The sequence below is a fragment of the Longicatena sp. 210702-DFI.1.196 genome (assembly GCF_020563125.1).
GTDB classification, from domain to species: Bacteria; Bacillota_I; Bacilli_A; order Erysipelotrichales; family Erysipelotrichaceae; genus Longicatena; species Longicatena caecimuris.
This window is the reverse complement of the sequence record NZ_JAJCPX010000007.1, coordinates 1-108289: the sequence shown is the minus strand read 5'-3', so window position 1 is coordinate 108289 and position 108289 is coordinate 1. Positions and strand designations below refer to the sequence as shown.

Below are 108289 nucleotides of genomic sequence, written 5' to 3'. Positions count from 1 at the left end.
TGGTAAAAAGTATTATGGCTCTTACAGTACGATGAAACCTTGCAAGACTAAGTAAGCTTAAAAACCATCTTATGGAAAGAAAAAGAAGTGTTTCTATCGCGAATATTGTGCGTAAGAAACACTTTTCTTTACCTGTACCACCTTCCTCCAACCATATGCTTTTTCCTCTGTAATCATCAGGTATCCATGAAATATTACCTCTTTGATACGATGGTAAGAAATGTATATTCCCCTTAGAAATGGTAAAAAAACTCTAGTTTCTACTTGCTATATGTTGTATAATGTGGTAGATTGTGCAAATAGTGCTTATAGGAAGCAATGAAAAAAGGAGTATTGTATATGTTTAAAAGCGTACAGTATGTAGTAAAAGAAAACTTCTCTAACTTATATCGTATATTCTGCATCGCAAAGTATGAATTACTTGCGGATATGCGTGACTCTAAGTTTGGATTATTTTGGAATTTTGCATCACCGGCAATTCAGGTGCTTACATATTTCCTGATTTTTGGTTTGGCATGGTCAAGAAAACCTATCAAACATGATGGTATTGAAATTAATTATCTGCCTTGGTTGGTCGTTGGGTATGCGGCATGGTGGTTTATTCAGCCATGTATTCAGAATGGTTGTAATGCCATTTTCTCCAAAACCAGCGTTATCACCAAAATGAAATTCCCTGTCAGTGTCTTACCGGCAACGATTTGTGCGAAGGAATTCTTTAATCACCTTTGTATGATGCTGATTGCGATCGTGATGTTATTTATGTGCGGATTCTTCCCGAATGTATATTGGTTAGGATTGATTTATTTCACGATCTGTTCCTTTATATTCGTTGAATCTGTCACCTTGATCTTATCCGTCTTAACGATGTTGTGGAGAGATGTCAGAAAACTGGTAACTTCGCTAATGCGAATGCTGATGTATTTTTCACCCGTTATTTGGGAATGTCATTTTGCGGCAAGTGTTCCATTTCATAATATCCTAAACATTATTATGAAATTAAATCCGGTGTATTATATCGTAAATGGCTACCGTGATTGTATTTTCTATAATAGATGGATATTTGCTCACCCGGCACAGACGATTTATTTCTGGGGAGTAACGATTGTCTTATTTGTAATTGGCTGTATGCTGATGTATAAGTTTAAACGTAAGTTCATTGACTTAATTTAGGCAGGTGATAAGAATGGCAAAAAATACATATGAAACAAACCCTTATGCGGTTGAATTACATCATATTTCTAAAATTTATAAATTAAAGAAAAAAGACGGACAAAAGTCAAATGATAATGAAAGCTTTTATGCGTTAAGAGATATTAGTATCAAAGTTGAAAAAGGCGATGTTGTTGGCGTGTTAGGAACCAATGGTTCCGGTAAATCAACGTTATCCGTTATTTTAGCCGGTATATCCGATATTGATGGCGGGGAAATGAATGTTAGCGGAGAACAAGCCTTAATTTCCATCAATACTGGGCTGAATCAACAATTGACCGGCTTAGAAAATATCAACGTTAAGGGTGCTTTGATGGGCCTTTCTAAAAAACGTATTCAGGAAATTACAGAGGACGTTATTGAATTCGCAGAATTAGGCGATTTCTTATATCAGCCGGTAAAAAAATATTCCAGTGGTATGAAATCAAGACTTGGTTTTTCAATATCTCTGGCATTGGATCCGGATATCTTTATTGTCGATGAAGCCTTATCCGTAGGAGATAAAGGATTCGCCCAGAAATGTATGAATCGTATGAAAAAACTGCGTGATGAACAAGGAAAGACAATTTTCTTTATCTCACATGCATTGCCACAGGTACGAGAATTCTGTAAGACGGGCATGTGGATTGAAGGTGGAAAACTTATTGAATTTGGTGAAATTAATGAAGTATGTGACCACTATTCAGAGTATGTAGATAAATTGAATGCAATGAGTGATAAAGAAAAGAAGAAAATGTTAAATGAAAAATTTGAACAGCGAATCATTCATAACTATAAAGAGGGATTCTTATCTAAATTATTCACGAAAAAATAAAGCAACAACATCGTTGTTGCTTTTGCTCTATAGTTGAAAGGGTTAGAACATGCGATGAAAGGAGTTTTTTATGGATAAAGCAGTTGAAAATACAACGACGAGATTAGTGTGGCTAGACCAATTAAAAGCTATTTCCATGTATTTCGTCGTTTTAGGTCATTCACTGTTAAAGTTTAAAGAAGGAAAAGTATTTCGTTTTATTTATTCCTTCCATATGCCATTATTTTTCATGATATCCGGCTTAACATTTCGTCCTGATAAATATACGACTATCATGGATTGTGTGAAAGATAAAATCATAAAACTAGCTCATCCCTACATCATGTTAAATATATTATCCTTGCCTTTTTGGTACATCAACATGAAAACCCATATGATCCAACCGGATTCTTTGATAGAAGTTTTATTCGGTGTCTTTTATTCCAATAGCGCCGTTGTCAGAGCTCCATCCAATGCGACATGGTTTTTAATGACCTTATTATTTGCTGAGGTTATTTATTATATGATACATTATTATTTAAAAGATGATAAATCGGTCTTCTTAATGTCGTGTATCTTGGGTGTCATCGGTGTTATGGCACCGTTGGGAAAAGAGTTTTTGGATGCTCCATTCCATTTTGATGTATCTTTAGTTGCGCAATTTTATTATGGTTGTGGCTATCTGATAAGAAAGTATTTTACGAATTTCATGAATGCCTTTAAGGAGCATTATCGCTTTAAAATCTTTCTGTTGTTCTGTGTGGGAACCTTTTCGGCATTTATCAATAAGCAAGTAGATATGAGCAATGAGCTGTATCGCAATATCACCTATATGTTGATTAGTTCTTTCTCATTATCCTTCATTCTCATCTTTCTTGCGAAAAAGTTTAATTTCCACTCGAAGCTATTATCCTATATCGGACAGAATACCATTATCATATTAGCTTTGCACATCCCTATGTTACGTATTCTCCAAGCGGCTTTCCCGATTTTTTTAACAAGTCAGTTTTATGCCGTGTTAGCATCCATCATCATATACTTCATCATGGTGATATTTATATGGTTTATTAATCGTTATTTATATTTTATAGTAAAAATGCCCAAAAGGTTCCAAAACATAATTCATCGATTTTAAGAACGGAGTGAAAAGATGCAGGCAATTATTAAGCTAGGTACCGCAGCCTTAAATGTTTTATATTTTTTCATAAAACTTTTACCGGTAAAAAATAAAGTTGTCATGATATCCCGACAATCAAATACACCATCCATAGATTTCATCTTGTTGAAAAAAGCTCTTCAACAACAAGATGCATCCGTCGATGTCGTGTTTTTATGTCACACCTTGGATGGCGGATTAAAATCATCGTATAAAGATAAAATCAAATATGCCTTTCATATGTTGAAGCAGATGAAAGAGATTGCCAGCAGTAAAGTGATCGTCTTAGATACCTATTGTATCGTCATCTCTCTTTTAAAACATAGACGTTCTTTAAAAATCATTCAGATGTGGCATTCGATAGGAACGATGAAAAAATTTGGTTATACCGCATTGGATACGGCAGAAGGAACAAGTACGAAGATTGCGACGGCCATGCGCATGCATGAACAGTATTCCTATGTATTCGCCAGTTCCCCTGCTTATCAAGCCGATTTAGCAAAGGGATTTCATTGCCCTGAAGACATTGTACGCATTTATCCTTTGCCAAGAGTGGATATCTTAACCGATGCTTCTTATAAACAAGAAATGCGTAAAAAGCTATATCAAAGATATCCAATCTTGAAAGAAAAGCAAGTTATTTTATATGTTCCAACATTTAGAAAAAAGGAAACGATGATGCAGACATATGTTGATAAACTGTGTGATGCCTTATATGATGATCAGATCTTAGTGGTAAAACGGCATCCATTATCAAAGCTGACGATTCACAATCCTCATGTATTGGTTGATACTTCCTTTACCTCCTTTGATATGTTGTTTGTTGCCGATGCTGTTATCAGTGATTATTCTTGTATTATTTATGAAGCGGCTTTATTAAATATCCCTCTGTATTTTTATAATTTTGATATGCAAAATTACACCGGTAAACGAGGTCTTGCGATAGACTATGAAAACGAGCTTCCCGGAGTCATCAGTAAAGATCCTAAAGTCATTATTGATTCTATTGAAAAAGAGCCGTATGATATGGATGAATTACAACGCTTCTGCAAAAAATATGTGGTATATGATGGGAACACCAGTCTTCATATTGCCGATTTTATATTGAATTTGATGAAAGAAGGAAACGATGCACATGAATAAAGTTATCATAACCGATATGTATTGGCATAATATTTATCTGACATTATCTTTACAAGGGGATGCCATCAAGGACTGCCATTTTTATGTGACGGATTTAAAAAAAGTATATCCTTTGGAACAACCTGTAGACAATAAGCTGACGATAAATATGGTAAATATTAATGAAACCAAACTTTTAGATAATGGGAAATGGTATTTTTATTATGAAAAAGATCATGAAAAATATTATCTCAGTATCACAGCGGCATGTGGATATAAATTGGAACAATTGGATAAGCTGTATCGTTATGGCCAAGAATGCTATGCCTATGCCATTAATTTTCAGATTAGCGATATGGCGGTTTTACAGAAAAAAGCGACGCAGACTCCTTTGGTCATCCATGGGGATGAAGAAGATTTGATTTTATGTGCCTTTACCACTTATATGAAAAGAAATGATCATCCCAATCGAAAAGATGTGCGCTTAGAATCAAAATCTTTCAAACAAGGATGTCGGAAAGTAGCTTTTATTCTTACCAAAGCGGCAATCAGAGGGATTTTTGCGGTATTAAGCAGCTGTCGTAAAAAGGATGGCAAACATGTGCTCTTCATGTCTGAAACAAGAACACCGATTGGCGGTAATTTAAAAGCGATTGATGATCGTATGAAAGAACGCGGTTTAGATAAAACTTTTAAAATAAGTTATTCTTTCTCAAAAACCTTGCAGCAAAGCAAGTTTAAAACTTTTTTTACATGGTCAAGATTGTTGTGGCTCATTGCGAAACAGGACTATATTTTTGTGGATGACTATGTCCCTATTTTTAAAACGATTACTTTAAGCTCTAAAACAAAACTGATACAGGCATGGCATGCCGGAGTCGGCTTTAAATCGGTAGGATATTCACGTTTTGGAAAAGCCGGCTCACCATTACCGAAAGATTCATGTCATCGTAAATATGATTATGCCTTAGTAGGCAGTAAAGGCTTAATTCCGGTTTATGAAGAAGTTTTCGGAATTGATCGTTCGCACTTTTTAGCAACCGGATTGCCACGTTTGGATAATTATTTAGATGAAGAACGCATAAACGCTTATAAAAGGAAGTTCTATCAGGATTTCCCGGAATTAAAAGGTCGTAAGATCATCATGTTTGCACCAACCTATCGAGGAAATACGCAAAGTGATGCATATTATCCATATGATAAGATTGATATGGATGGTATTGCAAAGCTTTGTGAACAAGACTATGCCTTTATCTTCAAGATGCATCCTTTTATTCAGGAAAAAGTGGATATTCCTGTTGCTTATGCAACCTATGTGAAAGATTTGTCACAATATGGTGATATCAATGATATGTTTTATATTACGGATATCTTAATTACAGATTTTTCAAGTAATATTTATGAATTTGCGTTACATAAAAAGCCAATCATTTTCTATGCGTTTGATAAAGATTATTATCAGCTGCGCCGAGGGGTGCATCGCAGTTTGGATGATGCGTGCGGTAAGGTGTGTACAACGTTTGATGAGGTCTTATCGACCATTCGTAATAAAACTTTTGAAATGGAAAAACTGGCTGCATTTATTGAAGAATGCTTTGATACACATGAGAAACGGTCGAGTGATATCGTGATAGACAGCATCCTTTTACATGAGAAAGGAAAGAGGTGTTGAGTATGGATGAAAGAAAACTGACAATTGTATTGACGATGCAGAATGGGGTAGAAGGGCTAGCGAAAACATTAGAAAGCCTGCGCCAACAAAAAGAGAAAGCTTTTCAGCTTATCCTTGTCTGTGCACCAAAAGATAGGGAAACGGTGGAAAAAGAAGCATTGTCATCTTTTCATGCGAAGCTTATCGAAAGTGATGCCAACCTGCGAGGAGCCTTATTGAATCAGGCGATGCAATATGTTGATACAACTTATGTGATGTTTATGGAAACCGGCGATACGATGAATCATCATTTCATCAAGAAAGCAATGAAAGTAATGGAAGAAAATCCTGCCGCTACCTTTGTTGTCGGTAAATCCTATTGTAATAACCCATTGATGACAAAAACACGCAAACAGCACATTTTAAGTAAACTTTTTATTGAAGAAGATACTGTCTATGATCTGTCACAAGAGTATTCTGCTTTACATACCGCTTTAGATTCTTCCATCTTTCATAGTGAAATGATCAAACGGATAGGATTTAATGAAACTCTGCCATTTGAAGCAGGCACCGATATGGTGATGAAGCTTCTATTAGAAAAACCGGTTTATGCCACCGTAGCAAAAGCGGAATATGAATACTTTGCGCCACGTGAAAATCAAGTGCTTTATCATGTCCCATCCCATGATGCACGCTGGTATCATGAATCTTTGCAGAGCTATCTTTTCCCATTGTTAGAATATGCGAAAAAAACCCAGAAAACGATTCCGGCCTTTTTACAAAATTATTGTGTCTATTATGTAAATTGTCGGATGATGGCCAATAAAGATAATCGCAATAAAAAAGTCGTCTTAGGGAAAAAACTAGATACGTATTTAGATTTAGTCCAAACATTATTTCTACAGATTGATGATTATTATCTCTTGAATCAAGATGAATTGTCCTATATGACAAAAAACCCGGAGATTCGTTGCATGTATTTGCGTATCAAATATGGCAAAGATCAAGTAGCATATACTTATCAAAGTGTTTTGGATGAAGAGAATGAGCGGGATGTAGAAATGTGTTTTCATGGTTTGCGCATCTCTTCTTTGAATAAACATCGCTTTACGATCAATGTCATGAATTACATTCAGGGAAAGATTTGGATCGATGGTTCATTGATCAGTATCTTTCAGCATGGGAAGGTAGAATATTACGCAAAATTTAATGGGAAAGAATATCCGGTAGTAGATACTGATGCATATTCCTTAACAAAATACTTTGGGGTCCCAGGGTATCGCCGTCTCACATATCATCTGGAATTTCCTTTAGATGAGAAAAAAGCAATGCAGAGAATTACCTTCTATGCCCGCATTCAGGGAGAAGAATATCAGATGAAGATTTCATTTGCGAATCATTGGGCAAAACTATCCAAGACACCGCGGTATTCCTACTGGCGCTTCCATAAATATTTATGTCATCATGCCGATAATGGTATTACCATTAAAAAAGCGACGAAGACAAATGTCATAAAACGAGAGATACAATTCCAATTAAATTTAATTAAAAACCATCATAAAAAAGATTTTGCGGCCTTAGGCTTTCGTTGGTTATATTGGATCACGTATCCATGGTATAAGAATAAACGCATTTGGCTCATGTTGGATAAGTTGTATAAAGGCGGAGACAGTTGTGAATATCTATACCGCTATAGTGCCAACTTTGATGATGGCATCACGAAGTATTATTTGATCAATGAAAATACAAGTGATTATCGAAAGTTGAAGGAAGATGGCTATACGCCTTTAAAGAACGGCTCGTTAAAGCATAAACTTGTTTTTGTCCACGCCGATATTGTCTTAATAACGAATTCTCATTTATTCCCATTTAATGGCTATAATAAGAGTACTTCTAAATATATCAGAGGCTTATGTAACTTTGGCTCCATGTGTCTGCAGCATGGATTATCGGTGCAAAAGTGTGCAATCGCCCAGCGCCGTATCATCGATAATACCCTGATGTATTTTTTAGCAAGTAAGTTTGAGTATGAAAATTTATCCAAACATGCTTATGGCTATCAAGGATTTGATATTTTGAAGTTAACCGGAATCGGACGTTATGACGGCTTAATTAATAATGATAAGAAACAGATCTTATTATCACCGACATGGCGTATGTACAATGCCTTGCCTGTAACAACTAGTGAAGGTGAACAAAGAGGCTATAATCCGGAATTTAAAAATTCAACATATTTCCATGTGTATAACAATTTAATCAACAATGAACGATTATTACGTTGTGCAAAAGCTTATGGATATAAGATTAAATTCTTGCTGCATCCAATCTTAAGTTCGCAGCTTGAGGACTTTACCAAAAATGATGAATTAGAAGTTATTCCTTCCGTTGGTGATCTGAGCTATGAAAAAATCTTAACCGAATCCAGCTTAATGGTTACCGATTATTCCGGTGTGCAATTTGACTTTGCGTATATGCGAAAACCGATTGTGTATTTCCATCCGGATGTTTTGCCGCCACATTATGATGATGGTATCTTCTTCTACGATACGATGGGCTTTGGTGAAATATGTACAAAGAGTGAGCAGCTGATTGATATGTTATGTGAATATATGAAAACAGGCTGTGTCATGAAAGAGGAGTATCGCAAGCGCGCAGATAATTTCTATGCTCAAAATGATCATCATAATTGTGAGCGAATTTATCAGGAAATTATGAAATTCCAGAAACAAATCGACATCGATAAGCTGCGTGTTTAGATGATATATTACGAAATCGTCAGTTGTTAGAACCTCTGTTTAGGAGTATAATAAGGCTGATGAAAACAGATACAAACGAGGAGGATTCATATGAATATAGCAATCATTTTTGCCGGTGGCAGCGGGGTACGTATGGGTGCCGGAATGCCAAAACAATTTTTAGAAATCAATGGGAAACCAATCATTATCCATACCTTAGACAACTTTCAAAATAGTCCATCCATTGATAAGATTTATATTTCTTGTAAAAAAGACTATATCACGACATTACAAGATCTGACAAAACGTTTTGCGATTACGAAGGTGTGCGGCATTGTGGAAGGTGGAAGCAACGGACAGGATTCCATCTATCGTGCATTGCGTGCAGCGGATGCAGAAAATGACAAGGATGCCATCGTCTTGATTCATGACGGAGTACGCCCGTTTGTCAGTGAAGAAGTGATTCAGAAAAACATTGAATGTGTAAAACAGCATGGCAGTGCTGTTACCTGTACCTCTTTCTTTGAAACACCGATTTTAAGTAAAGGCGGCGAAGAAGTAGAAGAGATGCCATTGAAAAAAGAAATGTTTACAGCACAGGCACCACAGAGCTTTTACTTAGGTGAAATCATGGATGCGCATAAGAAAATGCGAGAACTAAATCCAGACTATGTTGATATTGCCGATTCTTGTAACTTATATAAAAATCTGGGTAAGAAAATGTACATCGTTGAAGGAAATCGCGGAAATATTAAAGTAACGACGCCGGAAGATTTCTATATTTTACGAGCATTATTGCAATATCGTGAAAATGAGCAGATCTTAGGCTTAAAATAGATTGAGGAGGCTAGGCTACTATGAATCCAATAGTAAAAGAAGATTTACAACGTATCTGCGCACAGGATATCGCTTGGGATAAATTAAAAGATGCCGCCGTTTTGGTTACCGGTGCCAGCGGAATGGTAGGAACCTATTTTGTGCGGACCGTTTTAGCATTAAATGAAACAAGAAAGATGAATGCTACGGTTATCTGCGTTGTGCGTAATCCCAAAAAGATACCGGAAGATATAGCAAACAATCCGGCCGTAACAATTGTGGCACATGATGTAAGTAAGCCGATGGTATATGATGGAAAGGTTGATTATATCATTCATGCCGCAAGCCCGGCCAGTCCATTGATCATGCGCGAAGATCCGGTAGGTACGATTGCGGCTAACACACTAGGAGCTTTCTATACGCTAAGTTTAGCGAAAGAGAAGAATGCCAAAGGCTATATGTTTATTTCTTCCCGAGAAATTTATGGACAGCCAGATGAAAATCAGGAATTCTTCTATGAAAATACGTATGGTCTTGTGGACCCATTAGATGCTAGATCATGCTATCCTGAAGGGAAAAAAGCGGCTGAAACCATGTGTGCTTCTTTCCATAAGCAGTATGGTTTACATACGAAAATTGCACGATTAGCCCATACATATGGTCCAGGCATGTCCATTTATGATGGCCGTGTCCAGGCGGACTTCTTGAAGAATGTCCTATTCAATGAAGATATTGTATTAAAAAGTGATGGATCCAGTGTACGAACTTATACCTATATCGCAGATGCCATTGCCGGAATGTGGCGCATTTTACTAAACGGGGAAGAACTGGCATACAACATAGGAGATGAAAACGGAAAAGTTTCTATTCGTGAATTGGCTGAATTGTTAGTGAAGATAAATCCCGAGAAACATTTAAAATTATGCTTTGATATTCCTAAGGATGCGAACACAGGATGTGCACCGTTTACTATGGGAATTTTATCAAGTGAACGCTTGCGCGAGCTTGGTTGGCAACCACTTAACACAATTGAAGAAGGATTTACAAGAACATTACGTTATTTGGAGTATGAAAAAGCAAACGGAAGATTATAACAACTTAAGTCTTACGGCTGCCATGATCTTATAAGATTGGTAAGCAATAAGACTTTTTCTTTTCTTCATAAAAGAATGGGGTGTTCCTATCACGTGAATTGTTATCTCCATATAGAAAGAGTATAAAAGATAAGTAATTAAGGAAAGTTAAGATGTGTCGTATGAGACTAGGAGTATAATGCAGGTGGCAGGTGGTCATATGAAAGTAATGAAGAAGGGTATGGTATTGTTATGTGTATGTTTTTGTTTCTTCTTGAAAGGGAATACGCAAAGAGAAATCTTTGCGGAACATCTCGATCAATGTACAACTGCACAAAGTGATGGAATCCAAGGCTTTTATGAAGAAAAAGAGAATAGCTTAGATATCTTATTTCTTGGTGATAGTAATTTTACTCGCTCCATCAATCCTTTGATCGTATGGAAACAAACAGGTATCATCTCCTATACACTGGCAAGCGCGACACAAACAACATGGACCAGTACTTACCTATTAAAAAGCACCTTGCGCTATCAAAAGCCAAAAGTGTTGATTATTGACGCAAATTTATTTCGTGCTCAAAATGAAGGAAGATTAGCGCGCAATTGCGCGGCAATCAATGCCATGAAACCAGAGAAAGAACGCATGCAAGCTATACGACATTTGCTTTCTTATACGGATACCAGTATGGATGAACAAACAAAAGCAACGTTACTTCATTCCTATGTAAGAGATGTAATACGAAATCGTCTGACACCAAGAAAGCAGCAACCAGATAACAAATATACAACACATGGCTTTATTATGAATACCAAAATAGAACCATTCTATGACCGTGATTATATGCATAATAATGAACAAATACCAGTACTTGATCCTACCAATCAACAAGGGGTAAAAGAGTTAATCAGACTTGCGAAAGAACAGAAAATGCAGATCTTATTGTTACGCGTACCGGGTGCTCGAGAATGGTCCTTTTCCAGAGCGCGTTTGGTAAGTGAATTTGCTGAAAAAGAACAGGTTGATTATCTGGATATGAACCTAGAACCTTATTCATCTAAGATCAACTGGCAAACAGACACAAAAGATGGCGGTTATCATATGAATGTCTATGGCGCCGAGAAGGTAAGTGGCATGATCGCCGCTTATATTCAGCAATCTTATGGTATCAGCGGCAATAAAGACAGCGAAGTGAATAAGCAATTTCAGAGGGATTATAACCATTATCAAGATAGGAAACAGCACAATCAAAAGGAAAAAATTGAATATGATTTTACCTAAAAAATAAAGAAAGCCTTTACAGTTGAATGAATTCACACATCTTTCGCATAATGAATATAGTAACTGTATGCATTTCTTAATTTCATTTGTAATTAAGAGACAAATATTGTAAAATTAATATGTTACTGAGAGGAGTAAGCGAGTATATGATAAACGAATTCAAGAACAAGAAAGAGTTTCAAGAAGAGTTTAAAAGAAGAATTATTGAACGCTACGGCCGTTCTATCGAACAGGCGCACATAACAGAAAAATACATGGTTTTAGGGGAAATGGTTAGAGATTATGCCAGTGTTCACTGGAACGACTCAAAGAATGCCATCGCAGAGAAGAAAAGCAAGCAGATGTACTATTTCTCTATGGAATTCTTAATGGGACGTCTTCTGACAAACAACCTGATGAACCTCGGTATCTATGATTTAGTCAAAGAAGGTTTAGCTGATCTGGATCTGGATATTAATGAACTTGAAAACCTGGAAAGTGATGCAGGATTAGGAAATGGAGGTCTGGGAAGACTGGCAGCCTGTTTCCTGGATTCTTTAGCATCTTTGAATTTACCGGGCAATGGAAACTGTATTCGTTATGAATATGGATTATTTAAACAGAAAATTGTAAATAATGAACAGGTAGAAGTACCTGATCAATGGCTGTCTTTAGGTAACGTTTGGGAAGTGCGAAAACCAAAGCATGCAGTCAATGTTAAATTCGGCGGTCATGTGGACATGTGGATGGGAGAAGATGGCAAGGCGGTTGTAAACCATGTGCCAAGCTTGGTTGTTCGTGCGGTTCCATATGATGTACCTGTGGTTGGCTATGATACGAAACTGACCAATACGTTACGTCTGTGGAGTGCAGAAGTTGCCGATGATGCATGTGATGCGGCTAACTTGAATGAATATGTAAACGAAGTTCGTGAAATCTGCCGTAATGTTTATCCGGATGATTCTACAGAACATGGAAAATTATTGCGTTTGAAACAGCAATATTTCTTTGTTGCGGCAGGATTAAATAACATTATAGATGCGCATTTACGCGTATATGGAACATTGGACAACTTTGCGGAAATGAATGCCATTCAGTTGAATGATACCCATCCGGTATTGTGTATTCCGGAAATGATGCGTATCCTGTTGGATGATTTCCGTTACGAATGGGATGATGCTTGGAAAATCGTAACAGAAACGATGGCATATACGAATCATACTGTTTTAAGTGAAGCATTGGAAAAATGGCCGATTCAGTATGTACAAGATTTATTGCCACGTATTTATATGATTATCGAAGAAATCGACCGTCGTTTCAAATATGCCTGCTCTCATGATTTAGGACGTTCTGATTTAATGAATGAATGTTGTGTAATCAAGGATGGACAGGTGCATATGGCAAATCTTGCCATCATCGGTTCGCACAGTGTGAATGGTGTTGCGGCTTTGCATACTAAAATCTTAAAAGAAGATGTAATGAAGAACTTCAATGATTTATATCCTGGCAAATTCAACAATAAGACGAATGGTATCACACATCGTCGTTGGTTGTTGTATTCTAATCCACAATTAACACAGTTGTTAGAAAAGACCATTGGTCCTGCATTCAAAAAACATCCTGAAAAATTAGAAGATCTGATGAAGTATGTAGATAACAGCGAAGTTCAGAAGAAATTCATGGATGTGAAGATGGAACGTAAGAAAATACTTGCGAAGTACATTAAGGATACCTTGAACATTGACATTGATGTAAATTCCATCTTTGATGTACAGGCGAAACGTTTACATGCTTATAAACGTCAGCTGTTAAATGTGATGAACATTATTCATCTCTATTTCCGTATGAAAGCAGATCCTAACTTCCGTATTTATCCTAGAACCTTTATCTTTGCCGCAAAAGCAGCACCTTCCTATACCTTTGCGAAGGAAGTTATTAAGCTGATTCACTGTGTGGCTGATAAGGTAAATAACGATAGTGATATTAACCGTTATATGAAGGTCGTATTCATTCCGAATTATGGGGTATCCATTGCGGAAATCCTGATGAATGCTGCCGATGTATCAGAACAAATTTCTACAGCCGGTAAAGAAGCAAGCGGTACCGGTAATATGAAGTTTATGATGAATGGTGCGATTACCTTAGGTACGATGGATGGTGCTAATGTGGAAATCGTAGAACGTGTCGGCTATGAGAATGCTGAAATCTTCGGTCTTCGTGCAGATGATGTGGCCTTGATTCGTCATGAAAATTCTTATGATGTTTGGAAAAAATACAATCAAAACGGTGATATTCAGAAGGTTGTCAATAGCTTGGTAGACAGTACCTTCTCAAATGATTCTAAAGATTTCAAACAGATTTATAATGAACTGATGTTCAAAAATGATGAATATCTGTTGTTGGCAGACTTTGAAGCTTATGTGCATGCGCAGGGCAATATTGAACAGCGCTATCGTAATGCAGAAGCATGGGCAAGAATGTGTCTGATAAATATCGCACAGTCTGGCTATTTCTCAAGTGATCGTACGATCCATGAATATGCACGTGATATTTGGAATATTAAACCGGTGACGGTTAAATAAGAAAGATTTTTCCTTGGAAATAATCAACTGGGAGGTATGGCAATTGCACTATTTCGCAATCGTGTCATGCTTCCTTTTTTTATGCTTAAATTTACTCATGTGGCTATTTTTTTCTTCATAAACACGGGAAAGAACGCTTACCAAATACATAATTTCAAGCATTCACATAAATGAGAGGCGATAAGCTTAATTCTGTTGTGTACTATTACTACATCCCAGCTTATCAAAAAGGATAAGTGCGGTAACGAACGCTCACGCAAAGAGGTATCCTGTTCCCTTGATGCATAAAGGGGTTATTATGAAGTGTTAATGATGGAAAAGGGCATAGATACACGCATGCCTTGAGGATACTTGCTTTATAAAAAGCTGTATTTGCAATTTTATGTGAATTTCGTTAAAATAATAGGCAACAGAAAAGGGGTAATGAAGATGGAGTTAAAAGAAAAGTTAATCACAAGTGTTGAAAAAAACTTAGATACTTATATGTCCTATGTACAACATATGTACGATCATCCGGAAATCGGTAATGAAGAATTTGAAACGATGGAGTTGTTAAGTGAAGGGTTATTATCTTTTGGTTTTGAAACGCAAAAGGCTTTCGTTGTGCCAACTGGTTTTCAAGCAGTGTATAAAAGTGGCAAGGCAGGTCCGGTAATTGCATATTTATGCGAATATGATGCTTTGCCGGAAGTGGGACATGGTTGCGGACATAATTTGATTGCGGCAACATCCATTGCTGCGGGAGTGGCCCTAAAAGAAATCATTGATGATATTGGCGGAGAAATACGTGTGATAGGAACACCGGCAGAGGAGAATTTCGGTGGGAAAGTGTCTATGGCGAATGCGCATGTTTTTGACGATGTGGATGTGGCGATGATGATTCATCCAGATACGGAAGATGGAGTCGGGGGCAGAACTTTGGCATTGTTACCATTGAAGTTTGAATTTTATGGTGTAAATACACATGGTTGTTCACCTGAGCATGGAAAATCAGCCTTGGATGCAGCGGTTATGAGCTATATCGGCATTAATCTGCTACGCCAATATGCACTGCCAAATACATATATTCACGGTATTATTCGTGATGGTGGTGAAGCTGCCAATGTCATTCCGGCCTATGCCAGTTTGGAATATTATTTCCGTGGAACCTCTATGCAGTATGTAAAAGAGCTCAGTCAGCGAGCAATTGATTGTGTTGAGGGAGCTTGTAAAGCGAGTGGCTGTACCTATCAGGTAACGACATATGAATGCCCTTATGAAGACTGTGTCATAAATTATACCTTATGTGATTTGTTGAAAGAAGAATATGTGGCATTAGGCAGAACGGATGTGAAACCGGTAGATGAGGTGCCAAATGGCTCTAGTGATATCGGAAGTGTCAGCTATTGTTGCCCGGCATTGCATGGCTATATCAAGATTGCCGATGCATGTGTCAATGGACATTCAAAAGAAATGGCAGCAGCTACCATTCATGAGGCAGGAAGAAAAGCTTTACGTGATGGTGCCATCACATTGGCGAATCTTGGTAGAAGATTACTCATGGAAGAAGATTTATTACGAAAGGTACAGGATGAATTTCATAAAACGCTGAAACGTTAAAGGAATCATCCTTTTTCTAAGGAACAATATGAGGCAAGATGCAACTGCTTAGCAAAGATGTAAGCATGTATGCATACAAACGATGAAAAGATGCCGTTAGCTTTTTTAGCCGGAAATGATATTAAAATAAGGTGCTTTGCTAGGAAATTCCACTTGAGAATGATAAAAAGGAGAAAGTCTGTTATAATAAGGTCAAGGTGATAAAATATGCGACAACAGAAATATTATGAAGCTTATCTGGATGACTTTGATAAGATAACTGTATTTATGTCTCGTAACAGCTATGAAGGTGTCAGTAATAAGTTTTATTTGAAAGACACCAGAGGACATATTTATGATCTCCATATTCAGTCTATTGAAACAACTCATAGCAATTACAATAAATATACGTTGGCTCTTTATGATTCAATTGAAATAGGAAATGAGTATTATGTAGTGCATCAACATGCACGCGCTACCGTTTTACAATACAGCGCTGTTGTAAAAACAGCGAAATTTGATGAATTGTTTTATTATGATGGGGATGATTTAGGTTATACGTATAATGAAAAAGCCACATCTTTTGCATTATGGGCACCTACAGCTTATCGTGTAAAGTTAGAAATCATGAAAAATGATGTTACGTATACGTATGAGATGAAACGTAGTGAACATGGGGTATTTCGTTATTCGATATTAGAAAATTTAGAAAATGCGACCTATGTATACCTTGTCAGAGTAAATGGCGAATGGAAAGAGACCATTGACCCATATGGTGTATCTTCCATAGAAAACAGCAGACGTTCGGCTATTGTTGATTTGGCAAAGATTCGTGTAAAGGATTATCCTTTACCGCCATTGCAAAGTTCATGTGATGCAATTGTGTATGAGACAAGCGTGCGTGATTTTACGATGCAAAGCAATATCGGAGTAAGCTGTCCTGGAACTTTTCGTGGATTTGTGGAAGAAAATGAACAAACAAAAAGCATGCAGACGGGTTTTTCTTATTTAAAATCATTAGGCATTACACATGTACAGCTGATGCCGGTCATGGATTTTGGATCTGTTGATGAAATTTATCCTTTATTACATTACAATTGGGGATATGATCCGGTCCAATATCGGGTCTTTGAAGGCAGTTACAGCAGTGAACCGAATAACCCTTATAGCCGTATATTTGAATTTGTGAAACTGGTGGAAGAATGCCATAAAGCAGGCATTCGTGTCAATTTAGATGTAGTCTTTAATCATGTATATGATAAGGAAGAAAGCTTCTTTGACAAGACGGTCCCTAGTTATTATTTTCAAATGAATGAGCAAGGCGATTTTTCTAATGGTACTTTTTGTGGGAATGATGTAGACAGTAAACGTCGCATGTGTGCTAAATATATTATCGATGCTTGCAAATTCTTAGTAAAAACTTATCATATCGATGGATTGCGATTTGATCTCATGGGCATTTTAGATATTGATACCATGAATGCCGTCTATCGGGAATGTTGCGCAATTAATACAGATTTTATGATCTATGGGGAAGGTTGGGATATGCCAAGTTTCTTAGATTTCCGTCAGCGTGCAAGCATTGGCAATAATGCTCAAATGCCATTTATCGCACATTTCTCTGATCGTTTCCGAGATGTTGTAAAAGGTCGCACGGCAAGCAATGAAGTGAATGTAAAAGGATATTGCAGTGGCGCATTGTATCTGATTGATATTATGAAAAACTGTTTAAGTGCCAGCTGTACAAATGAAGGAATGGAAGCTATGTTTGCCAATCCTCGAAATGTTGTGAATTATGTGGAATGTCATGATAATATGACTAGCTGGGATAAATTGAAAGAATGCTGTAAGGAAGATAGCAAAGATATCCGCATCGCAAAGCATAAGATGATGATTGCGGCGGTTTTATTAGCGCAAGGGATTCCTTTCTTACACAGCGGTCAAGAATTTGCCCGTAGTAAGCATGGATTACCAAATACGTATGAAGAAAGTGATGAGATAAATAAAATAGATTATCTGCGTCGGAATCAGTATCAAGACATCGTGGAATGTACAAAAGAGCTGATTAAGCTGCGTAGAGCACATGCCTGTCTGCGTTATTGCCGCAAGGAGGATGTAGAACAGCATGTGCATTTTGACACCATCCAAAATAAGGCATTGATTTACAAACTGCTAGATGATACAGAAGAAATGATCATTCTGTTCAATCCTTCACAGGAGTATTTCACTCACGATATGAATACGGCTTATAAATTATTGTATTACAATGGCAAGGCAGAGGATATTTTGATTCAGAAAGTAAATGTAGAACCATACAGTGTCATTGTCTTTACCAGAAAGCTTTGATGAAAAAAGCGTCTATTGTAAATGTACCTAAAGTTTCCTTTAAGTGATGCTAGTGGTATGTATGACAATAGACGTTTTATTATGAGGGGTAAGCTTTTTATAATAAAAGGTATCTAGATATATGCTATCTAGTATGGGCATATACATCCTTTCCGAATTGTCGTTTGACATTCAAACTTCATCTGTTATAATATAAAAGCAAATCAGGATTGTTTGATAACCTGAAATGTAATGATAAGCCGTACACGAAAGGGAGGGTTACCTATGAAAACAGCGATTGTAACCGACAGCGGAAGCGGATTAAATAAACAACAGGCAGATGCTTTGGGTATCTATTATCTGCCATTGCAAATTATTGTAAACGACAACATGTATCTGGACGGGGTGGATATCCAGGTAGAACAAATATATGAGATGTTGAAACAAGGTGAAATGCCGACAACATCAATGCCGCCAATGGGAATCATTGAAGAATTATTCCATAAATTAAAAAAAGATGGATATGAAGATGTAATCGCGATACCTTTAACAAGTGGCTTATCTTCAACATCCAGCGTGATGCATGCAGTTGCGAAAGAATGTGAACTGAAGCTGCATATTATTGAAACGTATTCTACTTGTAATATACAGTGCTACTTAGCAAAATGCGCGCAGCAGTTAGTAAAACAGGAGGTTGCGGCAGAAGAAATAGTGAAACGCTTGCAGGATAGTGTGGCACATAGTGATACATTGATCATTCCTAACGACTTACAGCATTTAAAACGTGGCGGAAGATTAACACCGTTAGCAGCTGCTTTAGGTGGTTTGTTAAAAATTAAGCCTATTTTAAAGCTGGATGAAGGTTCACAAGGTAAAATTGATGTATTTGACAAGGTGCGTACGATGTCAAAGGCGATGAGCAAAGCCGTTACTACATTTCAAGAAACAAAGCTTGATGATGCGTATACCTTAACCGTTTTACATAGTGGTTCAGAAGAGGAAGGGTTAAAGCTGAAAACTTTGATGGAAGAGGCTTTCCCTGGAATGGAACTCTATTTTGGGCTCATTGGTGCTGTGATTTCTTGTCACACCGGGTTAGGATGCTTGGGTATACAATACATCCGCAAAGTTAAAATGTAAACATTTGAGGAGGAATGAGGAAGCCTCCTCTTTTTACGTGCCATCCCAAGAAGAATGACAACTTCTGGCGAATGGCTTTTCATCTTCTATGAAATAAAGTATAATATGTGTTAGATATTGGAGGGGTTTACCATGAAAACAGCGTTTGTGACAGACAGTGGAACAGGTAAAACAGTTGAAGAATTAGCAAAGGAAGGTATTTTCAGCGTACCTTTACAGGTGAGCTATGACAATACAAACTATCAAGATCTGGAAGAATTAAGTATTGACCGCATTTATGAACTTATGCGTGATGGGGTGATGCTATCTACTTCATTGCCTTCACTTGGGAAAATTGAGGCTTTATTTGAACATTTAAAAAATGACGGATATGAACAAATTTTTGCCGTACCGATTTGCAGTGGACTAAGCGGTACGATTAACGCTATGGAAATGTGTGCCAGAACAGTAGGTTTAGCATTTGCTTATGTTGATTGTCATGTTACGGCGGTGGTACAGGAATATATGATAAAGACAGCCAAAAGGCTGCATGAAGAAGGCAAGACAATTCAAGAAATCAAAGATGTGTTATCTCGTATCGTGGAAACGACAGATACTTTGTTGTTGCCTAATGATCTACAGCATTTAAAGCGTGGCGGAAGATTAACACCGTTGGCCGCAACCTTAGGGGGATTATTAAAAATCAAACCAATTCTGAAAATAAATAAAGAAACCAATGGAAAAATTGATGTTGTGGATAAGGTCAGAACCATGCATAAAGCAATGGATATGGCGATTGAAATCATGCGTAATGAGCATGTGGATGATAGTTATATGATAACAGTCGCACATGCGGATGATGCAGTAGAAGCAGAATATTATATGAATAAGATCAAAGCAGCCTTTCCTAATGCAAAGCATCAAATCATTAAGCTGGTAAGTGTCGTGGGAGTACATACCGGCAGAGGCTGTCAGGCTGTACAATATTTTAAAATGATACAGGAGTAAGGAAAAAGACCAATAACTTACGTGCTAAAGATTAGAATAAACAGGAGAAGATGAAATCAATCAAATCCTGTTTTTTCATGTGTTTTATATGAAAGCCATGTGCCCAAAAGAACTTTTTCAAGCCTTTTTTAAAAGTTAGTATTCCAATAATACCGTGTCAAGTGTTGAAATAAGGTTTGGGTTTCTCATTTCATCAAAACCTAGATGCATGTTAAATTATTGATCTTATGTTAAATGGTTTGCCTTATAATTTTCATTTTTTCAGTGAAAAAAAGAGCAAAAATCTGATTATCAGCATAATCACAGGGATTTTAAGTAATATAAACGAAAAATAAAAGAAATTTACCACTAATTTACTACGATTGAAAGAACCTTGATACGACAAAGAAAACAGCATAAAAAAGCAAAAATGGCATTTCATACAGAATATGAGATGTCTTTTTTGTTGGTACGATACAGCATAAGTATTCTTTTTCTGCTTGACTATTAATCATTTTTTAGAACATGAATTGTCAAGAGCCTGTTGCGTAAGCAATGCTTGCACTCTTGATAAGACATGGGATAAAAAATATTATGACAGATAGCAGAAAAGTAATGACTACATACTGGGTAAATGTTATAATCTTATTGAAATATAAATAAATTTTTTAAACAATTTGTTTTTTATCTAAGGAGGTTTTTTATGTTTGGCTTTGGAAAAAAACAGAATAAATCTTTATTCATAATGGGCACAGATTTTCGGTATATTGATAACTGTTCCTTGTTGTTTGGATATACCTTATTTACTCTCTGGTGATTTAGTTGAAGTTACAGGCGAAGTCACACAAGGCTCAATGTCTGGAGAAAACTCTAATAGTGAAAGAAGAATACATATTAGAGATGATAAAACGAGAGAAGAACATTCATTAAAGTATTGGGGAACAGGTAGTGATATAGGGGATAAAATAACTGTAAGATATTTACCACATACAGAATATGGATATGTAGTTGAGTAATATGAAAAATTCCCGTTTTATATTATGCTATATTATTAGTTGTAGAGACGGAGTGATCCAGACACGGTGGCAGGAAAATCTCTCGGATTTTTCTGCCATGTCTTGCAAGTGGCTGGTTCACTTCGTCTGTGAGTGAGCCTGTGGCGAGCGAAGATTAAGCCCCCGTTATCTAACAAGGGGGGCAGAAAAAACAAAAGACAATAGACATTTACAAACGTAAAACGTTGTATTTACAAGGTAAAACTGCATTTTATAAGGTGTGATATAAAAAGTATCTATTTCACATGGCAAATATATAAACTTATCAAGGAGGATTATATAAATGAATATTGCAATGATTTTAATAGGTGTTCTTATTTTTCTTTCTTTTCCATTTATTGTTTTGCAAAAAATCAAAAAAACGAAACAAGAAGATACATACGAGGCAAAGAAAAAATTAAATGTATTTCTTATTTGTATAATGCCTGTTCCAGTAATAGCTATTGTGCTTATTTTACTTGGTCTTAAAGCATTTATATAGTAAACATCGGAACTTTACAAGTGAAATGAGGGACTCTATGGATAAAAAGGAACTTATAAAACTTTATTTACAAAATGTGGATAAAATGTTCGGATATGCCAACATGGACGCATATATTGATGAGCGATTAAAGAAATATATGAAATACTGTCAAAGTAAAAAGCAAGAAGAACAAATTATTATATGGCTGAAATTATTGCATGAAAATTTCAGAAAAAAGATTGTTTATTTAGGAAGTTATCTAGCATTACAAGAAAAGGATATGAGCTACTTAAATAATGCATTCAATTCGGCAGTAACATGGGGACAACTCACAATAACAAACAGCAGTTGCGACCATTCCATTTACGCTTGGAATGTTTTACCGCATATATTCTGTGCAAACCGCTTTCGTGATATTGAAAATATATTTCCAAAAGAAAACGGACTTAGTAAGAATGGGTTAAAATCTGCGTGCAGTATTACAAATTTAGTGATGTATCTGTATTATCAAGAACCTGCGTGGAAACAATATGTGATTGAAGAAAGCAAAGGATTTTTGCAAGGAAAACATACATCAGAAGAAATGGCAGTGATAAGCACTTTCCTTTCATTGTTTGAAAAAGATTGGGAGAAATTTTCATTGGAATTAGCTAATCTCTGTAAAGCACATAAAAAATCAAAAGATTATGGCGAAAATCCGTTTACAAGAAAAATTTCCTTTTTTGCATTTGGATTGTATAACTTTGCAAGGTACTTGTATAAAGAAGAAGCGAAAAATATCATACTTCCTCAAAACGAATTTTTATTCGAGGATTTTAGAATTTATCAAGAAAGCAACAATTATCAAACGGGACAATCGTTTTGCGTTTTTGAAGAACCGCTATTGCTGTTGAATGATCTTGAAAAAATTGATTTACCGATTATGCACTTAACAGCGGGTAGAAAAAGGACTTTAGATATTGAAAATTACAGACAAGAAGTGATAAAGAAAATACAAGCACTTCATTACAATCAGAGCAGTTAGTCTTAGGATTGAAGTGAACCCATAAAGTTGGACACAGATTATCACACCCGACTGATTAAGGATTGATTCCTATATTGTATAGGAGTTAATCCTTTTAATTTTACTGTGATTCTTTGTGTATTATAATAAAAAGCTAGGAATTAAATCGATTTAACTCCTAACTTTATAATACAAAAGTCCCTTTTAAAGGGACTAATCATGATTGCCATGATGACGGTTTTGATGATGTGTTTCCTGATTACTCTCATGTGCACGCTCACTATGACAGCCTTCAGGTACAGCGGAATCATCGTATTGTTCTAATAGCGCATATAATTTTTTCATACTATAGTTTGACAATTCTTCAATTGTATAAGCTGCATCATAAGAACGTATTTGTTCAATCACACGATATTTGCCCTGACTTGTATGATGCATCTTGGCCGCTTCATGTGTCTTGGAATCAATAGATGCACAGTGATATCGTTTTGCCGTAGCATTGCTTTTCAGATAAGCGCCAATTTCTTCCTCTAGACTTTTTTGCAGAGCTGCATCATCGGCATAGATACCGACTTCCAAGATACCATTTGCTAAATATTTCTGATAGGTAGCATTCGCAAATAATAAAGTTAATGCCTCATCAAGTTCTTTGTTTTTAAGATCAATGCTCGCTAAAATCTGTTTCGCATCTTTATTGTAAGCTTTTGTTTGTAAAATGCGATGTTGCGCATCCACAGATAATTCCATACTTGGATTCACATCTAAGGTGATGGTTGAGGCAATGGCTGCCGGTGAAGTTGGTTTTGTTGGAAGATCATCAACTTTCCAAGGCTGCCAAAGCATAACCAACAAAACACTGATCGCACATACGAGTGCTCCTTGCCATATTGGCAATGTTTTCTTATGACGTTGTTTTGATAAAACATACTGTAATGTTTTTTCTTTCGTTTCTTCACTGGCATGCAGCTGATCTAAGTCTTTTAATGGATTAGTCAAGATCATCACCTCCCAGCATGATTTTCAAATCATCTTTTGCTCGTTTCAGCCAGGTATGAATCGTATTTTCTTTCTTTTGCAGAATATCTGCAATTTCACGAATCTTATAACCTTCATAATAATATAAATAAATAACATTGCGATAATTTGGTTTCAAATGAAGAACAGCATCCAACATTGTGGAATGCATAGAAGTAACACTGGGTGCATAACTTTCCAATTCATCACTCAAAATGACCTTACGGCGAAACCATGTAGTTAAAGTATCATGACATTCATTGATGGTCACCCTAATCAGCCATGCCTTTTCATGTTCATCATCATGAAAGCTTGATTGTTTCGCATATTTCAAAAAGACAGATTGAAAAACATCATCCACATCACTCTCCTGTTTCATATGGATAAAGCAGATTTTGCGAATCATGTCCGCATAACGATGAATCGCTGTCCTCAATTCCTCTTCACTTCGCATGGTTTCCTCATCCCTTATTCTTAGTATACTGAATTCTAATTGTTTTGCCTAGTGGTGATTTCCGTGATATCCTCTATTACAAGCAGTGTGATTACTTCTTCCGCTACGTGTTTGTTTCATCTGGTAGTTACCTTTGTTTGGACATGGTGTCTGTGTACGATGTTGCTTTTGACAATTTGGGCATAAGGTTTGGTTGTTGTTTTGACACTGTCTATTCTCGTTAGCGCAAGGCTGCTGATTTCTATATTGCGAATCATCATTATTGCTTACTGAACGCGTATTTGTAGTATTTGTGGACACCGTTGTTGGCGTAAGAGGGCTTTTTTGTTTTGGGGTGGCTGTTTTCACAGATGCCTTATTTTGAGATATCGCATGGTGTGTTTCTTTATGCTTTTGTGTATTGTCACAATGTTCATGTGTTTCATAACCATGATGAACACCAAAATGTGGAAAGGTGTCAGCTTTTGCCTTCAATAAAGTTATTGAGAGTATAAGGGTAGCAGCGACTGCAATTACGACGACTGTTTTTTTCTTCTTCATAATAAATTCCTCCTTGTGTACCTTGTACACCTATAACACGATGCTATTTTATAAAACCTTTCAAATTTTTTATTTTTTTTTAAAATAATGCGATTCAGAATGCGAAAAGTTAGGCGAAAAGGTCATACTAATGTATAATAGTAGTTGTTTGGAGGTAGAAATATGAGCCATGATTATATAGATATAAAAGGTGCCCGTGAGAATAATTTAAAAAATATCGATATTAAGGTACCACGCGATAAATTTGTCATTATGACCGGAGTATCCGGTTCAGGAAAAACATCTTTGGCATTTGATACGATTTATGCCGAAGGAAGACGACGTTATGTGGAGTCTTTAAGTGCTTATGCCCGTCAATTTTTAGGCAATAGTGAAAAACCGGATGTAGACTCTATTGAAGGATTATCCCCATCCATTTCCATCGATCAGAAAACGACGAGTAATAATCCGCGATCAACGGTTGGAACCGTAACGGAGATTTATGATTATTTGCGTTTGATGTATGCCCGAATCGGTGTACCATATTGTCCTACGCATAATGAACCTATTACATCTCAGACAATTAAACAGATGGTAGATAAAATCATGGAGCTGGAAGATAAGACACGTTTAACGATTTTATCACCGGCCGTCCATGGTCAAAAAGGAACGCATAAGGATTTATTTGACCATTTACGTAAAGAAGGGTATCTTCGCGTGCGAGTTGATGGTGAAATGAAGCTATTGGAAGATGTCGAGGCATTAGAGAAAAATAAGAAACATAATATTGATGTTGTGATTGATCGTATCGTAAAAGGAAGCGATCGTTCACGGTTGCATGATTCATTAGAAACGGCATTAAAGATGAGTGATGGCTTGGCAATCGTCACGTATAACCATGAAGAAGTCTTGTTTTCCAGTAATTATTCTTGTAAATATTGTGGATTTAACATTCCTAAGCTAGAACCTCGATTGTTTTCTTTCAATGCGCCTTTTGGAGCATGTGATACATGTAAAGGGTTAGGTATTACCCAAAAGGTTGATGTTGAATATCTGATACCGGATCGTACAAAATCCATACGTCAGGGTGGTATCGTTTATTATAAGAATATTGTCAATACGGAAAATCTGGAATGGCAAAAATTTGCGGCTTTATTAAACTATTATGATATCAGTATTGATAAACCAATCAAAGATTTTACCAAAAAAGAATTGGATATTGTCTTGTATGGTTCTAAAGATCTGATCTCTTATAAACTTGAATCACGCAGTGGGAATGTGATGAAAAAAACGGAGTTTATCGAAGGTGTATGTACTTTAATCGAACGACGTTATATGGAAACCAGTTCACAGATGTCACGGGAATGGTATGCGACTTTCTTAGCAGAAGCACCATGTCCGACCTGTGGCGGGCGACGTTTAAATGAACAGGCTTTAAGCGTGCGTGTCGGCGGCATTAATATTTATGAATGGACGACGATGTCAGTGCGTCAGGCAGCTGTCTTTATGGAAGAATTAACACTGACAAAACAGGAAGAAGAAATTGCCAAATTAATTGTAAAAGAAATTCGTGAACGTTTGAGTTTCCTGAATAATGTCGGCTTGGGGTATCTGACCTTAGATCGTTTAGCAGGTACTTTATCCGGTGGAGAAGCACAGCGCATCCGGTTAGCAACGCAGATTGGTTCTCACTTAAGTGGGGTATTATATGTGCTGGATGAGCCTAGTATCGGATTGCATCAGCGTGATAATGATCGTTTGATCAATACGTTAAAGGATATGCGAGATCTTGGAAACTCCTTGATTGTTGTTGAACATGATGAAGATACTATGCGGGCAAGTGATTATATCATCGATATCGGTCCGGGTGCCGGAATTCATGGCGGACAAGTTGTTTCTGCCGGAACACCGGAAGAAGTAATGGCGGATCCTAATTCCATTACCGGTCAGTATTTAAGTGGTAAGATGAAAATTGAAGTACCAAGTGAGCGACGAAAAGGTAATAAGAAAAAGTTAGAGGTCATCGGTGCTTGTGAAAATAACTTGAAAAATGTCGATGTGCAATTTCCTTTAGGAACCTTTATTGTTGTTACCGGAGTCAGTGGCAGTGGGAAATCATCACTAGTGAATGAAGTCTTAAGCAAGGGCATCATGCATGAATTAGGAAGAACGCGTATCAAAGCAGGAAAGCATAAGAAAATCAAAGGTATTAAGAACATTGATAAAATTATTGATATCTCACAGGACCCAATCGGTCGTACACCACGAAGTAATCCAGCGACTTATACCGGAGTCTTTGATGATATTCGTGCCCTGTTTGCACAGACACCGGAAGCAAAGATGCGTGGTTATGATAAGGGACGTTTCTCGTTTAATGTAAAAGGAGGACGTTGTGAGGCATGTCAGGGAGATGGTATCCTACGTATCTCCATGCATTTCTTGCCAGATGTTTATGTACCTTGTGAAGAATGTGGCGGTAAGCGTTATAATGATGAAACTTTACAGGTTACTTATAAGGGAAAAAACATCTATGATGTTTTGGAAATGAGTGTGGAAGAGGCAATTGACTTTTTCGCAAATATGCATAAAATAAAACATAAGCTGCAAACCTTAAAAGATGTCGGTCTTGGCTATATTAAGCTGGGGCAAAGTGCAACTACATTATCCGGCGGAGAGGCACAGCGTGTGAAATTAGCAAGTGAACTACAGCGTAAGGCTACCGGTAAGACATTGTTTGTGTTGGATGAACCAACGACAGGTTTACATAGTCATGATGTTAAACGTTTATTAGAAGTATTACAGCGCATTGTATCCAATGGAGATACTGTTTTGGTTATTGAACATAATCTCGATGTTATCAAATCAGCTGACTATGTGATCGATATTGGTCCGGAAGGCGGAGATGAAGGTGGAACGATCATTGCATGTGGGACGCCGGAAGAAGTTGCACAGGTGGAAAATAGCTATACAGGACAATATCTGAAAAAAGTTCTGTAGGAAAGGATGTCATCATGGAAGAAAAAATCAGCTGCCCGGTACGTCGTTTAGTGGAAGCATTTAACTTTGAACAGATTACCGGAAATGATAAATCATTGGATCGCCCGATTTCCATCGCGGATACAAATCGTCCCGGTCTTGAATTGGCAGGATTTTTTGAAAACAGTCAAGTAAAGCGACTGGTGGTATTAGGCGATAAGGAAATCGCTTATATTCAGACGATGAGCGTCGCAAAACAGCGAAAATCCTTTGACTTTATTACCAATGAAGCAACTCCAGCATTGATTATCACAAAAAATCATGAATGCCCGGAATTATTACGAAAATGTGCAAAGCGAAAGAATTTTCCGATCTTTCGCTCTGCTTCACCGACTTGGCGGTTAATCGTCGATATGGTGGCTTTTCTGGATGAACAACTGGCAACCAGTGAATGTCTGCATGGCGGTTTGTTATCCATTTATGGAAAAGGTGTGCTCATTCGCGGTGAAAGTGGCATGGGAAAAAGTGAGATTGCTTTGGAATTGATCAAACGCGGACATTTATTAGTTGCGGATGATCGTGTGGATTGTTATCGTATTCATAATAAGATTATTGGTAAATCACCGGAATTATTAAGAGACATGCTGGAAATCCGTGGTATTGGTGTAATTAATGTGGCACGCATGTTTGGAGTAAGTTCGGTATTGCCAAAAACAGAAATCAACTTTCAGGTTACTTTAGAACCATGGGATCCTGATCAGGATTATGATCGTGTTGGCATAGAAGATAAAAAACACGAAAACATCCTCGGCGTAGAAATACCGAAAATCGTTGTTCCTGTGCGTGAAGGACGTTCTATGGCAGTGATTATTGAATCTGCCGTGACCAACTTCATGTTGAGTGAAATGGGTATGGACAGCGCAAAAGAATTTGAACAACGCGTTTTAGATTATATTGAACGCAATAAGCAAGAGAACTAGGAGGGGTGTTATGACGTTTTTTCCTGATATGAAAACTTTTATTGCCATAGGTGGGTTTCAGATAACTTGGTATGCCATTATCATTTTGACAGGTGCCTTTGTAGCTTATTATCTGACCTTACGCCAAGTTCGCAAATGGGGCTATAAAGAAGAAATATTTGAAAATTTTTTCCTGCTAATGCTGCCGATTGCCATCGTTGGGGCAAGATTGTATTATGTGATTTTTGAATGGAATAATCTATATGCTGCAGATCCTATTTCCGCTTTTTATATATGGGAAGGTGGATTGGCGATTCATGGTGGAGTAATCGCCGGAACTTTATTTGGTGTCTGGTATTTCCATCGTCATCAGATAGATGGTTTGCGCATTGCAGATGCTATATTTCCTAATTTAATGCTAGCTCAGGCGATTGGTCGTTGGGGTAATTTTATGAATCAAGAAGCCTATGGACAAATTGTCAGTGGTGACTTTTATGCCCATTGGCCTTCCTTTATAAAAGATCAGATGTATATTGACGGATATTATCGTCAGCCAACTTTTTTGTTTGAAAGTGTCGGTAATATCGTCGGCTTCCTTTTGATTACCTTTGTCTATAAAAAATATGGCAGAAGAAAACGTGGTGATCTGGCCTTTGCCTATTTGGCATGGTATGGTATGGTACGCTTCTTTGTGGAAGGAATGAGAACCGACTCTTTAATGCTTGGACCTTTACGTATCGCACAAGTCGTGTCTTTGCTTGGGGTCGTATTAGGTGTCTTAGGTATACTTGGTGTCTTTGATCGCCTGTTTAAAAACATTTGGCCATTTAAGCGCCGTAAGCCTGCTATTATCTTTGATTTAGATGGTACGCTTGTTGATACAAAAGCACTTATTTTTGCTTCTTTTCGCCATACATTTAAAAAGTATCTGCCAGAGCATACCTTAACGGATGAGGAATTGCACTCCTTCTTAGGGCCGACATTAAAAGAATCGTTTTTACGTTATTTTGATGCCGAAAAAGTTGATGAAATCATTGCCTATTATCGTGCGTTTAATCATGCACATCATGATGAATATGTAACGGAAATACCGCATGTGAAAGAAACACTTGCCTATCTGAAGGAACATGATTATCCTTTAGCAGTCATGTCGAATAAGCTGTTGGATATCGTGAAGATGGGGTTAGCGCAATTTGATTTAGAAGCATATTTTGAGGTCATCTTAGGTGGTGAAGAAATCAGCGAGCCCAAACCAAGCCCAGTTGGTATTTTGGAAGCATGTGAAAAACTCCATGTGCCGCACGATGATGTTATTTACATAGGAGATTCTCCGACCGATATACAGGCTTGTAAGAAGATGGCTGCTTATTCCGTCGCATTTGTATATGAAGAGGTAAGAGCAGAAGAGATGAAAGCAGAAAAACCTTGTGCTATAATACATGACATGACAGAGATCATCAATTTGGTAAAGGAGGATCACGAATGGAGCGACGTTACGATTTAGTTATCATCGGGGCTGGCCCTGCGGGAATGAGTGCTGCTATTTATGGAAGCCGTGCCGGCTTACAAGTGGCTATGCTGGAGATGGGAGCCCCCGGAGGTAAGTTAGTAAAGACAAATGAAATCAGTAACTGGCCGGGAACCATAGAAACAAACGGTGCTAAACTGGCTAGTGATATGTTTGAACATTCTACGGCATTCGGTGCAGAATATCTGTATGGAAATGTTATCAAGGTAGAAGATGCAGGAGATTATAAGAAAGTTATCTGTGATGATGGTGAGGTATATGAAGCAAAGGCTGTTATTGTCGCAACCGGAACACAGGAGCGTATGATGAAGATTCCAGGCGAAGCAGAAAATATCGGACGTGGTGTATCCTATTGTGCAGTGTGTGATGGGGCATTTTTCCGCAATCAGGAAGTTTGTGTCATCGGTGGCGGTAATTCGGCTTTAGAAGAGGCAAATTACTTAACGCAATTTGCAAACCGCGTGAATATCATAATTCGTCGAGATGTATTTCGGGCAGACAGTATCGTACAAAAAGCAATTAGAGAGAATCCTAAAATCCATGTCATTCCAAAACACATTCCAATTGCTGTTATAGATGATGGAAATCGAGTGGTTGGATTAAAAGTAAGAAATGTTGATACAGGTATTGAAACAACAATCGAGACACATGGCATTTTCCCATATATTGGTTTAGATCCGGCAACTTCTTTCTTAGCAGATTTGCCTGTACTAAATGAACGTGGTTATATGGTTGTGGACGAGAACTGTGAAACAAAGGTAAAAGGTATTTACGGTGCAGGTGATGTGATTGAAAAACAATTACGTCAGGTTGTAACGGCAACCAATGATGGTGCAATTGCGGCACAGCATGCCTTTCATGTTATAAAAGGTTTATAATGGTAAAGAAGTCATATCCGTAAAAAAGATATGACTTTTCTTATTTAAGACAAGAATATCCTTATTTCAGACATCACCATAAGAATCGCTTTTTTTGTGCTATAGTTTTCTTACAGGAAGAAAGGTGAAACCAAATGTGGAAAAGACAAATAAGTACTTTTACAGTTACCTATATTTTTTATATTCTGTTTTTAATTACAAGATGGCATCTTGTGTTTTATAGAATTTATGGAGAAGTATTAAGTGAACACGAAATTAATATATTTACAGGATTAGATCCAAGTCTTTTCACAAGAGATATTTTGATGTTTCTTTTATTTATATTAATTTTTATCCCACCAATAAAATCATTTGAAATAACGCGTATGACAAGAACACAATATTTCAAAAAATGCCTCCCGGCGCTTGTAGGGTGTTCATTCATTATGGCCTTAACTGCGAATGTGATTAAAACGGTTTTCATGATTGTAAAATTCTATCGTGTAGAAACATTGTTGCATAACTACAAATGCATTGGATGAGATTAGTATTTATCGAATTAGAGATTTATTCAAAAAACTAAGAGATGCGGGATGCATAATTATTATTGCCAGTCACAATAAAGAAGATATTGATTGCCTTTGCGACAAAGTTTTAATTATGAAAAGCGGAGAGTTGAGTGAAAAGCAAGAATAAATATCATTTTCGATAAAGAGCAAATCAGTAAAAGCAGCTGTTACGTGTAATTGATTTTATCCGATTACTAAGAAGGAAACAGCTTCTTTTTTATGATTAGGGAAAGAGGATTCTTTTGTGAGAAAAAGTAGCGAATGTGTGCTCGCTGTGGTAAACTTATAGCGAGGTGATACAGATGAATGAACAGAATGTTGTGTTAATAACCGGGATGTCTGGAGCAGGTAAAACGACTGCCATGGGTATTCTGGAAGATATGGGGTATCACTGTATTGATAATTTCCCTGTACAGTTAATTGCATCACTGGGAAAAATTATCAACACCGAACCGGATCCACGCTATAAAAACATTGCCTTGGCAACAACAGCAATGGATTATCCTAAATTTTTACAGTATTTTGAGAATATCGATGTGAATATTCATATTGTTTTTTTAGATGCCAGCAATGAGAAGTTACTATTGCGCTACAAATTTACAAGACGTCATCATCCCATGATCATCTTTCATAAGGCCAAAACCTTAGAAGAGGCAATTGAATTGGAACGCGATATGTTTGATGCCTTAAGCGAACATGCCATCATGCATATTGATACCACGAAATTGGATCAACATGAATTAAAGAGCATGTTGATGGAAAAGCTGGCGTTAGACAGTCGCCGTGTCTTTTCTATTTCGTTTGTATCCTTTGGCTATAAACACGGAGTTCCTATGGATGCAGATTTAGTTTTTGATGTCAGATTCCTACCAAATCCATATTATATAGAGGAACTGAAGAAACAAACGGGTGATGATGCACCGGTTTATGATTATGTGATGAGTTTTGATCAGACAAAAGAATATGTCCGACATTTAAAAAACTTTTTAGATTTTGTTTTCACACAATATAAAAACCAAAATAAGAGTCACATTATGGTAGCGATCGGTTGTACCGGTGGGCATCATCGTAGTGTGACAATTACCAATTGGCTGTATTCTCATTATCGTGATCAATATACCTGTTATAAATCACACCGTGATAAGAAAGTGGGTTAAACTATGAAAAATGTAGCAGTCATTGGCGGGGGCACTGGGTTATCGGTTATGCTGAGAGGGTTAAAACAGATTCCTGACATTAACCTGAGCGCTATTGTGACCGTCGCAGATGATGGTGGCAGTACAGGTCGTATTCGCAGACAATTTCATATCCCCGCTATGGGGGATATCCGCAGTGTGATGTGTGCTATGGCAGAGGAAGAAACGATGTTTACCTCGCTGATGAATTTTCGCTTTGACGGGGATGACAGTGATGTCGGCGGTCATAATTTAGGCAATCTGATTTTGACTGCTTTAACACAGACAAGCGGTAGTTTTATGGAGGCCATCCGTGCCTTTTCAAAATTCTTAAAAGTGCGTGGAAATATCATACCGAGTTCTTTACAGGTCATTACGCTTTACGCTATTATGGAAGATGGAACGATTGTTCGCGGTGAAAGTAATATCCCTAAGTTTTCCAACCGTATTGAAAAGGTTTTTTATCAAGATGATGTTGAAGCTACTAGAGAAGCTCTACAAGCCATTCATGAAGCGGACATCATTTTCTACGGCATTGGCAGCTTGTATACAAGCATTATGCCTAATTTGATTGTCAATGGTGTGGTGGATGAATTAAAAAGAAATAAAGCAAAAAAGATATATTTCTGTAATGCGATGACACAACCGGGAGAAACAGATCATTTCTCAGTTGAAGATCATATTCGGGCTTTACAGCGTCATTCCTTTGCGGATGCCGTAGATATTGTCATTACGCATAATAATGTTGTCAGCAAAGAATTACTTGATAAATATTTAGCTATGGGAAGTGAACCGGTCAAGGTAAAGGAAGAGCAGCATGATTATGAAATATTATATCGTGATGTCTTAAGTTTTGAAGATCAGCTGATTCGTCATGATTCAGATAAGATTAGAGATGTAATTCAGGAAGTTATAGAAAAAGAGTTAGGATGATGTAGATGTCTTTTACGACGGAAGTTAAATCGGAAATAGCGGCGAATGAGTTGCATCCTTGCTGTATGAAAGCAGAATTGAGCGCTGTTTTACAAATGTGTTCAACGATGAATTTCACTAGTGATGGGGTGCATCTGACAATTAAAACAGAAAATCCCACAACGGCGAAACGTATCTATAAATTGGTGAAAGAACGTTATGATGTAACTACACGACTTTCTGTTATCAAAAAGATGAAACTGAAAAAAAATAATATCTATGTGATACGTGTGGAAAATAAAGCAATGGAAATCTTAAAGGATTTGGAAATATTCACCGAAAAAGGTTTGCAGGCTCATCCATCTAGCCGTATGTTGCGTAAAGAATGCTGTGCCAGAGCATATTTAGCAGGAGCTTTCTTGGCTGGAGGCAGCGTTAATTCACCGAATAAAGCAAATTATCATTTAGAAATTAGTACCAACAATGAAGGGTTGGCAAAGTTTATTCAAAAGCTGATGAACCGCTTTGATTTGCCGGCAAAATATATCAAACGCCGCAATCAAGATGTAATCTATCTAAAGGCTAGTGATAAGATTGGTGATTTTCTTCGTTATATCGGCGCAAGTGATGCAGTCTTTACGTTTGAAGATAGTCGTATTCAACGAGATTTCATGAACTCATTGACACGTTTGGATAATTGTGAGCTGGCAAATGAGATGAAAAGTATGGCAGCGGGAAAAAAACAATTGGAAGATATTCAATGGATTGAAAATTATCGTGGTTTAGAGGCATTGCCTGAAAAGCTTCAGCATGCTGCTTATGCGCGAAAGGAATTACCGGAAGCTAGCCTTTTAGAGCTATGTGATTATTGCGCAGATGTATATGATGAAACCATATCGAAATCGGGCATGAAACATCGCTTGGCAAAATTAAAGGAAATGGCCGACCAGTACCGCAAGGTATAAATTAAATAGAAAAGTGCAGACTAAAAAGGGTGATGATATGAAAATCTTCATGATACTAATAGCTGCACTTTTTCCTTTTCTACATAATACGCCTTATGAAGTACAAATTAGTGACTGCCAAAAAGATCAGATCATAGCAGAGAGTCAAGGAAGTAAATTAAATCTTTCTTTATTTAATATCCATTTAAAAAATGAGAATGCTTGGAAGAAAACCTGTTCTATTTTAATGGAGGCAGATCATGTAACAATGGAAATAGATCCTACGACACAAATTAATGAAAAGTTAAGTGTATATCTGTTTGCGGATGGAACGCTTATACAAGAAGAATTGCTTTCACAGGGTCTTGCTTATATATTAATACGCAATCCTGAATATGTATATGAGGAACAAATGGAGAAAGCAGAAACAAAAACAACACAGACGATGGCAAAACCAACGATAGAAAAAAAACATAAACGTTATCCTTTTCAGGGGCCTATATATCTTGGAATATGTACTCTTTTATGGTTAGGTATGCTGCTCTATTATGGCTTTCATAAAAAAGCGAAAAAGTCGTCTTTACGTCATAAAAATATGATACAATAGAACCTAGAAAGGTGGGAAGCGTGTATGCAGGCATACATTGCACGTACCCCCAATGTTTCGAAAAAGGAGCTGGAAAGACGGCAAAAAGAGTGTAGAGGAGATCAACGACTGCGTATTGAAGCCCGCTTTGGACGCAATGTGCGTTCTTTGAGAAAACAGCGACATTTGACGCAGGAAGAACTGGCAGCCCTCTGCCATGTTCATCAACATTATATTTCCGACATTGAGCGTGGTGTTCGGAATGTGTCGCTGCGGGTAGTGGAAACAATTGCGAGAGCATTGGGTGTACACGAAAAAGACTTATTATAGAAGAAGAGGGAGAAATCCCTCTTTTCATATACAGAACAAAGATTTTATATTATAATGAATCTGTAATATTTTAATGAAAGTGAGGAATATCATGGACATTCTTATCTATATTATCGTAGCTATTTTATTGCTTTATGTATTCTTTATGATTTTACCAATTGTTTTACCGATTATTCTATTCATCGTCTTGGCATTATTTTTCTATATTTTATATATGAAACATAAAATCCAAAAAAACATGGAAAAGTTTGAAGATGATATGGATTCTTATGATCAAGAGGATTTTCAAGACTATCGTAGGTATGACAATCAGCGTAGAACAAGTGATACAGATGATATCATTGATGTTGAATATACAGAAACGGAAGAAAAAGATGATAATGGAGCGTGGTAAGCATGGTAAAGGAAGCTGGAAGAGACGACAAATCTGAGGTTTATGAATTATGGAAACATGCCTATCCAAGTCAAAATCGTAATTATTTAAGCTTCTATTTCCGTCATTTATTTGATGAAGGTGTTTGTTTGGTACAGGAACAGGATCATCGTATTATCTCCAGTCTGCAAATGAATACACACGTCATGCGGTTTCAAGGTAAATTATTGAATATCTCTTATATATTAGGAGTTAGCACATTACCCGATTATCGCCGCCGCGGACATATGCGTGAATTGATGAACAGTGCATTGGATGAGGCGAGTCATAACCATTTAATTACATTGGTGAAAGCATTCAATCCGCGACTATATGAACAATTTGGCTTTCAGGTACTATATGAACGCAAACAATATCTCATTCAAAGGGAATACCTTAATAAGATCATACCACTGCGAGTGGCACATGAGGCTGAAGCAAAAGAGTTGTTAAAGGCGTATCGGCAATTTATCCGTCATTTTGATGGATATTATGAACGAGATGTGGCCTATTATGAAACATTGTTAAAAGAGTTGACTCTGGGAATTAAGCAGTTGGTAACATATCGTGATGCGCATGGAACGCTTTGCGGGTATTTGATTTATCAAATGCAGAAAAATGATCTTGTTGTGAAAGAGGCTGTTTATATGGAGTCGATTGCTTTACAGCGAATGATGAAAGAGATACTTGGTGATCATGAGGCTATTATCGTGGAAGTCAGTCAAAGTGAAAAACTTGAAAAAATCTTTACCTTGGCGATACCTAAACGTTCAGCCTTTATGATGGCCCGCATTAACAGTTATCCATTGTTCAATAAGCTGTTTAATGCCAAAGCAAAAACGCCCAAAGAAGCGTATGCCATTTTAAAAAAGCCATTATGGCTGCATGAGTATTATTAAGGTAGTCAAGTGTAAAACTGGCAGATGCCTAAGCAAAAGATATTTAGAAAGTTAAGGATGAAAATAACATCTTTAGCTTTTTTTGTAATATACCGTATGCTTTAAAAAGATTGTTTTGCGAAATCAAGAAATAAAAAGAGAATTCTTATACATGGCTGAATAGCCGTTTAGAATTCTCTTCTTTCCCAATGAATTTATGCTGTAATCTTTTGATTACAGTTTTTTTTCTTAACCAACGTTGTTTTTCTTGAATAGAAACGCTCTGATTTCAATTATACACATGATAGCAGCGGCAACGGCAATTGCCCAATTCAGATACAGGATGACACCTTCATACCCTTGCTGATATGCATTGATGATTAGCAATACAGATAAAGCGATAAATAAAAAGATTTTGATGACAATTTTTTTCGCATCTAAATTTGCTTCTGATTGTATCGTTCCCATGTGATTAACCGGTTTGAAATTTGGTATCTGTGGCAAAGTCTGCAGGAATTTACGGAATTTGAATTCCATGAGCGCATATGCTGCAATACCTAAGAAAATACACATAATCAAAGGAAGCTCAAACATATATGCAAAGATTGCGGCAATGCCACCGATAAAGAAACGCGAACTATAGGTACGGAATGGTTTGGTTTTATCTGTTAACACATAACCTACATGATTCATACGGTTAAGATATACCGGACGTCCTTTTTCATCATGATATACATTAAGACCGCCTATTTTATTGTCTTCTGCTGACATCGCGGTTTTTCTGCCTTTTATAGCCATTAAAAATCACCTCTAACGCTTATTATATATGGAAACAAGAAGTTCGTCTACCTTAAAAGAAAGAAATACAAAGAAAATAATGCTTTTTAAAGCATCGCATGCCTATTTTCTTATCCCATATCAGAATCCGCTTCTTTCACATTTATTAAGGCTGTCAGCGGATAATTAACGCTATAAAAAAGGCAATATCGAAAATTAGTGAGGTTTTTGCACATTTTAACAACTTTATGCACAGTGCGTTGTTTTTTTTACTATCGTGAGATATAATGAAGTCGTAATGAAAAGGATTTCAAAATTCAGAAAAGGAGCGATGAAACATGATTTTTGGAAAAGACTCAGCACAGTGGGAAAGTTTGAAGGGAACCTTCACTGCAACGGAAATTAACCAGCAGCCGGCAACGTGGAGAAAAACCATCAAACAGATCGAAGACAGCAAAGATGAATTAAAGGCATTTATTGAAAATGTTACAAAGAATGAAGATTATGACATCATTCTGACAGGTGCCGGAACAAGTGAATTTGTTGGTAACTCTATTTATACGTATGTTGCAAGACGTACAAATTACAAAACAAAATCTTATGGAACAACCGATATTGTTGCAACTCCAGAAGCTTATTTATCTCAAGACAAACCAACCCTGTTAGTATCTTATGGAAGAAGTGGTAACTCACCAGAATCTGTAGGTGCTGTTGATGTTGCGGATGAAGTATGCGGTAAGAATGTATATCACTTATTCATCACTTGTAATGCAGAAGGAGCTTTGAGTAAAGCAGCTGCAAAACGTGATAATGCATATGCTATCAATTTAACTCCAGAAACACACGATCAAAGCTTTGCTATGACTAGCAGTTTCTCTAACATGATGTTAGCAACGCTGTTATGCTTCAGCTTGGATAATCTGGATGAAGTAAAAGCAGAATTAGAAGATGTTATCACAGCTGCTGAAAATACTTGCGCAAATGATTGGAATACATTTAAAGAAATCGCTGATGGATTTGATTTCAACCGTATCGTTTACCTTGGAGCAAACTGCTTAAAAGGTATCGCTCAGGAAAGTCAGCTGAAAATGTTGGAACTTACTGCAGGTAAAGTTGCTACAATGTTTGATACGCCAATGGGATTCCGTCATGGACCTAAATCAATCATCAATGATGAAACATTAACAGTTGTTTATGTTAGTGATGATCCATATACTCGCCAGTATGAAGTGGATTTGATCAAAGAAATGAGCGCACAGCGTAAAGGCAATAAAATTGCTGCGATCATGAATAAAGAAGATAAAGAAATCGTTGAATTAGTTGATTATGCATATGCTTGCAACTTGAAAAATGAACATGACAATGCATTCTTAGGATTCAACTACATCGTAGCTGCGCAGATTTTAGCATTATTCAAATCATTAGCATATGGTTCTACTCCAGACAATCCATGTCCTACAGGAGAAGTTAACCGTGTAGTAAAAGGTGTCATCTTGCACCCATATACAAAGAAATAATTGTTGGAGGTAAATAACATGATAGGATTAATCGTAACCGGACACGGAAATTTCGCAACAGGTCTTACTAGCTCTTTGAAATTAATTGCTGGTGATCCACAAAACTATGTAGCTGTTGACTTTCCACAGGAATATTCAGTAGAAGATTTAGAAAGAGAATTAACTAAAGCTTTAGATTCCTTAAAAGATTGTGATGGTATTTTGGTACTTTCTGATCTTGGTGGAGGTTCTCCTTTCAAAACAGCTGTAATGGTTGGATATCCAAGAGGTAATGTTGAAGTGTTAGCTGGTACTAACCTGCCTATGCTGATCGAAGTGAATATGGGCCGCTCTTTCATTGAAGACTTAGGGGCTTTAACAGAAATGGCTATGAACACAGGAAAAGATCAGGTAGTTCGTTATGAATTTAAACCAGTTGTTCAGGAAGAATCTTCAGACGGCATCTAAAAAATCATAATATATAAGAAAACCGCATGCAATGCGGTTTTTTTCATGCTTTAATTGTAAATGGTTTTTGCATAATCTGTTGGTGTAATACCGAATTGTTGTTTGAATTTGCGAGAAAAATAGTGAATTGAGGTAAATCCCAACATACTGGATATCTCACTGATCGTATATACACTCTCTTTGATCAATAGTTTGCTTTTCTTTAATTTTAAATCACTGATATATTGTTTAGGTGCCGTTCCTAAGTTGTTTTTAAATAACGTTTGCAGACTGGAACGTGATATGGAGAAACGATTACAAATTTCTTCAATGGTTAATTGTTCATAAATCGTATCGTTGATATAAATGACAATTTCATTCAGTAATTCATTTTCAAAGCGCTGCTGCATAGGGGTAGATGCTACCGGAGAACTGGATAAGAAATCATATTGGAGGATTTTAATCAATAATTCTTTTATATAACAAATCATCAATTCACTGTCATAAAGCATTTCATTATTAGAAACCTTGATGAAATTATTCAGGGCATTGTGAATATCACGATGAGCGTGATAAACACGATTTGTAATTAAATAAGAATCCGGAATGTCCATATCAAAGAGGATCGTTAAGTAACTGCATGACTGGGCATCTCCTGTTTTTTGTGTGTGAAACTGTCCCGGCGCATATAAAATCAGATCCATTTCGTCTAAACGATATTCTTCATCATCAACGGTTGTTGCTAGTTCTCCATTATCAATAAAAGTGAGTTCCCAATAATTATGTTGTTCACCGGGAAAGGTGTAGCTGGCATTGCGGACCTGATAGTAATAACCAAGAATTTCTTTTACTGAAAAGGTTGGAATGATAGGTTCATAACTGATAGGATTTCCATCATATGTTTTTACATAGGTCTTTTTCGCTTTAAAATCAGTTTCTAATTCAACCTTGGAAGTCTGGGTGATCGTGATGAAATTAAACTTCACACCTTTTTTTATTTTAATAAAGCGGTGGATGACAAAACGTTCAAATTCTTCTGCTTTTTCATCTTTGCTGACTACGAGCATGACGATACCCGATAATACCTTCACATACACATCACTATTATATGTATAATAAGATGTGAATTCTTTATCCTTCAATTTTAATACAGAGTGTGTCATTTTGATGCTTTGACGGCGAGTCAAATCATTTACGATTTCCCCATATTTGTTAAAAATAAAACTAGTTGTTTTGTTAAACATGAGAAGTTCACCTCTTTTATGAATAGTATAGCAAATTTTGCGCATCCAGAAAAGAAATTAATGAGAAAAGAATATGGATAAAAATGTGAGAGAAACTCGCCTGTTTTATGTAAGTGTTTACATTATGTGATAATCGATGAATAAAATGTCATATGTCAATTACTTTTATCACATTTTTTCCCAAAAGTAAGTACGTATGTAAATTTTTGCGAAATGTATGGATATTTCTGATTATTTGCATTAATTAGTAGATGAAAATGGGCGTAATTGCTAAAAAGTGCAAAATCACTAATAAAAAGTGTAAAGAAATCACATCCATTTTGGCATAAAATCTAAGTGAACTGAAAGGGTTTACGTAGCGCATTCACCTCATCATGAAGCGCTGCCGCTAGTTCATGTTTAAACAGATAGAAAGGAGAGAGCAAACATGCCAGATATCGTTTTAACACGAATCGACAACCGTCTGATTCACGGACAGGTTGCAACACAGTGGTGTGGAGTCGTTGGAGCTAACTTATTATTAGTGGCAAACGATGCCGTAGCAGGTGATGAATTCCGTCAGGGTCTGATGAATATGGCTGCACCAGCTTATGCACAGACAAGATACTTCAGTATCGAAAAGACAATCAACATCATCGGTAAAGCTAGCCCACAGCAGCACATCGCTATCATCTGTGAAACTCCACAGGATGTACTAAGATTAGTAGAGGGTGGAGTTCCTATTAAGAAAGTAAACATTGGAAACATGCACATGGCAGAAGGTAAACGTCAGGTTGCTACTTCTGTTGCTGTCAATGATGACGATGTTGCAACTTTCAAAAAACTGCAGGACTTGGGTGTTGAACTGGAAATCAAACGAGTTCCAGATATTGCTGCAGAACCAATTGATAAATTATTTAAATAATAATTTAACAAGAATTTATTACAAAAGTGTTATTTAATGAAAAATTAAATAATGGAAGGAGAAACTTATGGACTTCAATATTATTGAATGTGTACTGCTGGCCATTGTAACGTTCATCTTTGCAATTGACCAGTTCTCATTAACAGAAATCGTATACCGTCCAATTATCGCTTGTCCTATCATCGGTCTGATCCTTGGAGATGTAAACATGGGTCTTATTATCGGTGGTACTTACGAGTTGATGATGATCGGTAACATGCCAGTTGGTGGAGCTCAGCCACCTAACGCCGTATTAGGTAGCGTTGTTGCTATGATCTTCGCGGTTAAGGCACACATGGATACAAACGCTGCATTAGGTGCTTGTATGATCTTCGCTACTTTCGGACAGTATGTAGTAACTGTAATGTTCACTATCATGTCTGGATTAATGGCTAAAGCTGACAAAGCTGCTGCTGAAGCTAATCCTAAAGGAATTACTGCTGTATTGAACATCTCTATGGCTGGTTTAGGCGGATTGTTTGCATTAATCGCAATCGTTGCTTATAGTGCTGGAGTTGGTATGTCAGATACATTGACTGAAATCTCTAAGAACGCTAGCTGGTTCATGGGTGGTTTAGGTGCTGCCGGTGGTATGATGCGTTTCGTTGGTTTCGCAATCCTGCTGAAAATTATGCTTTCTAACGATTTGTGGGGCTACCTGCTTGCAGGTTTCGCATTCGCATTGATCCTTGGAAACATTCCTGCAACTTCATCAGCTGCTCTGATCTTAGTTGCATTCATCGGTATCGCTATTGCATTGAATGACTTCTTAACAACATCAAAAATTAAAGAAAACGCTGGAAGCGGAATGGGAGGTATGAGTGATGGAATCTAATGCTATGACAACTTATAAAGACACTACCCCTGCTGCCAGAGTCGATAACAAAACATTAAATAAAATGGTATGGCGCTCTATGCAGCTGCAGGCAGCTTTCAACTATGAAAGAATGCAATCAGCTGGATGGCTGTGGGCTATGTTACCAGGTTTGCAGAAAATTCATACAAACAAAGATGATTTAGCTGCATCCATGACACACAACATGGACTTCTTGAACACTCACCCATTCGCAGTAACATTCGTTATGGGTATGGTTCTTTCTATGGAACAGCAGAAAATGGATATTCAGACAATCCGTTCTGTACGTATCTCTACTGCAGCTCCATTAGGTGGTATCGGTGACGCATTGTTCTGGTATACACTGATTCCTATCACTGCTGGTATGACTGCTAACATGGCAATCGACGGCAACATGATGGGACCAATCCTGTACTTCATCATCGCATTTGGTGCTGAAATGGCATTGCGTTATGGTTTAATGTACTGGTCTTATAACTTAGGTACAAAAGCTGTATCTATGATGACTGCTCATGCAAAAGAATTCACTCATGCAGCTTCTCTGCTTGGTGTATTCGTTGTAGGTGCTTTGATTTCTAACTATGGTGGCGGAACTCACTTAGGTATCTCTATCCCTAACGGACAGACTGTTGCTGAAGACGGAAAAACTATGGTTGACGTATTCATTAACATTCAGGAATACTTAGATAAGATCCTGCCTTGCTTAATTCCATTACTGTTCACTTTGATGTGCTACTTCTTGATCAAGAAGAAAAACTGGACTCCTACAAAATGTATCGGTTTATTCTTGGTTATCGGTATCGTTGGAGCTATCTTCGGTATCTGGGGTGGCGATTACACACCATTAGTACCAGTACCTTGGAATGTAGTTGCTTAATCTAAATTAAAATAGTAGATGGTGCTCTCTCAAACTAATAACTCTATCTACAATTGAGTTTAAAGGTCATTCGCAAGAATGGCCTTTTCTCATGCCAAGAACGAGCTTTGTTCTTTCTTACGATGTTGCATAGTGAACTCAATACGTTGAAACAAAAAGAAAAAACGTACCTTAGTAAGATACGTCAATTCTACGTCTATTCCATTGATGTAGGTGGTAAGAGAACTATTTTGCATCTTTTTTAGGAACCATACGATATCTTTCTACCATATCAATATCGGTATGAATTGCTACATCAGCTTTTCCATAATGCAAATAGGAGGAATTTCCATAAGTATCAATATACTGTTTGGCATCATCATAAAATAGATAAGATTCAGCCGTTTCAAAATTAAATAATGCATTATCGAAAGCATGCAATGCTTCTTCGATGGCATTTTCATGAAAGCATAATTTACCTTTTAAATAATATAATAAACCGGCATGGAAATCAGCACTTCGTATCTTGCAGATGTATTCATCAAGGGCAGTAATATCATGCAGACTGTTCTCTAATAATATTTGATAGGCGAGATCTGCTATTTGCAAGGTTTGTTCATCAGCACACGCATGCAATGCTTGTTGGTAGGCATTCGCAAACTCCGTATGCTTACATCGTAAACTGTGGTAATACCAAGGCTCTAATACACTTGCTGGATCTCCTTTTTTATATTGTGTGTGGGCAATCTTTGCAATCTGTTCTAGAAATTCGTTCTTTTTGCCTGCCATGAAATAAGCTTTCATCAGTAAACGATCTTTTTCCAAGGGGGATAATAATTTCTCAGCACCAGCGCCATTTAAGAGTTCTAAGGCATGCTGGTAATCTGCTCTTTGAAATGCTCCCTGTATGGCGATGATAGGAAACTGTTTGATGCGCCGATAGGTAAACCAGGCAACACCGCCACAGATTATGATAATGATACTTGCGGCACTCATAATAACACCTCTACTTTATTGTTTTCATTATAGCATGAATCACAAATATTTCGACTTTTTTCGAATCGTATATTTACAATTTCACAACTATAAGTGTATAGTAACTGTGTGTGATAATGTAGTCAATTCATTTTGACACCTCCTTTTGATTCAAAAGAAATCAAAAGGTTTTTTTATTACCTTTAATGAAACAGAACCATCTTCATAACTTACGATAACCTAATACATATAGGAACATCTTCCCTCTACATTAACATAGGAATGAAAAAACAGGTCACCCAAGTGGATGACCTGCATACAGATATCAATTGTACCTGTTTTAAGGTTTGAGAGAGCAATATTACTATTTTATGCGTGCCAAGGAACTGGAATTAATGCCGTATAAGCACCACCAGTTGCCCATACACCAAACATACATCCTACGATACCGATTACTAACAGCAGAACGATACATTTGATTGGTGTCCATTTTTTCTTCAACAGAGCATAGCACATTAAAGTTAATGCCAAAGGAATTACTTTAGGCAGGATAGAGTCTAACTGACCCTGTACATTTGTAGTTAATCCGCCTGAAGAGAAGACGATTTCTAAAGAAGTAGAACCCATGTTAGAAATCAAAGCACCAACGATGAAGATACCCATAACAGATGCAGCATGTGTAAATTCTTTCGCATGTTTTGTTAAAGAAGCTACAGCTGACATACCTAAGTTATAAGACCAGTACATCAAAGCGAAACGTAAAGCCATCTGTGCACCGAATACGATAACGAAGAACAGAATTGGTCCTAAGATATTTCCATTCTGTGCCTGGATAGCTGTAACACCAGCAACGATAGGTACAAATGTATACCAGAACAATGCGTCACCGATACCACCCAATGGAGCTGCAGTAGAGATACGTACAGAACGAATTGTCTGAATATCCATCTTCTGCTGTTCCATTGATAATACAATACCCATTACGAAGGTTACCAAGTAAGGGTGTGTATTAATGAAGTCCATATTGTGTGTCATAGATGCAGCTAAGTCATCTTTATTTGTATGAATTTTCTGCAAACCAGGTAACATAGCCCACAGCCATCCACTGGACTGCATTCTTTCATAGTTGAAACTTGCCTGCAGCATGGTAGACATCCAAACCATTTTATTTAATGTTTTTTTGTCAACTTTAGGAGCAGGTGTAAGATCTTTATATGTTGTCATTGTATTAGATTCCATCACTCATACCTCCTGCATTGCTACCAGCATTTTCTTTAATCTTAATATTGATCATGAAGTCGTAAATTGCGATACAGATACCAATGAATGCCAGCAATAATAATGCAACACCACTCATTGTTCCACTAGCAGCTACACTACCAGCTTCTGCATTAAATGCAAAGCCTGTAGGGATGTAGCTTAAGATGATTGCAGAAGCGAAACCTGCAAGCAGGAAGCCCCACAGATCGCTTGCCATCATGATCTTCATCAGGATAGCGAAACCGACAAACTTCATCATACCACCAGCAGCTGTTAAACCTGCTGTAAACCAAGAGTAATCTGTAGCAATCTGCTGCAGAGTGTCAGCCATAGCTGTTCCACCAACATAGCACAGGATAGAAATAACAGCGAACAGTGTTCCCAGGATTACCATTGAAATGTAGTTAACCTGTGCAATTCCCTTAGGATTTGCTTCTGCAGCTGCTTTATCAGCTTTTGACATAAGACCAGCCATGAATGTAAATACTAACGTAACAACATACTGACCGAAGATTGAGAAGATAACAGCTGTACCTAAAGCAGCATTAACTTCCATGTTAGCTTTGATAGCTAAGATACATCCGGCAACACCAGCGATGATTACGTTAGGTGGCTGAGCTCCACCAACTGGCATGTTACCGATAACCATGATTTCATACGTTCCACCAACTAAAAGACCGATTTCCATATTACCTAAGATTGCACCGATAATAGTACAAGAGATAATTGGACGATACAGTGTTTCAGTCAGAGAGAATTGGTCAATCGCAAAGATAAAGGTTACGACTGCCAACAAGATAATTTGAATAATATCCATGATAAATCTCCCTTCTGTTTAAGCGAATTCTTATTTAAGTAATTTATGAATGAGGTATAAAAAGTAAAAAATGGCTTGAAATTAAGGGATATTATGATTTTTATAGACTTGTGAAAGTGTTAGCTACGTGTTAGTAACGCTATAAGAAAGCGTTGCTTTCATGTGCATAACATAGTAAGGTTAATATGTAAAGGGAATAAGTATAAGAAGGTGTTGAAGATGAGCGGTAACTATGGCATCAAAAAGGCGAATGGCATGGGGAGTGTCTATCGCCTGCAAGGAAACCGACGAAAACCATGGGTCGCTTGTGTAACCATTTCATTGCGTCACAGCAATGATGCTGGTTATAAACAAAAGCGCAAGATCATTGGGTATTACGAAACACAGGAGATGGCGGAATTTTCACTTTGGAACTATAACAAGAATCCGGTATTATTTGAGGAAATTCAAAAGCTTGGGACAATTACGTTTGAAACGATTTATCAGGAATGGTCAAGTATGAAGTTTCGCTGTATCTCACAAAATGCCATCAATGGCTATAAGGCAGCGTATGCCAAATGTGAACCCATCTGGCATTGCAAGTTATCAGAGTTAAAGACCATTCACTTTCAGCGGATCATGGATGAAAGTGAATTATCTGTAGTTAGTGATCTGAAATTAAAATCACTGATGGTTTTAGTATGCGAATATGCCGTACAAAACGATATCATAAACAAGAATTATGCAAAATATGTCACGATCAATAAGAAAGAACGGCCACCGGAAATTCATAAGCCGTTTAGTGAAAAAGAGATTGAGGTATTGTTTGCACATGATAATATACCGTTTGTGGATACGATTCTGATTATGATCTACACGGGATTTCGGGTCAGCGAATTGTTTCAGATCAAGACCAAAGATGTTGATTTACAGAATTTGACAATCCGCGGTGGGAATAAAACGGAAGCCGGTAAAAATCGTGTCGTACCAATTCATGAGCGAATCCAGGATTATGTATTAAACTATTACAATATGGGAAATGAATATCTAATTTGTGATTTAGAAACAGGGGCGAAGATCAATTACCATGCCTATCGTAACAATTACTTCGATAAGATCATGAATATGCTGGATATGAATCATTTGCCTCATGATTGTCGCCATACCTTTGCGACAAGGCTGTCAAACTTTGGTGCGAATGCGACAAGTATCAAGCGCTTGATTGGTCATACCTCCTATGCGACAACAGAAAAAATCTATACGCATAAGGATATTGGTCAATTGCGAAGGGCTATTTTCTCCTTAAAATAATGTTAGCTACATGTTAGCTATCCAACAAAAACGACTCTCTTTAATGAGAGCCGTTTTCTATGACGGTATCAATTAAGCCATAAGCCTTTGCGCTTATCGCATCCATATAATAATCACGGTCACAATCTTTCTTAATGGTGGCAATAGGTTGTCCACACTGACTGCTTAAAATATGATATAAGCGTTGTTTCAATTGATTGATATGTTGTGCGGCGATTTCCATATCCTTTGCCTGCCCTTGCATACCGCCAAGCGGCTGATGAATCATAATTTCAGCATTTTGTAAGGCACTGCGTTTTCCTTTTTCACCTGCACATAGTAAAACTGCTGCCATACTGGCACACATGCCCATGCCAATTGTGGCAATTTCACAGGAAATATACTTCATCACATCATAAATGGCTAAACCGGCACTGACACTTCCTCCGGGTGAATTGATATACATTTGAATCGGATCTTTACTGATACTTGCCAAATATAACAGCTGCGCACAAATACTGCTGCTCATGGCATCATCAATTTCCCCTGTTAATATGATAATACGCTCTTTTAATAAGCAAGAATATAAGTCATATACACGCTCACTTGCGGCATTGCGTTCAATGATGGTAGGAACGATCACCATAACATCACTCCAATCTGTCTGTATATAAGTATGCGCGAAGCAAAAGGTTTAATACTTTTTCCTTATACTTTCTTAAATCCATATGGAAATGTAAAACGTTGCAGAAGGAAATGTGCTACAATAAACAAAAGGAGAAAAGCGGGTATGAAGAAAATAGGGATGTGTTTTTTAAGTTTGTTATTGTTGTGTGGCTGTCAACAGCATAGTACAAAACAAAAGCAGGTAAAGCAAAAGGATACCATCGTTTTGGGATATGTGAACAGTGATGGATATATGAAAGTGAAGCAAAAGGGGAAATATGGCTTTATGAATAAGCAAAAACAAGTGATGATTCCTTGTGAATATGATTTGATAACACAGGAAAAAGACGTGTATATTGCGCAAAAAGATGGCAAGTATGGCGTGATTGATAAACAGAATCAAATCTTGTTGCCTGTGGAATATGAACGTATTCTCTATGCTTATGATAGTGGATATTTCTTTGCTCGGAAACAGGAAAAGACGATGGTGTTTGATAAGGATGGCCAGAAACATAAAACGATAGATGCACGTTTGGTGAAACAATCATTCCACGATCCGATTGTATGGATGGAGCAGGGGAATAAAAGTGCCATCTTTGATACGAAGGGTAATCAAAAAACAAAGTTCCTGTATGATAAGATAAAGCGTTTTCCGGATATTCAAACCTATGCGAAACATGCGTATACGATAGGGTATAAGAATGGATTGGCCGCTATCTTGAATGAAGAAGGAAAACCATGCAGTGCATTTGTGTATGAGCAGCTGCGTCCTTTGAATTACGGTTCTTTCAATGATAAATTTAGTGGGTATTATCAGGCAGTGCGTGATGGGAAAAGTGGCATCATCAATACACGTGGAGATGTCGTTGTGCAGTTTCTATATGATGCCTGTGATAAGGATGCGGATGGAAATCTCTTTCATGCTTTCGATTATATAGAGGGTGTCGGCTTTCAAGTGGTGAAGGATGGTCATTATGGCATCCTAACATTACAAGGAAAGACCTTAATTCCTTGTGTTGCACGTGTGCAAAAGGATGCTTCTATGAAGGTTATCGGAACCGATGAAAAAGGCTTTTGGGTGGATAAAGAAGATACGACAGCGTATTTTACTAAGGAAGGCAAAGCATATTTGGAAGTGAAAGGTCATGGAGATGGTTTTCAAAATGGGTATGCCATTGTGCGTGAGGCAGGGCTTAGCCGGGTGATCAATGAAAAAGGGGAAACGCTAAAGCAGGGGAAGGCGCATGATGAAATGTCACGCGTTGGCAGGCTGTTTCAGCATTGTACACATGCGGTATGTACGCTGTACGATATGAAGGGAGAAAAGGTGCTGCAAGGAGGTGTGGATGAAAGCTTTGTGTATTTGGATGGTGAACCGGAAGGGGTACTGGTGAAGGAATCGCCTTTGACGGAAGGAATGCATACAACATCTACCGTGTATGATTTGCAAGGCAAGAAGCGAACACAGTTTGCGGGCATTAGCAGTGGATCTATGTATGGAGTCTTATATAAAAATCATTTTGCTTTCTTTACACGCCAGGGTTATGGCAAAACAGGAAAGATGGGATTGCTGAGCATGGATGGCAAGCATGAAATCACACCACGTTATGCTGCGATTGGAGAACAGGATGATTATTATATCGGACGTTATGCGGATGGGCGCAGTGAATTGATTGAGAAAGATACATTGGCTATCATTTTGCAGATGGATAAGGATGTAGAACTTTCTTTGACGTAGACGATATATTTACGAATAGTTGTATTTAACGATGTATGGAAATGAAAAAACACAAGTTTTTATGTGCATATCCACTTGTCCATTTCCATGTTTTCAAGGTTAGCGAAGAATGTAAAGGCTTGCAGAAATGGGAATTTTGTAACAAGCAGAAAAAGCTTGGGAAGGGCTGTAAAAAAGTGTATAAGTGAAAGAATTGTCAATTGACAAGAGAAAGGATAATACGTATAATAAGGGTGTTAAAAGGAGGACTTTGAAGATGACAGTAAAAGTTGCTATTAATGGATTCGGACGTATCGGACGTCTGGCATTCAGACAAATGTTTGGAGCTGAAGGATATGAAGTAGTTGCAATCAACGACTTAACTTCTCCTGATATGCTGGCTCACTTATTAAAATACGACTCAACACAGGGACGTTATGAAAAAGCTGATACAGTAGTAGCTGGTGAAAAATCAATCACAGTTGATGGAAAAGAAATCACTATCTATGCTGAAGCTGATGCTAAAAACCTGCCTTGGGGAGAATTAGGTGTTGACGTAGTATTAGAATGTACAGGATTCTATACATCAAAAGCGAAAGCAATGGCTCACATCGAAGCTGGTGCTCGTAAAGTTGTTATCTCTGCTCCTGCAGGAAATGACTTACCTACAGTTGTTTACAACACAAACCACGATGTATTGAAACCAGAAGATACAGTTATCTCTGCTGCTTCTTGTACAACAAACTGCTTAGCTCCTATGGCAAAAGCATTAAATGACTTAGCTCCTATCCAGAGCGGTATCATGTCAACCATTCACGCTTACACTGGTGATCAGATGACATTAGACGGACCTCAGAGAAAAGGTGACAAACGTCGTTCTCGTGCAGCTGCAGTAAACATCGTACCTAACTCTACAGGTGCTGCAAAAGCTATCGGTTTGGTAATCCCTGAACTGAACGGTAAATTAATCGGTTCTGCTCAGCGTGTTCCAACTCCTACAGGATCAACTACTATCTTAGTTGCTGTTGTTAAGGGTAAAGTTACAGTTGATGAAATCAACGCTGCTATGAAAGCTGCTGCTAACGAATCTTTCGGTTACAACACTGACCCAATCGTATCTAGCGATATCATCGGTATGCGTTTTGGATCTCTGTTCGATGCTACTCAGACAATGGCTATCGAAATGGAAGATGGAAATACTCAGGTACAGGTTGTATCTTGGTATGATAACGAAAACTCTTACACTAGCCAGATGGTTAGAACAATCAAATACTTCTCTGAATTAGCTTAATTCAAGTATTGTAAGAACTTAAATAGGATTGTGGCTTAATGCTGCAGTCCTTTTTTGTTGACTTCTTTTCTTTTTACACATATGAGCCAAGCTTGTCTACTAGCGTTTTCATATTAGAGCTCTATGAAAACCATGATAAATATTATAAATGTTGAGGAAAGCACTTTTTAAATATTGTGAAAAGGTGTAAACTATAAGCATTCGGAGGTGAGATGGATGGCATTACGCATGAAATTAAATACCAATGATGAAGGAGAAACAAACGAACTTGATGATTTGGATGAACTCGATGCTGTCTATGTGAATAAACTAAAAGAAAGCAGCATCCAAGAAGATCTATTGGAACAGTTCAAAGATATTACGAAGCTTTTAGATGAACAAAAAGGGAAGAGTTAGTATTGAACTCTGGCCTTAAGCTTGTTATACTATAAAAAACTGATGACAAAGGATGAGTACTTGATACCATTGTGGCATAGCGATTTCTGGATGGTGGAAGCAGAAAGCATAAGGTAACAGGGAATGCCCCTTTGAGGGATTTTTCGATAAGTAGAAAAATACGTGACACGGCGTTATACGTGAAGAGTGGAAAAGCATATTTCAAGCAAAGTGGAACCGCGTCTAAGATAGGCGTCTTTGCAGTCGAAGTGCTTTTTTTATTGCTAGGAGGTAAGTTATGAAGCTATTCAATAGTATGAATCAGACGATCGAAGAGTTTAAACCAATCCATGAACATGAGGTCAATATGTACGTATGTGGCCCTACCGTATATAATTATCCTCATATAGGAAATGCCCGCCCCATCGTTGTTTTTGACACACTGAAAAGAACGTTTCAGGCATTAGGATATAAGGTGAAAATGGTGTCAAATTATACCGACGTAGATGATAAAATCATCAAAGTCGCAAAAGAATGTGGAGTTAGTGAAAAAGAGATTACGGAAAAATTTATCAAAGCCTATAACGATGATCGTCTGGCATTGCATGCCATGATGCCAGATGCAGCGCCAAGGGTTACAGAAACGATGGATGCCATTATTGCCTTTATTGAACTGTTAGTGAAAAAAGGTCATGCCTATGAAATTGATGGAGATGTGTATTTTCGTGTCAACAGTGTGGAAAGCTATGGGAAGCTGTCAAATCAACAAATCGATGATTTGATGGTGGGAGCGCGTATCGATGAAAACAGCAAGAAAGAAAATCCTTTGGATTTCACCTTGTGGAAACGTACGGATGAGGGCATTCAATGGAATTCCCCATGGTCCGTTGGAAGACCTGGCTGGCATACAGAGTGTGTTGTCATGATCAATAAGGAATTTCATGGAGAGCATACGATTGATATTCACGGCGGTGGTATGGATCTGAAATTCCCGCATCATGAAAATGAGATTGCACAATCAAGAGCGGCTTATGAAACACCGATTGCGAACTATTGGATTCACAATGGAATGGTGAATATCGACGGTGAAAAAATGAGTAAGTCACTAGGAAATGTCATTTGGGCTAAAGACATGATTGAAAAGATTGGCGGCAATGTATTACGCTGGGTATTCTTATCGGCACACTATCGCAGCCCTCTGAATATTAACGAAGAGGCCATTGAGACAGCGAAGAAGGAATTGCAAAAGGTACAGACTTCTTTAAAACAGGCGTATGTAAAGCTAGCTCTTGCGGATGTGGAGATTACAGATGAAGCAGAAGATACTTTGCTTACCCCATTCATGGATGCAATGCAGGATGATATGAATACGCCAAATGCCTTTGCAGCTTTGTTTGAGACAGTGAAAGTCTTAAATCAGACGATTCGCCAGCGGGAAGTTGATTTGACTTTCTTGCAAAGAATTGTCAAAACAGTGGAAACGATGTTGGATGTGTTAGGAATTGAAAATAACCGCTTGATCTTATCCGATGAGGATAAAGAATTGCATCACAAGTGGAAAGCTGCAGTGAAGGAAAAAGATTTTGCTACGGCCGATGACTATCGTGCGCGCCTTATCGAAAAGGGTATTCTGTAATGGAAATACAGGAGTATAATGGCACTTCCTTGGCTTACATGGGAGATGCTGTGATGTCACTGTATGTAAGAGAGCTGCTATTATCGAAAGGTTATCAGAAATCCAAAGACTTACAAAAATTCAGTGAGGCATGGGTCAGTGCCAAAGCACAGGCAGGATTTTTGAATCAATTAGAAACCGAGGGCTTTTTTACAGAAGAAGAATGGGCTATTGTCTTACGTGGCAGAAATACCAATCCTAAAAGTAAGGCAAAAAATGCGGATGTTATCACTTATCGCAAAGCTACCGGCTTAGAAGCTGTTTTTGGCTGGCTGTATCTGATGAAAAAAGAAGAACGGCTTTTACAGCTATGGCAACGCATTGTTGCATTAGGAGATGTAAAATGACACAATATGTATATGGTAAAAATGTAGTAAAACAGTTGCTGCAGGAGGATAAAAAAATCTATGAGATCCTAATGGCAGAAGGTATGCGAGATACAGCTTTAGAAAAGCTTATCAAGGAGCATAAGATCACATGTAAGATTTTACCGCGTAAAAAAATGGATGGTATGTTACAGGGAAATCATCAGGGAATCGCTGCAAAAATTGATGACTATAAGACATATGAATTATTGGAATTGTTAGAAAGCATACCCAAAGGTAAAATGCCTTTGTTCGTGATGTTGGATGGTTTGGAAGATCCCCATAATTTGGGAGCAATCTTACGTACCTGTGATTGTGTTGGGGTGGATGGTGTCATTATTGGTAAACATCGCAATGTTGGCTTAACCCCGACGGTGGCAAAAGTCAGTACCGGAGCCATTGATACGGTAAAGGTCGCCATGGTGACAAACCTGGCACAATCCATTAAATATTTAAAGAAACAGGGGTTTTGGATTGTTGGTACTGATTTCGAAAATTCTCGCGATTATCGCGAAGGGCAATACGATGTACCACTCGTAATAGTTGTGGGTAGTGAAGGCTTTGGCATCAGTTCTTTGGTAAAGAAAAACTGTGATTATTGTGTACGACTTCCTATGGAAGGGGTTGTAACCAGTTTGAATGCCAGTGTTGCCTGCGGCATTTTGTTGTATGAAATCTACAACCAAAGACATCCTTTATAAATACTTACTTCAATAGCATGCAGGAAGAAGTATGTCCTATTGTATATCGTATATGATAAATAACGTAATCCTTTTCCATGCTCTCACGAGGAGGGTATTATGGAAAACACCAATCGTAAAAATGATTATGAGCTTCTTTATATGTATCGGCAAATGGAAGATGTCACATTGCATCTTTTCATACAGAACTATAGCGTAAAAGTTTGGCGAATGATTCATCAGCATAGCACTGGGATGAATCAGCGAAATCGTGAAGAGTTATATCAATTGTGCATGATTAAACTTGCAGAAGCAATTGACTCCTATCAGATGGATAAACAAAGCTCCTTTGCTACTTATTACATGAAAATTGTGAAGCATGTAATTCTTGATTATGTGAAAAAGCAAGCGCGCTATCAGAGTCATATAGATGAATTTACTATGTTATATGGATTTGAAGTCTGTGATGAAAGTGGTCATTATCTCAGGGAAGGAAATGAAGCATTTCCACATGCCAAAAAAGAACTGCAGAATGAACAATTGCGACAGCTGTTAAGCGAATCAAAAGTTATTCTTAAAGAGAGGGAATATCAAATCCTTGCTATGCGTATGCAGGGATATACTTATAAAGAAATTGCGGAAAAGATGCATTTATCGCGTAATACCATAGATTATATGGTGCGAAAACTGCGTAAGCAAAAAGATGGAATTGACTAAGACAAGACTTTATGATAAAGTTAATAAGCAAAGAAAGAGGTGTTTTTTTCATGAGCGATAAAGTAATTCTCACCTGCACCGAATGTCTTTCTCGAAACTATACAACTACAAAAAACAAGAAAACGCATAATGAGCGTATTGAATTGAAAAAGTTTTGTAAGAAGTGTGGCAAGCATACGATACATAAAGAAACAAAATAAGGAGGTTTCTTATGAAGTGGTTCAGTATTAATGGTATTTTAACCGAAATGAAACGAATTCGCTGGCCGAAGGGCAAAGATTTGGCAAAAGACAGTGCGACGGTCATCGCATTTACAGCTGTTTTAGGATTGTTTTTCTTCCTATGTCAGGTTGCATCATCCGGCTTTTTGAAATTAATTGGAATGTAGGAGGCAAGACATGGCAGAAGAACAGAAAAAACAATGGTATGTGGTAAATACATATGCCGGACATGAAAACCGTGTTAAGGAAAATCTGGAGCGTCGTGTTGAAACCATGGGCTTGCAGGATTTTCTGTTTCGCATCGTTGTAGCAGAGGAAAAAGAGATCGAATATAAAAATGGCAAAGAAGTTGAAAAGACCAAAAATCCTTTCAGCGGCTATTTATTCGTAGAAATGATCATGACAGATGAGGCATGGTATATTGTACGTAACACACCGGGAGTTACCGGATTTATCGGATCCAGTGGTGGTGGAGCTAAGCCTTTCCCTGTTGCCGAAGATGAAATGGAAGCAATTCTGCGACGTCTTGGCATGAGTGAGCGTAAAGTACAGATTGACTTTGCTGTAGGAGATCGTGTTCGTATCTTAAGTGGTGCTTTTGCGAATTCCGAAGGAACGGTGGAAGAGTTACACGAGGATTCCCAAACAGCTATCGTCTTATTGATTTTATTTGGACGTGAAACGCCAACTGAAATCAGTTATGGTGACTTAGAAAAAGTAGAGCTGTAAAACAGATGTAAATAGTCTTGAAACCAATCTGGTTTTGAGGCTTTTTTTATTTGGATGAAAATGGCTTTGTTGTATAACAAAGCGGATAAACATGCAAAGCAAAACATAAGATGTCAGCCGTTTATAATAAGTGAATCACAATATATGGGTAGTATATGATACGGTTTAAAGATGGTAACCTGTTGATAAATTTGATAAAAACATAAAAAAATGGTTTTCTTCCGCAATCTGACAAAATTAGCAGTAATGTCTTTCTATACTGTAAGCAGGAAGTGATAATATGAGGGAACGCATTGGAATCATTCTGGGTATCAGTGGCATCCTTCTGCTGATTGAGCCAAGCATCAATCAACAGCAATTATATGGTTACCTTTCTTACATAGCAGAACACTACTGGCCGGTAGGACTGATTCTTGCAGGTATGATTCTAATCAATCCAGGAAAACGAAAAACACGCAGCAGAAACAGATAACGCTTGCTTTCCCAGTAGGATATGCTTTACTATTATGGGTAAGAAAGCAGGGATAAGATGAAGAAAACGTATTTAATTGATCTCGATGGAACAATGTATCGGGGAACTTTATTGATCGAAGGTGCTATGCACTTCGTTCATGAATTAATCAAACGCAAGGAAGAATTTTACTTTTTAACGAATAATGCCAAACGCACAAAACGCCAAAATGTAGAACATATGGAACGCATGGGATATTGCGGTATCAAGGAAGAACATTTTTTCACTAGTGCTATGGCTGCAGCTATCTATGCCCGTAAGCATTATGAAGGCAGAAGAGCATATTATATCGGACAGGATGGTTTACGAGAAGCTCTGGAGGATGAAGGGTTTACCATTGATGATACAAACGCTGATTTTGTTTTTGTCGGCTTAGATACTTCCGGAACTTATGAAAAATATTCCAAAGCTTTAAAGCTGCTTTTAAATGGCGCCAAGCTGATTGGGACAAATGATGATCGCATACTGGCACAGCCGGATGGTTTTTCCATTGGAAATGGTTCTGTTGTGGCTATGTTTGAATATGCAACACAACAAAAAAGTCCCAAAATTGGTAAGCCTCATGATACGATTTTGGAAGAAGCTTTAGACTTTTTACATAAAAAGAAAGAGGATGTGATACTCATCGGTGATAATCTGGAAACAGATATTCTGTTAGGTGTACGCAATCAGGTTGAAACCATTTTTGTGACAACCGGCGTTCATCAAAGAGAGGATATTGATCGATTAGGTATTCATCCTACGCATATCGTAGATGATTTACAGGAATTGTTATAGAAATATGTGAAATTTAGTTAGATTGAGCAAACTTCTTTCTTTGTACAGTTCCTGGTGTTATACTGAGAATAGATAATAAAGGAGGACAAAATTATGTCTGTTATTGTTGATGTACACGCAAGAGAAGTTCTCGATTCTCGAGGAAATCCTACCATAGAAGTTGAGGTGGAAACGGTCAGTGGAGCATTTGGCCGTGCCATTGTACCAAGTGGTGCCAGCACCGGAGAGCGTGAAGCCTTAGAGTTACGCGATGGTGATAAGAATCGCTTTAATGGCAAAGGTGTCATGACTGCCGTAAACAATGTGAATGAAATCTTGGCAGATGTGGTGATTGGTTTGGATGTTACTGATCAGGCGGCAATTGATAAAGCTTTGATTGAAGCTGATGGTACAAAGGATAAGTCTAAATATGGTGCAAATGCCATCCTAGGTATTTCCTTAGCGGTTGCCCATGCTGCGGCTAACTTTTATGGATTGCCATTATATCGTTACTTAGGCGGTATTCATGCGAAAACATTGCCAGTGCCAATGATGAATGTCTTAAATGGAGGAAGTCATGCGGATTCTTCGGTAGATTTCCAGGAGTTTATGATTATGCCGGTTGGTGCTAAAAGTATGAAAGAGGCAATTCAAATGGGTGCTGAAACTTTCCATGCCTTGAAAAAAGTATTAAAGGAAAAAGGCCAAGTAACAGCTGTTGGTGATGAAGGTGGTTTCGCACCGAATCTGGAAGATAACGAAGCGCCATTGAAAGCTATTATGGAGGCAATCAAAGCTGCTGGTTATAAGGCCGGAGAAGATATTTGCATTGCTATGGATGTTGCGGCTAGTGAATTCTACAACACGGAAACGAAAATGTATGATTTGAAAAAATCAGGTCAGGGTTCTAAAACAACCGATGAGATGATTGCCTGGTATGATGAACTGGTAGAAAAATATCCGATTATTTCGATTGAAGATGGCTTAGGCGAACGTGATTGGGATGGCTGGAAGAAACTGACGGAGCATTTAGGCAAGAAAATCCAGTTGGTTGGTGATGATTTATATGTAACAAATCCGGCAATCTTACAGGAAGGTATTGATAAAGATATCGCTAATTCCATTTTGATCAAGGTAAACCAGATTGGCACATTGACGGAAACCTTTGATGCTATGGAGCTGGCTAAGAAACATGGGTATACGGCAGTTGTATCCCATCGAAGCGGTGAAACTGAAGATACGACGATTGCCGATATTGCAGTGGCATTCAATGCCGGTCAGATTAAGACTGGTTCTATGTCAAGAACTGATCGTATTGCCAAATATAATCAATTGCTTCGTATTGAAGAAGAGTTGGGTGATGTAGCAGTATTTCCTGGGAAATCTGCCTTCTATAATATTTACAAACATTAAATAAGTACTTAATGGAACACTGCGAAAGGATATCATGAATTCTTAAACAGTGTTCCTTTCCTTTAAAGCGTTCTTAGATGTTATCTTATTGTAGTATCTGGTAGTTCATTACGTTCAAACAAGAAATGTGTGATATCACGTATGTGAGCATTTCTCATGAAACAATCTGCCCTTGCTTGCATGTATCTTAAATATTTTCGAAACAATATTGTAATTATTAGCATTGTTTGCTATACTAGTAAGGTATCGAGAAATAGGAAGGAGGACTATCATGGGCATTTTAGAAATACTATTAATGATTGCATCGGTCATTTTGATAATACTCTCCTTATTACAAAGCGGAAAGTCAGATGGTCTTGGAAGTGCATTTGGTGGAAGTGATGGATTGAATCTGTTTGCCAATGTCAAAGAAAGAGGATCTGAAAAAATCATATCTAATGTTACTATGGTAACAGGAATTATCTTTTTCGCTCTTGTTATAATTATCCGTATTTTAGACTAAGACCGTGCAAGGTCTTTTTTTATGAAGTTCCGCAAATTGTTAAGATCTAGATAAAATGCGCTATCATATTTATGAAATAAGCGTGGAATGGTATACTATAACTATAAGTTCATAATGAAAAGGAGGGCAAATAATGAGCAAAAAAGAAGAACTACTCGCCCTGATCAAACAAAACGATTATCGTGGTATGGATGTGAAACAATTATCCAGGATGATCCAAATGGAAGATAGTGTTGCCTTCACAGAATTGATGAAATTATTAAACGATTTGGAAGCTGCACGTATTATTGCCAGAGATGAGCGACATCGCTATTTCCTTAGTGAAAAACTAGGGTATGTGAGTGGTACGCTGCGTATAAATCCGAAAGGCTTTGGCTTTGTGGAAACAGCGGATGACAGTTACTATATAGCCAGAGAACGATTGGGTTTCGGTATGGATCGAGATGTTGTATATGCCAGAACATGGACCAATAATGATAAAAGTGTAGAGGGTGAAGTGGTCGAAGTCATTTCACATAGCGTCACGCATATCGTGGGGGTAGTAAAAATCAAAGAAGGATCAAAGTATTTCTTACCTGATTCTTATTTAAACAATCGTAAAATCAAAATTACGAATTATGATGATTTTAAATTGGTGAATGATTCTAAAGTTCTGCTTCATATTGATAGTTATGGAACGGTTTTAAAATGTCATATTGAAAAGGAAATCGGTTATAAATATGATCCGGGGATTGATATTTTAAGTATCTTACTTGAAAAAGATATCGTTCCTGAATTCAATGAAAAAGTGAAAGCAGAAGTAGCTGGCATAAAAGAAGAAGTGGACGTAAATGAATTGAAGAATCGTGAGGATTTGCGTAAGCTGTTGACAATTACTATAGATGGGGAAGATGCCAGAGATTTAGATGATGCCATCAGTATTGAGAAGATAGAAAAAGGCTATCGTCTTTATGTGCATATTGCGGATGTTTCCTATTATGTACAAGAAAATACGGCGCTTGATAAAGAGGCTTATCATCGGGGGACTTCAGTATATGTGGTAGATCGCGTCGTACCGATGTTGCCTCACGCGTTATGCAATGGCATTTGTTCCTTAAATCCCCATGTGGATCGCTTAACCATAACTTGTATGATGGAAATAGATCGTACAGGCAATGTAATGAATTATCGTATCTTTCCTAGTGTGATCAATAGCAATGAGCGAATGACCTATACGAATGTGAATAAGATATTATCCGGTGATGCTAAAACACAAAAAGCTTATCCTCATTTGTTAAAGATGTGCTTAGATATGAAGGTTTTGGCTGGAATCATTCGCAGACGCAGAGAAGGACTTGGCGCCATTGATTTTGATAGCAGAGAGGCTAAAATTCTGGTTGATGAAAAAGGGAAACCAAAAGATATCGTCTTACGTGAGCGTGGAGAAGCAGAGCGCATCATTGAAGATTTTATGATAGCGGCAAATGAAACTGTAGCCACGCATATGAAATGGCTGGAAACGCCATCGATGTATCGTATTCACGAAGCTCCTGAACCTAAGAAAATGCGGGAGTTTGCACGTATTGCGAAAACATTGGGATATACGTTTAAGGGAGGTATCCAAGACGTACATCCAAAACAGCTACAGGCTTTATTAGATGAAGCCAGAGGACAGGATAATTATTTCGTGTTATCCAGTTTCATGTTAAGAAGCATGCAGAAAGCGCGCTATGATAATCGTTGTTTGGGACATTTCGGACTGGGCTTAAAGGAGTATTTGCATTTTACATCACCGATTCGCCGCTATCCGGATTTGATCGTACATCGCATGCTGCGAAAATATATCTTTACATCATCTGAAGATGTAGATAAAATGAAACAGGATGAACAATGGTGTGAACAGGCAGCCATTCAGGCAAGTGAGCGTGAGCGTAATGCTGTGGATGCCGAACGAACCGTAGATGATATGAAAAAGGCTGAGTATATGGAAAACTATATCGGACAGCGTTTTGCAGGAGTCATCAGTGGTATTACTAAGTTTGGAATGTTTGTTGAGCTGGATAATACGGTAGAAGGCTTGGTGCATATCTCATCCATGGAAGATGATTATTATCATTATGATGAAGTGAGTCACAGTCTAATTGGTGAGCATACGGCAAATGTGTATCGCATGGGACAAAAAGTCCAGGTTAGATGTATTGATGCAAATCGGTTTAAACGTGAAGTTGATTTTGCATTGTTAACAAAAAAGAGGGGAAAAAGGGGCCGTTAAAGGCATATCTTTTGTTCCTTGACATAAACTAAAGAGGTGAAGCTATGACAGCTGGTAGAAAAGTAATCGTATTTAATCGGAAAGCATCCCACGAATATTTTCTGGAAGATCGTTTTGAGGCCGGTTTGGTGTTACAGGGTACGGAAATTAAAGCGATTCGTAAGGGGCATGCCCAGATCAAAGATGCATATATCAGTTTTACGAACAATGAGGCTTTTATCAAAGAAATGCATATCCCGGAATATGAATTCGGCAATCGTTTTAATCACGATGAAACGCGTATCCGTAAGCTGTTGCTGCATAAGAGTGAAATTATAAAGCTGCAACAAAAGGTGAAGTTAAAGGGCTATACGGTGATTCCTATCTCATTATATTTGGAAAAGGGAAAAGCTAAAATGGAAATTGTCTTAGCAAAAGGTAAAGATTTGCATGATAAGCGAAATGTTCAGAAAGAAAAAGATGCGAAACGTGAAATTGAAAAAGCTTTAAAAAACCAATATTAGGACAGTTGTAGTTTGCGGTATTTTGTGGTAAACTACAACTACCTAAAACCGGGGGTGTACTGGTTTCGACAGGGATACGCTTGGTACAGACGGCAGTCGAGTGGTTACGTAATAACCAATTAAATTTAAACGGAAAAACTAAATTAGCTAACATCTTTGGTGCAAACCAGAGAATGGCTTTTGCTGCTTAATAACCGACATAGGTTCGCAGCTGCCGCTAGTATGTTGTCCTTTGGCATACTAGATGAGCATCTCATTCACGAAGGATAAGGTTCAATTCTAGTTCAAGGGATTGATCACGAAAATAAATTGAACACCTTCAATAGGAGCTGTCCATTGTTACCTGTTGAATATTGGTAATGGACTAAACTGTAGATGTCTGTACGTGGGGCTGTTTCTGGACGCGAGTTCAACTCTCGCCACCTCCACCATATATAAGGTTAACGATATGTTGATTCCGTAATGGATATGTAAGATATCGTTTTTTTAAATTGTAAGGGAACCGATAGCTTTGATGAAAAAGCTTAAAATAATGTGACTTATCAAGCCTTTAATGTTTGCTTATGGAAATCCAAAAGAAGAACAGCTTCCTTAATATGTTGTTTACATTATCATCCATCACCTTATAAACAGCCTATAATTTGCCATACTAGAAAAGACAATGAAAGGCGGTTATGTTATGCGTAAAACAATTCTTTTTATCGCTATGAGTTTAGATGGATTCATCGCTGATAAAAATGGCAAAGTTTTTTGGTTAGCAGGGGAGGATGCCAATCAAAATGATATGATTACATATGAAACCTTTATCCAAGGTGTAGATACTGTCATTATGGGGGCAAATACGTATCATCAGCTACGTACTGAAATATCACCAAAACAATGGATATATCCTACTCTTACCAGTTATATCATTACACATCAAACTGAAGCGTCTACTGAAAAGATAAGGTTCACTATGGAAGATCCTGTGGCATTGATAAGACATTTAAAAACACAACTGGGAAAAGATATCTGGATTTGTGGTGGTGCATCCATTGTGAATCAAATCATGCAAGCCGACAGCATTGATCGATATCATATCAATGTTATTCCTACTCTTCTAGGTACAGGCATACGATTGTTTCATAACACGGATATTGAAAGAAAATTAACTTTGTTGCATACACAAAGCTATAACGGTATCGTTGATCTGGTATATGAACGAAGAACTGCATCTTCCTCTTTTGATGTAAAATAGATTTATGCGAATCTTCCTCATGAAAGAAGATTGATTTTATGAAAAGCAATAAAACGATTGCTTAACAAATGACTTTCAGGTAAAGTGTAGATATATGAGGAGGCGTTATGTATGCGCGATAAAGTAAAAACGATCGGGAACCTAATTGATAAACAAAGTGTATCTTTCATCAGTTCAGTTGATGAGAAAGGATTTCCTAACACGAAGGCGATGTTGCCGCCACGTAAAAGAGAAGGTATCAAAGTGTTCTATTTTACAACCAATACATCTTCGATGCGTGTAGAGCAGTATCGAAAGAATGATAAAGCGTGTATTTATTTTTGTGATAAACGTTTTTTTCGCGGTGTCATGCTGATAGGAAAAATGGAAGTGTTGGAAGATGCCGTTTCGAAAGAAATGATCTGGCAAGAAAACGATACGATGTATTATCCGCAAGGTGTAAGTGATCCTGATTATTGTGTGCTTCGTTTTACGGCAGAAAGTGGTCGGTTTTATAGTAATTTTTCATCTGAAACATTTGAAATATGATTTTCTGATGCAATATCGCATGAGAAAATGTAGGATTTGTAAAAGCATTGTAAAAGAGTAGTACAGTGCTTTTCATAGCGTTATAATATAAGAGAGAGATTTGCATATTCACAACTTCATTTCGTTTTTCACATACCGTAAAGGTTGGCGCAGAAAATGATGGAAAGAAGTGTGAGTTTATGAAAAAAACAATCTTACTAACAGGAGCAAACGGACATTTGGGAAAAGCCATCCTGCAGGAACTTCATGAAACATCTTATGAAATACGTGCGCTTATCATGCCGCAGGATCATGCAACTGATGATAGTCATGTACATTATTATAAAGGAGATGTCTTAGAATCGGATAGTTTGCTTCCCTTTTTTGCGAACTTACAAGATAAAGAAGTGTATCTATTGCATGCCGCAGGGATTGTTGATATTCAAAGAAAAGTATCCACTAAACTTTATGATGTGAATGTCTTAGGCACAAAAACGATGCTGCAATTCGCAAAGCAATATCATATAAAGCGTTTCTTATACACCAGCTCTGTACATGCTATACCCGAAAAAACGTATCCGCAAATAATTACTGAGGTGCATCACTTTGATGCGTCCCTTGTAAAAGGTGGATATGCCAAAACAAAAGCACTTGCATCTCAACTGGTCATGGATGAGGTTGCCAATGGTTTGGATGCCGTTATTGTTCATCCTTCCGGTATCTTAGGGCCATATGGAACCAAGAACAATTATTTAGTGCAGATGATAAGCGATTATCTGGAAGGAAAATTGCTGGCTGGTGTTTCTGGTGGTTACGACTTTGTTGATGTCAGAGATGTCGCGAAAGGATGTATTGCGGCTTTAGAACATGGAGAAAAAGGAGATTGTTATATTTTATCTAATCAATATTATAAGATATCCGATATTCTAGATATAACCGCCTCTTTATGTGGAAAAGATGCACTGTTTATGTTACCTATGTGGGTGGCAAAAGCCTTTGCCCCTATAATTTCAGGATATGCAAAATTGCGCCATCAGCGCCCATTATATACTCCATATTCTCTTTATACTTTAGCATCAAATGTGCGCTTTTCACATGAACATGCTACCACACAGTTGGATTATCAACCAAGAAGTATGAAGGACACGCTAAGGGCAACGATTGCATGGTATCAAAGCAGGCAGGTTCATGAGCTATAATTTAGGGAAGCGTTCCTTTTGGAACGCTTTTTTACACCCTTTCTGTAAGGATAAAAAGGCCTAATTATGTTGACATAAAATAGGAAAAGAATTAAAATAATGAAGTAGGACGACATTTCTTGTGAAGATATTGTCAAATAGAAATTTCGTAGGGAAAACGTCCTCGATGATGTTATTTTAAATAGAGGAAAATGACATTGTCAAGACAGCTACACAAGCGTTAAAGTAGCACTATGGTAAATCTTTCATGGATTATGCGAGAAAGGAGAAATGACATGATTTATTCAAAAGAAGTTGAAAACATGTGCACTGTTAAGTGTGGTGCAAGCCATGGTTGTGCACCTATTCCTGAAGAAGGAAAATGGGTAAACTCCAGAGAAATCAAAGATATTTCAGGTTTGACACATGGTATTGGATGGTGTGCTCCACAGCAGGGTGCCTGCAAACTGACACTGAACGTTAAAGAAGGTATCATCGAAGAGGCACTGATTGAAACATTAGGATGTTCCGGTATGACTCACTCCGCAGCTATGGCTAGTGAGGCTATCGTTGGTAAAACACTGCTTGAAGCATTAAATACAGACTTAGTTTGTGATGCTATCAACACAGCTATGCGTGAACTGTTCCTGCAGATCGTTTATGGACGTACACAGTCTGCATTCTCTGAAAACGGACTTCCAGTTGGAGCTGGTTTGGAAGACTTAGGTAAAGGTACACGTTCTCAGGTTGGTACGGTTTACTCAACAAAATTAAAAGGACCTCGTTACTTAGACTTAGCTGAAGGCTATATCTTAAAGATGGGTCTTGATGAAAATGATGAAATCATCGGTTATGAATACGTAAACATGGGTGTATTCATGGACGCTGTTAAAAAGGGCACTAACCCTGAAGAAGCTCTGAACAATGCAAAGAAAACTTATGGTCGTTATGCAGATGCTGTTAAGTACATCGACCCAAGACACGAATAGGAGGAAAAATCATGGCATTATTTGAAGGATACGAAAGACGTATTGATAAAATCAATGAAGTATTAAACTCATATGGTATTTCTTCCATCGAAGAAGCAAAAACACTGTGTGATGATTTAGGTGTTGATGTATACAACATCGTAAAAGGCATTCAGCCAATTTGTTTTGAAAATGCATGCTGGGCATATATTGCCGGTGCAGCAATCGCTATCAAAAAAGGTGATAAAACAGCTTATGAAGTAGCGAAATCATTAGGTGAAGGGTTACAGGCATTCTGTATTCCTGGATCTGTTGCAGACGATCGTAAGGTTGGTCTGGGACATGGTAACTTGGCTGCTATGTTGTTGGATGACAACACAAAATGTTTCGCATTCTTGGCAGGACACGAAAGTTTCGCTGCTGCTGAAGGTGCAATCGGTATCGCTCGTAACGCTAACAAGGCTCGTAAAGAACCACTGCGCGTTATCCTGAATGGTTTAGGAAAAGATGCTGCGAAGATCATTTCTCGTATCAATGGATTTACACACGTTGAAACTGAATTTGACTACTTCACAGGTGAATTAAAAGAAGTTTACAGAAAAGCTTACTCTAATGGAGAAAGAGCTGCTGTTAACTGCTATGGTGTAGATGATGTACGTGAAGGTGTTGCTGTTATGCATCACGAAGGTGTAGACGTTTCTATCACTGGTAACTCTACTAACCCAACACGTTTCCAGCATCCAGTTGCAGGTACATATAAGAAAGAATGTATCGAACAGGGTAAAAAATACTTCTCTGTAGCATCTGGTGGTGGTACAGGTCGTACATTGCATCCAGATAACATGGCTGCAGGTCCTGCTTCTTACGGTATGACAGATACAATGGGACGTATGCATTCTGATGCTCAGTTTGCTGGTTCTTCAAGTGTTCCTGCTCACGTAGAAATGATGGGTCTGATCGGTATGGGTAACAACCCTATGGTTGGTGCTTCCGTAGCTGTAGCTGTAGCTGTATCAGAAGCATTGAATAAATAATTTTGATAAGAAATGAGCTGTTGTCTTAAAGATGACAGCTTTTTTTGTGTGCGGATGATAGCAGTTATGGATCATGAAGAAGAAACAAGAAAAAAGAAAGGTACATTTACTTCATATGGACAATTCATTTAGTTATAGAAACTAGATTGACTAATTATAAGAATTATACTATACTATGTATGTAACAATCGTATTTCAATTTGAAATATAAATGGAGGTTCAAAGTTCATGAATAAAGAAAAGATTGCTATTCTGGTGGATAGCTGTTGTAATGTACCGCAGGAATTCGTAGATAAATATGGAATGTATGTTATTCCTTTAAAGGTATTATATAAAGATCGTGAATATATGGATGGTGTAGATATTACCGCTGAAGAAGTATACCGTGGTTTAGAAAAGGAAATCCCTAAGACATCATTACCTTCTGGAGAACATATTCAGAAGATACTTGATCGTATAAAAGCAGATGGTTATGAAAAGGTCATTGCTGTTACGATATCCAGTGGCTTAAGTGGCACGAATAATATGATCAATTTATTGGCAAAAAATTATGAAGGATTGGAGTTCTTTGTGTTGGATACAAAAAATATTTCCATCGGATCAGGATTTCATGCCATTCAAGCGGCTCGTTATTTAGAAGCCGGCATGAGTTATCAAGCAATTTGTGAGAAATTAGAAAAAGAAGTAATGAATTGTAAGGTGTTCTTTGTTGTGGAAACTTTAGAATATCTGCAAAAAGGTGGTAGAATCGGCCTGGTTGCCTCATTATTTGGGAATGCCTTACATTTAAAGCCAATTATATCATGTAATGAAGATGGTGTGTATTATACGGTAGCAAAGGTAAGAGGAAGAAAGCAATCCATATCCAAGACCAAAGAATTGGCTTTGCAATTTGCCGGTAATCATAAGAAATATAATGTCTCCATTATGCATGGTGATGCTGCTGCATTATGTGAGGAAATTAAGCAAGATTTGCTTCCGAAGCTACCTCATATGGATGTATTTGTCAGTGATCAAGTATCTCCGGCCCTTGGTGTGCACACGGGTCCGGGAACGATAGGAATATGTATTCAGGTATTAGAAGATTAAAATGTTGACAGGTGTTTATAAAAATGCCTGTTTTTTCTATTTGTGCTTTATAGAAATCAAGGAAAGACTTATGTTTACGTTTCATATAAAATTAGCATTCATACTAGCCGCAAGAAGTTGTATATACATTAACAAAATTCGCTTACTTAAGAAAATACAGATGCGAAATGGAAGCATTCTTTGCAATAAGATTAAAAGCATATCTTAAAGTAATTTAATCGATTTAACAATCAAATTGATATTATAAATAAAGTGAATAAATAAAAAAATTCAAAAACCTCTTGTCAAAGCGCTTTCAGCATGCTATATTTATATGCGTAATAAGACATGTAACTGGTAATGCAGGCAGGATCTTACAATATCCAGAAGGCAAATATGTTTGTCTGGATGTATTGTAGATCCTGCCTTTATTTTTTGGCCAAAAATTGCATCGTACATGGGAAGGAGAAAAAAATGGATTATAAAAAAAGTGCAGCCGATATTTTAACCTATATCGGAGGTGAAAAAAATGTTGTAAATTTGGAACATTGTTCCACACGCCTTCGTTTTACAGTAGCAGATCAAACCTTAGTTGATGAAGCAAATCTGAAAAAGGTTCCCGGTGTGATTGGCGTTATTCTAAACGTTCAAGTACAAATCGTTATAGGGAATGCCGTTATTGAAGTGTATAACGAATTGATGAAATTATGTAAACCGCAAGAACAGCAATCGATAAAAACGGAAAAACAAAGTTTTGGCAATACCCTGTTAAGTTTTATTGTTGGCATCTTCCAGCCGCTTGTACCAGCTATTGCTGGAGCTGGTGTATTAAAATCTATCTTGATCCTGTTATCTACATTAGGAATTGTATCGGCAAGTGATGGGTTTTATGTAATCTTATCTTCTATTTCAGATGCGACGTTCTACTTTTTACCTTTAATGGTCGCTGTAACCACAGCAACCAAAATGAATACAAACAAACTTGTTGCTTTGGCTGCCGTCGGCGTTTTATTACTGCCTAATAATGTCGCTTTACTTGCAGAAGGATTTAAAATCTTTGGTATTACGGTAAAGAATGTTGCTTATAACTCTCAGGTGTTTCCGGCAATACTTACTGTATTATGCTTAGGTGTGTTAGAAAAAGGTTTAAACAAAATTTCACCTAAAGCAATTAGAGTATTCTTTGTTCCTATGGTAGCTTTAGCAATTACGATTCCCTTGGCATTCTTGGTATTAGGACCATTAGGATATACATTGGGAGAATATCTAACATCTGCAATTCTGTTCTTATATGATAAGTTAGGATTCTTAGGCATTGCTTTATTATCAGGTATCTTACCATTTATGATTGCAACCGGTATGCATAAAGCTATGGTACCATATGCCGTATCGACTTATGGTAATTTAGGTTATGAAATGATGTATCTTCCAGCTTCTTTAGCTCACAATATTTCTGAATCAGGAGCTTGCTTTGCGGTAGCAATCAAGGCGAAAGATCAGCAGAAAAAGTCTGTTGCTGCATCAGCCGGCATCTCTGCTTTAATGGGAATTACTGAGCCTGCATTATATGGTGTAACATTATTAAATAAAAAAGTGTTAATCAGTGTGATTGTCAGTGGCTTTATCACCGGAGGTTTCTGTGGATTTGTATTATTAAAAAGTTTTGTTATTGCAGGACCTGGACTTGCGAATATCACGATGTTTATCGATCCAAAGAATGGCATGAATTTCATATATGGTGTGATTGGATTTGTTATGGCCTTTATCTTATCTTTCGTTATAACTTTCTTTCTTTGGAAAGAGGAAGCAAATAGTGAAACACCCGAAAATAATGATGAAATCAACACAATACAGGCACCTTTAAAAGGAAATGTGATTGCCTTAGAAAGTGTTAATGATGAGATGTTTTCTAAAAAAGCGTTGGGTGATGGAATTGCTATGATTCCTGAAATCGGTGAATTGTATGCTCCATGTGAAGGGACCATAAAAATGGTATTTGATACAAAACATGCTATTGGTATGGAAACAACGAATGGAACGGAATTATTGTTTCATGTTGGTTTAAATACCGTTGAATTAAATGGGAAATATTATGAAGCATGTGTAAAAGCCGGTGATCATGTAAAGCAAGGGGATCTCTTGTTAAAATTTGATGTAGAGAAAATTAAAAGTGAAGGTTATGATGTAACAACACCAATCATTGTAACAAACACTGCTGCTTATGATATATTTGTAAAAGGAAAAGGACAAATGGATCCAAGTGGGATCATGATGATGACAGAAAGGAAGAAATAACATGAGAACATTTCCAGAAGGATTTTTATGGGGAGGCGCAACAGCTGCGAATCAGATGGAAGGCGGTTGGAATGAAGGGGGAAAAGGATGGAGCGTTTCAGATTGTGCACGAGCAAAGTTTGATGTTGATGTGAAAAATTATGAGAAACAAAATGAAATTACATCAAAAGATATTGAAGAAGCATTAGCACATCCTGAAGATATGGTAAATTATCCAAAACGCCATGGAAACGATTTTTATCATCATTATAAAGAAGATATTAAGCTGTTTGCAGAAATGGGATTTAAAGTATTTCGTATGTCCATTGCATGGAGCAGAATTTTTCCAAATGGTGATGATGAAACGCCAAATGAAGAAGGATTGCAGTTCTATGATGATGTATTTGATGAATTAAAAAAATATAACATTGAACCGCTTGTAACCATGTCTCACTATGAACCTCCTTTAAATCTAACCTTATCTTATGATGGATGGTATTCTCGAGAAGTGATCGGTTTCTTTGAGAACTATGTTCGTACAATTTGCGAGCGATATAAAAATAAAGTAAAATATTGGCTGACATTTAATGAAGTTGACAGTATTATTCGTCATCCTTATACAACCGGTGGATTAATTAAGGATCGCTTTCCAAATAAAAATTTTGAAGAAGTATGTTATCAAGCAATGCATCATCAATTTGTAGCAAGCGCTTTGGCAACAAAGATCTGTCATGAAATTATACCGGGGGCAAAAGTTGGCTGCATGATTACGAAATTATCGTATTATCCTATGACTTGCAAACCTGAAGATATTTTAAAATCACAACAAATGATGCGTAATATTTATGCTTATTCCGATACACAGGTATTTGGAGAATATCCATCCTACTTATTAAGCTATTATAAAAATCATGATATTCATATCCATAAAGAAGCAGGAGATGATGAAATCATGAAAAAATATCCAGTTGATTTTGTATCTTTTAGTTATTATATGTCAAGTTGTGTTGCTGAGGATGAAACAGGTATTGAGAAAACCGCTGGGAATACGGTTATGGGATTGAAGAATCCATATCTTCCTTCTAGTGAATGGGGTTGGCAGATTGATCCTATCGGACTTCGTATTTCACTTGTAGAACTGTATGATCGCTATCGTAAACCTTTGTTTATCGTGGAAAACGGTCTAGGAGCTAAAGATGAGCTGATAGATGGAAAGGTACATGACGAATATCGCATTGATTATTATCGAAAACATTTTAAATGTATGTTGGATGCGATTTTAGAAGATGGTGTAGAATTGATGGGCTATACATCCTGGGCATGCATTGATTTAATCAGTGAATCCACAAAACAAATGTCAAAACGTTATGGTTTTATCTATGTGGATGTTGACGATTACGGCAATGGAACGTATGATAGATATCGGAAGGATTCTTTCTATTGGTATCAAAAGGTTATTCACCATAATAGTTTAGATTTTGAATGATAGATGAAGGAGGAAAGAGAATGGCTAAGATCAAAAAAGTTTTAAATTCCAGTGTTGTTTTGGTCGAGGACGAACAAAAATCCGATTTTATCATATTAGGAAAAGGGATAGGTTATGGTAAAAAATCTGGCGAGAATATCGATGTGAATGACTCTACCTATCAATTTTATATACCTGTTGTGAGTGATAAATCAAAACAGATTATGGATCTTTTAGATGCCATTTCTCCTGAAGTATTGGAAGTGACCCATCAGGTTATTTCTTTGGCTAAAGCAGATTTACATACAGAGTTTAATGATAATTTGTATTTTGTTTTAGCAGATCATTTGAACTTTGCGATAGAACGTTTGAAACAAAACATGGTAACAACCAATCGTTTAATTTGGGAAATACAAAATTTTTATCCTGAAGAATATGCTGCCGGTGTTCATTGTTTAAAATTGGTTAATAAAGCATTACATATTCTACTTCCGGATGATGAAGCAGTGAATATTGCGTTTCATTTGGTAAATGCTCAATCTTCTAATAACCCGGAGTATGACAGTGCTCGTTATGCGAAATTAATAGGAGAAATCATAAATCTTGTTCGTTATTCATTGAATAAAGAGTTTCATAAAGATAGTATACATTATTTACGCTTTATTACACATATCCGTTTCTTTGTTGAACGATTCTTCACGGATAAGATGTTAGAGGATAATGGCGATAGTTTCTATTTAACATCAAAAAATCGTTATCAAAAAGAAGTTGAAGTGGCGAATAAGGTAAAAAGTTTTCTCTATGATCAATACCAGAAACTTATCACTGATGAGGAAATGTACATATCAATCGTTTATTACGTGATGAACCGTCTGTTTAGACGGTTTTTTTCTATGATAAGAGTTTGATTGCATCAAAGTAGAACGTAAAAAAGATGCGAAGAAGAACTTATAGATTTTAAGAAAAGAGCACCCTTCAAAGCTGCCTAAAGCTAGCTATGAAAACAGAATATCGGATTTACATAGTCTAAAGAAATGCATATTGCTATTTTACGATGGCATAAAATAGCATCGTATATATTCTCATACATAAAGCAGTCATATGTCTTAAGATGCCTATCTTTTGATAAACCGTATTTTTCACATGATCGTAAGCTATAATAAAGGTAGAAAGTAGGGATAAGATGAAACATATCTATGTAAATGGAACTATCTTGACAATGGAAGATGTGCAAAAACAAGTAGAAGCAATTTGCTTTGAAAATGAGCGTATTGTGGGATTAGGAAATCGCTCTGATTTGATAAAACGCTTCCCTGAGGCAGAAATTCATGACTTGTGTGGGAAAACAATGCTGCCGGCCTTTCTTGATGCACATTCCCATTTTACAGGAGTAGCCAATGCGCTTCGCCTTTGTGATTTAAGTGATGCAAGATCATTTGATGATATTATTATAAAAATGAAGAAGTTTGCGAAAGATAGAAAATTAGGGAAGCAGGACTGGCTGATTGGTGCGAATTATGATCATAATTTCATGAAAGAAAAAAGACATCCTGACCGACATGTGCTTGATGAAATTAGCATGGAGCAACCGATTTACATTTCTCATGCTTCTTCACATATGGGAGTTGCCAATAGCGCTGCTTTGCAGGCATGTGGTTTACACAATGCAATGAAAGATCCAGAGGGAGGAAGATATGGCAGAGAAGCTGATGGCAGTATGAATGGTTATATGGAAGAAAGGGCTTTTGTGTCTTTTCAAAATCAAGTACCTATGCCATCCATGGAAACGCTGTTAGAGCTGATGAAAGAAGCACAGGCAATTTATGCCAGTAACGGGATTACCACAGTGCAGGAGGGATTTACGCAATCATCTTTATTTCAGTTATTATTGTCTGCCGCTAAGTCAAATACCCTATATCTCGATGTAGTTGCTTATGCAGATGTAAGTGAAGAAAAAGATTTGTTTACCCAATACCCGACTTATGTGCGGTACCAGAATCATTTGAGATTAGGTGGTTACAAAACGTTTGCTGATGGTTCACCACAAGGTAAGACGGCATGGATGTTGGAACCATATTGTGGAAGTGAGGATCGCGGGTATCCGGCGATGACAGATGCGCAGATGTATCAGCGTATTGAAAAAAGTGTTAGAAAGAAACGTCAATTGCTTGTACATTGCAATGGTGATGCTGCCGCAAGACAATACATTACACAATTTGAAAAGGTCATGAAACAACATCCTGAGGCAACGACGCATCGTCCGGTCATGATTCATGCCCAACTGGTCCGTAAGGAAGAACTGGAAAGAATGCCGGCATTAGATATGATTCCATCTTTCTTTGTTGCACACACTTGGTATTGGGGCGATATTCATATTGAAAATTTTGGGAAACAAAGAGCGGATAAGATTTCACCGGCACATACAGCCAAGAAATTGCAGTTGCCCTATACCTTCCATAATGACAGCCCGGTCATTCCGCCAAATATGTTAAAAACATTATGGTGTGCAGTGAATAGAAAAACAAAGAGTGGACATCAGATAGGAAATACAGAAGCCTTATCCGTGGAAGATGCTTTGCGTGGCTTGACGATTCATGTGGCACATCAATATTTTGAAGAAGATAAAAAGGGAAGCTTTAAAGAGGGAAAACAAGCAGATTTTATTCTTCTGGATAAAAACCCTTATCAGATAGATAAGACGAAGTTAGATACGATACAAGTATTAGAAACATGGAAAGAAGGTAAATGTATCTATCAGAAAAAATGAATGCAAAGTAATCATTTTTTGCATTTAAAAGTACATGAATTCATAAATGTTAGGAGTACCTTAGTAGAACATTAGGAGGTACATAGTTATTTTTTAAGTATCTAAGGAAAAAGAAAGGAATGCCTTTTACCTCAAAAATAGGTATATGGCATTCCTTTATAATGTTAGTTGTAGTTGTTCATTTGGAATCGCTGATTTATAAGCACGTATAATATCACTCATACGATATAAGATGCCATACTTGCGACACTCTTTCACAAATAGTTTATACAAACGTCGAGAGTGTGGAGAATTACAGGAATAGCATTTATGATAATGTTCTTCATACGTAAAACGCAATCCGGGATAGTGCTGATCTAGCCAGTGATAATAATAATCCCTTTGATTGTCACGTAAAGACAAACCGAAGCCGCCATATACAAATATAAAATTGGCATGAGCTTCATGTGCTTTTTGAACAATGGTGAGAATATTTTCTTCGGTATCATTAATAAAAGGCAGGATAGGCATTAAGAGGATACCGGTAAATAAGCCAGCTTCCCGTAATGCTTTTACGGTTTCAAAGCGTTTAGAAGATACCGGGGCAAAGGGTTCTATTTGTTTCGACAGGGAATCTTGTGCACAGGTAATCGTGATTTTAAAAATGCTTGGATATTGTTTAGCGATACGTTTTAATATGTCAATGTCACGTAGAATCAAGGTGCTTTTCGTATCAATACCGACCCCATAGCCATAACGTTCGATTAATGCTAAGGCTCCTTTCGTTAGACATTGTGTTTTTTCAAAAGGATTGTAGGTATCCGACATAGCGCCAATGCCAATCGTTCCTTTCTTTCGTTTTTTTCGCAGTTCCATTTCCAGAATCGCCAAAGCATTTTGTTTGCCTTTGACAATATCAAAATCAGCAACCTGATAGCATTTACTGCGTGAATCACAATATACACAGCCATGACAACAACCCTTGTACAAATTCATGTTGAAGTCCATGCCAAACCATGAATGCGCATAACTTTTTCCAGCTTGTGCGCCGCTTCCTGCTAGGATTGTCTTGGCAGGAAGATATAAGAAATCTTTATTTTCATCTTCTTGTATAGGAACATATATGAAAATAGTGGAATCCGATGACTGAAAGGAAAAGCCTTCTTTGTAAACTTCCAAATAGCGAATACTTGTATCTGTGGTTTTGTAAGGAGAAAAGGGGAGTTCTTGTTTCCAAATCGTGTTTATGGTTTGCGTAAGAGCATCCATGCTGCCGGTATGCGTGTATTGCAAAAAAGAACCTCTGGGAATATGCAATAATTCAAAGTCAAGCGGATAACACTGATTTGATACTACACCGCAAAAATAATAATACTGTCCATGCTCGTATAAGGTAATCCCATACTTAATCCAAGGCTGTGTCATAGGCATATGAACACTTTTTAGTTTTGCATTAAATTGTTTCCAGAAATTTTTGATGATGATAAGATTTTCTGATAGCGAAGAGGTAAGGCGTGTGCGCATTCCTACCAAAAAAATATCATCTTGATGTATTTTTTCAGCTTTCATAGGATTGCAAAAGAGCTGTCAACTTCTTTTCTGACAGAATTTCATTGGTGATAAACTGATGGTTTATAAATAATGCATAGGTCGTTACCGGTGCAGGTACTTGTATGGCTTCTTCTTGTGACTCTATAAGATGAAGATGCGCTCTCCACCCTGCTTTTTCTACAATCTCTTTGGCTATGGCGGCATAGTGTGCGGCATGTGGACATTGGCAAGTATAATATAAAACAAAACCATCTTCTTCACAATGCAAAGTTCGCGCTGAATCTTGAAACTTCGGTGTTGCAGCAGCATCCTTTGTGTTAAGAGGAAGGTAGTATAACTGGAAGGGGGTTATCTCATCAACGCATTGGAAGCCTTTATAGGTAAGATAGTTTGGATCAGCTAAAAAGGACATCTTTTTTCGTGATGATAAAATACAAATACCTTTCTTATTGCGCTGTTTGGCATCTTCGATACAATGATTTAATAATGCGTTAGAAATACCTGTTCCTTTGTACTTACCGGCAACCCATAAGCAATTGATGAACAGGCAATGCTCAGCCTGTATGGGTATCCATGCTTTTTCGCCATCAAGATATTCGATAAATGCCTTACCTCGAACATCGGCTTTATAAAAGACCAAACCTTCTGCAATTCGCTTCTTAAGCCATGCTTTCTTATCGGTAGTACGATGTTCGCCTTTCTTTTCTGAAATGGCGCAGCAGATATGCTCTTTGTTGATATTTTCTGTAGTGAGTTGTATATATTTCATTTTTCTGCCTCCTGTTTGATGATGGGTAAACGCAAGATGGTTTTACGCTTTGCTTCACAGATTCGATTAGGGTTACTCAGATAAATTTCGTGGTGAAAACGCAGATTCGCTTCATTAATCATCACTCGATAGCCGCGTTCTTGTGCAAAGGCATGCAATTTGGCGATGGATTGTGGCTCATCATCATAGGATCCGATGTGTAGTATTTGCACACAGTCTCCTTCTTCCCATTCCCATAGACTTACTCCTGAAGTATCTGCATCAGGATGTTTTTGTTCATAGCGTAAGCAAGCTTCTTTTAAGACTTCCGCTGTCACAAAAGCAGGTAAGCGCATGATGGAATACCAATGCAGCTGATCTTTGTGAGCAGTTTCCAAGGCTTGCTCATTTTCCAACCACCATAAGCCTTCTAAAGGAGCTACCACAAAGGGAGAATAACCGAGAATCTCCCATTGTTTTTTCATGCTCATCTTAATTGTATATTGCAATCCATATAGTAGACGCACCGCTTTTGCATAAGCACCATCCTTTTCATTTGGATTTCCTGTCCCTGCTATTTTAAGATAGCTTGCTTTAGAAAGTGTGATGCGCATTGGCTTGGTTTTTACACCATAGGCATCTTTCATTTCTTTTTTTACATCATAGGCATTCATATTATCTTTCCTTTCCCTTTTTAAAAGCAATGCCATCTGCATCAACAGAGGACTTTTCTTTTGTTTCTTGTGTATGCAAAGCTATTGTTTCTACATCTTCTTCATATCGTTTCTGCATGGCTTGTAACCGCTGTTTAACTTTCTCTTTTACTGTTGAAGGAGAAAGTACTTTTGCATAAGGACCATAAGATAACAGCATACCATAGACCCATTCATCCTCAGGGTAGTTAATATGCACAAGGAAATTCCCATCTTCCAGTTTCTCTATCTGCTCAAAAGTGTATTCATCATACAGGCGATATGCCATACAGCTATCCACCCACAAGGTGATATCCGTTGTAGCTATTGGAAGTGTCATATCCTCTTCATCGGGATACTGCATGGGTAAGAAGGTTTCTTTTTCCATGTGCACCTCTTGCATACGCGAGAGCTTAAATAAGCGATAATCCGCTCGTGTAGTACAATAGGCTTTTAAATACCAGGTATGTTCTTTAAACCAAAGCTGAAGAGGATATGCCTGACGTTTGCTTTGACTGCCGTTACTGCCACAATAGGAAAACGAAATAGTATGACGTATTTGAATGGCATCCCGTATGGTTTCAAAATCTTTACGTGAGCGATTAGACCAATCAGAAAGATCCATAGCAATCCAATCAGTTTCTTGTTGATGAAATAAGGTACGCATGCGTTCTAAAGTATCTGTCGAATCATCGGTAATGGTTTGGACACCTTTGAGGGCAGATAGGATGAGTTGTTGTTCTTCTTCGCTTAATAAAGCACGATTTAAGATGAAGTGTTCCATTAAAAAGATACCGCCATCTTTTCCTTTATTGGTATAAATGGGAATACCGGCAGCGCTTAAGGTATCAATATCACGATAAATGGTACGTGTCGATACTTCAAAACGTTCTGCCAACTCTTTGGCTGTCACTTTCTTACGGTATAATAAGAGATATACGATTTCAAAGAGGCGTTGTAAGTGCATAGGATCCCTCCGTTCTATTCTATTGTAACAGATGAATATGACAGATGCTTGTCATATTTAAAAAATGTCGATAAGAAAATAATAGAACAAGCATATTATTCATCATAAATCATCAGCAAAGACATATTGCTAGATTGTGCTTATCTGCAAGGATGCTGTCACTTTTCATTATCATGGGAAAGGAGTATAATAGACAAGAAGAAAGAAGGGTTTTCGATGTTAAATAACGCAGTAAATCGTGAACGATTGATGGGCTATGCAGAAGATGTCTTACTTCCTGCAACAGCGAAAGATATCACGCTTATGGAAACGGTGGAAGAAGAAGGGGAAGAACTTTCTTTATGGCTTGTCACCATGGAAGATGAAGAGGAATATTGGCTGTTGGAGAATGGAAGTCCTTGTGGTATCTATAAACGCAGTGGTATTTATGAATCATCACAACGTGTATTTGATACTTATGCAATCCAAAAAGAACAGGCTCAGCAAGAACCGGTAAAAGACCGTTTTGCCTATGGCTATGAAAAATAAGAATCTTTCTTGCGCATAGAGGTAAGAAAGATCAAAATAAAGAACTAAACAGCTAAGCTGTTAGAAAAGAAGGTGGACGCGATGAAGATTGCAGTATTAACCGACAGTGGCAGTGCTTTAACAAAGGAAAGTGGAAAAGCGTTAGGGTTATATGTGGTGCCTTTAGAGGTCATAGACGGCACGGATGCTTTCCGGGATGGTGTGGATATGACAACACAGGAACTCTATGAGCGCTTAAGGCTGCAGCATACACCTAAAACAAGCATGCCATTAACTTCTGAAATTGAAGATGTACTACAGGAAATTAAGCGAAATGGCTATACCCATATTATCGCAGTCCCTTTATCCTCAGGGTTAAGCGGTACGTATAATACGATGCGTATGTGTGCAGAAGATCTTGCCATACCTATGACCATTATTGAAAACTACACAACTTGTGATTTACAGTGTCATGATGCTTTATTAGCATTAGCATGCAGCAGGCAGAATATGGAGCCAGAAGCTATCAAGGCATATGTGGAAGATAAGGTAAAAGAAAGTGGCACTTTGATCTTACCGAACGATATACAACATCTAAAACGTGGGGGACGTTTAACGCCACTTGCAGCTGCTTTGGCCAGTCTTTTGAAAATCAAACCGATCTTAACGATAGGGCCTAAGACAAAGGGTACCATTGATGTCTATGGGAAAGTAAGAACCGAGAAAAAAGCACAACATGTAGCAGTGCAGGCGATTTGTGATATCATGAAGAACAGTGAAGGGGATATTTATGTCATCCATTCAGACTGTTTGGATAAAGCTACAAATATAGCTGATATTATTCAAAAGGAATGTCCGTTGGTTAAAGTACATGTCAATACGATTTGTGCTGTTATCAGTGCCCATACCGGCTTAGACTGTATCGCTATTCAGTATATTAAAAAATAAATATCGTTTCAAAAGATCAGCTTGCAAAGTTTTTCTTAAGGTATTTTCAAGGGATGTCATCAGTTAAGTGAAGGTTACCTTGTGTAATCTCAAAGGGAAATGACTATGCATTAGGTGTAGGTCTTCTGAAGATGTGTTCCCAATGCAAAACGATAATCAGAATCCCTAAAGGTAAGCGATTTTCCATTAGCAGTGCTTAAAATGAATATGTAACGATATCGCTTTAGAAAAGATATGGAAGGAGAGGAATGCCCTATGCAGATGATCATTGAACCAAAGCGTTTTCTGCATAAGACGTCTTCTCATCTCTATGTGCAACCGCATCCTTTCCTTAAAAAAGCAGTGGCACATTACACTATTTTGCAGGAAAGTGCTTATACCGGCCAAGAAACCTTGCTCTTAGTTCCGGATGTCAGCGGATGCATCGTATTCAAGGTGAAAAAGAATACGATAGATGCTCAGTATTGGGGCCCTACAACAAAACTAGTCGAGGTACAGGCAGAACCAGACGATGCATTTTTCAGTTTTTTTATTGAATTTCATCAAGGTGGTGCTTATCAGCTATTTCAGCGAGGGTTACAGGAACTGTTGGATGAGAAGATTTCCTTGTCGAAGGTTTTACCAGCGTTGCAAGAGCAGATGGTGGAAGCCTATTTGCAAAGTACGACCTTGGAAATGTTTTTAGCTAAGATTGATTGCATATTGTTAAGTGGTGGGCATAAGGATAGCGATATAGTGACGATGTTACGAAAAAAGATGCACCCACAAGTGTCCTTAAAGGAAGTCGGAAATGCGATTGGGTACAGTGAACGGCATGTACAGCGTATCTTTCTGGAGCAGATTGGCTGCAGCATGAAGCACTATCAAAGAATACAGCGCATGAATCTGGCAATCCATCTCTTACAAAATGCGCATTCGCTGATTCAGGTGGCACAGCTGTGTGGATATTATGACCAGTCGCATTTTATTCATGATTTTATTCGAGTATGTGGCTGTACACCGAAAGCTTATGTGGAAAAGATGACAAGCTATTATCAAGAGCCTTATAAATTTTAATATAGTTTACTGTCGCTTAGACAGGGGGCAGATGAAAGGACACAAGCTGTCCTTTTTTTACAATTCTATGTCTTATGAATCGTTTATACTGATAATAAGAGAGAGGAGTGTTACAAATGGTAAAATTTGCAGGAGGACTCATCTGTGTGAAAGATATTCAGCGATCACGCAGATTGTATGAGGAATTATTGGAACAGACAATGTTGGAGAACTTTGGTGAAAATATAGTGTATATGGGCTTTTCTTTACAGGAGAAAAGATGCTGGGCATCGTTTTTAGATGTTGCACCTGTTGATATCAAAGCGGGTTGTTATGATCATGAGTTATACTTTGAAACTGAGGATTTATATGGTTTTATAGAAAAGATGAAAGCATATGATGTAAAGCTTTATCAGCCAATACAAGTAAGTAATTGGGGTCAGCGAATGATTCGTTTTTTTGATTATGATGATCATATGATTGAAGTAGGAGAATCGATGGATTATCTGATGTTAAACTATATCAAGCAAGGACACAGTGTAGAAGAAACACATGAGAAATATCAATTTTCTATCGATTATATCAACAACCTATTAAAAAGGCAGATATCCTAAAAAGACCCGCTGTTTACAGCGGGCATAGTTATTTATATGGAAAATCTGATGCTTATTGAGAATGCGACATCTATACATTTGCTAAGGTTTGATCGTATCGCATAGGATATTATCAGATGGTTTCATTTATATATAGATGCTCTAGCGGTAAGGATGGCTTGTGCAACTGCTTTACCATCATCACGGTCATTAATTTTCCTTTGCCGCTCACATCTTCTTCAATAGAAGTACGAAGATAAACTTTTTTTGTTGTTTGGGCTAAAAGAGATAGCATATTGGTAAACACTTTTGGTGTTGTATATGCACATTCTATAACTTCGACATCCTGCTCATGCTCTTCGATTAACAGATAACCGCATGGTTGTTGATCTTCTTCATAGACATACAATGTCTGTTGCCACAAGTCAGCATAAGGAAGAAATTGTTGAATAAAGTAATCCTTATCACGAATGCGATAGCCCTCTTTGTCTTTTGTATAAGTCTGATAGATGTCCACAAGCGCCGATATTGTAAACTGTGTAGTCAGTTTACCTTTTTCTTCATCTTGTAAATATGCCTGCTTATCCAATTTCCAACGTTTGCCCATATAAGTTTCCACAAAGCCGCTTGATTTGTAAATTTCCCAATCATATGCCTGCAGCAAAATGAAGTTTGCCGATGCATAGGGCTCTTTTTGTAAGACACTATGCAGCAATTGTTTCATATAGCCACAGCCTTCATATGCTTTTTGCGTAGCGACACCGACAACGAAATAGACACGTTCTTTTTTCCCATCCAGAGAAATGTCCATCGGACGTAACTGCAACATAGAAATCAGTTCCTGTTGACTTGTTAACAGCCAGGTATTTTCTTCATGATAAAAATGCGTAAAATAGTATTGGCTGGATGCCTTAGTTTCATCCGCAAAGCTTGTTTCCCATAATTGCATAACGGCATCTTTCCAATGGGCATCCGCCTGATGAATCTTTAAGGGTTGATAACAACTGCCAAACTTTTGAATCTTATATACGGGCTGCATGTCACTCTTGGCTTTACGCAGTTCCGGAAGTCCCATATCATCTTCTCTGTTTAGGTAACGGATGGTATCCGGAAGGGTTTCTAAATAGCATTTCAAAATAGCGATATATAAACCACGATATGCGCGATTTGCTTTTTCCACATGAATTTGTACCATATCTTCAGCCAATCGTGAGGTAATCGAAAAGGCTTCTAATTGATTATCTATGTAAATACATCCGCCTTCTACAGGTAATTGTTCCCAATATTGAAACAAGAGCTCAATGCCGATGATTTCAGCGTCGATTGTTTCATACTCTTCTTCCTTTTTGGTTGCTTTCCAACGCTTTAAAAAAGCCATAACATGAGGAATATCTTCGCGTGTTAAAGGTTTATAATAATACCTTCCTTCATATAGCTTTTCAAAAGCATGAAAGTGATTACGACGTTTCTGCATTTTCTTACCGGATAAAGTTTGTTGCTGCATGCGATCATATACATAATCGCGTGCATTATAACAATCCCAAATTAAAAACGCTTGAGGATATTCCTTTGTGAGCCAATTTTTAAACTCCTTGGTCATTGAATGCACCTCAAAGGCGATATGCAATTGCTCACTGCGCTTTGCAAGCATTTCTAAGGCTTCTTTACGGTAAGACAAGGCACAATATGGCATAAGCCATACAGGCTCATGATGCGGCATTTTCGTATATACCAATGCAAAGTTTTCGTATGTTTCAAAATAGGCCTCATAGCGATTAGACCACATCAGCAACGTCATAGCGTTTGAGTTATATTCACGGTAATCAGCTAGCGCGATATAGGGTTGTAATTCTTTCCAATTTTCAATCGTTAGTTTTTTCATAAAACCTCTCTCATTATTACTATGGTATATTATAGCGCGGTCATCATAAAAAACAAGAAATTTGCTTATAGCAGCGACTTGCTACTTTGTGTATAAGCATTCACCTTTTTGGAATTCTTCCAATAAACGACGATAATCATCCGCAAACTGACTATGTTTACGCCATAAAAATGTAATGTCATGATGCAAAGGCATGCCTTTTAAAGGAAGGATGACCAGACTGCCTTCGGCAATCTCTCTTTTAGCGGTGTTTTCATAAAGAAACGTAATGCCACAGCCTTTCACAGCAAGTTCTTTAATCAGATGAACACTGCCGATTTCCGTATAGGCAGTGAAATCATGTATGGCAATATTCTGCTCTGCTAAATAGCGTTCTAGGATTGCTCTGGAGCCGCTGCCCTCTTCACGTAATAATAATGGACAAGTTAGAAGATCTTCCAGCGTCGTAAGGCTTTGCCAATGTGGAAAGGATGGGGCACAGACCGCAAGAAACGGCTCTTTGCGATAACAGATAGCATCATAAGCATCTTTTGCATAATATCCTTCCACAAAAGCGACATCTAATTTTCCTTGATCAATGCTTTTTAATAAAGTTTTGGTGTTATCAATCGTTAAGGTAATGCTGCGGTTTGGATGTTGTTTTAAATAACTGGCAAAGGCATCTTGCAATAACCCTTCGGCAACACTTAAGGTAGCTCCAATGGCTAAAGGAGCCTCTGTTGGTTGTTTCATTTTTATCATTAATCGTGTTTCATCATGCTGTTGTGTTTGCATGGCATTTAAAAGTAGTTTTCCGGCATTTGTTAAATTTAATTTCTTTCCTGTAAACGTAAATAAGGCACATCCATAATGTTGTTCCAAATAATGAATATGCTGCGACACAGCCGGTTGCGTAATGTGCAAACGCTCTGCGGCCTTTGTATAATTCATTTCTTCACATACCGTAAGAAATGTCTGCATACGAAAATCAAGCATCCTAACACCTCCTGTTCATAATTGCTGTATCTTTATTATAACATTCTTTACATACACCTAAAAGAAGGGCTAAGCTTATCTTTTAAGAAAGATATAAAAGTAAGCAAAAAAACCACCCTAGTGGTTTTTAAGTAGTTTTAGGCAGGAACAATTTCCAACCAATAGCCATCCGGATCTTCAATAAAATAAATGCCCATCGCTTTATTTTCATAACAAATACATCCCATATCGGCATGTTTTGCATATGCCTGTTGGAAGTGATCACAAGAAAAAGCAATGTGACTTTCGTTTTCTCCTAAATCATAAGGTTGTGGATGTTCTTTTAACCATGTTAATTCCAATTGGAATTGGTGAGTATCATCTTCCAGATAAGTTAATTGAAAAGAATCATCTTCTGCTTTTTTAATCGCCGCCACATGCAGCCCTAAGGCTTCTTCATAAAAAGCAACACTTTTTTCAATATTCGTGATATTGATATTACAATGGATTAATTTAAAATTCATAAGCTAGCTCCTTTTTCTTTATTATACGACATAGCTGTGTTCGGAAACAAGTTTTTATCTGATAATGAGAATATGAAACCTAAGAAAAACCGACTTTCCTCTATTTATTTTTTATGATTTGCGTTACAATGAAAGAGGTATCAGGAGGTTGGGACATGCAAAACGAAAAGAGTAAATCTTTGCATTTTACAGAAGAAATGGATCGTTTAAGCACTTTGTTGAATCGGCATGCCGGGGAAGTGTGTTTAGAAAAAGAATTGAAAAAAGCAATCCTGCGCAACCAGCTTTTATGCGTTGCCCTGATCGATATTAATGATATAACCGATATAAATACGAAATATGGTCATGATGCAGGTGATGCTGTTATCCAACAGGTCGCACAATGTTTAAAACAAGATCTTCAACAAGAAGAATATGCTGCACGATTTAGTGGAGACGAATTTCTTTGTATATATCCTGCAAAACAGCGCCAAGAGATTCATGATCGTTTACAGAAGATAATGGAATACCTTGCCCGTAAAACCGATCAGGATGCATTTCACATCAGCTTTTGCTATGGTCTTACGGTTGTAGAACCGACACAAAAGATCACGGCTAAACAAGTAATCATGGAATGTGATGATGCGATGTATCAATGGAAACGCCGTTATCACTTAGATAAGGCACGTTATTCTATCACACACCACTCTCTTGAAGATGAAGATGCCAGACAATTTTCTTATGATACAAAACGTCTGTTGCATGCTTTAGTAGCCAGTACCGATGATTATATTTATGTATGTAATATGGCAGAAGATCCCTCTACTTTTTTATATTCACAAGCAATGGTAAAAGAGTTTGGGCTTCCTCATCAGGTAATTCATGATGCGGCTTTGGAATGGGGCAAGCACATTCATGAAGCGGATCAACAAGCTTTTTTGGAAGCTAATCTGGCCATTGCAGATAATCGCAGTGATTGTCATAATGTGGAATACCGTGCTAAGAATTGCCGTGGGGAGTGGGTATGGCTCAGATGTCGGGGACATGTGGAGCGGGATATAGATGGAAATCCAATCTTATTTGCCGGAATGATAACTGACCTCAGTAAAAAGAATAAGATCGATCATTTAACAGGTCTATTTAATAAATATGAATTTGAAGATACGATTGAGCAAATGCTGACAAAAAAGAATACTCGTCCATTCAGTGTAATGCTGTTGGATCTGGATAATTTTTCTAATATCAACAAGTTTCACAATCATCGTTTCGGCGATGAAGTATTAGCGAAAACAGCTCAGCAGATTCAATCCATCTTGCCGCAAGGGGCAAAGATGTATCGTCATGATGGTGATGAATTCCATGTGATTTTCGCTCAAGCTGCTTCCAAAACACAGATGAAAGAAGTATTTGCGGATATTCAGCATATTTACCGCACCCAGCAGGAATTAAATGATCGTAAATATCATATTACGATTTCGGCTGCTGCATTAAGTTGTCCAGATGATGCCGCAGATGTCATGAATATCTCAAAGAATTTACGTTACGCATTGGATCACAGTAAACGCAATGGACGGAATCGTTTAACATTTTATGAAAAAGGCATGCGGTTGCATGAAATGCGCGAGCTTGATTTGATAGAACAATTACGTTACAGTATTGAACACGATTTTATCGGTTTTGCATTGCACTTTCAACCACAGGTCGATGCAAATACCAAGCAAATCGTTGGAGCTGAGGCTTTAGCCAGATGGAAGAGCGATATTTATGGCAATGTGCCACCATTAATTTTTATTCCCTTATTAGAAAAAAGCGGCTTGATCAATGAAGCAGGCAAATGGATCTTTCAAAAAGCAGTACGGTACTGTAAAGAAATGACGACGATACTCCCTACTTTCTGTGTAAGCATTAATTTATCCTATATACAATTAAGTGATTTGCAATTTTTTGCTTTCATGAAACAGGTACTAAAAGAAGAAATGATCGATCCTTCGCATATCATTGTGGAGATGACCGAAAGCTATATGGTAAAGAATGATGATATGCAACAAACATTATTTCATAAGATCCGCGCTTTAGGCATTCGCATTGCCATGGACGATTTTGGGACAGGCTTTTCTTCTCTTGGGGTCTTAAAAAAAGCACCGGCCGATATTGTTAAGATCGATAAAGTGTTTATGAAAGATGTACTCACCAGCAATTTTGATGCGACGTTTATTCGCTTTATTGTTACCTTATGTCATGATGTGAATATAAAAGTACTGTTGGAAGGGGTAGAAACAAAAGAAGAATATGAAAAGGTGAAAACGATGGGACTTGATTACATTCAAGGGTATTATTTTGGTAAGCCCCAACCTTTTCGACAATTTAAGAAAAATTGTGAAAACAATACATCAGATGTTTAAAACGGTATGCTCATACCGTTTTTCCTCTTTTAGTATTCCTTATTCTATGAGGAATGGTAGGAAAAAGTGTGTCTAGGATATAATTGCTTTGGTAGGCTTTTTTAAAACAGAAGAGAAAAAGCGTAAAAACTATTGAAAACATGGAAAAGCCCTGCTTTTCAACGAAAATTCTAGTATAATAGAACATGATAGAAGATGGAGGCGGCTTTATGAGCGCATATATTGAATTTCAAAATGTAAAAAAAATATATCAGATGGGCGAAGTTCAGATTGAAGCATTAAGCGGTGTGGATTTTTCCATAGAGAAAGGTGAATTTGTCGTCATAGCCGGGGCGAGCGGTGCCGGAAAAAGTACGATTTTAAACATCCTTGGTGGTATGGATAGTGTAAGCAGTGGAACGATTTATGTGGATGGCAAAGAAATCAGCGCCTATAATGCAAAACAGCTGACCACCTATCGCCGTTATGATATTGGTTTTGTATTTCAGTTTTACAATCTGGTACAAAATCTGACGGTAAAAGAAAACGTGGAATTGGCAACACAAATTTGCAAAGAACCCTTAGATATTGATGAAACGATTGAGGCGGTAGGCTTAAAAGAACGCAGTCAAAACTTCCCGGCGCAATTGTCCGGTGGAGAACAGCAGCGAGTAGCCATTGCCCGTGCTATTGCTAAAAATCCTAAACTTTTGTTATGCGATGAGCCTACGGGAGCTTTGGATTATAATACCGGAAAACAGATATTAAAACTTTTGCAGGACACCTGCCGCCAACGTGGGGTCAGTGTCATTGTTATCACCCATAATTTGGCATTAACTGCCATGGGGGATAAAGTTATCAAGGTGCGCAACGGAAAAATTGAAAGTGTGACGATCAATGAACATCCGCTGCCGGTAGAAAGGATCGAGTATTAATGACGAAAAAAGCGCTTTTAAAAGATACCTTTCGTGAAATGCGAAAATCGCTGGGACGCTTTATTTCCATCTTTATGATTGTGGGAATCGGAGTGGCGTTTTTTGCTGGAGTAAAAGCAAGTGTACCTGATATGAAGGGGAGCGCAGATAAGTATTTTGATGACTATAATCTGATGGATATAAAAGTTATGTCAACAATTGGCATGAGCAAAGAAGATGTGCAGGCATTGACCAAAGTAAACGGAGTAAATGGTGTTTATGGCAGCTATAGTATGGATGTGGTAAATATGCGCCATAATCAGATGCGTGTATTTAAGCTTATGTCGATGCCTCTTGACACCGCTGCGGAAAACAAAAACTATATCAATCAAGCCAGAGTCATTGAAGGACGCTTACCTAAGAAAAAGGATGAATGCGTAATTGAAAAGGATGCTATTCGTCAATCCGGCATGAATATCGGTGATAAAATCACATTTGTAAGCGGAACAGAGGATGTCTTACGTGATCGTTTAAAACGAACAACCTATACGATTGTCGGCAAGGTGAATACGCCATATTATTTGTCTTATGAAAAGGGCAGTTCGTCAATTGGCAGTGGAGAAATTAATAATTATGCGTTCATACCGGAAGAAAATTTCAAAGGCGAATATTTCACGGAAATCTATTTAACACTAGATAATGTAAAACAGCTGAATTCCTATGATGATGCGTATTTTGATATTGTGAAACCGGTAAAAAAAGAGGTTACGTCACTTGTGGAAACAAAGGTAGCTGATCGTTTTCAAGATATACGCGACAAAGCATTGCGTAAGATTGCGGATGGACGTAAGGAATATCGAAAGCAAAAACAAAAATATGATAATGAAATAGCCAAAGCGCAACAAAAATTGGTGGATGCGCAAACAGCATTACAGGATGGACAGCAGGAATTAAATCATAAGAAACAGACAACGGCCATCACCTTTCAGGAAAAAGAAGCAGAGCTTAACACAAATGCAAATAAGCTGAAGAAAGCGCGTCAGGAGTATGAAAAGGGCAAAGCCGAATTCGCAAAACAAAAAAAGACGGTACAGCAACAGCTTGCCTTATTGGATAAAAATATCGCACAGTTGCAAGCACAGCTGCAACAATTAAAACAACAAAAGGCCGCCTTGGATGCTCAGCTTGCTGCTCCTGATCTTAGTGAAGATGAAAAACAGATCTTGTCTGTTAAACAGCAGGAAGTCATTGCCGGAATGCAAAAACTACAGATGACGTTGCAGCCATTACAAACACAAAAACAAAGCGCTCAGACACAGCTTGCGCAAGGTGAAAAGAAACTGACGCAGAGCAAACAGCAGATAGCTTTGGGGGAACAGCAATTAAAACAAGGAAAGATACAGTTAGCAGAAGCTAAAAAAACAGCTGAACGTGAATTTGCTTCTGCGCAACAGACAATCAATCATGAAAAAAAAGAGTTGGCAAATGGGCAGCGTGAGTTAAATGTAGAGAAAAAAGATGGTGCTGATAAATTAAAGAAAGCAAAAGAAAAACTGGACCAAAGTGAACAGGATATCAACGATTTAAAGGAACCCAAAACCTATGTATTAGATCGCCATTCACATTACTCTTATATGGACTATGGCAGTGCTGCAGATCGTATGGGTGCCATATCAAAGGTATTTCCACTTTTCTTCTTTTTGGTAGCAGCACTTGTTTGCTTAACGACGATGACGCGTATGGTAGACGAACAGCGTCAGGAAATCGGGACTTTAAAAGCACTTGGTTATACCAAAGCGCATATCGCGATGAAGTATATTATTTATGCGTCGATTGCCAGTGTATGCGGCGGTATTTTTGGTGCGGTGATTGGAATGATCATTTTCCCTACCGTGATCTACAATGCTTGGGGTATTATGTATAATATGCCATCGGTGCAATTGCAGGCACAGATTCCATTAGCAGCCACAGCGATCCTGTTAGCGTCCTTGATTACGGTAGCAGCTGCCATTATGGCTTGTTACAAAGAGCTGATCGAAGTTCCTTCCCAATTGATGCGTCCAAAAGCTCCGAAAAACGGTAAGAAGATTCTTATGGAACGTATTCCATTCATATGGAAACATTTTAACTTTATTCATAAAGTAACAGCTCGTAATATCTTTCGTTATAAAAAACGTTTCTTTATGACCGTAATCGGAATCAGTGGCTGTACGGCTTTACTGTTGGCCGGTTTCGGCATTCAGGATTCCATCGGTGAAATCGCTGTAAAGCAATATCAGGAAATCTATGCTTTTGATATGAGTATGGAATTTGATAGTGATATAACAGCTTCTCAGAAAGAAAAGCTATTAAAAAAGGTCCAAAGTCAGGATGCTGTTAAAGAGGCATCGTCGATGGCTGTCTATCATGGCTTTTATGCGGATAGTGGTGAGGATAAAGGCATTGATCTTTATGTGCCATCGGATGTCCAACAGTTCCGTGATTATATCATGCTGCGGACACGAAAAGGCCATGAACTGCTTACCTTACATGATGATGGGGCGATCATTACGGAAAAGCTTGCCAAGATGAAGCATTTATCAATAGGCGATACGTTTGCTGTTGATAATGGAGATGGTGTAAAACATAAAGTAAAAATCAGTGGGATCAGTGAAAACTATGTTGGTCATGCTTTGTATATGACACCATCCTATTATAAAAAGATTTATCATCGTTCAGCGAGTGATACGACAGTGTTTGCGAAATTAAAGACAACAAATAGTGAAGTGGAAAATGCTTTAGGTAATACTTTAATGAAAGAAGATAACGTCAGTTCACTCACTTTCTATTCCGGTATTGCCTCAAGCTTTGAAGATACCATTTCTTCCTTATCTTTTGTTGTTGTGGTATTGATTATCTCAGCCGGACTGCTTGCCTTTGTTGTCCTATATAACCTGACGAATGTTAATATCTCCGAACGTCTGCGAGAGATTGCAACCATTAAGGTCTTAGGTTTTTATGATAATGAAGTATCTACTTATGTATATCGTGAAAATATCGTATTGACCTTTATCGGTTCCATCGCGGGAATCTTTGTCGGTATAGGCCTGCATGCGCTGATCATGAGCCTGGCAGAACTCGAAAATGTTATGTTTGGCCGCAATATCTATCCGATATCCTTTGGCTATGCCGTGGCAATCACGATGTTGTTTGCTATCATGGTAAATTTAGTAATGTATCAAAAGCTGAAAAAAATACCAATGGTCGAATCTTTGAAATCAATTGAGTAAGCAATCATAATTTAAAAAAGGAAGTATGAATGTCATTGCACAATCTTATCTAAAACACGTTAGTGAAGAGGATGCACGATTTTTGTACTTCCTTATTGTATGTTTTCACAAAAAGCGATGATCTTAAGTTATAATCTGGAAATACACATGCTGGAAAGGATGTTCTTTCCACAAGCATTGTGTTAATGCAAACATGGTTTATGAAAGGATAATTTTAATTGTTTTATGTGGAGTTTACTTTTTAATATACGTATTCGAGAGGAAAAGCTTTAAATTACTTATGGCACAGCATGCGTTGTTGTGCTATAATAGGAAAGCTGATATGTGCCCGTAGCTCAATTGGATAGAGTATCAGATTCCGATTCTGACGGTTGCAGGTTCGAGACCTGTCGGGTGCGCCAATAAAATGAAAAAAGTCCTGATGGACTTTTTTTGATATTTCGGCAAAGCTTGAATAAACCTTATTGTTGCTATATAAGATGATATGCATATTTTAATGCTTTGTGTCATAAAAACAAATGGTGTTATCGCTATGTTTCTTAGCTTCATACATGGCCTTATCCGCATTTTGCCATACCTTATCAAAGTTTGTACCATGTATCGGATAATAGGCAACACCAACGCTTAACGTAATTGTCTGTGCAATATCAAGTGCTTTTTGTGCTTGTTTCCAATAGGTAAAAAAGCTATTGATCTTATCTTCTACACAAGTGATATCACCTTCACAATTTGTTCCATAGACAACAAACTCATCTCCGCCAATTCGTCCGCATAGACCTTGAGAGAACACGGTTTTCATGCAATAAGCCAGCGTTTTCAACACCTTATCACCGAAAGGATGCCCATAGCTGTCATTAAACCATTTAAAATGATCAACATCAATCATCAGCATGGTGCCGTAAGCATGTTTCGCCATAGTCTGTTCAATCTGTTTTTCACAATATTGGCGATTCCAGATATCCGTCAAATAATCATATTGTGAGTAATAAAGAACCTGCTGATTTCGCTCTTCTAATTCTTTCGTCTTTTGCGCAATGCGCTCTTTCAACATCCGATTGCTTTGATCGACAATGTGTTTAGGAAAAAATTCATTATCCATCTGATTATGATCACCAACAGATTGATGGACATGCAAAACTTTCCATTGCTCATTCTTATAATGAAGCAACATAGTAAAGCGTGTTGTGACCTCATAAATAATGCGATTTTTTCCATTTTCTTTTGTATGCAGTTCCCCTATGATATTGAAAGTATGCGCATCACACGCATATCCTTGATACCATTCTCGAGTGATGAGAAAGGAACCATCCCATTGTTCTTCTTCCTGATACAGCTTCTGAAAACACTCCGCACTGGTATGACAGATTTCATGCGCCCCTGTACCGATCAGTGTCATTTCCTGATCAACAAAGGTGGCTAATGTTTTATAGTCTCGCTGTTCTAAATAAAGATGCCATATTGTACGGCAGATGTTTTTTGCCTCTTCTATTGTTTTCATGATGTCGACTCCATTTACCTCAAAGATCCTCAAGCGTGTTTTTACGCTTTTTTATACATGCGATAGACCATAAACTTTCATAAACTTATTTTTCAAATAGTCTATATAATATTCTGGATTGAAAGGTTCTCCACTTGCTTTGAGCAGAATTTCATCAGCTGTTAAGCTTGCTCCATAACAATGCACGTGTTCTTTTAGCCAATCACTGATAATCTTGAATTCACCTTTGCGTAAGGCGTTTTCAACATCAATATCCTGTTGCATGGCGTGATAAAATTGGGCGGCATATGCACTACCCAATGCATAGGTCGCAAAATATCCCAAATCTGCAGCGCCCCAATGCATATCTTGCAAGATGCCATCTTTATCATGCGTAGGACGAATGCCGAGATACTCTTCATACTTATCATTCCACATGGTATCTAAATGTTCATAATCAACCTTGCCATCAAAGATTTCTTTTTCAAGCTCATAGCGAATAAGGATATGAATCGGATAGGTAAGTTCATCTGCTTCCGTACGGATCAAAGAAGGTTTTGAAACATTGATCATGGTCATGAATTGATCCAGTGATACCTGTTGCAATTGCTTAGGGAAATGGGCTTGTAGCTTTGGATAGTTGTATTCCCAAAAGGCTTTGTTACGTCCGATATGGTTTTCCATTAAGCGTGATTGTGATTCATGCATGGCAAATCCGATATCATTTTTAAAGGCGGTATCGGTAAATGCTTCATCAACCTGCAGACTGTATAAGGCATGACCATATTCATGAATGGTTGAAAAAATAGCCGATAGGACATTGTCTTTATAATAATGAGTTGTAATACGTGCTTCATTTGCAGAAAAGAAATCCGTAAAAGGATGCTCGGTCGTTCCCATGTAGCATTTCGTCGGATCTACTTGCATATACGCATTTAATTCTTGCATGAAAGCTTCCTGTTCACAAAGATCAAAATCTTGATATAAAAGACTGTCATCAATCTTGCGTCCTTCTTTTTGAATGCGCTGAATGAGTGGTAAAAGTTCTGTTTTGATGCGGGCAAAGAAGACATCATATTTTTCACGATTCATACCTGACTGATAACGATCTAATAAATAATCATAATCGCTGCAATCTTTTTCAACATAGCTTATGACTTCTTTCTGTGCTTTGATAACTTGGATCAGATGCTGCTTAAAGTGTTTGTAGTCATCACGTTCTTTTGCTATCTGCCATGCTTCTTCACTGTCCGCAACGGTTTTTTTGAAGCGGATATACACATCTTTTGGCAAGTTGCGATTGATATCCAACTCTTTGAAATACAAGGCCAATTCTTTCTTTAATTTTTCATCCTTGGTAATCTTCATTAAGGTTTCTAATTTCTTTAGATGCTCAGGATTCATCTGATAGGCAAAAGCTTCCCCTGCCAGAATTGACATCATCTCATTGCGATAGGGGATACCAGCACTTGGCGCGATGGTTGCCATATCAAAATACATGGTAGAAAAAGCCAATGTATAGGAAGCGTTGATACGCTTATATTCTGAAAAAAATGTTCTTAGTTCTTTTTCCATTACTTGATACCTCATATACCGGAATAGCATCGCTTCTTCACAATATATCTTTCCTTTCTCAGTTAATCCTATTGTATCATATTCATAACAATTTATTCTTCAAAGAATGTGGTTTTCTGATAGGATTTTATCCTATTTTTTCAAAAGTGTCTTATTTTATAAGATGAGCCTGCAGCCAAGTTGTTGTAGCTGTAGTTTGCGCATGAAAAAGGGCATATGCACTTTGAGCTGCTGTTGTATAATCTTGCTTTTCTATTGCTTGCATAAAGGAGCATGCATATTGTGTAATCGTCTTATCGTGCTGCTGCATTTGTAATACATGGGAAAGCTGCTTTCCCCATAATTGTATCTGATATAGGGTGCGCATACATTCTTTTACTACAACGAGTTCACTTACCTTTAAAAGTTGTTGTAAAATAGCATACCCCATCAGATATTCCTCTTGCTTCTCTATAAGCTGCTTCAGATTGGTAAAATCAAAAGTTGCATGCATTGGCAATTGCGTGATCACAGCAGGAACGATCAGTTCCAGAAAGCTAAGGCTTTGCTGATATAGTTTTAACATCTTTTGCACGGAGGAGCGCTCATAGGCAATATCACAGTCATTACAGGCTGTATATGCATACCGGCCTTTCCCTTTCTTGGTCTTGATAATACCCATACCATCCAAAAGATCTAAGGCGCGTCGAATGGTGCTGTTTGAAACTTGTAAAGACTGCACAAGCTCATGATGGGATGGCAGATAAGTACCTGCGACATACTCTGCATCATCCAGTTTTACCAAAAGAGCAGTCGCAATGGAATAGCATTGCTGTGAATGGCGATGTTGCAATGACCATTGAAATGGTATCGTTGCGCTTTTTTGTTGTTGTATAGGATGCGCATCAAGGTATGCTTGGAAATAATGGATATATCGTGCAGGCATATTGATATAGGTATCTTTCCAAGGGCTGTTTGGATAATGGGTTAATTTGTCCTTTAAAATTAGGATACTGGTCTTTTCTGCAAATAGAAAATCTAAATCGTTAATCATATCATGATGCAGCAGATAGGGAAAACGCAAAAAATGAATGAGCTGCAAAAAGAAACTGATAATCAGCTCATTGTGTAGTTTGGTTAGATAAATAAGACAAATATGGGTAATGTTTTCTAAGTGATATTGCTGATCTTCATCCAATATGGCTAAAATCTTTTGTCGATCTTTCTTCGTTAAAGCTTTGGCAGCTTCCTGCATGATATTGAGAAAAAGCAATGAAGTACTTTGCAATAGATCTTCATAAAGATAACGACAATTGTGAAAATATGCTAATGTGTAAGAAGTGTCCTCCTTTTTATGATAACAGGATATTGTCTGTTTGCGCTCATCCATACGAATAAACCCTTCACAAACTAAGCGTTTATATATTTTCCGCACCGTTTCTTTTGCTACATGGAAACGCATGGCAATCTCATGAATGGAAGGAAATGGCGTACCATATGGATACCGATTGAATGACAAACAGGTATGCAAATATTCATAAATTAATTCAGATATTCCATTATCTTTATACATACTTCACCCAATATCATGCTATTGTCTTCGCTAAAGACGAGTTACATGAATCCTTTCCTTCATTATTTTAGCAGTTTTATGAAAAGATGTACATGAACAGGGATAAAATCGATGATTGTAAGGCTGAAATCCTATAGACATTTATAATAAGGAGAATAACATACGAGTGATGGCATATGAAAAAAGCGTTTCTTTTTATGACAAGCTCTTAAAACATAGGCGAATAAAACAGGAAAGGATGGTATGGCCACCTTTCATACCAAACTTTTTTAAATAAACGGTATCCTGAACATTAGGAAGCATCCGTAAATAGCGTTCGATAAGATGTTTATGTGTAAATCAACACCAAAAGCTAACATCTCTAGGTAAAATGCGATGATATCGTTTACATATGGATTTGTAAAGGTGTATAATATAACTGACCTAGATATGAGCATAGTTAGAGGAGGGATGGTTATGAAGACAGCTGAAGCAACGATGTTTGTATTGCATAGTAACATGCTTCATGCCGATGTGACGGTTAAGACAATTGGCAGCAATGGCGTACCTTGTCTTGTTTTCATGCCTCTGCATGAAGGAGTCAACGAATTCCTTCATTATGCTCTGTCGAGTGAACTGTTGGAGCAGCTTGAACGTGGCAGGATCCGTTTTTATATTTGCGCTACTTGTGATGATGTTTGGGATGATAATGAGGTAAGCAATCATGAGAAAATGCAGTTATATGAAAGCTGGATGCAGTTTCTTCAACAGGAGCTCGTTCCTTATATCAGATCTGTTACTTTCATGGAACAGGTCATGGTATGTGGCATAGATATCGGTGCTATGCATGCCATGAATCTTTATCTTCGGATTCCTGAATATATCCGTAAAGTTCTTTGCCTAAGCGGTATTTATAAGATATCGCATTATATTCCATATTATTATGATGAACTTATTTTGAAAAACACACCGGAAGTCATCCTCCGTAATTTGCATGGGGAACAAGTAAAAGCATATCAAAATACTAATATGGTATTATGTAGCGGGCGTTATCCGATGGCGCCGGAAGCAGAAGGCAATTTGCGGGAGCTTGAAGAGGTGTTACGACTAAAGGATATACCAGTGATTGTGGAGTATTGGGATTATGATGCAGGAACAGGATGGAAATGGTGGACACGTCAATTAGATTACTTCATCCCTCTTTTAATTGGCAGTACATGAATCTTCCATACGATCGTCTGCGGTACGTGCACAGATGATGGGAGAAAAGACATTTTGGCGGTGTCTTTTCTTTTGCTAGTAAAAGGCCATAGCAATGACTTTTTTATCAAAAAAAGCTTTTTATCATTGACAATATTATGTGGAAAAATAAAAAAGGCATTTGTACCGGTTGGACAAAGCCTCTTTTTGCCTGTTTTAGTTAACAGTTATTAATTTACTGGCGCCCTCTACAAGAATCGAACTTGTAATTCCACTTTAGGAGATGGACCCAGTGCATATATTCCCTATCAACAGGGATAAAGAAAATGCAGTTATATCAAGGCTTTTCTCCATGTTCTCTATAAACCTTGTACAAGCAAAATCAAGCAAAAACAAAGGATTTTAGCCCCCTATTGTTTGCACTCTGTTTGCAAAGGCGCGAAATTTGGCGTTAGCCAAAAGTTCAATTCCCGTCGAGACTTAATTATATTCATGGTATCGTGGACATAGTTTACCATACATAGAGGTTCATTACAAGAGGTATTGAGCCAGTGAAAGTGCCTGTTTTATCTTTCTCAGGAAAGGTAAAGCAGGCACTTTTTTTCATATCTAAACTTAGAAAGAAATGAGGTGAAATCATGAATACACAGATTATTGCCATAGCCAACCAAAAAGGTGGTGTCGGCAAAACAACCACTTGTGCCAATCTTGGAATTGGTCTGGCGCAGTCCGGGAAGAAAGTCCTTCTGATTGACGGAGACCCACAGGGAAGCCTGACCATCAGCTTGGGCAATCCTCAGCCTGATAAGCTGCCCTTTACACTGTCAGACGCTATGGGCCGTATTTTGATGGATGAACCAATTCGTCCCGGCGAGGGTATCCTGCACCACCCTGAGGGCGTAGACCTGATGCCTGCGGACATCCAGCTATCTGGTATGGAGGTATCTCTGGTAAACGCTATGAGCCGAGAAACCATTCTGCGACAATATCTGGACACGCTGAAGGGGCAATACTCCCATATCCTTATTGATTGCCAGCCCTCCCTGGGTATGCTTACGGTCAATGCACTGGCTGCCGCTAATAGGGTTATAATCCCCGTCCAGGCAGAGTATCTTCCAGCTAAAGGTTTGGAGCAGCTTTTGCAAACTATCAATAAGGTTCGCAGACAAATCAATCCCAAGCTGCAAATTGATGGGATTCTGCTGACGATGGTAGACAGCCGAACCAATTTTGCCAAAGAAATCTCCGCTCTTCTGCGCGAAACCTATGGCAGTAAGATCAAGGTGTTTACATCAGAAATTCCTCATTCTGTCAGGGCTAAAGAAATCAGTGCTGAAGGAAAAAGCATTTATGCCCATGATCCTAATGGCAAAGTGGCTGAGGGCTACAAAAATCTGACGAAGGAGGTATTGAAACTTGAAAAGCAGCGCGAAAAAAATAGAGCTGGCCTCAGTAGATGACCTGTTTTCTACAGAAGAAAGTCGGCAAGACGAGCAACTGGAAAAAATTCAGGAAATTCCCCTATCTGAACTGCATCCGTTCAAGGATCACCCCTTCAAGGTCAAGGATGATGATGCAATGATAGAAACCGCAGACAGCATCAAAAAGTATGGTGTGTTGGTTCCTGCGATTGCCAGACCACTGCCTGATGGCGGTTATGAGCTGGTAGCCGGTCACAGACGCCGCAGAGCCAGCGAATTGGCCGGAAAAGAAACCATGCCTGTCATTGTGCGCGACTTGGATGACGATGCTGCCACAATTATTATGGTTGACAGCAATTTGCAGCGAGAAAATCTGCTCCCCAGTGAAAGGGCTTTTGCCTACAAAATGAAGCTGGAAGCCATTAAACATCAAGGAGCAAGAACAGACCTGACTTCTGTTCAAGTTGAACAGAAGTTGAGCGCCAGAGACCAGGTGGCAAAAGAAGCCGGTGAACGAAGCGGTATCCAGGTAATGCGATATGTTCGTTTGACTGAACTGATTCCAGAGCTTTTGGATATGGTGGATGAAAAGAAAATCGCATTTAACCCAGCCTATGAACTCTCTTTTTTGAAACCGGACGAACAGCAAATGCTGGTGGAAACAATGGACTATGAGCAGGCTACCCCTTCTCTCTCTCAGGCTCAGCGAATGAAAAAGTTCAGCCAGGAAGGGAAATTGTCAGAAGATGTGATGCTTGCCATCATGTCAGAGGAAAAAAAGGGTGATCTGGATAAAGTGACCTTGAGCAGCGATACCTTGCGAAAGTATTTCCCCAAAAGCTATACACCGGCCAAAATGCAGGAAACCATTATTAAACTGCTGGAACAATGGCAGAAAAAACGCCAACGAGATCAGGAACGATGAAGGGAGAGCCTATGAAAGATATTGCAGCAAGGGAACTGAAAGGCCACAACATTCTTGCAGTGGAGCGATTTTGGGACAGCACTTTCTGGATGATTGAGTTTACTGTCTTGCGCCCTACTGCTTATGGAGAACCTGGTGACGAAATGAGGCTTTTTCTCACAGAGGACGGGTATCAGTCAGCTCTGCAAAGCCAGCAGCGTCGAGAAATCAAAATTAAGAGATATGCCCATGTTATTGAGGGGCATATCCTCGACTTCAAGCCTAAAAAACACCGTCGTTCATAACCGATACAACGAAAGGAAAGGAATGAATATGTGTACTGTAAGAGAAATCCGAGAAGCTATTCAAGAAGATTGCCGCTCACAGCGTGATATGGAATCCACCGAGATTGACCGTGTTTTTCAAACCTTACCATTTTCTCAGGAAAGGGATCTGTTTGATAAACCACCAATGCCAAAACGCCCCTACCGACGCAAGAAAAAAGATACAGACAGACCCTAACCGCTGCCACAATTCTTTTATGAATTGCGGCTTTTTTCATACCTGAGAAATGAAAGGAGTGAAGTAAATGGCTGTTTTTCGTGTAGAACGCACTGGCGATTACACGGTTATGAACAATTTTCATCTAAAAGACAAACGACTTTCTTTGAAGGCAAAGGGTCTCTTGTCGCAAATGTTATCTCTGCCTGATGACTGGGATTATACGCTGTCAGGACTCAGCTATATCAATCGAGAAAGCAAAGATGCAATCCGCTCTGCTGTCAATGAGCTTGAAACAGCCGGATACATTCGGCGCAGACAGACAACTGATGCTTCTGGTAAATTCGCAGCCAATGAGTATACCATTTTTGAGCGTCCCATCGAGGGAGAACCGATGTTGGATAAGCCGTTGTCGGAAAACCCGATAACGGTAAACCCGTCAGCGGTAAATCCGTTACCGGAAAATCCAACACAATTAAATACTAAGAAATCAAATACCCAAAAACAAAATACTCATGGATCAAATACCGATTCCATTCCCTTCCGGGAAACAGCGGCGGTAATACCGCCGGAACGGAAAGGAAGGGATGCGATGTCTGTCACAGAGATAGAAAATTATCGGGAATTGATTTTGGAGAATATCGAGTATGATTGTCTGAAGCAGCGTTATCCTCTCTACCTGGATGACCTGAATGAGATCGTAGAGCTGTTGGTAGAAACGGTCTGTGCCAAACGAAAGACCACCCGGATCTCTGGTGCGGACTTTCCTCATGAAATTGTACGCTCCCGCTTTTTGAAGCTGGACAGCTCTCACATCGAGTTTGTCATGGACTGTCTGCAAAAGAACACCACCCAGGTACACAACATCAAGCAGTACCTGCTTGCAGTGCTGTTCAACGCTCCTACCACCATGAATAACCACTACACTTCACTGGTAAATCACGATATGCACGCAGGCGGCTGGTAATCAGCCGCTTTTGTATTACACCAAAGGAGGCACAGCATGAATCAGATTGAAATTTTCAATAGTCCAGAGTTCGGAAGCATTCGCACTTTGGAACAGAATGGCAAAGTATTATTTTGCGGTACAGATGTGGCAACAGCGCTGGGATATACCAATCCACGCAAGGCCGTCCGCGACCATACCAGGGGTGGAACGAAATGTTCCATAGGGGTCCAGACTGGGAAAAAGGCAGATGGAAGCCCCGCGGTACAAATGGTCGAAATGCTCTTTATCCCCGAAGGTGATCTATATCGTCTGATCGCCCATAGTAAACTGCCGTCAGCGGAACGGTTTGAACAATGGGTGTTTGATGAAGTTCTACCTGCCATTCGCAAGCACGGAGCCTATCTCACAAAAGAGAAGTTGTGGGAGATAGCCACTTCTCCGGAAGCTCTGATAAAGCTCTGCTCCGAGCTGCTTGCTGAGCGGGAAGAAAATGCGTCGCTACGAGAGGAAAATGCCCTGCTGGAGAGTAAGGCAGCCTTTTATGATTTGTTCATCGACCTCAATCACAGTACCAACCTCCGCACCACCGCCAAAGAGTTGCTTGTCCCGGAGCGTCGGTTTGTCCGTTTCCTTCTGGAAAAGCGTTTTGTGTACCGCACCGCATCCGGTAATGTACTGCCCTATGCAAAGCCAGCCAATGAAGGACTGTTTTGTGTCAAAGACTACTGCAATCACGGGCATATCGGCTCCTATACGCTGATAACCCCGCAAGGCAAACTCTACTTTGCTCAGCTGAGAGACATGATTTTGATGGTTGTATGAGAGTGGGAAAGGAAGTGAGTTTTATGCCAGAAGGCAAAACAATCGGTCAGCTGATGGAAGAAATGCGCCAGAAAGCTGGAGCGCAGAACTATCACGGCCATGACTACATGGATCTCCAGCGATTTGCTGAGAACACCCGGCACATGATTATTTTTGATGTGCTGACGCATGACTCCCCGGTGGGCTGGAAAGGTGAACGAACCCGCCTGTTTTTGTCAGATAAGGGCTATGAAAAAGCTCTGAACAGTCAGGCAAAGGGACAGATCAAGATTCTCAGTCATACAAAGGTCAGAAATGGAGATTTGCTCTATGACCGTTCTGAGCAAATTCGTTGAGGGCGGTTCGATGAAGAAATACCTTCTCCGGCGGCTGGTGGTCCCGCCTTAGAAATAAATGCACCACCCCTGCACATTTTGTGGAAAGGAGGCGATGAAAATGCAGGAAGAAGTGGAAAACAGGACTTTAACGCTGGTTGTCAGCGGAACAAAGTTCACCGGCAGGCTGCTCAAAGCCGCCATCAGCAAGTACCTTGCCCACCGCAAGGAAAAGAAGCTGCAAAAGCAGAGAAGCCGTGACGCGCCTGTGAAGCCCCAGGGCAAGCAGACGGTGAAACAGCTGATTGGTCAAAACCAAGGGGTTTCCAACATCGAGATCACCGACCCCTCCATCAAGGAGTTTGAGAAGATCGCCCGGAAATACGGCGTGGACTATGCGGTGAAGAAGGACCGCAGCAGCTCCCCACCCAAGTACCTGATCTTTTTCAAGGGTCGGGACGCGGATGCCCTGACCGCTGCTTTTACCGAGTACACCGGGAAAAAGGTCAGAAAGGCGGAGAAATCCGAGCGCCCGTCCGTGCTGGCAAAGCTGAGCCAGTTCAAAGAACTGGTAAAACACGCCGTCGTGGACCGGAACAAGCGGAAGGAGCTGGAACGATGAAAAAGCAGTTTGACATCAAAAAGCTCGTTTTGCTGAACCTGCCCTATCTCCTGATGGGGCTGTTTGCTACTAACTTCGGGGAGGCATGGCGACTGGCTCAGGGGGCAAATGCTTCAGAGAAATTCCTTTCCCTGTTTGCTGTCCTGCCTGGGGCGCTGCAAAGTTTCTGGCCCAGCCTGCACCCGCTGGACCTGCTGGTGGGCCTGTGCTGCTGCGGCGGCCTGCGGCTGGCTGTGTACCTGAAAAGCAAGAACGCCAAGAAGTACAGGCACGGCATGGAATACGGTTCCGCCCGGTGGGGAACCCATGAGGACATTACACCCTACATCGACCCGGTATTCCAGAACAATGTGATTCTGACGAAAACGGAGAGCCTGACAATGAACAGCCGCCCCAAGGACCCAAAGACCGCCAGAAACAAAAATGTGCTGGTGATTGGCGGCTCCGGTTCCGGTAAGACCCGCTTCTGGCTCAAACCGAATCTGATGCAGATGCACAGTTCCTATGTGGTCACAGACCCGAAGGGAACCATTTTGGTGGAGTGCGGAAAAATGCTCCAAAGGGGCGCACCCAAGCTGGGGAAAGACGGAAAGCCTATGAAGGATAAGCACGGCAAGGTCATTTATGAGCCGTACCGAATCAAGGTCCTAAATACCATTAACTTCAAGAAGTCCATGCACTATAACCCTTTCGCCTATATCCATAGCGAAAAGGACATCTTGAAGCTGGTAACAACGCTGATCGCCAATACCAAAGGCGAAGGCAAGGCCGGAGACGATTTCTGGGTAAAAGCAGAAACCTTGTTGTACTGCGCGCTTATTGGCTATATCCATTATGAGGCTCCGGTGGAGGAACAAAACTTCTCCACCCTCATTGAGTTCATCAACGCCATGGAAGTCCGTGAGGATGACGAGGAGTTCAAAAACCCCGTAGACCTGATGTTTGATGCACTGGAAGCCGAGAAGCCAAACCACTTTGCGGTGCGCCAGTATAAGAAATATAAGCTGGCGGCAGGAAAAACAGCCAAGTCGATCCTAATTTCCTGTGGTGCGCGTCTTGCCGTGTTCGACATTGCAGAGCTGCGTGAGGTCACGGCTTATGATGAGCTGGAGCTAGACACTCTGGGAGATAGGAAAACTGCCCTATTCCTCATCATGAGTGATACTGACGACAGCTTCAACTTCCTTATTTCCATGTGTTATACCCAGCTTTTTAACCTGCTCTGCGAAAAAGCCGACGATGTGTATGGCGGCAGGCTCCCGGTCCATGTGCGCTGTCTCATTGACGAGTGCGCCAACATCGGCCAGATCCCCAAGCTGGAAAAGCTGGTTGCCACCATCCGAAGCCGTGAGATTTCCGCCTGTCTGGTGTTGCAGGCACAGAGTCAGCTGAAGGCGATCTATAAGGATAACGCAGATACCATCATCGGCAACATGGATACTTCCATCTTCCTGGGCGGTAAGGAGCCAACCACCCTCAAAGAGCTGGCTGCCGTGCTGGGCAAGGAAACCATCGACACCTACAACACCGGAGAGAGCCGTGGGCGTGAAACTTCCCACTCTCTCAACTATCAAAAGTTGGGGAAAGAGCTGATGAGCCAGGATGAGCTTGCTGTTATGGATGGCGGCAAGTGTATTCTCCAGCTGCGCGGTGTGCGTCCTTTTCTTTCGGACAAGTACGACATTACCAAGCACCCCAATTTCCAGTACACTGCCGACGCGGATGATAAGAACGCTTTTGACATTGAAGCATTCCTGTCCGCAAGGCTGAAACTCAAGCCCAATGAGGTCTGCGATGTATATGAAGTAGACACAGAGGGCGCTTAACTTCGTTCCGCTTTTGAAGGGAGTGATCTTATCTATTCGCCGCACCTGCCCTCTAATGGGCCATTGGCGTACAAAGCGGACAATCCCAAGAAAAAAATAATGAAAAAGGAGGACAGCCGGAATCATGCCCCCGGAAACCGGGCGGCAGATTGTTCCGGCTTTTGTATGCCTATGAAACATGACAAACCTATTTTTTAATCAGATTCCGGCTAACAAACTATATGGCATTTTTTGAACAGGCAATCACCGTTCTTCAGACCCTCGTTATCGCGCTCGGTGCCGGTCTCGGTATCTGGGGCGTTATCAACCTGCTCGAAGGTTACGGCAACGACAACCCTGGTGCAAAATCACAGGGCATGAAGCAGCTCATGGCCGGCGCTGGTGTAGCCGTGGTCGGCATGGTCCTTGTACCTCTGCTCTCCGGGCTGTTCTCTGTCTAAGCGTCCCTGCATGAAATCCTTGCCGCTCCCGCAGTTTTGCGGGGGCGGCGGAAAGGAGGTTGACACCGTATGGATTTCTTACTTGAAGCCCTGACAAATTGGCTGAAAGAAATGCTGGTGGGCGGTATTATGAGCAACCTTTCGGGGATGTTTGACAGCGTAAACCAACAAGTCGCGGATATATCCGTACAGGTAGGCCAGACCCCACAGGGATGGAATGGCAGTATTTTCAGCATGATTGAGAACCTGTCAAACTCCATTATGGTGCCGATTGCAGGCGTGATCCTGGCTATCGTGATGACCGTAGACCTGATCCAGATGATCGCAGACAAGAACAACCTGCATGATGTGGACACCTGGATGATTTTTAAGTGGGTGTTCAAATCAGCCGCCGCCATCCTCATTGTCACAAACACATGGAATATCGTGATGGGCGTCTTTGATATGGCGCAGAGCGTAGTAGCGCAGGCAGCAGGGATCATCGGTTCGGATGCGTCCATTGACATTTCTTCTGTTTTGGCAGATATGGAGCCGAGACTTATGGAAATGGATCTGGGACCGCTATTCGGGCTTTGGTTCCAGTCCCTCTTTATTGGCATTACCATGTGGGCGCTGTATATCTGTATCTTTATCGTCATTTATGGCCGTATGATTGAGATCTACCTTGTCACATCCGTTGCGCCGCTTCCGATGGCTGCCATGATGGGCAAGGAATGGGGCGGGATGGGACAGAACTACCTCCGCTCCCTGCTGGCGCTGGGCTTTCAGGCGTTTCTCATCATCGTCTGCGTGGCAATTTATGCTGTGCTGGTGCAGAACATCGCTCTGGAAGATGACATCATCATGGCGATCTGGAGCTGCGTGGGCTACACCGTACTGCTGTGCTTTACGCTGTTCAAAACCGGCAGTCTCGCAAAATCAGTCTTTCAGGCGCACTAAAGGAGGGTTCTGTATGAAAAAATATCAAATCATTTACGCAGACCCGCCATGGAACTACAAAGTATATTCCAAGAAAGGATTGGGACGCAGTGCAGAAAGTCACTATCCGACCATGAGTATCGAGGATATTTGTGCGCTGCCAGTAGGCAACTTGGCGGATAAAGACTGTGCCTTGTTTTTATGGGTCACGATTCCATGTTTACTGGAAGGTCTCTCAGTTCTGAAGGCATGGGGATTTACCTATAAAACCGTCGGCTTTGTTTGGGTAAAGCAAAATCGAAAGGCAGATAGCTTGTTCTGGGGAATGGGATATTGGACGCGCTCCAATGTGGAACTTTGTATCCTCGCAACGAAAGGACATCCCAAGCGTATAAACGCAGCTGTTCATCAGGTCATTGTCTCTCACATTGAAGAACATTCAAAAAAACCGCAGGAAGCCAGAGAACGCATTGTCTCATTGATGGGTGATCTCCCGCGCATAGAACTGTTTGCTCGTCAATCCACACCCGGTTGGGATGTGTGGGGAAATGAAGTGGACAGCTCTATTTCATTCCCATAAAGGAGGTGGATAATATGGCTTATGTACCCGTACCCAAAGATTTAACCAAAGTCAAAACCAAGGTCATGTTCAATCTGACACGAAGGCAGCTGGTCTGCTTTACCGCCGGGGCGCTTGTAGGTGTACCGCTGTTCTTGTGGCTCCGTGAGCCTGCGGGAAACAGCATGGCTGCCATGTGTATGATGCTGGTCATGATGCCCTTCTTCCTGCTGGCAATGTATGAAAAGCATGGACAGCCCCTGGAAAAGATCGTCGGCAACATCCTCAAAGTAGCTGTGATCCGTCCCAAGCAGCGTCCCTACCAGACCAATAACTTTTATGCCGTATTAAAGCGGCAGGAAATGCTCGATAAGGAGGTGTATGACATTGTTCACCGCAATGAAAAGCTGGCTGCGCCGTCTGCTGGGAAAACCGGAAGAAAAGACCGTGCATCCGGTAAAGACAAAGAAAAAGCTGTCCCGCGCCGATAAGAAGCAGATCGAAGCGGCCATTGCCCGCGCCAACCGCACGGACAAAAAAGGAAAATCGGCACAGGACAGTATCCCCTATGAACGAATGTGGCCGGACGGGATCTGCCGCGTATCGGACAGCCACTACACAAAGACCATTCAGTTTCAGGACATCAACTATCAGCTCTCCCAAAATGAAGATAAGACCGCGATCTTTGAGGGCTGGTGTGATTTCCTCAATTATTTCGACAGCTCGATTCACTTCCAGCTGTCTTTTTTGAACCTTGCGGCATCGGAGGAGACCTTTGCCAACTCCATTTCCATTCCGCCCCAGGGGGATGCCTTTGACAGTATCCGTGAGGAATATACCACGATGCTGCAAAATCAGCTGGCCAGAGGCAACAACGGTCTCATCAAGACCAAATACCTGACCTTTGGTATCAACGCTGACAGCATCAAAGCCGCCAAGCCCCGTCTGGAGCGTATTGAGACCGATATACTCAATAACTTCAAGCGTCTTGGTGTAGCCGCCAGAACATTGGACGGTAAGGAAAGGCTTTCCCAGCTTCATGCGGTATTCCACATGGATGAACAGCTCCCGTTTCAGTTTGAATGGGACTGGCTGGCTCCTTCCGGCCTGTCCACGAAAGATTTTATTGCACCAAGCTCCTTTGAGTTCCGCACCGGCAAGCAGTTCCGTATGGGCAAGAAATACGGGGCTGTTTCTTTTTTGCAGATTTTAGCCCCAGAGCTGAATGACCGTCTGCTGGCTGATTTTCTGGATATGGAAAGCTCGCTCATTGTGAGTATGCACATTCAGTCGGTGGATCAGGTGAAAGCCATCAAAACGGTAAAGCGTAAGATTACCGATCTGGACCGCAGTAAGATTGAGGAACAGAAAAAAGCAGTCCGCGCCGGATACGACATGGACATCAGTGCGACTCGTTCCTGAACAAAGCCTTCGTGGTTGAAGGACAAAATCAGGCACT

100 protein-coding genes, 1 tRNA gene, 1 other RNA gene, 2 pseudogenes and 1 other annotated feature are annotated in these 108289 nt (G+C 38.7%); of the genes and pseudogenes, 84 read left to right on the top strand and 20 right to left on the bottom strand.

Going from position 1 to position 108289, the window contains the following annotated elements; all coding sequences use genetic code 11:
• Nucleotides 1-339: 339 nt before the first annotated feature.
• The 17 genes from LI241_RS05245 (at nt 340) to LI241_RS05165 (ending at nt 22946) form a co-directional block, all read left to right on the top strand.
• Nucleotides 340-1170, top strand: coding sequence for an ABC transporter permease (locus LI241_RS05245; RefSeq protein WP_008690542.1), 831 nt, complete (start codon nt 340-342; stop codon nt 1168-1170).
• Between the two features lie 13 nt (nt 1171-1183).
• Nucleotides 1184-2023, top strand: coding sequence for an ABC transporter ATP-binding protein (locus tag LI241_RS05240; protein WP_008690543.1), 840 nt, complete (start codon nt 1184-1186; stop codon nt 2021-2023).
• Between the two features lie 70 nt (nt 2024-2093).
• Nucleotides 2094-3137: an acyltransferase family protein gene (locus LI241_RS05235; protein WP_008690545.1), complete on the top strand. Its 1044-nt coding sequence runs from the start codon at nt 2094-2096 to the stop codon at nt 3135-3137.
• A gap of 15 nt (nt 3138-3152) precedes the next feature.
• A complete protein-coding gene (locus tag LI241_RS05230; protein ID WP_008690547.1) occupies nt 3153-4301 on the top strand; it encodes a CDP-glycerol glycerophosphotransferase family protein in 1149 nt (382 codons plus the stop codon).
• Nucleotides 4294-5952 (top strand): CDP-glycerol glycerophosphotransferase family protein, encoded by a 1659-nt coding sequence (locus LI241_RS05225; protein ID WP_017144753.1) that lies wholly within the window; start codon nt 4294-4296, stop codon nt 5950-5952. The genes LI241_RS05230 and LI241_RS05225 overlap by 8 nt, the downstream gene beginning before the upstream one ends.
• Before the next feature lie 2 nt (nt 5953-5954).
• Entirely contained in the window at nt 5955-8687 is a 2733-nt protein-coding gene (locus LI241_RS05220; protein ID WP_008690551.1) for a CDP-glycerol glycerophosphotransferase family protein, read from the top strand.
• Between the two features lie 90 nt (nt 8688-8777).
• Entirely contained in the window at nt 8778-9503 is a 726-nt protein-coding gene (locus LI241_RS05215) for a 2-C-methyl-D-erythritol 4-phosphate cytidylyltransferase (protein ID WP_008690553.1), read from the top strand.
• A gap of 20 nt (nt 9504-9523) precedes the next feature.
• Nucleotides 9524-10576, top strand: coding sequence for an NAD-dependent epimerase/dehydratase family protein (locus LI241_RS05210; protein WP_008690556.1), 1053 nt, complete (start codon nt 9524-9526; stop codon nt 10574-10576).
• Between the two features lie 199 nt (nt 10577-10775).
• Nucleotides 10776-11834: a hypothetical protein gene (locus tag LI241_RS05205; protein ID WP_226896998.1), complete on the top strand. Its 1059-nt coding sequence runs from the start codon at nt 10776-10778 to the stop codon at nt 11832-11834.
• Nucleotides 11835-11980: 146 nt separating this feature from the next.
• Nucleotides 11981-14395 carry a glycogen/starch/alpha-glucan phosphorylase gene (locus LI241_RS05200; RefSeq protein WP_008690558.1) on the top strand — a complete coding sequence of 805 codons (2415 nt, stop codon included), beginning with the start codon at nt 11981-11983 and terminating at the stop codon, nt 14393-14395.
• Nucleotides 14396-14824: 429 nt separating this feature from the next.
• Nucleotides 14825-15994 (top strand): M20 family metallopeptidase, encoded by a 1170-nt coding sequence (locus LI241_RS05195; protein WP_008690559.1) that lies wholly within the window; start codon nt 14825-14827, stop codon nt 15992-15994.
• Nucleotides 15995-16201: 207 nt separating this feature from the next.
• Nucleotides 16202-18319: a type I pullulanase gene (gene pulA / locus LI241_RS05190; protein ID WP_008690560.1), complete on the top strand. Its 2118-nt coding sequence runs from the start codon at nt 16202-16204 to the stop codon at nt 18317-18319.
• Between the two features lie 264 nt (nt 18320-18583).
• On the top strand, nt 18584-19438 hold the full coding sequence (locus LI241_RS05185; RefSeq protein WP_008690561.1) for a DegV family protein: 855 nt from the start codon (nt 18584-18586) through the stop codon (nt 19436-19438).
• Between the two features lie 132 nt (nt 19439-19570).
• Complete coding sequence (locus tag LI241_RS05180) at nt 19571-20425, top strand: DegV family protein (protein WP_008690562.1); 855 nt, start codon at nt 19571-19573, stop codon at nt 20423-20425.
• A 767-nt stretch (nt 20426-21192) separates the two neighbouring features.
• Nucleotides 21193-21420 carry a hypothetical protein gene (locus LI241_RS05175; RefSeq protein ID WP_226896999.1) on the top strand — a complete coding sequence of 76 codons (228 nt, stop codon included), beginning with the start codon at nt 21193-21195 and terminating at the stop codon, nt 21418-21420.
• A gap of 322 nt (nt 21421-21742) precedes the next feature.
• Nucleotides 21743-21940, top strand: a complete 198-nt coding sequence (locus LI241_RS05170; RefSeq protein WP_008690564.1) for a hypothetical protein — start codon at nt 21743-21745, stop codon at nt 21938-21940.
• A gap of 37 nt (nt 21941-21977) precedes the next feature.
• Entirely contained in the window at nt 21978-22946 is a 969-nt protein-coding gene (locus LI241_RS05165; protein WP_008690565.1) for a hypothetical protein, read from the top strand.
• Nucleotides 22947-22987: 41 nt separating this feature from the next.
• Here LI241_RS05165 and LI241_RS15965 read toward each other — a convergent pair.
• From LI241_RS15965 to LI241_RS05145, 4 genes and pseudogenes are all read right to left on the bottom strand, one after another.
• Nucleotides 22988-23065: pseudogene (locus tag LI241_RS15965) on the bottom strand (IS3 family transposase); the annotation flags it as partial.
• Nucleotides 23066-23138: 73 nt separating this feature from the next.
• Nucleotides 23139-23927, bottom strand: a complete 789-nt coding sequence (locus LI241_RS05155) for a hypothetical protein (RefSeq protein ID WP_017144755.1) — start codon at nt 23925-23927, stop codon at nt 23139-23141.
• Nucleotides 23914-24393, bottom strand: a complete 480-nt coding sequence (locus tag LI241_RS05150) for a sigma-70 family RNA polymerase sigma factor (protein ID WP_008690567.1) — start codon at nt 24391-24393, stop codon at nt 23914-23916. Before LI241_RS05150 ends, LI241_RS05155 begins: the two co-directional genes overlap by 14 nt.
• A 48-nt stretch (nt 24394-24441) precedes the next feature.
• On the bottom strand, nt 24442-24933 hold the full coding sequence (locus LI241_RS05145; RefSeq protein WP_008690568.1) for a hypothetical protein: 492 nt from the start codon (nt 24931-24933) through the stop codon (nt 24442-24444).
• A 162-nt stretch (nt 24934-25095) separates the two neighbouring features.
• On the opposite strand from LI241_RS05145, the gene uvrA reads away from it, so the two are divergent.
• The 11 genes from uvrA (at nt 25096) to LI241_RS05090 (ending at nt 37059) form a co-directional block, all read left to right on the top strand.
• The gene (uvrA, locus tag LI241_RS05140) at nt 25096-27909 is read left to right on the top strand and encodes an excinuclease ABC subunit UvrA (RefSeq protein ID WP_008690569.1); all 2814 of its coding nucleotides are present in this window, start codon (nt 25096-25098) and stop codon (nt 27907-27909) included.
• A 14-nt stretch (nt 27910-27923) separates the two neighbouring features.
• On the top strand, nt 27924-28868 hold the full coding sequence (gene hprK, locus LI241_RS05135; protein ID WP_008690570.1) for an HPr(Ser) kinase/phosphatase: 945 nt from the start codon (nt 27924-27926) through the stop codon (nt 28866-28868).
• Nucleotides 28869-28878: 10 nt separating this feature from the next.
• Entirely contained in the window at nt 28879-30351 is a 1473-nt protein-coding gene (gene lgt / locus LI241_RS05130) for a prolipoprotein diacylglyceryl transferase (RefSeq protein ID WP_008690572.1), read from the top strand.
• On the top strand, nt 30330-31253 hold the full coding sequence (trxB, locus tag LI241_RS05125) for a thioredoxin-disulfide reductase (RefSeq protein ID WP_008690574.1): 924 nt from the start codon (nt 30330-30332) through the stop codon (nt 31251-31253). The genes lgt and trxB overlap by 22 nt, the downstream gene beginning before the upstream one ends.
• Nucleotides 31254-32103: 850 nt before the next feature.
• Nucleotides 32104-32958 carry an RNase adapter RapZ gene (rapZ, locus tag LI241_RS05120; RefSeq protein ID WP_008690580.1) on the top strand — a complete coding sequence of 285 codons (855 nt, stop codon included), beginning with the start codon at nt 32104-32106 and terminating at the stop codon, nt 32956-32958.
• A gap of 3 nt (nt 32959-32961) precedes the next feature.
• Nucleotides 32962-33909 carry a gluconeogenesis factor YvcK family protein gene (yvcK, locus tag LI241_RS05115; RefSeq protein WP_008690583.1) on the top strand — a complete coding sequence of 316 codons (948 nt, stop codon included), beginning with the start codon at nt 32962-32964 and terminating at the stop codon, nt 33907-33909.
• Nucleotides 33910-33914: 5 nt separating this feature from the next.
• The gene (gene whiA, locus LI241_RS05110; protein ID WP_008690584.1) at nt 33915-34853 is read left to right on the top strand and encodes a DNA-binding protein WhiA; all 939 of its coding nucleotides are present in this window, start codon (nt 33915-33917) and stop codon (nt 34851-34853) included.
• Nucleotides 34854-34890: 37 nt separating this feature from the next.
• A complete protein-coding gene (locus LI241_RS05105) occupies nt 34891-35439 on the top strand; it encodes a thermonuclease (RefSeq protein WP_008690586.1) in 549 nt (182 codons plus the stop codon).
• Between the two features lie 24 nt (nt 35440-35463).
• A complete protein-coding gene (locus tag LI241_RS05100; RefSeq protein WP_008690588.1) occupies nt 35464-35748 on the top strand; it encodes a helix-turn-helix domain-containing protein in 285 nt (94 codons plus the stop codon).
• Between the two features lie 91 nt (nt 35749-35839).
• Nucleotides 35840-36142, top strand: coding sequence for a hypothetical protein (locus tag LI241_RS05095; protein ID WP_008690591.1), 303 nt, complete (start codon nt 35840-35842; stop codon nt 36140-36142).
• 2 nt (nt 36143-36144) lie between these two features.
• Nucleotides 36145-37059 (top strand): GNAT family N-acetyltransferase, encoded by a 915-nt coding sequence (locus LI241_RS05090; protein ID WP_008690592.1) that lies wholly within the window; start codon nt 36145-36147, stop codon nt 37057-37059.
• A gap of 228 nt (nt 37060-37287) precedes the next feature.
• Here the strand turns inward: LI241_RS05090 and LI241_RS05085 are convergent, their stop codons facing one another.
• Nucleotides 37288-37836, bottom strand: coding sequence for a hypothetical protein (locus LI241_RS05085; RefSeq protein ID WP_008690593.1), 549 nt, complete (start codon nt 37834-37836; stop codon nt 37288-37290).
• 317 nt (nt 37837-38153) lie between these two features.
• Between LI241_RS05085 and LI241_RS05080 the strand changes: the two genes are divergently transcribed.
• Together LI241_RS05080 and agaF are read left to right on the top strand one after the other, a co-directional pair.
• A complete protein-coding gene (locus LI241_RS05080) occupies nt 38154-39332 on the top strand; it encodes an SIS domain-containing protein (protein ID WP_008690594.1) in 1179 nt (392 codons plus the stop codon).
• Nucleotides 39333-39350: 18 nt separating this feature from the next.
• Nucleotides 39351-39779, top strand: coding sequence for a PTS galactosamine/N-acetylgalactosamine transporter subunit IIA (gene agaF / locus LI241_RS05075; protein WP_008690595.1), 429 nt, complete (start codon nt 39351-39353; stop codon nt 39777-39779).
• A 50-nt stretch (nt 39780-39829) separates the two neighbouring features.
• On the opposite strand, the gene LI241_RS05070 is transcribed toward agaF, so the two are convergent.
• The gene (locus LI241_RS05070) at nt 39830-41002 is read right to left on the bottom strand and encodes an AraC family transcriptional regulator (RefSeq protein WP_008690596.1); all 1173 of its coding nucleotides are present in this window, start codon (nt 41000-41002) and stop codon (nt 39830-39832) included.
• Nucleotides 41003-41429: 427 nt separating this feature from the next.
• Between LI241_RS05070 and agaB the strand changes: the two genes are divergently transcribed.
• The 3 genes from agaB (at nt 41430) to LI241_RS05055 (ending at nt 43678) form a co-directional block, all read left to right on the top strand.
• Nucleotides 41430-41906, top strand: coding sequence for a PTS galactosamine transporter subunit IIB (gene agaB / locus LI241_RS05065; protein WP_008690597.1), 477 nt, complete (start codon nt 41430-41432; stop codon nt 41904-41906).
• 67 nt (nt 41907-41973) lie between these two features.
• Nucleotides 41974-42780 (top strand): PTS sugar transporter subunit IIC, encoded by an 807-nt coding sequence (locus tag LI241_RS05060; RefSeq protein ID WP_008690607.1) that lies wholly within the window; start codon nt 41974-41976, stop codon nt 42778-42780.
• Complete coding sequence (locus LI241_RS05055; protein ID WP_008690606.1) at nt 42770-43678, top strand: PTS system mannose/fructose/sorbose family transporter subunit IID; 909 nt, start codon at nt 42770-42772, stop codon at nt 43676-43678. The genes LI241_RS05060 and LI241_RS05055 overlap by 11 nt, the downstream gene beginning before the upstream one ends.
• Nucleotides 43679-43903: 225 nt before the next feature.
• Here the strand turns inward: LI241_RS05055 and LI241_RS05050 are convergent, their stop codons facing one another.
• From LI241_RS05050 to LI241_RS05040, 3 genes are all read right to left on the bottom strand, one after another.
• Nucleotides 43904-44653 carry a hypothetical protein gene (locus LI241_RS05050; protein WP_008690603.1) on the bottom strand — a complete coding sequence of 250 codons (750 nt, stop codon included), beginning with the start codon at nt 44651-44653 and terminating at the stop codon, nt 43904-43906.
• Between the two features lie 348 nt (nt 44654-45001).
• Complete coding sequence (locus LI241_RS05045; RefSeq protein WP_008690600.1) at nt 45002-45871, bottom strand: PTS system mannose/fructose/sorbose family transporter subunit IID; 870 nt, start codon at nt 45869-45871, stop codon at nt 45002-45004.
• Entirely contained in the window at nt 45861-46709 is an 849-nt protein-coding gene (locus LI241_RS05040; RefSeq protein ID WP_008690598.1) for a PTS sugar transporter subunit IIC, read from the bottom strand. Before LI241_RS05040 ends, LI241_RS05045 begins: the two co-directional genes overlap by 11 nt.
• Before the next feature lie 219 nt (nt 46710-46928).
• On the opposite strand from LI241_RS05040, the gene LI241_RS05035 reads away from it, so the two are divergent.
• A complete protein-coding gene (locus LI241_RS05035) occupies nt 46929-47999 on the top strand; it encodes a site-specific integrase (RefSeq protein ID WP_227151038.1) in 1071 nt (356 codons plus the stop codon).
• Nucleotides 48000-48039: 40 nt separating this feature from the next.
• Here the strand turns inward: LI241_RS05035 and LI241_RS05030 are convergent, their stop codons facing one another.
• A complete protein-coding gene (locus LI241_RS05030; protein WP_008690609.1) occupies nt 48040-48624 on the bottom strand; it encodes an ATP-dependent Clp protease proteolytic subunit in 585 nt (194 codons plus the stop codon).
• Nucleotides 48625-48768: 144 nt separating this feature from the next.
• Here LI241_RS05030 and LI241_RS05025 point away from each other — a divergent pair, with 144 nt between their 5' ends.
• The 27 genes from LI241_RS05025 to LI241_RS04895 all read left to right on the top strand — a co-directional run bounded on the left by LI241_RS05025 (nt 48769) and on the right by LI241_RS04895 (nt 74848).
• Nucleotides 48769-50382: a WG repeat-containing protein gene (locus LI241_RS05025; protein ID WP_008690610.1), complete on the top strand. Its 1614-nt coding sequence runs from the start codon at nt 48769-48771 to the stop codon at nt 50380-50382.
• Nucleotides 50383-50638: 256 nt separating this feature from the next.
• Entirely contained in the window at nt 50639-51652 is a 1014-nt protein-coding gene (gene gap, locus LI241_RS05020) for a type I glyceraldehyde-3-phosphate dehydrogenase (RefSeq protein WP_008690611.1), read from the top strand.
• 216 nt (nt 51653-51868) lie between these two features.
• The gene (locus LI241_RS05015; protein ID WP_008690614.1) at nt 51869-52048 is read left to right on the top strand and encodes a hypothetical protein; all 180 of its coding nucleotides are present in this window, start codon (nt 51869-51871) and stop codon (nt 52046-52048) included.
• A gap of 33 nt (nt 52049-52081) precedes the next feature.
• Nucleotides 52082-52290: a binding site (T-box leader), on the top strand.
• Between the two features lie 35 nt (nt 52291-52325).
• The gene (gene cysS, locus LI241_RS05010; protein WP_008690616.1) at nt 52326-53663 is read left to right on the top strand and encodes a cysteine--tRNA ligase; all 1338 of its coding nucleotides are present in this window, start codon (nt 52326-52328) and stop codon (nt 53661-53663) included.
• Entirely contained in the window at nt 53663-54049 is a 387-nt protein-coding gene (locus tag LI241_RS05005; protein ID WP_008690617.1) for a Mini-ribonuclease 3, read from the top strand. Before cysS ends, LI241_RS05005 begins: the two co-directional genes overlap by 1 nt.
• The gene (rlmB, locus tag LI241_RS05000) at nt 54046-54768 is read left to right on the top strand and encodes a 23S rRNA (guanosine(2251)-2'-O)-methyltransferase RlmB (RefSeq protein WP_008690618.1); all 723 of its coding nucleotides are present in this window, start codon (nt 54046-54048) and stop codon (nt 54766-54768) included. The genes LI241_RS05005 and rlmB overlap by 4 nt, the downstream gene beginning before the upstream one ends.
• Before the next feature lie 99 nt (nt 54769-54867).
• Complete coding sequence (locus LI241_RS04995) at nt 54868-55464, top strand: RNA polymerase sigma factor (protein ID WP_008690619.1); 597 nt, start codon at nt 54868-54870, stop codon at nt 55462-55464.
• Between the two features lie 50 nt (nt 55465-55514).
• The gene (gene rpmG, locus LI241_RS04990; RefSeq protein WP_008690620.1) at nt 55515-55664 is read left to right on the top strand and encodes a 50S ribosomal protein L33; all 150 of its coding nucleotides are present in this window, start codon (nt 55515-55517) and stop codon (nt 55662-55664) included.
• Between the two features lie 11 nt (nt 55665-55675).
• On the top strand, nt 55676-55852 hold the full coding sequence (gene secE, locus LI241_RS04985) for a preprotein translocase subunit SecE (RefSeq protein ID WP_008690621.1): 177 nt from the start codon (nt 55676-55678) through the stop codon (nt 55850-55852).
• 10 nt (nt 55853-55862) lie between these two features.
• On the top strand, nt 55863-56414 hold the full coding sequence (nusG, locus tag LI241_RS04980; RefSeq protein ID WP_008690622.1) for a transcription termination/antitermination protein NusG: 552 nt from the start codon (nt 55863-55865) through the stop codon (nt 56412-56414).
• Nucleotides 56415-56694: 280 nt separating this feature from the next.
• Nucleotides 56695-56886 carry a hypothetical protein gene (locus LI241_RS04975; protein ID WP_008690624.1) on the top strand — a complete coding sequence of 64 codons (192 nt, stop codon included), beginning with the start codon at nt 56695-56697 and terminating at the stop codon, nt 56884-56886.
• Nucleotides 56887-56943: 57 nt separating this feature from the next.
• Nucleotides 56944-57702, top strand: coding sequence for an HAD-IIA family hydrolase (locus LI241_RS04970; protein ID WP_008690625.1), 759 nt, complete (start codon nt 56944-56946; stop codon nt 57700-57702).
• Nucleotides 57703-57795: 93 nt separating this feature from the next.
• On the top strand, nt 57796-59094 hold the full coding sequence (gene eno, locus LI241_RS04965; RefSeq protein ID WP_008690626.1) for a phosphopyruvate hydratase: 1299 nt from the start codon (nt 57796-57798) through the stop codon (nt 59092-59094).
• A 271-nt stretch (nt 59095-59365) separates the two neighbouring features.
• On the top strand, nt 59366-59596 hold the full coding sequence (gene secG / locus LI241_RS04960; protein ID WP_008690627.1) for a preprotein translocase subunit SecG: 231 nt from the start codon (nt 59366-59368) through the stop codon (nt 59594-59596).
• Nucleotides 59597-59729: 133 nt separating this feature from the next.
• Nucleotides 59730-61847, top strand: a complete 2118-nt coding sequence (gene rnr, locus LI241_RS04955) for a ribonuclease R (protein WP_008690628.1) — start codon at nt 59730-59732, stop codon at nt 61845-61847.
• A 44-nt stretch (nt 61848-61891) separates the two neighbouring features.
• Nucleotides 61892-62350, top strand: a complete 459-nt coding sequence (gene smpB / locus LI241_RS04950; protein WP_008690629.1) for an SsrA-binding protein SmpB — start codon at nt 61892-61894, stop codon at nt 62348-62350.
• A gap of 50 nt (nt 62351-62400) precedes the next feature.
• Nucleotides 62401-62781, top strand: a transfer-messenger RNA (tmRNA) gene (ssrA, locus tag LI241_RS04945).
• Nucleotides 62782-63029: 248 nt separating this feature from the next.
• Nucleotides 63030-63587 carry a dihydrofolate reductase family protein gene (locus LI241_RS04940; RefSeq protein ID WP_008690630.1) on the top strand — a complete coding sequence of 186 codons (558 nt, stop codon included), beginning with the start codon at nt 63030-63032 and terminating at the stop codon, nt 63585-63587.
• Nucleotides 63588-63698: 111 nt separating this feature from the next.
• Nucleotides 63699-64115 (top strand): pyridoxamine 5'-phosphate oxidase family protein, encoded by a 417-nt coding sequence (locus LI241_RS04935; RefSeq protein ID WP_008690631.1) that lies wholly within the window; start codon nt 63699-63701, stop codon nt 64113-64115.
• Between the two features lie 179 nt (nt 64116-64294).
• Nucleotides 64295-65293: an NAD-dependent epimerase/dehydratase family protein gene (locus LI241_RS04930; RefSeq protein ID WP_008690633.1), complete on the top strand. Its 999-nt coding sequence runs from the start codon at nt 64295-64297 to the stop codon at nt 65291-65293.
• A gap of 275 nt (nt 65294-65568) precedes the next feature.
• Nucleotides 65569-66261 carry an iron-sulfur cluster assembly scaffold protein gene (locus LI241_RS04925; protein WP_008690634.1) on the top strand — a complete coding sequence of 231 codons (693 nt, stop codon included), beginning with the start codon at nt 65569-65571 and terminating at the stop codon, nt 66259-66261.
• Between the two features lie 11 nt (nt 66262-66272).
• The gene (locus tag LI241_RS04920) at nt 66273-67274 is read left to right on the top strand and encodes a GGGtGRT protein (RefSeq protein WP_008690636.1); all 1002 of its coding nucleotides are present in this window, start codon (nt 66273-66275) and stop codon (nt 67272-67274) included.
• Nucleotides 67275-67502: 228 nt separating this feature from the next.
• Nucleotides 67503-68363 carry a DegV family protein gene (locus tag LI241_RS04915; protein ID WP_008690638.1) on the top strand — a complete coding sequence of 287 codons (861 nt, stop codon included), beginning with the start codon at nt 67503-67505 and terminating at the stop codon, nt 68361-68363.
• A 453-nt stretch (nt 68364-68816) separates the two neighbouring features.
• Nucleotides 68817-70637, top strand: a complete 1821-nt coding sequence (locus LI241_RS04910; RefSeq protein ID WP_008690639.1) for a beta-glucoside-specific PTS transporter subunit IIABC — start codon at nt 68817-68819, stop codon at nt 70635-70637.
• A 1-nt stretch (nt 70638) separates the two neighbouring features.
• Nucleotides 70639-72102: a glycoside hydrolase family 1 protein gene (locus tag LI241_RS04905; protein ID WP_008690640.1), complete on the top strand. Its 1464-nt coding sequence runs from the start codon at nt 70639-70641 to the stop codon at nt 72100-72102.
• Between the two features lie 20 nt (nt 72103-72122).
• Nucleotides 72123-72989: a PRD domain-containing protein gene (locus LI241_RS04900; RefSeq protein WP_008690641.1), complete on the top strand. Its 867-nt coding sequence runs from the start codon at nt 72123-72125 to the stop codon at nt 72987-72989.
• Nucleotides 72990-73264: 275 nt separating this feature from the next.
• A complete protein-coding gene (locus LI241_RS04895; RefSeq protein ID WP_008690642.1) occupies nt 73265-74848 on the top strand; it encodes an amidohydrolase in 1584 nt (527 codons plus the stop codon).
• 156 nt (nt 74849-75004) lie between these two features.
• On the opposite strand, the gene LI241_RS04890 is transcribed toward LI241_RS04895, so the two are convergent.
• From LI241_RS04890 to LI241_RS04875, 4 genes are read right to left on the bottom strand one after another with little or no spacing between them, the layout of a single operon-like run.
• Nucleotides 75005-76396 carry an effector binding domain-containing protein gene (locus LI241_RS04890; protein ID WP_008690643.1) on the bottom strand — a complete coding sequence of 464 codons (1392 nt, stop codon included), beginning with the start codon at nt 76394-76396 and terminating at the stop codon, nt 75005-75007.
• The gene (locus LI241_RS04885) at nt 76386-77147 is read right to left on the bottom strand and encodes a GNAT family N-acetyltransferase (RefSeq protein ID WP_008690644.1); all 762 of its coding nucleotides are present in this window, start codon (nt 77145-77147) and stop codon (nt 76386-76388) included. Before LI241_RS04885 ends, LI241_RS04890 begins: the two co-directional genes overlap by 11 nt.
• Nucleotides 77144-77800: a GyrI-like domain-containing protein gene (locus tag LI241_RS04880; RefSeq protein WP_008690645.1), complete on the bottom strand. Its 657-nt coding sequence runs from the start codon at nt 77798-77800 to the stop codon at nt 77144-77146. Before LI241_RS04880 ends, LI241_RS04885 begins: the two co-directional genes overlap by 4 nt.
• Nucleotide 77801: 1 nt before the next feature.
• Nucleotides 77802-78785 carry a YafY family protein gene (locus LI241_RS04875; protein ID WP_008690648.1) on the bottom strand — a complete coding sequence of 328 codons (984 nt, stop codon included), beginning with the start codon at nt 78783-78785 and terminating at the stop codon, nt 77802-77804.
• 216 nt (nt 78786-79001) lie between these two features.
• Between LI241_RS04875 and LI241_RS04870 the strand changes: the two genes are divergently transcribed.
• From LI241_RS04870 to LI241_RS04855, 4 genes are all read left to right on the top strand, one after another.
• Complete coding sequence (locus LI241_RS04870) at nt 79002-79313, top strand: hypothetical protein (protein ID WP_008690649.1); 312 nt, start codon at nt 79002-79004, stop codon at nt 79311-79313.
• An 81-nt stretch (nt 79314-79394) separates the two neighbouring features.
• A complete protein-coding gene (locus tag LI241_RS04865; protein ID WP_008690650.1) occupies nt 79395-80240 on the top strand; it encodes a DegV family protein in 846 nt (281 codons plus the stop codon).
• Between the two features lie 255 nt (nt 80241-80495).
• On the top strand, nt 80496-81296 hold the full coding sequence (locus LI241_RS04860) for an AraC family transcriptional regulator (RefSeq protein ID WP_008690651.1): 801 nt from the start codon (nt 80496-80498) through the stop codon (nt 81294-81296).
• A gap of 116 nt (nt 81297-81412) precedes the next feature.
• Nucleotides 81413-81889: a VOC family protein gene (locus LI241_RS04855; protein WP_008690652.1), complete on the top strand. Its 477-nt coding sequence runs from the start codon at nt 81413-81415 to the stop codon at nt 81887-81889.
• A gap of 112 nt (nt 81890-82001) precedes the next feature.
• Here the strand turns inward: LI241_RS04855 and LI241_RS04850 are convergent, their stop codons facing one another.
• The 3 genes from LI241_RS04850 to LI241_RS04840 form a co-directional block, all read right to left on the bottom strand.
• Nucleotides 82002-83750 (bottom strand): GNAT family N-acetyltransferase, encoded by a 1749-nt coding sequence (locus tag LI241_RS04850; protein ID WP_008690653.1) that lies wholly within the window; start codon nt 83748-83750, stop codon nt 82002-82004.
• A gap of 81 nt (nt 83751-83831) precedes the next feature.
• Nucleotides 83832-84725: a LysR family transcriptional regulator gene (locus LI241_RS04845; RefSeq protein WP_008690654.1), complete on the bottom strand. Its 894-nt coding sequence runs from the start codon at nt 84723-84725 to the stop codon at nt 83832-83834.
• A gap of 137 nt (nt 84726-84862) precedes the next feature.
• Nucleotides 84863-85228, bottom strand: a complete 366-nt coding sequence (locus LI241_RS04840; RefSeq protein ID WP_008690656.1) for a VOC family protein — start codon at nt 85226-85228, stop codon at nt 84863-84865.
• 155 nt (nt 85229-85383) lie between these two features.
• On the opposite strand from LI241_RS04840, the gene LI241_RS04835 reads away from it, so the two are divergent.
• The 4 genes from LI241_RS04835 (at nt 85384) to LI241_RS04820 (ending at nt 92172) form a co-directional block, all read left to right on the top strand.
• On the top strand, nt 85384-87609 hold the full coding sequence (locus LI241_RS04835; protein WP_008690658.1) for an EAL domain-containing protein: 2226 nt from the start codon (nt 85384-85386) through the stop codon (nt 87607-87609).
• 209 nt (nt 87610-87818) lie between these two features.
• Nucleotides 87819-88523 (top strand): ABC transporter ATP-binding protein, encoded by a 705-nt coding sequence (locus tag LI241_RS04830; RefSeq protein ID WP_008690660.1) that lies wholly within the window; start codon nt 87819-87821, stop codon nt 88521-88523.
• Nucleotides 88523-91771, top strand: coding sequence for an ABC transporter permease (locus LI241_RS04825; protein WP_008690661.1), 3249 nt, complete (start codon nt 88523-88525; stop codon nt 91769-91771). The genes LI241_RS04830 and LI241_RS04825 overlap by 1 nt, the downstream gene beginning before the upstream one ends.
• Before the next feature lie 324 nt (nt 91772-92095).
• A tRNA-Arg gene (locus tag LI241_RS04820) sits at nt 92096-92172 on the top strand.
• 92 nt (nt 92173-92264) lie between these two features.
• On the opposite strand, the gene LI241_RS04815 is transcribed toward LI241_RS04820, so the two are convergent.
• The 3 genes from LI241_RS04815 to LI241_RS04805 all read right to left on the bottom strand — a co-directional run bounded on the left by LI241_RS04815 (nt 92265) and on the right by LI241_RS04805 (nt 96375).
• Nucleotides 92265-93269, bottom strand: a complete 1005-nt coding sequence (locus LI241_RS04815; protein ID WP_008690664.1) for a GGDEF domain-containing protein — start codon at nt 93267-93269, stop codon at nt 92265-92267.
• Between the two features lie 51 nt (nt 93270-93320).
• The gene (locus tag LI241_RS04810; protein WP_008690666.1) at nt 93321-94823 is read right to left on the bottom strand and encodes a carboxypeptidase M32; all 1503 of its coding nucleotides are present in this window, start codon (nt 94821-94823) and stop codon (nt 93321-93323) included.
• 151 nt (nt 94824-94974) lie between these two features.
• Nucleotides 94975-96375, bottom strand: coding sequence for a GntR family transcriptional regulator (locus LI241_RS04805; protein WP_008690667.1), 1401 nt, complete (start codon nt 96373-96375; stop codon nt 94975-94977).
• A gap of 456 nt (nt 96376-96831) precedes the next feature.
• Between LI241_RS04805 and LI241_RS04800 the strand changes: the two genes are divergently transcribed.
• The 15 genes and pseudogenes from LI241_RS04800 to LI241_RS04730 form a co-directional block, all read left to right on the top strand.
• The gene (locus tag LI241_RS04800; protein ID WP_008690668.1) at nt 96832-97575 is read left to right on the top strand and encodes an alpha/beta hydrolase-fold protein; all 744 of its coding nucleotides are present in this window, start codon (nt 96832-96834) and stop codon (nt 97573-97575) included.
• 617 nt (nt 97576-98192) lie between these two features.
• Nucleotides 98193-99014: a ParA family protein gene (locus LI241_RS04795; protein ID WP_002569249.1), complete on the top strand. Its 822-nt coding sequence runs from the start codon at nt 98193-98195 to the stop codon at nt 99012-99014.
• The gene (locus LI241_RS04790) at nt 98971-99900 is read left to right on the top strand and encodes a ParB/RepB/Spo0J family partition protein (RefSeq protein WP_006059569.1); all 930 of its coding nucleotides are present in this window, start codon (nt 98971-98973) and stop codon (nt 99898-99900) included. Before LI241_RS04795 ends, LI241_RS04790 begins: the two co-directional genes overlap by 44 nt.
• A gap of 11 nt (nt 99901-99911) precedes the next feature.
• Nucleotides 99912-100184, top strand: coding sequence for a DUF5720 family protein (locus LI241_RS04785; RefSeq protein ID WP_007862445.1), 273 nt, complete (start codon nt 99912-99914; stop codon nt 100182-100184).
• A 28-nt stretch (nt 100185-100212) separates the two neighbouring features.
• The gene (locus LI241_RS04780) at nt 100213-100401 is read left to right on the top strand and encodes a hypothetical protein (protein WP_006059571.1); all 189 of its coding nucleotides are present in this window, start codon (nt 100213-100215) and stop codon (nt 100399-100401) included.
• Nucleotides 100402-100468: 67 nt separating this feature from the next.
• Nucleotides 100469-101347, top strand: a complete 879-nt coding sequence (locus tag LI241_RS04775; protein WP_227151036.1) for a DUF6017 domain-containing protein — start codon at nt 100469-100471, stop codon at nt 101345-101347.
• A 36-nt stretch (nt 101348-101383) separates the two neighbouring features.
• Nucleotides 101384-102151, top strand: coding sequence for a BRO family protein (locus tag LI241_RS04770; RefSeq protein WP_002589066.1), 768 nt, complete (start codon nt 101384-101386; stop codon nt 102149-102151).
• Between the two features lie 23 nt (nt 102152-102174).
• Entirely contained in the window at nt 102175-102486 is a 312-nt protein-coding gene (locus tag LI241_RS04765) for a DUF5720 family protein (RefSeq protein WP_227151034.1), read from the top strand.
• 100 nt (nt 102487-102586) lie between these two features.
• The gene (locus LI241_RS04760) at nt 102587-103087 is read left to right on the top strand and encodes a PcfB family protein (protein WP_008723309.1); all 501 of its coding nucleotides are present in this window, start codon (nt 102587-102589) and stop codon (nt 103085-103087) included.
• Nucleotides 103084-104913: a VirD4-like conjugal transfer protein, CD1115 family gene (locus tag LI241_RS04755; protein ID WP_227151032.1), complete on the top strand. Its 1830-nt coding sequence runs from the start codon at nt 103084-103086 to the stop codon at nt 104911-104913. Before LI241_RS04760 ends, LI241_RS04755 begins: the two co-directional genes overlap by 4 nt.
• A 221-nt stretch (nt 104914-105134) precedes the next feature.
• The gene (locus LI241_RS04750) at nt 105135-105353 is read left to right on the top strand and encodes a Maff2 family mobile element protein (RefSeq protein ID WP_003525154.1); all 219 of its coding nucleotides are present in this window, start codon (nt 105135-105137) and stop codon (nt 105351-105353) included.
• A 69-nt stretch (nt 105354-105422) separates the two neighbouring features.
• Complete coding sequence (locus LI241_RS04745; RefSeq protein ID WP_002589061.1) at nt 105423-106292, top strand: VirB6/TrbL-like conjugal transfer protein, CD1112 family; 870 nt, start codon at nt 105423-105425, stop codon at nt 106290-106292.
• Nucleotides 106293-106305: 13 nt separating this feature from the next.
• Nucleotides 106306-106851 carry an MT-A70 family methyltransferase gene (locus LI241_RS04740; protein ID WP_002589060.1) on the top strand — a complete coding sequence of 182 codons (546 nt, stop codon included), beginning with the start codon at nt 106306-106308 and terminating at the stop codon, nt 106849-106851.
• 14 nt (nt 106852-106865) lie between these two features.
• A complete protein-coding gene (locus tag LI241_RS04735; protein ID WP_002589059.1) occupies nt 106866-107321 on the top strand; it encodes a PrgI family protein in 456 nt (151 codons plus the stop codon).
• A pseudogene (locus tag LI241_RS04730) lies at nt 107278-108234 on the top strand (VirB4-like conjugal transfer ATPase, CD1110 family); the annotation flags it as partial. The gene LI241_RS04735 and the pseudogene LI241_RS04730, both read left to right, overlap by 44 nt.
• Between the last annotated feature and the right edge of the window lie 55 nt (nt 108235-108289).

Excerpts from the sequence above, each read along its gene's own strand:
- LI241_RS05245 (WP_008690542.1), top strand. The coding sequence starts at position 340 with ATGTTTAAAAGCGTACAGTATGTAGTAAAAGAAAACTTCTCTAACTTA.
- LI241_RS05240 (WP_008690543.1), top strand. The coding sequence starts at position 1,184 with ATGGCAAAAAATACATATGAAACAAACCCTTATGCGGTTGAATTACAT.
- LI241_RS05235 (WP_008690545.1), top strand. The coding sequence starts at position 2,094 with ATGGATAAAGCAGTTGAAAATACAACGACGAGATTAGTGTGGCTAGAC.
- LI241_RS05230 (WP_008690547.1), top strand. The coding sequence starts at position 3,153 with ATGCAGGCAATTATTAAGCTAGGTACCGCAGCCTTAAATGTTTTATAT.
- LI241_RS05225 (WP_017144753.1), top strand. The coding sequence starts at position 4,294 with ATGAATAAAGTTATCATAACCGATATGTATTGGCATAATATTTATCTG.
- LI241_RS05220 (WP_008690551.1), top strand. The coding sequence starts at position 5,955 with ATGGATGAAAGAAAACTGACAATTGTATTGACGATGCAGAATGGGGTA.
- LI241_RS05215 (WP_008690553.1), top strand. The coding sequence starts at position 8,778 with ATGAATATAGCAATCATTTTTGCCGGTGGCAGCGGGGTACGTATGGGT.
- LI241_RS05210 (WP_008690556.1), top strand. The coding sequence starts at position 9,524 with ATGAATCCAATAGTAAAAGAAGATTTACAACGTATCTGCGCACAGGAT.
- LI241_RS05205 (WP_226896998.1), top strand. The coding sequence starts at position 10,776 with ATGAAAGTAATGAAGAAGGGTATGGTATTGTTATGTGTATGTTTTTGT.
- LI241_RS05200 (WP_008690558.1), top strand. The coding sequence starts at position 11,981 with ATGATAAACGAATTCAAGAACAAGAAAGAGTTTCAAGAAGAGTTTAAA.
- LI241_RS05195 (WP_008690559.1), top strand. The coding sequence starts at position 14,825 with ATGGAGTTAAAAGAAAAGTTAATCACAAGTGTTGAAAAAAACTTAGAT.
- pulA (WP_008690560.1), top strand. The coding sequence starts at position 16,202 with ATGCGACAACAGAAATATTATGAAGCTTATCTGGATGACTTTGATAAG.
- LI241_RS05185 (WP_008690561.1), top strand. The coding sequence starts at position 18,584 with ATGAAAACAGCGATTGTAACCGACAGCGGAAGCGGATTAAATAAACAA.
- LI241_RS05180 (WP_008690562.1), top strand. The coding sequence starts at position 19,571 with ATGAAAACAGCGTTTGTGACAGACAGTGGAACAGGTAAAACAGTTGAA.
- LI241_RS05170 (WP_008690564.1), top strand. The coding sequence starts at position 21,743 with ATGAATATTGCAATGATTTTAATAGGTGTTCTTATTTTTCTTTCTTTT.
- LI241_RS05165 (WP_008690565.1), top strand. The coding sequence starts at position 21,978 with ATGGATAAAAAGGAACTTATAAAACTTTATTTACAAAATGTGGATAAA.
- LI241_RS05155 (WP_017144755.1), bottom strand. The coding sequence starts at position 23,927 with ATGATCTTGACTAATCCATTAAAAGACTTAGATCAGCTGCATGCCAGT.
- LI241_RS05150 (WP_008690567.1), bottom strand. The coding sequence starts at position 24,393 with ATGCGAAGTGAAGAGGAATTGAGGACAGCGATTCATCGTTATGCGGAC.
- LI241_RS05145 (WP_008690568.1), bottom strand. The coding sequence starts at position 24,933 with ATGAAGAAGAAAAAAACAGTCGTCGTAATTGCAGTCGCTGCTACCCTT.
- uvrA (WP_008690569.1), top strand. The coding sequence starts at position 25,096 with ATGAGCCATGATTATATAGATATAAAAGGTGCCCGTGAGAATAATTTA.
- hprK (WP_008690570.1), top strand. The coding sequence starts at position 27,924 with ATGGAAGAAAAAATCAGCTGCCCGGTACGTCGTTTAGTGGAAGCATTT.
- lgt (WP_008690572.1), top strand. The coding sequence starts at position 28,879 with ATGACGTTTTTTCCTGATATGAAAACTTTTATTGCCATAGGTGGGTTT.
- trxB (WP_008690574.1), top strand. The coding sequence starts at position 30,330 with ATGGAGCGACGTTACGATTTAGTTATCATCGGGGCTGGCCCTGCGGGA.
- rapZ (WP_008690580.1), top strand. The coding sequence starts at position 32,104 with ATGAATGAACAGAATGTTGTGTTAATAACCGGGATGTCTGGAGCAGGT.
- yvcK (WP_008690583.1), top strand. The coding sequence starts at position 32,962 with ATGAAAAATGTAGCAGTCATTGGCGGGGGCACTGGGTTATCGGTTATG.
- whiA (WP_008690584.1), top strand. The coding sequence starts at position 33,915 with ATGTCTTTTACGACGGAAGTTAAATCGGAAATAGCGGCGAATGAGTTG.
- LI241_RS05105 (WP_008690586.1), top strand. The coding sequence starts at position 34,891 with ATGAAAATCTTCATGATACTAATAGCTGCACTTTTTCCTTTTCTACAT.
- LI241_RS05100 (WP_008690588.1), top strand. The coding sequence starts at position 35,464 with ATGCAGGCATACATTGCACGTACCCCCAATGTTTCGAAAAAGGAGCTG.
- LI241_RS05095 (WP_008690591.1), top strand. The coding sequence starts at position 35,840 with ATGGACATTCTTATCTATATTATCGTAGCTATTTTATTGCTTTATGTA.
- LI241_RS05090 (WP_008690592.1), top strand. The coding sequence starts at position 36,145 with ATGGTAAAGGAAGCTGGAAGAGACGACAAATCTGAGGTTTATGAATTA.
- LI241_RS05085 (WP_008690593.1), bottom strand. The coding sequence starts at position 37,836 with ATGGCTATAAAAGGCAGAAAAACCGCGATGTCAGCAGAAGACAATAAA.
- LI241_RS05080 (WP_008690594.1), top strand. The coding sequence starts at position 38,154 with ATGATTTTTGGAAAAGACTCAGCACAGTGGGAAAGTTTGAAGGGAACC.
- agaF (WP_008690595.1), top strand. The coding sequence starts at position 39,351 with ATGATAGGATTAATCGTAACCGGACACGGAAATTTCGCAACAGGTCTT.
- LI241_RS05070 (WP_008690596.1), bottom strand. The coding sequence starts at position 41,002 with ATGTTTAACAAAACAACTAGTTTTATTTTTAACAAATATGGGGAAATC.
- agaB (WP_008690597.1), top strand. The coding sequence starts at position 41,430 with ATGCCAGATATCGTTTTAACACGAATCGACAACCGTCTGATTCACGGA.
- LI241_RS05060 (WP_008690607.1), top strand. The coding sequence starts at position 41,974 with ATGGACTTCAATATTATTGAATGTGTACTGCTGGCCATTGTAACGTTC.
- LI241_RS05055 (WP_008690606.1), top strand. The coding sequence starts at position 42,770 with ATGGAATCTAATGCTATGACAACTTATAAAGACACTACCCCTGCTGCC.
- LI241_RS05050 (WP_008690603.1), bottom strand. The coding sequence starts at position 44,653 with ATGAGTGCCGCAAGTATCATTATCATAATCTGTGGCGGTGTTGCCTGG.
- LI241_RS05045 (WP_008690600.1), bottom strand. The coding sequence starts at position 45,871 with ATGGAATCTAATACAATGACAACATATAAAGATCTTACACCTGCTCCT.
- LI241_RS05040 (WP_008690598.1), bottom strand. The coding sequence starts at position 46,709 with ATGGATATTATTCAAATTATCTTGTTGGCAGTCGTAACCTTTATCTTT.
- LI241_RS05035 (WP_227151038.1), top strand. The coding sequence starts at position 46,929 with ATGAGCGGTAACTATGGCATCAAAAAGGCGAATGGCATGGGGAGTGTC.
- LI241_RS05030 (WP_008690609.1), bottom strand. The coding sequence starts at position 48,624 with ATGGTGATCGTTCCTACCATCATTGAACGCAATGCCGCAAGTGAGCGT.
- LI241_RS05025 (WP_008690610.1), top strand. The coding sequence starts at position 48,769 with ATGAAGAAAATAGGGATGTGTTTTTTAAGTTTGTTATTGTTGTGTGGC.
- gap (WP_008690611.1), top strand. The coding sequence starts at position 50,639 with ATGACAGTAAAAGTTGCTATTAATGGATTCGGACGTATCGGACGTCTG.
- LI241_RS05015 (WP_008690614.1), top strand. The coding sequence starts at position 51,869 with ATGGCATTACGCATGAAATTAAATACCAATGATGAAGGAGAAACAAAC.
- cysS (WP_008690616.1), top strand. The coding sequence starts at position 52,326 with ATGAAGCTATTCAATAGTATGAATCAGACGATCGAAGAGTTTAAACCA.
- LI241_RS05005 (WP_008690617.1), top strand. The coding sequence starts at position 53,663 with ATGGAAATACAGGAGTATAATGGCACTTCCTTGGCTTACATGGGAGAT.
- rlmB (WP_008690618.1), top strand. The coding sequence starts at position 54,046 with ATGACACAATATGTATATGGTAAAAATGTAGTAAAACAGTTGCTGCAG.
- LI241_RS04995 (WP_008690619.1), top strand. The coding sequence starts at position 54,868 with ATGGAAAACACCAATCGTAAAAATGATTATGAGCTTCTTTATATGTAT.
- rpmG (WP_008690620.1), top strand. The coding sequence starts at position 55,515 with ATGAGCGATAAAGTAATTCTCACCTGCACCGAATGTCTTTCTCGAAAC.
- secE (WP_008690621.1), top strand. The coding sequence starts at position 55,676 with ATGAAGTGGTTCAGTATTAATGGTATTTTAACCGAAATGAAACGAATT.
- nusG (WP_008690622.1), top strand. The coding sequence starts at position 55,863 with ATGGCAGAAGAACAGAAAAAACAATGGTATGTGGTAAATACATATGCC.
- LI241_RS04975 (WP_008690624.1), top strand. The coding sequence starts at position 56,695 with ATGAGGGAACGCATTGGAATCATTCTGGGTATCAGTGGCATCCTTCTG.
- LI241_RS04970 (WP_008690625.1), top strand. The coding sequence starts at position 56,944 with ATGAAGAAAACGTATTTAATTGATCTCGATGGAACAATGTATCGGGGA.
- eno (WP_008690626.1), top strand. The coding sequence starts at position 57,796 with ATGTCTGTTATTGTTGATGTACACGCAAGAGAAGTTCTCGATTCTCGA.
- secG (WP_008690627.1), top strand. The coding sequence starts at position 59,366 with ATGGGCATTTTAGAAATACTATTAATGATTGCATCGGTCATTTTGATA.
- rnr (WP_008690628.1), top strand. The coding sequence starts at position 59,730 with ATGAGCAAAAAAGAAGAACTACTCGCCCTGATCAAACAAAACGATTAT.
- smpB (WP_008690629.1), top strand. The coding sequence starts at position 61,892 with ATGACAGCTGGTAGAAAAGTAATCGTATTTAATCGGAAAGCATCCCAC.
- LI241_RS04940 (WP_008690630.1), top strand. The coding sequence starts at position 63,030 with ATGCGTAAAACAATTCTTTTTATCGCTATGAGTTTAGATGGATTCATC.
- LI241_RS04935 (WP_008690631.1), top strand. The coding sequence starts at position 63,699 with ATGCGCGATAAAGTAAAAACGATCGGGAACCTAATTGATAAACAAAGT.
- LI241_RS04930 (WP_008690633.1), top strand. The coding sequence starts at position 64,295 with ATGAAAAAAACAATCTTACTAACAGGAGCAAACGGACATTTGGGAAAA.
- LI241_RS04925 (WP_008690634.1), top strand. The coding sequence starts at position 65,569 with ATGATTTATTCAAAAGAAGTTGAAAACATGTGCACTGTTAAGTGTGGT.
- LI241_RS04920 (WP_008690636.1), top strand. The coding sequence starts at position 66,273 with ATGGCATTATTTGAAGGATACGAAAGACGTATTGATAAAATCAATGAA.
- LI241_RS04915 (WP_008690638.1), top strand. The coding sequence starts at position 67,503 with ATGAATAAAGAAAAGATTGCTATTCTGGTGGATAGCTGTTGTAATGTA.
- LI241_RS04910 (WP_008690639.1), top strand. The coding sequence starts at position 68,817 with ATGGATTATAAAAAAAGTGCAGCCGATATTTTAACCTATATCGGAGGT.
- LI241_RS04905 (WP_008690640.1), top strand. The coding sequence starts at position 70,639 with ATGAGAACATTTCCAGAAGGATTTTTATGGGGAGGCGCAACAGCTGCG.
- LI241_RS04900 (WP_008690641.1), top strand. The coding sequence starts at position 72,123 with ATGGCTAAGATCAAAAAAGTTTTAAATTCCAGTGTTGTTTTGGTCGAG.
- LI241_RS04895 (WP_008690642.1), top strand. The coding sequence starts at position 73,265 with ATGAAACATATCTATGTAAATGGAACTATCTTGACAATGGAAGATGTG.
- LI241_RS04890 (WP_008690643.1), bottom strand. The coding sequence starts at position 76,396 with ATGAAAGCTGAAAAAATACATCAAGATGATATTTTTTTGGTAGGAATG.
- LI241_RS04885 (WP_008690644.1), bottom strand. The coding sequence starts at position 77,147 with ATGAAATATATACAACTCACTACAGAAAATATCAACAAAGAGCATATC.
- LI241_RS04880 (WP_008690645.1), bottom strand. The coding sequence starts at position 77,800 with ATGAATGCCTATGATGTAAAAAAAGAAATGAAAGATGCCTATGGTGTA.
- LI241_RS04875 (WP_008690648.1), bottom strand. The coding sequence starts at position 78,785 with ATGCACTTACAACGCCTCTTTGAAATCGTATATCTCTTATTATACCGT.
- LI241_RS04870 (WP_008690649.1), top strand. The coding sequence starts at position 79,002 with ATGTTAAATAACGCAGTAAATCGTGAACGATTGATGGGCTATGCAGAA.
- LI241_RS04865 (WP_008690650.1), top strand. The coding sequence starts at position 79,395 with ATGAAGATTGCAGTATTAACCGACAGTGGCAGTGCTTTAACAAAGGAA.
- LI241_RS04860 (WP_008690651.1), top strand. The coding sequence starts at position 80,496 with ATGCAGATGATCATTGAACCAAAGCGTTTTCTGCATAAGACGTCTTCT.
- LI241_RS04855 (WP_008690652.1), top strand. The coding sequence starts at position 81,413 with ATGGTAAAATTTGCAGGAGGACTCATCTGTGTGAAAGATATTCAGCGA.
- LI241_RS04850 (WP_008690653.1), bottom strand. The coding sequence starts at position 83,750 with ATGAAAAAACTAACGATTGAAAATTGGAAAGAATTACAACCCTATATC.
- LI241_RS04845 (WP_008690654.1), bottom strand. The coding sequence starts at position 84,725 with ATGCTTGATTTTCGTATGCAGACATTTCTTACGGTATGTGAAGAAATG.
- LI241_RS04840 (WP_008690656.1), bottom strand. The coding sequence starts at position 85,228 with ATGAATTTTAAATTAATCCATTGTAATATCAATATCACGAATATTGAA.
- LI241_RS04835 (WP_008690658.1), top strand. The coding sequence starts at position 85,384 with ATGCAAAACGAAAAGAGTAAATCTTTGCATTTTACAGAAGAAATGGAT.
- LI241_RS04830 (WP_008690660.1), top strand. The coding sequence starts at position 87,819 with ATGAGCGCATATATTGAATTTCAAAATGTAAAAAAAATATATCAGATG.
- LI241_RS04825 (WP_008690661.1), top strand. The coding sequence starts at position 88,523 with ATGACGAAAAAAGCGCTTTTAAAAGATACCTTTCGTGAAATGCGAAAA.
- LI241_RS04815 (WP_008690664.1), bottom strand. The coding sequence starts at position 93,269 with ATGAAAACAATAGAAGAGGCAAAAAACATCTGCCGTACAATATGGCAT.
- LI241_RS04810 (WP_008690666.1), bottom strand. The coding sequence starts at position 94,823 with ATGGAAAAAGAACTAAGAACATTTTTTTCAGAATATAAGCGTATCAAC.
- LI241_RS04805 (WP_008690667.1), bottom strand. The coding sequence starts at position 96,375 with ATGTATAAAGATAATGGAATATCTGAATTAATTTATGAATATTTGCAT.
- LI241_RS04800 (WP_008690668.1), top strand. The coding sequence starts at position 96,832 with ATGAAGACAGCTGAAGCAACGATGTTTGTATTGCATAGTAACATGCTT.
- LI241_RS04795 (WP_002569249.1), top strand. The coding sequence starts at position 98,193 with ATGAATACACAGATTATTGCCATAGCCAACCAAAAAGGTGGTGTCGGC.
- LI241_RS04785 (WP_007862445.1), top strand. The coding sequence starts at position 99,912 with ATGAAAGATATTGCAGCAAGGGAACTGAAAGGCCACAACATTCTTGCA.
- LI241_RS04780 (WP_006059571.1), top strand. The coding sequence starts at position 100,213 with ATGTGTACTGTAAGAGAAATCCGAGAAGCTATTCAAGAAGATTGCCGC.
- LI241_RS04775 (WP_227151036.1), top strand. The coding sequence starts at position 100,469 with ATGGCTGTTTTTCGTGTAGAACGCACTGGCGATTACACGGTTATGAAC.
- LI241_RS04770 (WP_002589066.1), top strand. The coding sequence starts at position 101,384 with ATGAATCAGATTGAAATTTTCAATAGTCCAGAGTTCGGAAGCATTCGC.
- LI241_RS04765 (WP_227151034.1), top strand. The coding sequence starts at position 102,175 with ATGCCAGAAGGCAAAACAATCGGTCAGCTGATGGAAGAAATGCGCCAG.
- LI241_RS04760 (WP_008723309.1), top strand. The coding sequence starts at position 102,587 with ATGCAGGAAGAAGTGGAAAACAGGACTTTAACGCTGGTTGTCAGCGGA.
- LI241_RS04755 (WP_227151032.1), top strand. The coding sequence starts at position 103,084 with ATGAAAAAGCAGTTTGACATCAAAAAGCTCGTTTTGCTGAACCTGCCC.
- LI241_RS04750 (WP_003525154.1), top strand. The coding sequence starts at position 105,135 with ATGGCATTTTTTGAACAGGCAATCACCGTTCTTCAGACCCTCGTTATC.
- LI241_RS04745 (WP_002589061.1), top strand. The coding sequence starts at position 105,423 with ATGGATTTCTTACTTGAAGCCCTGACAAATTGGCTGAAAGAAATGCTG.
- LI241_RS04740 (WP_002589060.1), top strand. The coding sequence starts at position 106,306 with ATGAAAAAATATCAAATCATTTACGCAGACCCGCCATGGAACTACAAA.
- LI241_RS04735 (WP_002589059.1), top strand. The coding sequence starts at position 106,866 with ATGGCTTATGTACCCGTACCCAAAGATTTAACCAAAGTCAAAACCAAG.